Here is a 112,038-nt window from a genome sequence, read left to right on the forward strand (position 1 = left end):
GGCTTGCCTTCTGCATGGACAGATCGGCGGCCAGGTTATCGACATCGCGCAAGTACAGATCCGCCGCCATCCAGCGCGCCAGCAGCAGCACTTCGCGGGTAATGCTTGCGGTGACATTCGGGTTGCCGTCACGGTCGCCGCCCATCCACGAGGCGAAGCGAATCGGTGCGGCGTCAAGCGGCAGGTGCAACCCGGTGGCGCTATGCAGCACCTGATCGGCCTTGCGCAGCACATTGGGGATGGCATGCCAGAGCGAATGCTCGATCACCGCAAAGCCCCATTTGGCTTCATCCACCGGGCTGGGCCGGCTGCGGCGGATTTCCTCGGTGTGCCAGGCTTCGGCAATCAGCCGTTGCAGGCGCTGTTTGACCTGCTCACGCTCGGCCGCCGAAAGGTCACTATGGTCGCCGGCCGCCAACTGTTCGGCCATTGCATCGTATTTCTGAATCAGGGTGCGCCGCGCCACTTCGGTGGGGTGTGCGGTCAGCACCAGCTCGATATCCAGGCGGCCGAACTGACGGGCCAGCGCATCGCCTTTGTGGCCGTTGCTGGATAACCGCTGCAGTAGATCGGCAAGCATATTGTCTTCAAACGGCTGCGCTTCACCCGGCGCGCGGCGGCGTACACGGTGGTACTGCTCGGCGATATTGGCCAGGTTGAGAAATTGGTTGAACGCCCGCGCCACCGGCAGCAGCTCGTCATCATCCAGTTGATTGAGGGTTGCACTGAGTTGCTCTGCACCCTCCTGCGAACCGCGGCGCGAGGCCTTAGCGCCCTTGCGAATGCGCTCAATCTTGTCGAGAAAGGCAGCGCCATGCTGCACGCTGATGGTGTTACCCAGTAGTTCGCCGAGCTGGTGGACGTCCTCGCGCAGACGCGCGTCGATTTCTGCCATGAGTGTTGCCTCCGCTGATCCTGCCTCCAGAGTGCCCAGCGCGCCAACTTCTTACAAGTGCGCGACGCTGCGGCCGCACTTATCGGGGCAGGCACTAGTCTGAGTTAAGCAAGCCCAGCCCAGACTCACAGGGCGGGCACAGAACAGACACGAGGTCATCATGAAGATTCGCGAGCTTGTTCAGCACTGGCAGGAGAATGCCCAAGGGCGGCTGAGCGCAACGCCTTATCAGATACGACTCGACCTGGAAGCCGAAGCGCGCCTGGCGGCCCTGCAGGAGATGTACCCCAAGCACCACATTGAAGAGCTGCTCGGGGAATTGCTCGGTGCCGCGCTTGATGAGCTGGAGGCCAGCCTGCCCTATGTTCAGGGCAGCAAAGTGGTGGCCAGCGATGAACAGGGCGACCCGCTGTATGAAGACATCGGCCTCACACCGCGCTTCCTCGCCCTGTCACGCCGACATTTGCAGCGCCTCAGCGAACAGCAAAAGCAGACGGACTGAGGTTATTGGCCTTCGCTGCAGCGCACAGCCTGCTTGCGGCGGTCGACGAGCACGCCGCTCAGCCCCTTCTGCTCCAGGTCAAACATCACCAGTACGCCATCAATGCACTGGGCGACTTGGCTGGCAGGTTTGAGGGAGACTTTATAGTCCTCGCCCGGCACCGTCTTAAGCATGGTGAACTCGGACAGCAGTAACGCATCTTCTGGCTTGGCGATGTGCAGATAGCCGTAATAGCTGAGCACAGCCACCGTGGCGCAGATGCTGCCAATACCGGTGAGGATCAGCGGGATGGGGTTAACTTCACTCATAACAGGCTCTCGGATTTTTCAGTTAGCGTGCTAAGCACAGGCGGCGCAGCTTGCAGCAAACATTCACGCCTGCAAAGGCCCAGATTGCCGCATCATTTGCCGCCAGCGCGTACTTCCTCGCGTGCTTTGAACGTCGCTTCATAGATGCGCTCGGCCAGGCGCGAGAACGGCAGGCTCTGCACCCACACCGTACCAGTGCCCTTGAGCGTAGCGAGGAGGATCCCCTCGCCGCCGAACAGCATGCTTTTCAGGCCGCCAGCCAGGGCGATGTCGTAATCAATGCCACTGGTAAAAGCCACCAGACAGCCAGTGTCCAGACGCAGGGTTTCGTTATTCAGTTCCTTGCGAATGACCGTGCCACCGGCATGCACAAAGGCCAGGCCGTCACCTTCGAGCTTCTGCAGAATAAACCCTTCACCACCGAAGAAACCGGCGCCCAGACGCTTGTTAAAGCTGATGCCGACTGCCGTGCCATAGGCGGCGCAGAGAAAGGCATCTTTCTGGCAAATCAGCGTACCGCCATGCTCCGCCAACTGGATCGGCACCACGGTGCCGGGATAAGGCGCCGCAAACGCTACCCGCGCCGGGGTTTTACCGGCATTGGAGAAGTGCGTCATAAACAGCGATTCACCGGTCAGCATGCGCTTGCCCATGCCCCACAGCTTGCCCAGCAAGCCCGTGGCCGCGCCATCGCCCATGCGTGTTTCAAAGCGGATGCCATCGGTCATGTAATTCATCACGCCAGCTTCGGCGATCACTGTTTCGCCCGGATCGAGAATGATCTCCACGCTCTGCGCAGAGGCGCCGAGGATTTCGTAGTCGAGTTGATGACTGGGCATGCGCAGCTCCTGTTAATGCGGGAAGAGCAACCCGGATTTCATCCGGGCTACGAATCGTCTATTAAAGGGCTAGGAGCGTCACGAGCGAAGGTTAGGCAAGGCGCGCAAGATCTGAAAAGCGGAGTTTACGACTGTAAATGAGCATTTTTCAGGTCGTGCGCAACGCTGCATACCCGAGCGCAGTAGCTCCTAGAGGATATTGGCGTAGTCGGCTTCGATCCGATCCAAACTCAGGTGATTGAGGAAGTTGGAGAAACACATCCAGGCCGACAGCGAGTTGAGATCACTGAACTGCGGTGGCAGGTACTTGGGCGCAACAACCAACCCCTCATCCACCAGCTGACGCAAGGAGCGCATGTCTTCCAGGGTGGTCTTGCCGCAGAACAGCAGCGGAATCTGCTCCAGCTTGCCTTTGCGCACAGCCAGCTGGATGTAGTTGTAAATCATGATGAAGCCTTTCAAGTAGGACAGGTCCTTGGTGAAAGGCAGGCCGTTGGGGGTGGAACCGCGGAACACTCGGTTGGCGTTGCTGTAGCTCTGCTCCTGGCTAAAACCCTGCTCGCGGTAGAAGTCGAACACTTGCAGGAAATCGGCGCCCTCTTCGGCCATGTGAATGGCGCGGGTGCGGTTGGTCAGCTTGCGTAAACGGGTTGGGTAGGAGGCAAAGGTGATCACCTCCATCAGGATTGCCAGGCCTTCCTGGGTCACCGTGGACGAGGGCGGGCCCTTGGCCAGAAAGGTGCAAACCGGCTGGCTCAGACCATTCAGGGTGGTCGCCACGTGCACCAGGCCCTCGTGCACTTCCAGGGCTTTTACATCGCGCTCATTGAACATCGCATCGGCGCGGATCTTGATGTAGTCGGCACCGGCGGCCGCATCGGCGAGAATACCGTCAGACTCAAACACCCGAATGGTGCCCTCCTCCTCGCCAAACACCTTGTTCAGGCGCTGTTGCAGCAGGTTGACGGCCTCTTTGGCGGTCAGGGTCTTGGCTTCATCCTTGAGGTCGCCGCGCTTGTCGATGTTATTCAGGAAGTCGGAAAACATCAGGCCCAGGTCGGCCAGGGTTGGATCGCCGGCATGGAAGGCGTCGGAAGCCGCACCGTAGAGTTCCTGGCTGATCAGGCCAAAGTCCTCGGTGCCGCGTGCTTCGAGCATGCGAATAACCATGCGGTACTCGCGGCACATGCGCCGCATGATCTTGCCCACCGGGTTGAACTGGCCAAGCTGGCGAGTGATGTCGCGCTCGATATTCTGGAATTCCAGCTTCTTCGCCGCCGCATCAAAGGGCAGCGGCCGGTTGGCGTAGTAGGCGCGGTCAACGGCTGGCAGTTTCTTGCCTTTGTGCTTGAGAAACTCGCTACGGATCGAGTCGTCCCATTTCACCGCATCCAGCACGCGAATCGGCGTCTGCGCGTCGACTAGACGGTCGGACAGCGCGCGCACGATCAGCTGATAATCGTCCAACCCGGTATGACTGTTCATGCTTTCCTCACCACAACCTGCTAGTCACCCGCCCGCTGATAACGCGCGACTTCGATAAACACATCCGAATTGGCCTGATCGTCGAGATAGCTGAACACCTGCTCCAGCGGGCTGCTGATCAGCACGCCATCGCCTTCTGCACCATCAATCACCTCGCCCTGTAAGGCACCTTGCTCCAACTCTTGAAGGATGCGGTCGACATCCAGGTTGTAGATCACCAGCTCATTGCTGGTGGTCAGCTCAAAACCGGCGATGGCGAAGTTCGCCCCCAGGCTTTTCGGCAACCCTGCAGAGAGGTACCAGCGGCGGCCATGATGGGCCACGGTAAAGCCGTACTCCTCGACGCTGTCGAGGTTGTCCAGGCTGTCGACATAGGCCCGCGCCTTGTAAACGTTAGAGCCAGAGCGGGTAATTTGCAGATACAGCTGCTCGCCCCACTCATTCTTGCGCGACCACTCGCCAAGCAAGGGAATCGGGGCTGCTTCATTGGCGGGAATCGGGTCCTTGAAGGTTACCAGACAGCCACCAAGCAACAGGAAGGACACGGCAAGCAGCGCGCGCCAGGCTTTCATTCAGCTCTCCTTGTGAACGGATTGACCGGGTTACAAGCCCAGTACCAGATGCATATAACGTTTAAGCATGGCCAACATCTCTTCACTGTCTAGATGATCAACGCCATCAAGCAGGCCCTGATACTCCATGCGCACAATAATCGCCGTCAAGAGCTTGGCATCCTGCTCTGCTTGTTGTGAGCCCAGTACTTCAAAGAAGTGCGTCACGCCCTGCAGCAGAATCTGCCGATGGGCCCGCAACAGTTCATGCAGGCGTGGGTTAAGCAAGGCCTCCTGCTGGAAGGCCTGCTCGGCCAGCAGGTGCTCACGGCGGGTCAGCAATTGCTGACGCACGTACTCCACCGCCAACCGGGCGATTTCATTGGCCAGCCGACGACGCGCCTCGGCGCTGCCGTCCAAACGACTGACCTGCTCACGCAGCAGCCCTTCGGTGCCACTCCAGAACTGGCCCATATGCGCCGCACTGCGCTCGACGAACTGGGCGAAGGTGTCGGTGATCAGGTCATTGATGTCTTTGAAGTAATAGGTAGTCGCCGACAGCGGCACTTCGGCCTCGGCGGCCACAGCGCGGTGCCGAACAGCACGCACGCCTTCACGCACGATAATACGCATGGCGGCATCGAGAATGGCCTGGCGGCGCTGTTCACTGCCCTGTCGGCTGGCTTTGCGGCCTTGGTATTGCACGCTCTCGGCGACGGCGTTGGCCACCAGGGTGGCGCTTTCTTGGGCAGGCTTGGCTGTCACAGCAAGACGATCCTCTGTCGTTTATTCAAGATTACTAATGACTTAGTCAGTAAATCTCAAAAATAATCCATCTGCAGACAATAAAAAGCCAGGCAATAAAAAGCCGCCCGGAGGCGGCTTAGCAACATCAGGCCTGCGGGCGCATGTGCGGGAACAGGATCACGTCGCGAATCGATGGTGAATTGGTCAGCAGCATCACCAAACGGTCGATACCAATACCCTCACCAGCGGTCGGCGGCATGCCGTACTCCAGGGCCCGGACGAAGTCGGCGTCGTAGTGCATGGCTTCGTCGTCACCAGCGTCCTTGTCGGCCACTTGCTGCATAAAGCGCGCAGCCTGATCTTCGGCATCGTTGAGCTCGGAGTAGGCGTTGGCGATCTCGCGGCCACCGATAAACAGCTCGAAGCGGTCAGTAACGCTCGGATCATCATCACTGCGACGGGCCAGCGGCGACACTTCAAACGGGTAGCGCGTAATGAAGTGAGGCTGCTCCAGCTTGTGCTCGACCAGCTCTTCGAAAATCATCACCTGCAGTTTGCCCAGACCTTCAAAACCCAGCACCTTGGCGCCGGCCTTCTTGGCGATGGCACGGGCCTTGTCGATGTCGGTCAGGTCGGCAGCAGTCAGCTCAGGGTTGTACTTGAGGATCGAGTCGAACACCGACAAGCGCACAAACGGCTCGCCGAAGTGGAACACTTTGTCGCCATAAGGCACGTCGGTGGTGCCGAGTACCAGCTGAGCCAGCTCGCGGAACAGCTCCTCGGTCAGGTCCATGTTGTCTTCGTAGTCGGCGTAAGCCTGGTAGAACTCCAACATGGTGAATTCCGGGTTATGCCGAGTCGAGACACCTTCGTTACGGAAGTTGCGGTTGATCTCGAAGACCTTCTCGAAGCCACCCACCACCAGACGCTTGAGGTAAAGCTCCGGGGCAATACGCAGGAACATCTGCATATCCAGGGCGTTGTGATGCGTCTCGAACGGCTTTGCCGCTGCGCCACCTGGGATGGTCTGCAGCATCGGCGTTTCCACTTCGAGGAAGTCGCGCTTCATCAGAAAGCTGCGGATATGCGCGATAACCTGCGAGCGAACGCGGAACGTCTGGCGCACGTCTTCGTTGACGATAAGGTCAACGTAGCGCTGACGGTAGCGCTGCTCGGTATCGCTCAGGCCATGGTGCTTGTCCGGCAGCGGGCGCAGCGACTTGGTCAGCAGGCGCACGTCGGTCATTTCCACGTACAGGTCGCCCTTGCCGGAACGGGCCAGGGTGCCAACGGCGGAGATGATGTCGCCCATGTCCCAGGTTTTCACCGCGGCCAGGGTTTCTTCCGACAGGGTCTTGCGGTTGACGTAGACCTGGATGCGCCCGGTCATGTCTTGAATCACCATGAACGAGCCACGGTTGAGCATGATGCGCCCAGCCACTTTGACCGGAATGGCCGCCTCGGCCAGCTCTTCCTTGCTCGATTCGGCGTACCGTTTCTGCAGGTCGGCGCAGTAGTTGTCACGGCGGAAATCATTTGGGAAGGCATTGCCCTGTTCACGGATAGCAGCAAGCTTTTCCTTGCGCTGGGCAACCAGCTTGTTTTCTTCCTGTTGCAGGTCGTGCTGGTCGAGTTGTTGGTCGCTCATGGTCATCGGTTTCCGTCACGGGTTCGTCACCTCCCCGCACAGGGGGAGGAACTGAAAGGTCTTACAGGCCCTGTTTCAGGCTGGCTTCGAGGTATTCGTCGATATCGCCGTCGAGCACCTTGTCGCAATCGCTGCGTTCGATGTTGGTCCGCAGATCCTTGATCCGCGAAGCATCGAGCACATAGGAGCGGATCTGGTGGCCCCAGCCAATATCCGACTTGGTCTCTTCCAGCGCCTGGGAGGCAGCGTTGCGCTTCTGCACTTCCTGCTCGTACAAGCGCGCACGCAACATCTTCATTGCGGTGTCTTTGTTGGCATGCTGTGAGCGTTCGTTCTGGCACGCCACCACGGTGTTGGTTGGTACGTGGGTGATACGTACCGCCGAGTCGGTGGTGTTTACGTGCTGACCACCGGCACCAGAGGAGCGATAGGTGTCGATGCGCAGGTCAGCCGGGTTGATCTCGATCTCGATGTTGTCATCGATTTCTGGCGAGACGAACACCGCCGAAAACGAGGTGTGGCGACGGTTGCCAGAGTCGAACGGACTCTTGCGCACCAAACGGTGCACGCCGATCTCGGTACGCAGCCAGCCAAAGGCATATTCACCCTTGATGTGCACGGTCGCGCCCTTGATCCCAGCGACTTCGCCGGCAGACAGTTCAACGATCTCGGCGCTGAAGCCACGTTTGTCAGCCCAGCGCAGATACATGCGCAATAGGATGTTGGCCCAGTCCTGCGCCTCGGTGCCGCCGGAGCCGGCCTGAATGTCGAGGTAGGCGTTGTTCATGTCCATGTCGCCGCTGAACATACGGCGGAATTCCAGCTTCTCGAGAATGCCGCGCAGGCGCTCGACTTCGCTGACGATATCGCTCACCGCACCTTCGTCGTTTTCTTCGACGGCCATATCGAGCAGGTCGCGCGAGTCGGCCAGACTGCCAGTAAGATCGTCGATGGTCTCGACGATCTGCGCCAGCATGGCGCGTTCGCGGCCCAGGTTCTGTGCGTATTCGGGGTTGTTCCAGACGTTAGCGTCTTCGAGTTCGCGGTTTACTTCGACCAGACGATCATGCTTGTGATCGTAGTCAAAGATACCCCCGAATAGTCTGGGTGCGCTCGGACAGGTCCTTGATGCTATTAAGGATCGGGTTGATTTCCATGGCTGGCAGCACTCGTAGGTCAAACTTTCGGAAAAGCCGGCGAGTATACCCCACTCGAATCCGCCCTTGCAGCCCGCAATTGGCGCTGGCGCACAGCCATGCAGACCAACGGCGCACTATACTCAAACTCATCTGTACACTGCCTACCCGCCCTCAGGAGCCGTCGTGCCATGACTTCATCGCACAGCCTGCGTAGCCGCTTCGCAATTCTGATCGCCCTGCTGGTCGCCAGCCTGAGCTGGTTGCTCGGCACCCTGATTGGCCATGACGCCAGCCAGCGCATCCGTGAGGAAGTGGGCCGCGACCTCGCTGAAGTCTCCTTCATGATGGTCGATCGCCTAGACCGCGACATGCAGAGCCGCGCCGCCATGCTGCAGGTGATCGGCAAACTGCGCGCCCTGCGCCAGCCAGACGATATTGTTGAAGTACGCGTGTTGCTTGATCGCCTGCAAACCGAGTTCCCGAGCATCGCCTGGATCGGTTTTACCGATACCCAGGGCACGGTGCTGGCCTCGAGCGATGGCGTACTTGAGGGCGCCAGCATCGGCCAGCGCCCCGTATTCCTCGAAGCACAGAAAAACGTATTTATCGGCGATGTGCATGAAGCCGTGCTGCTGGCCAAACTGTTGCCCAACCCAACCGGTGAGGCCATGAAATTCGTTGATATCAGCCTGCCGGTGTTTGCCACAGACGGCAGCCTGGTGGGCGTGTTGGCCTCGCACCTGTCCTGGTCGTGGGCTGACGAAGTGCGCCGGGCCATTCTCGAACCGATCCAGAAACGCCGTAATGTCGAGTTCTTTGTGATCGGCAAGGACCGCACGATCCTCCTGGCGCCCAAAGACATGATCGGCCAACGCCTGCACCTGCCCGCCCTTAACGAAGTGACGCAACGCGATGACCTGTGGGCCGTGCAGGAATGGCCGGACGGCAAGCAGTACCTCACCGGCCTGGCGCTGAGCCAAGGTCACATGGATTACAAAGGGCTGGGCTGGACAGTAATTGCCCGCCAACCGCTGGACGAAGCCTACGCTCCAGCGCGCGAAACCACGCTCTACATTCTGCTTTGGGGCAGCGTCCTGGCGCTGCTGTTTGCGCTATTGGGTTGGCTGATCACCGGCTACTTCACCCGCCCCTTGCGGCAGATCGCCGAGGCAGCGGACCGCCTCAGCGCTGGAGAAATCAGTGTGATACCGGAGCTAAAAAGCACCCGGGAGATCGAAGCACTCAGCAACTCGATCCGCCATTTGGTGGAGAGCCTGACCCACCAGCAAAACGCCCTCGGCGTCATGGAAAATCTCGCCCACCACGACGCCCTCACCGGCCTGCCCAACCGCGTCGCCTTGGAAAGCTACCTGCCACGCGCCCAGCAACGCAGCCAAGCCGGCAGCAATTGCCTGGCGTTGTTCTACCTGGACCTGGATGGTTTCAAACCGATCAACGATCAGTTCGGCCATGCGGCGGGCGACCAACTGCTGCGTGAGGTGGCGGTGCGGCTGCGCAGCTGCCTGCGTGAGGGCGACCTGGTCGCACGTCTGGGCGGCGATGAGTTCCTGATGGTGCTTTCAGTGCCCAGCAGCGAAGCGCTGCCACAGGCACAGCTGGTAGCCGAGCGCACCCTGGCGGCGCTGAGTGCGCCGGTTGATCTGGGCAACAATCAGGTCAAGGTTGGCTGCAGCATCGGTGGCGCGCTTTGGCCGTTGGACAGCAGCAACTTGGCCGAAGCCTTGGAGCTGGCCGACCAGGCGTTGTACCGGGCTAAACATGCTGGCAAGAACTGCGCGGTGTTCCACACGGCCTACAAACACTGAGGCTTATTTAGCCCGCAGACGCAGCAGCTGGTCCGCCATCTCGGCCGCGTGCCGCTCGACCACCAGCGGCACCAGATTGTCGTTGTAACCCACCAGCCGCGAGTAGATAAACTTCCAGCGCGTAAGCGCCCGCTGCAAACGCTGTTGCTGCTCGCCGGTCAACTCAGTGGCTAGAGTGGCGAGTTCGGCATCAACCTGCTTGGCCAGCACATCGATATCCTGATTCAGGTAATGCTGCTGTTGCTCAGGCAGGGTCTCGATATCACCAACATAAGCCCGCGCGGTGTAGCGCGCCGCCAGGTATTGCACCTTGGCCGGCAGGCTCTGCAAACGCAGATCCGCCGCTGACAATGGCTGCGCCAGGCCTTTTAGCAGTTGCTGCTCAAGAGCCTCCAAAGCCGCCACCAACTCGCGCTGGGCCTTGCTGTACTGGAAGTTGAATTCCCACGGCAGGTCCGGCTCGCTGGGGTTATAGGCCAGGGTCTGCTCGACCAGCGCTGTAAAGGCTGCCAATGGCGGCTGCAACTGCTCCATCGCCAAGCGCGCCGAGTCGGTCAGCGGCTGCGCCTGCAAGGTCGCCATACTTTCACGCAACTTGCCCAGGTCAGCCTGCACCTTGGCCGCCAGCTCGGCATGTCCGCCTTCACCACGATGGATAAACAGATCAGTGCTGGCGCGAAACACCTGTACCTGCGCCAGCTGCACTTGAGTCAGCGCCACATCAGGCGCGGAATGCACGATTGCGCTGAAAAGAACCAGCGCCAGACTCAGCAGGCAATTCGTGTAGCTGCGGCGCATCGGGCGTCCATCCATAGCAAGGAAAGGCGCCGATTATAGGCAGGTCGCCGGCTAGCGGCCAGAACCCTGGGCAGATGGCCGCTACGCGCTTTTAGCCCGCCACCAGCTCCTGACGCACCTGAGCTTCAAGCTCGGCCTTTAGCGCCGGATCCAGCTTGAGCTGACGAGCCAGCTCTTCCAGGTAGGCACGCTCCATAAAGTGCTCTTCATCGACCATAAGCACACTGGCGATATACATTTCAGCGGCCATTTCCGGCGTGCTGGCCGCACGGGCGATTTCGGCGGGGTCCAGTGGCTTGTTCAATTCGGCCTGCAGCCAATGCTGCAGCTCGGCGTCGCCGGTGAGTTTGACCAGCTCGCCTTCGATCAACTCCCGCTCGCGGGCGTCGACATGACCATCGGCTTTGGCAGCGCCCACCAGCGCCTTGAGAATGGCCTGGCTGTGAATCTCGGCCTGTGGTGCCGGCAAGCGGTCCAGGGTTTGCGGCTCAGCCTGTGGCGCACTGGCTTGCTGCGCCTGCCAGTTGCTGTAGGCCTTGTAGGCAACCACACCAAGCGCGGCCAGACCACCATAGGTCAGCGCCTTGCCGCCCATTTTGCGCGCACTCTTGTTGCCCAGCAGCATGCCAAGCGCGCCAGCGGCCAACGCGCCACCGCCCGCGCCTTTGAGCAGAGTGCCGAGATCACCGCCCTGGCCACTTTTACCGGCGCCGCCGAGCAAACCGCCCAGAGCGCCGCCAAGGCCACCCGCTGAACCGCCTTTGCCGCCGGCGGATTTCTGTTGCATCAGGTCCTGGCCGGATTTCAACAACTGATCAAGCAAGCCACGGGTAATCATCAAGCGCTCTCCCTAAAAATGGTTGTGCAAGCACACAGACTGATTCTAGAGACGGAGGTTTCTCGCCACCTAACGCCAGAGTGCTTCGAAAGATTGCCAACGGGCGTGAAAGCCAGGAAAACCGGTTATTCGTCGGCTTTCTGCCGGTTACAGGACTGCAAATATGTCAAAGAGTGGTCACCATCACACTCTGCCGATGGTCGATCTATATTTGACGCCGATAGGATGACGGACATAAAACCCGCAACGGCAAAAGGCTATCAAGAGCCGACGCCGGAGACTTCGCGCCATGCCACTACGCGCCAATCGCCCCGCTCACCGCTTACTGCGCAGCCTGCTTGCCAGTTGCTGGCTATTCAGCCCAATGCTGGTGGCCGATGCACCGAGCACTCAGCACAGCGCCCTGGCTACGGCTCTCAGCGATACGCGCCTGGCCAGTTGGCACAACCTGCTCGACAATTCCGCTGGCGACGACGAGCGCGCCCAGCTGGAGCGGGTCAACCACTTCATCAACCGTTCAGTGAGTTTTGTCAGTGACCAGCAAGCCTGGGGAGCAGACGATTACTGGGCCACGCCGGCGCAAACACTCAGCCTGGGCAAAGGTGACTGCGAAGATTTCGCCATCGCCAAATACTTCAGCCTGGTGCGCATGGGCGTACCGAGCGAGAAGCTGCGCCTGACCTTCGTCAAAGCGCTCAAGCAGAACCAGGCGCATATGGTGCTGGCCTATTACCCCAGCGCCAGCGAGCAGCCGCTGATTCTCGACAACCTCGACCCACGCATCCGCCCGGCCAGTGAGCGTGGCGATCTGTTGCCGGTGTATTCCTTTAATAACCACGGCGTGTTTCTGGCCAAGTCGCCGCAGAGTGTCAGCCAGCCACCGCAATTTCTCGCGCGCTGGAATGAGCTAAGCGAGCGGGCGCTGGCCGACGGCTCGGCCGCACCCGCACCGCAGAGCTAGCCAATCAGCGCGGGCTGATATGGGCAATCAGCAGCTGCACACTTTCCTGCCCACGGTACTCATTGACGTCCAGCTTGTAGGCCAGCTCGACCCAGCGCACGGTCGGGTTCGGCCAGATCTCGCGGTCCACACCAAAGGCGATGCCATCGAGCTGTACGCTGCCGCACTCGCTTTTCAGCACTACCTTGAGATGCCGCTCACCGACCACGCGCTGCTGTACCAGCTGGAACACGCCATGAAACAGCGGCTCGGGGAAATGCTGGCCCCAGGGCCCGGCATTGCGCAGCTCTTTGGCAAGCGGCAGGTGAAATTCCTCGATGGACAAGGCGCCATCGGACAGCAAACGACCGGTCAGGTCGTCCTCGCACAGCTGGCGACGCACTTCGGCGTCGAAGGCGGCGGCAAAAGCGCCGAAATTCGCCTGCGGCAGTGACAACCCGGCGGCCATGGCATGCCCACCGAACTTGCTGATCAGCTGCGGGTGTTTGGCTGCCACCGCGTCCAGAGCATCGCGGATATGAAAACCCGGCACTGAACGCGCCGAACCTTTCAGTACGCCATCACCGGCATCAGCAAAGGCGATGGTCGGACGGTGATAACGCTCTTTCATCCGCGAGGCGAGGATACCGATCACCCCCTGGTGCCAGTCCGCCTCGAACAGGCACAGACCAAAGGGCATATCTTCCAGCGGCAGGTCCTTGAGCTGGGCCAAAGCCTCACGCTGCATGCCCTGCTCGATGGCTTTGCGGTCCTGATTGAGCTGATCCAGCTGCACGGCCATATCGCGGGCCAGGGCTTCGTCCTCACAGAGCAGACATTCGATGCCCAACGCCATGTCGTCCAAACGACCGGCCGCATTCAGCCGTGGGCCGAGGATAAAACCCAGGTCGGTGGAGGTGATGCGCCGATGATCGCGCCCCGCCACTTCGAGAATCGCGCGCAAGCCCGGCCGTGTTCGGCCGGCACGAATACGCGCCAGGCCCTGATACACCAAGATGCGGTTATTGGCATCCAGCGGCACCACGTCGGCGACGCTACCAAGGGCCACCAGATCAAGCAGCTCGCCCAGGTTCGGCTCTGGACGCTGAGCACTGAACCAACCTGTGTCTCGCAGCCGCGCACGCAACGCCAGCAGCACATAGAACATCACCCCAACCCCAGCCAGTGCCTTGCTGGGGAACTCACAGCCTGGCTGATTGGGATTGACGATGGCGTCCGCCGCTGGCAACTCGGCACCGGGCAAATGGTGATCGGTAACCAGCACAGTCAGCCCCGCGGCCTTAGCTGCGGCCACGCCTTCGACGCTGGAAATACCGTTATCCACGGTAATCAGCAATTGCGGCTCGCGCTCCAGCGCCACCGCGACGATTTCCGGCGTAAGTCCGTAGCCGTACTCAAAGCGATTGGGCACCAGGTAATCGACATGCGCTGCGCCGAGCATGCGCAAACCAAGCATCCCCAACGTGCTGGCGGTGGCACCATCGGCATCGAAGTCGCCGACGATTAGCATGCGCTGGCCTTGCTGCAGCCCAAGCACCAGCAAATCGACTGCCGTGTCCATGCCTTTAAGCTGCTGGTAGGGAATCAACCGCGCCAGGCCTTTATCCAACTCAGCAGCGGATTGCACGCCGCGAGCAGCATAAAGACGGGTCAACAACGGCGGCAGAGCGCCCAAATCAGGCAGGGTTGCGGGCAGCGGGCGGGATTCGATACGCATGGTTATTCTTTGTCATGTAGGGCGGGTGCAACCCGCCGAAATCAAAACGGGGCGGGTGCTGCCCGCACTACGACTAGCTGTACATGAGCACTACTCGCTTCGCTCGCCCTTCGGGCCGCGCTAAAGCGCGTTAGCCGCAAGCGGCTTGCCGAGCCTGTTTTTAACGCAGCAGGGCCAACGCGCAGCAGATCGCAAATAGGTTCTTAGCGCTCGCCAGCCAACCACTCGATCGGCAGCTCATGCTGGCCACGCTCATCGGTGACGAACAGCTCACCGTCGCTGATCATCACGCTCCAGTTCAGCGAGCGCGGCATATCCAGCGCCAGCTTGGCCAAGGCTTCCTGGTCGAGGGCGACGACGTTGATATTTTTCAGGCTGCGCACCGGATCGAGCGCCTTGGTCTGCCAAACGCGCAGGTTGCCGTAGGCCACCAGGCTGAATTTTTCGGTACGCCGCGAGCACCAGATGATGCGGTCGCTGTCTGGCTGGCCGACTTCGATCCAGTGCAGCACACGGTCATCCAGGCTCTTTTCCCACAACGCCGGCTCATCCACATCCGACAGGCCGCGACCGAACGCCAGCTGCTCGTGATAGAACAGGCAATAGGCCACGAGCCGCGCTGCCAGGCGTTCTTCGGTTTCCGAAGGGTGCTTGGCAACGGTGAAACGCAGGTTTTCATAGACACTGCGGTCCATGTCGGTGAGGTTCAGCTCGATTTTGTAAGTGGTAGACGGCAGGGCCATGGACGGGGCTTCTTGACTGGTCGAATAAGCCGGCAAGTCTACCGCAAAGGCAGCCCTGCAACGAACCCGAGCGCTCGGTGGAGCAGAGCCCTATTCAACCGCCCTGCTGTCGCCGCCGCGGGGCATAGCGCCAGGCCGCGTAGAGCGCACCGCACAGAGCGCCCGCCAGATGATATTCGAAGGAAATACCCTGCTGCGGCAACAGACCGAATACCCAGCCACCATTCAACAGCAGCACCAGGACCGCCAGCAGAAGATCCAGCCAACTACTGCGAAACCAGGCACGCGCCAGCAATAACGACCAAAGCCCGAACAGCCAGCCACTGGCTCCGACATGGATACCCTCGCGGCCGAACACCCAGACCAACAAGCCACTGCCGAGCAGTATCACCACACTTGCCTTGATAAAGTCGCGCCGCGATTCAAGTAGCGCCAGCAGACCAAGCACCAGCAGCCCGCTGAGATTGCTCAACAGATGCGCCCAGCCGCCATGCAACCAGGGCGCGAAGATAATGCCCGGCAAGGATTCGACCCGCCGCGGTATCACCCCCCAGATATTCAGGCTGTAACCGCTCAGGCTGTTACCCACCTGCAAAAGCAGCATCAGCAAGGCGATACCCAGCAGCAACTGCAGACGCACCAGCAACCAGGTTTTCATGGACGCTCACCACTCATACAACCCAGCTGCGGCGGGGTGAAGAGGTGCTTATGCAGGCAGGGTTCGACAGTCATCATCGTGTTTATCGCACTTATCAGGGTGGTGAGCCGTTATGCCGGATATCCGCAGGGCTTGCCAGAGGGGAAATTGCGCCGGATTGACCACTGCGACTGGCACCCTTCCAGCAATAGCCTGGAGCGATAGCCCAACTGCGCACAATGCAATAGGCTTAGCCGCGCCCCACAGCCCAGGAGACAGCATGTCCTTGCCCAACAAACCCCTCGCCGGCCTGAAAGTGATTGAGCTCGGCACCCTGATCGCCGGGCCTTTTGCGTCGCGCATCTGCGCCGAGTTTGGTGCCGAGGTGATTAAGGTGGAATCACCCGATGGCGGTGACCCGTTGCGCAAGTGGCGCAAGCTGTACGAGGGCACGTCGCTGTGGTGGTTTGTGCAGGCGCGCAACAAGCAGTCAATCACCCTCAACCTCAAACACGAGGCCGGACGTGAGGTACTGAAGAAGCTGCTTTGTGAAGCGGATATTCTGATTGAGAACTTTCGCCCCGGCGTGCTGGAGAAACTGGGCCTGGGCTGGAACGTGCTGCATGCACTGAACCCGAAGCTGGTGATGGTGCGCTTGTCCGGCTTCGGTCAAACCGGGCCCATGAAAGATCAACCGGGTTTCGGCGCAGTAGGTGAGTCCATGGGCGGGCTGCGCTACATCACCGGTTTCGAGGACCGCCCGCCAGTGCGCACTGGCATCAGCATTGGTGACTCAATTGCTGCACTGTGGGGCGTGATCGGCGCATTGATGGCGCTGCGACACCGCGAAGTGAACGGTGGCAGCGGCCAGGTGGTGGACGTGGCGCTGTATGAGGCGATCTTCGCCATGATGGAGTCCATGGTGCCGGAGTTCGATGTGTTCGGTTTTATCCGCGAGCGCACCGGCAACATCATGCCCGGCATCACGCCCTCCTCCATCCATACCAGCAGCGACGGCAAACATATTCAGATAGGCGCCAACGGCGATGCGATCTTCAAGCGCTTTATGCAGGCCATCGGCCGCCAGGACCTGGCAGACGACGTAACGCTGGCCAGCAATGACGGCCGCGATGCGCGACGCGACGAGATTTATGGCGTGATCGACCGCTGGGTCGGCTCGCTGCCGCTTGAGCAGGTGCTGACCACGCTGAACCAAGCCGAAGTGCCGGCCAGCCGCATTTTCAGCGCTGAGGACATGTTCCACGACCCGCAGTTTCTCGCCCGAGAAATGCTCCTGTCAGCCAAGCTGCCAGACGGCAAAGCCTTCAAAATGCCCGGCATCGTACCCAAACTGAGCGACACACCAGGCGAGGTGAACTGGGTCGGCCCGGAACTGGGCGAGCACAATGAACAGGTGCTGAGTCGGTTAGGTTACAGCGGGGAGCTGATTGCGGGTTTACGCCGCGACGGTGTCATCTAATCAGCCATTTCATGAGCACGCAGTTAGAGATGAATGCCATACCTGGCATAGATCGCGTCAATTACACCGCGCCGCTTGAGCGTCAGAATGGCCGCATCAAGCTTATCCAGCCAGTCTTCATGACGCGGCTGAACACGCATGCTGATATCAAAAGAACTCATCACATCGCCAATCTCGAGATCCCGGTACTCAGGGATCTTTGCCAGGCTGTATTGCGCAATCGCCTTATTGACCACAATTTGATCGAAGCGCGATTTGGCCAGCATCTCCAGCAATTGCGCTTCATTCAGTGCATTGCGCCGATCCAGCAGCCCCTCATCAATCAACGTTCGCAGGTCTGGGTAGGCATAGCCACGCACTAACCCAACTGACTTACCGCGCAAATCCTCAGGCCGCGCCACCGGGAAGGCCTTGCCTGGGGCAAATACTATGACATCGACCACTTTGCCAAACGGTACCGAAAATACCCCAGGCGTCGACTGCCCCTGCACCCACCCCGGATAAACACCCGGCTCAATATCCAGTTGCCCGCCATTAAACAACAGGCCAAGGCGCGGATAGGGGTAGTACTGCACGTTGAAGGTATCGCCCGTCAGCTTGCCCAACTCATCGAAAATATCCTGATAGATGCCGGTCTTATCCTGCTCGATCATCATCGGCGGGTAGTTATAAAAACCAACATCAAAACTGGCGGCATGGACACCAGCCAGAGGAGAGAAACCGCACAGCAGCACAACCGCCTTGATCAACCCCTTCACCCGACTACCTCTGCTGTACTGCACACTGCGGCTAAAACAAACCAAACCACCAGGCCACTGCAGCACCCAGCACGAACAAACCCAACAGCCAGAAGATACCGGCATGCCCGCCCAACTACACCACCGATACACCTGCCATCTGTCGATCCGTTCCGCAGCCCTCGACTAAATCCTTGGCCTCTTTCAAGCCCAGCCCCCTGAGTTCGCGCAGCAGTTTGATCGCCTCGATCTTCTGCCCACGCTCAAGCGCGGCCAGCACCTGCGCGGGTAAATCCTGATCAGACTCAGCCATCGCAGCCCCCTCTCCGGTAAGTAGCCAGAGCATAGCCACAAAAAAAGCCGGCCCCTTGCGGGTACCGGCTTTATTGACCAGCGCCGGGCTTACAGCGGCTTGCCGCGATTACCGTGCTGGGCCACAAAGCCCTGTACGGTTTTCAGGTCATTGGCCAGTACCGTGCAGCGCTCTTCACGCTCGAACAGATCCGCCAGGTGCGCCGGCAAGGCAGGCGCCTGACCGACACCTGCCTTCTCAACGGCTTCCGGGAATTTCACCGGGTGCGCGGTACCGAGGATGACCATCGGCGTTGCCAGGCTGCGACGGCACTCACGTGCAGCACGCACGCCAATCGCCGTGTGCGGATCAAGCAACTCGCCACACTCGTTAAACACCTCGGTGATGGTTTCGCAGGTCTGCGCATCATCCACCGCGAGGGAGTCGAACAGCTTGCGTGCTTCGGTCCAGCGATCCTGATCAACACTGAAACCGCCGCCCTGTTTGAAGTTGGCCATCAGCTCGGCGATTGCCGCACCGTTACGGCCGTGCAGGTCAAACAACAGACGCTCGAAGTTCGACGACACCATGATATCCATGGACGGCGACAGAGTCGGATGCAGGGTGTCCTTCACATACTGATTGCCGCTCATAAAGCGGTGCAGGATGTCGTTACGGTTAGTCGCGACGATCAGCTGGCTGATCGGCAGGCCCATGTTGCGCGCCAGGTAGCCGGCGAAGATGTCACCGAAGTTACCAGTCGGTACCGAGAACGCGATGGAGCGCGCCGGACCACCAAGCTGCAGGGCTGCGTGGAAGTAGTAAACGATCTGGGCCATGATCCGCGCCCAGTTGATCGAGTTCACTGCGACCAGACGGGTGCCCTTGAGGAAGCCCTGATCAGCGAAGCTGTCCTTAACCATTTCCTGGCAGTCATCGAAGTTGCCTTCGATGGCGATGTTATGGATGTTGTCGCCGAGGATGGTGGTCATCTGCCGGCGCTGCACCTCGGACACACGGTTGTACGGGTGCATGATGAAGATGTCGACGTTATCGCAGGCCTTGCAGCCTTCGATGGCCGCCGAACCGGTATCACCGGAAGTGGCGCCCACGATCACTACGCGCTCATTGCGCTTGGCCAGCACGTAATCGAGCAGACGACCGAGCAGCTGCAGGGCGAAATCCTTGAACGCTAGGGTGGGGCCGTGAAACAACTCCAGCACCCACTCGTTACCGTTCAGCTGACGCAGCGGCGCGACAGCGCCATGGGCAAACCCGCCGTAGGTTTCTTCAAGGATCTTTTTAAAGTCGGCATCCGGAATGCTGCCAGTGACGAACGGGCGCATAACCCTGAAGGCCAGCTCGTGGTACGGCAGGCCGGCCCAGGAGGCGATTTCTTCCTGGGTGAAACGCGGCAGATTTTCCGGTACATACAGGCCGCCATCGCTGGCCAGGCCGGCGAGCAGCACATCTTCGAAATTCAGGGCCGGTGCCTGGCCACGGGTACTGATATAGCGCATAGGGGCAAACCTTCGGTTAAATCTTCGAGAGCCACCGCAGCCCGGCTGCGGCGGCCAAAAGCGGATTAGTTCAGCTGCTCGACGCGGATACGCACAACGCTGCCGACCACATCAGTCAAGGCTTCAAGGGCGCTGATCGCCTCATTGATTTGTGCCTCTAGCACGCGATGGGTGACCAGGATCATCGGCACCAGACCGTCCTGCTCCTCGACTTCCTTCTGCATGATCGACTCGATATTGATCCCGCGTGCCGACAGGATGCTCGCGACCTGGGCCAGCACACCCGGATGATCCTTGGCCTGAATGCGCAGGTAATAAGCGCTCTCGCAAGCCTCAATCGGCAGTATCGGGTGATCGGACAGCGAGTCGGGCTGGAAGGCCAAGTGCGGCACGCGGTTGGTTGGATCGGCTGTCAGCGCACGGACTACGTCAACCAGATCAGCGATAACCGAAGACGCAGTCGGTTCCATACCAGCACCAGCGCCGTAGAACAGTGTGCTGCCGGCGGCATCACCATTGACCATTACGGCATTCATCACGCCATTGACGTTGGCGATCAGGCGATCCGCCGGAATCAGCGTCGGGTGTACGCGCAACTCGATACCAGCGTCGGTACGACGGGCAACGCCGAGGTGCTTGATGCGATAGCCCAGCGCTTCGGCGTAGTTCACGTCAGCGGTGGTCAGCTTGGTGATGCCTTCGGTGTAGGCCTTGTCGAACTGCAGCGGGATACCAAAGGCGATGGAAGCCAGGATGGTCAGCTTGTGTGCAGCATCGATGCCTTCAACGTCGAAGGTCGGATCAGCTTCGGCATACCCCAGCGCTTGCGCCTCAGCCAGCACGTCGTCAAAGGTGCGACCCTTCTCGCGCATTTCGCTGAGGATAAAGTTGCCAGTACCGTTGATGATGCCGGCCAGCCAGTTGATACGGTTGGCTGCCAGGCCTTCGCGAATAGCCTTGATCACCGGGATACCGCCCGCAACAGCAGCTTCAAAAGCGACAATCACACCCTTTTCACGCGCTTTGGCAAAGATTTCATTGCCGTGCACAGCGATCAGCGCCTTGTTGGCGGTAACCACGTGCTTGCCGTTTTCGATGGCTTTGAGCACCAGGTCCTTGGCCAAGGTGTAACCGCCGATCAGCTCGATAACGATATCGATCTCAGGGTTGTTCACCAGCTCAAACACATCGTTGGTGATGCTAATACCGGTCGTGTCGTACTGCGGCTTGGGCGAGCGAATAGCAATTTGGGCAACTTCAATACCGCGCCCTGCGCGCCGGGTAATTTCCTCGGCATTTCGCTTGAGTACATTCAACGTACCGCCACCGACGGTACCCAGCCCACAGATGCCTACTTTCACCGGTTTCACACTGAACTCCCCATCTGCACTGCGTAAAACGGCCGGAGCAAGCCCCGGCCGTAGAAAAGAGCCGCACCATACGAAGCGGCTGTTTATTAGTCAATCAGGCGCATGCCTCAGATCATTTGGATTCCAGGGCAATTTTCGCCAGCTGCGGAGCTGGTTGATAGCCCGGAATGATCTTGCCATTGGCCAGAACGATGGCGGGTGTGCCGCTGACCCCGATCATTTGCCCAAGGGCATACTGCTTGGCAACCGGGCTGTCGCACTGAGCATCCGCAACGCCCTGACGGCTCTTCGCACGGTTCATAGCCTCTTGCTGGTCCTTAGCGCACCAGACATTGGACAATTCTTTTGCCGCTTCACTTTCCAAGCCTTGGCGCGGGAAGGCCAGGTAGCGCACTTCAACGCCCAAACGATTGAGCTCAGGCACTTCACTGTGCAGCTTTTGGCAATAGCCGCAATCGGTGTCGGTAAATACGGTTATATGGGTTTTCGGTTGTTTAGGCGCAAACACCACCATTTCCGAAGCAGGGATGGAATCCAGCAGTTTGACCACGCCCTTGCTCTCAGCGGCTTCGGTCAAGTTGACCGGCTTACCGTCCTTAACCTGAAACAGGTAACCCTGCAGCAGAAACTGGCCGTCGGCGCTGGTGTACAGCTGCCGGCCACCGGCCAGCTCGACCTGATAAACGCCGGGCATCGGACTTTCGGCAATTGCCTCAATCGGCAGAGCCGGATCGATAGCTTTGAGGCTGTTGCGAATGGCCTGATCGGCATCGGCGGCAACGCCCACGTTGCTGGCCAGACCCAAGGCCAATGCAACAACAATGCGGTTAAAACGCATACAAACTCCCGGCAGAAGACGACCTAACAATGGATGGACGCAGCCTACCATAGAAGCCCACAGAGGCCGACCATCGCAGGCCGGACGGCGTTCTCAGCCTCGCGGGTGGTGCTGCGCATGCAACTCCTGCAGCCGCGCGCGGGCAACATGGGTGTAGATCTGCGTGGTCGACAGATCGCTGTGCCCCAGCAACATCTGCACCACCCGCAAATCAGCGCCGTGGTTGAGCAGGTGCGTGGCAAAGGCATGGCGCAGCGTATGGGGCGACAGGCTTTTACTGATCCCTGCCACTTTGGCCTGGTGTTTGATGCGGTACCAGAAGGTCTGGCGGGTCATCTGCTCGCCGCGCAGACTGGGAAACAGCACATCGCTGGGTTTGCCATCCAGCAGAAACGGTCGCGCCTCTTTGCTGTAACGCTCGATCCAGGCAATCGCCTCCTCACCCAGCGGCACCAGGCGCTCCTTGCTGCCCTTACCAAACACCCGCAACACGCCCTGACGCAGATTGACCTGTTCCAACGTCAAGCCAATCAACTCGCTCACGCGCAAGCCACAGGCATAGAGCACCTCAAGCATCGCGCGGTCGCGCAAACCAATCGGATCATCCAACTCAGGAGCGGCCAACAGAGCCTCGACATCGGCCTCGGACAACGACTTCGGCAAGGGCCGCCCCAGTTGCGGCAACTCTACCTGCAGGGTCGGATCACGGCTGATTAACTGCTCACGCAGGAGAAACCGGTAAAAACCACGTAAACCCGAGAGCAAGCGCGCGGTAGAGCGCGCCTTGTAGCCCTCATTCAGGCGCCAGGCCAGGTGATCGAGAATCAGCTCACGTCCCGCGTCAGCCAGCTGCACATCACGCGCCTGCAACCAGCCATTGAACAGCGCCAAATCGCTGCGATAGGCGGCGCGTGTATGGACAGACAAGCCCTTCTCGAGCCAGAGCGACTCAAGAAAACGGTCAATCAACGGGTGATCAATAGCAGGCATCAAAAAACCTCAAACGATATCCCCCTAGTGTCCACGAGCGCAGCGCCATGGGCCAGCGTTAAGCACACGCACACAAGACCGCACCGGAAGGTAGATAGAGAACCGACCAGCGGTGGCGAGACCAATGAAAAAAGCCGTCGTCACCCTATCTTTGGGAGGGTGACAGATGCCCATTTGCAGACCATGATTGCATCACGCCACTACAGCACAATGGTGCCAACGCATGTCCAGCCAACAGAACTCACGCCTTGGTCAGGTTCTGATCAACAAAGGACTGATTAACCGCGGCCAGCTGGATGCGGCCATTCAACTGCAACTCACCAACCATAAACGCCTGGGCGAAACGCTGATCGAGCAAGGCTGGCTAAGCGAACGCCAGCTGAAAAAGGCCCTCAGCAAACAGAACAACCTGCGCCTGGCCGCCACTCTGGTCGCCGCCCTGCTCAGCCCGTTCCAGATTGCCAGCGCCGATGCACCACGCAACCTGCCCAGCGCCATCAGCCAGGAAGAAACCCCGCGCGGCCTGCGCCCGCTGAGCGATATGGAAATGAGCAATGTCAGCGCCCAGGGGCTGGACGACGTGCTGCAAGGCCTGTTTCTACAAGCCGGTAGCGGTGACGGCTTGGGCACCGTTGGCCAGTTAAGCAAACTGGTGATGCCGGTACTGAGCAGCCTTGAGGCGGAAACCTCGATGAAGGATGTGCAGTACGACACCAGCAAACTGACCTCTGCGATCAATTCCGATGGCTCAGTCAATGTGCGCCTGCCGAGCTCGATTGGTGAGCTGCGCTTCGACAACATCCGCGTTGCCGGCGCCTCACCAGGACAAAGCTTCGGCAGCCTGAGCTTGCACGATATCGACCTGTCGCAGGCCTCACTGCGAATCAGCCTGCACAAATAGAACTGACAGCCGACACCAGCCTTCAGACTGGCAACACAGGCACCGGCTTCTTCTGCCCGTCAATCGCGACAAAGCTAAACACGCCGCTGATTGCCCGCTCGCGGGCATCGCTGCACATGCTTTCGACAAACACCTCGACCTCGACTTTAAGGCTGGTATTGCCGACCTTGATCACTCGCCCAATCAGCTCGACGATCGAGCCGGCGGGAATCGCGTGCTTGAAGTCGATGCGATCAGACGACACCGTCACTAAGGGCAAGCGACAAAAGCGCGTGGCGGCGATAAACGACACTTCATCCATCCAGGCCAGCGCCGTACCGCCAAACAGCGTGTTGTGATGGTTGGTGGTCGGCGGGAATACCGCCTTGGTCACACGGGTTTCCGATAGCTCGATGCGCCGCAGGATTTCTTGCTCTCTCGGGGTCATACCACTACTGCCTGAATCAATCGGATGTGGCTGCCACTGTGCTGCGGGAGGTTCTTATGATTATTTTCACGCTGCCAAATGGGCAGAGCTAAGGCGGGTAAAAACTTACCAGTCACCGGCCCAGAAACGAAAAAAGCAGCCCGAAGGCTGCTTTTTTTACAAGGAAGCTGAGACTTAGCCCAGTTTTTCCTTGATGCGTGCTGCTTTACCCGACAGGTCACGCAGGTAGTAAAGCTTGGCTTTACGCACGTCACCGCGACGCTTAACAGCCAGGCTATCAACCAGCGGGCTGTAAGTCTGGAAAGTACGCTCTACACCAACACCGTTGGAGATCTTACGAACAGTGAAAGCACTGTTCAGACCACGGTTACGCTTGGCAATAACAACGCCTTCAAACGCCTGCAGACGCTGACGGTCACCTTCTTTCACTTTAACCTGGACAACAATGGTGTCACCTGGTGCAAAAGTTGGGATCTCTTTGCCCATCTGCTCAGCTTCAAGTTGCTGAATAATCTTGTTGGTCATGCTGCGCTCCTAAGACAGGCCTCGGCCGGTCATCGATACATTAACTATCGTCCCGCTGGCGGACGTATTCCTCCAGCAGCTTTTTCTCTTCTCCAGAAAGCGAGCGGCTTTCCAGAAGATCGGCGCGTCGTTCGTAGGTCCGACCAAGGGACTGCTGCAAACGCCAGCGCCGGATGTGTTCGTGGTTGCCACTAAGCAACACGTCAGGAACACGTTTATCCGCATACACCTCCGGGCGGGTGTAGTGCGGGCAGTCGAGTAAGCCATCCGTAAAGGAGTCTTCTTCGGCCGAATTTGCATGACCCAATGCACCAGGCAAAAGGCGCGTTACCGCATCGATCAGCACCATGGCCGGCAGCTCACCGCCAGACAGGACGTAGTCCCCAATCGACCATTCTTCATCGACATGCGCCTCAATAAAGCGCTCATCAATGCCTTCGTAGCGGCCGGCAATCAGGATCAATGCATCCTCATTAGCCAGTTCGCGTACTGCTGACTGCGTCAGCTGGCGACCTTGCGGCGATAGGTAAATCACCTTGGCCGCACCACCTGCAGCGCGCTTCGCCTCAAGCAAAGCATCTTCAAGCGGCTTGATCTTCATCACCATGCCTGGGCCACCACCAAAAGGCCGATCATCCACGGTGTGGTGACGGTCTGTGGTATAGCTACGCGGATTCCAGCAGGTCAATTGCAACAAACCCTGCTTCACCGCTCGGCTGGTAATGCCGTATTCACTGATTGCGGCAAACATTTCCGGGAACAGCGTAATGACTTCAACGCGCAGATTTGGCATCAGGCTTAGAAGTCCGCATCCCAGTCGACCCGCATTTCGCCAGCACTTAGGTCAATCGACAGCACGCATTGCTCAATGTAGGGCAACAGGCGCTCACGACCATCCAGGCTGTCGGTGCAGGGTTTGACCACCATCACATCATTGGCACCCGTCTCAAACAGATGATCGATCTTGCCGAGCAATTGCCCTGCTTGATCAATAACCTTAAGACCTTCCAGCTGGTACCAGTAGTAATCACCGTCGGCCAAATCAGGGAACAGGCTGCGCGGAACACAGATCTCATAACCCGCGAGAAGACGTGCTTCATCACGGTCATCGAGACCCTTAAGCTTCGCGACCAGGAATTTATCACTCCCGCGTCCACTGACCAGCTCTACCTGTTTGACACTGCCATCGCGCCTAAGCGTCCAGGTCTTGTACTCCAACAGGTTTGCAACAGGATCAGTAAAGGAATACACCTTCACTTCACCGCGAACGCCATGTACGGAGTAGATCTTGCCGATAACGATCAAGTCATCGGTAGAAGCAGGCGTCGCGTTCATATTGCTTAGGCCGCAGCCTTAGCAGCATCCTTCAACAGCTGAGCAACACGATCAGACGGCTGTGCGCCGACGCTCAGCCAATGAGCCAGGCGATCTTGTTTAACGGACAGACGAACTTCCTGACCGCGAGCGATCGGGTTGAAGAAACCGATTTCTTCTTTGTGCGAACCGTCGCGTGGGTTACGGCTGTCGGTCACGTTGATTTTGTAGAACGGGCGCTTTTTGGAGCCGCCAAGGGCAAGACGAATCGTTAGCATGTGAACATAGTTCCTGTAGTCGGTGCTGCAAATCTAAATGCACAGCGGGCATAGGTACCCGAAAGGCCGCATATTCTAAGGAATATCCGGATTTTTGCAAATGGCTTTTTCAGGCGCATGAGGCCGTGCAAGCAAGATTTACCAGAGGGCCGCTATCCAAACCGGCCAATCAGCTCCCGCGAAAGGCGGGTTTACTGTGAACACCCGCCAACTCAGCGGGGTTTGCGCCGACATCACTGCCGCCGCGGATTCCTTACATTTTTGGCAGACCGCCCGGCATCATCCCGCCCATACCACGCATCATCTTGGCCATACCGCCCTTGGCAGTGAATTTCTTCATCATCTTCTGCATCTGCTTGTGCTGTTTGATCAGACGACCAATATCCTGCACCTGGGTACCGGACCCCATGGCGATGCGGCGCTTGCGCGAGCCGCTGATGATTTCCGGATCGCGACGCTCCTGAGGGGTCATCGAGTTGATGATCGCCTCCATCTGTTTGAACTGCTTCTCGGCAGCGCCTTGGGCGTTGCCCATCTGGGCCAGATTGACGCCGCCCATCTGTGGCAGCTTGTCCATCAAGCCGCCGAGACCACCCATATTTTTCATTTGCTGCAGCTGATCGCGGAAGTCTTCGAGGTCGAAGCCCTTGCCCTTCTTCAGCTTCTTGGTGAGTTTCTCGGCCTTCTCGCGATCCAGGGTCTGCTCGGCCTGCTCGATCAGGCTGAGTACGTCGCCCATACCGAGAATGCGCGAAGCAATCCGATCCGGATGGAAGGGTTCCAGCGCCTCGGTCTTCTCACCCATACCGATAAACTTGATCGGCTTGCCGGTAATCGCCCGCACCGACAACGCCGCACCGCCGCGCGCATCACCGTCGACCTTGGTCAGCACCACACCGGTCAGTGGCAGCGCATCATTAAAGGCTTTGGCGGTGTTGGCGGCGTCCTGACCGGTCATGGCATCGACCACGAACAGAGTCTCGACCGGCTTGATCGCCGCATGCAGTGCCTGGATCTCCGCCATCATCTCGGCATCGATGGCCAGACGACCGGCGGTATCGACGATCACTACATCAATAAACTTGAGTTTGGCTTCCTTGATCGCCGCTTCAGCGATATCCACCGGCTTCTGGCTGAGATCGGAGGGGAAGAAGGTCACACCAATATCAGTGGCCAGGGTTTCCAGCTGCTTGATCGCCGCCGGACGGTAAACGTCGGCAGACACCACCATCACGGTCTTTTTCTTGCGCTCTTTAAGGAAGCGCGCCAGCTTACCGACGGTGGTGGTCTTACCCGCACCCTGCAGACCTGCCATCAGCACCACGGCTGGCGGTACGGCATTCAACGCCAAGTCTTCGTTGGCCGCGCCCATCAGCTCTTCCAGCTCGGCACGGACAATCTTCACGAACGCCTGGCCTGGGGTCAGACTCTTCGAGACTTCGGTGCCGACCGCGCGATCTTTGACCTTATTAACGAAGTCCTTGACTACCGGCAAGGCAACGTCAGCCTCGAGCAAGGCCATGCGCACTTCACGCAAGGTGTCCTTGATGTTGTCTTCGCTCAGTTTGGCTTTGCCAGTGACATTTCGCAGGGTCTGCGAAAGGCGGTCAGTCAGATTTTCGAACATGCGCGTTCCTTTCAGGCTCAGCCGAGCCGAGGGTGGGCTTGCAACAGGTAGCAGATTATAGCGAAGACTACGAGGCACCGACACCGCCAGACGCTTTCGTGGCATACGGGTTGTATGCCACACTGGCCGCCTTTCGGGTTTGCCTAACAAGGATTTATGCACCCTCTGCTACCCAGCCTCGCCGCTGCCTGCCTCTATGCCGGAGCCGCACTCTATCAAGGCCTGCGCCTGCAACAGCGCAGCACATCCAACAAGCGCCTGCTGGTTGCACTCGGCACACTGGCATTGCTACTGCACGGCAGCAGCCTGTTTCTGCAAATGTTCGATGCCAGTGGTCTGTCGCTTGACTTCTTCAAGGCCGCCAGCCTGATTGCCGCAGCCGTTATTCTGCTAACGCTGCTGGCCTGCATGCGAATCCCGGTGGAAAACCTGCTATTGCTGCTATTTCCCCTGGGCTTTGTCACGGTGCTGCTCGCGCAATTTATGCCCAGCGGCACCACCCAGGCCATTGATGAAGCACCCGGCATCCTGGCGCACATCCTGCTGTCGATCACCGCCTACGGCATGCTGACTATTGCTGTATTCCAGTCGCTGCTGCTGCTATTGCAGGACCATCAGCTCAAGCACAAGCACCCGTCCGGGCTGATCAAAAACTTCCCGCCCCTACAGACCATGGAAAGCCTGTTGTTCGGCTTTCTCTGGGCCGGCTGGGGATTGCTGTCACTTTCTCTACTGTCTGGCGCGCTGTTTATCAGCGACCTGTTTGCCCAGCACCTTGCGCATAAAACTATCCTGTCGTGCTTTGCCTGGGTGGTGTTTGCCGTGCTGTTGTGGGGCCGCCATCAACTCGGCTGGCGCGGCCACAAAGCCATTCGCTGGACCCTGGCGGGCTTCTGCCTGCTGATGCTGGCCTACTTCGGCAGCAAACTGGTTCGCGAATTCATCCTGCACATCTAGCCCCAAGGGCCCTCACAAGTGGACGATCTACACCCCAGTTTCCTCATCGGCTTACTGGTTTTTCTGTTGGCTTGCTCAGCGTTCTTCTCCAGCTCAGAAACCGGCATCCTCAGCCTTAATCGCTATCGCTTGCGCCACCTGGCCAAGGAAGGCCACCGTGGCGCGAAACGGGTCAGCACTCTGCTCAGCCGCCCAGACCGCCTGCTTGGCACCATTCTGATCGGTAACAACTTCGTCAACATTCTCGCGTCCTCCATCGCCACCGTGCTGGCCCTGCAACTCTGGGGCGAGGCCGGGATAGCCATTGCCACTATCGGGCTAACGCTGGTGCTGCTGATTTTCGGTGAAATCACCCCAAAAACTCTGGCCGCACTACGCCCGGAAGCGGTGGCCTATCCGTTCAGCCTGCCTCTATTAGTACTACTCAAGCTGTTCTATCCATTGGTTATCCTGCTCGGCTGGATCAGTAACGGCCTGCTGCGGCTGCTCGGAATCGACCCCGCCAGCAAGACCAACGACAGCCTGACCACCGAGGAACTGCGCAGCGTGGTACGCGAGTCCGGCGCCGGCATGCCGAAAAATCGCCAGAACATGCTGCTCGGCATCCTCGATCTTGAACGGGTGACGGTGGATGACATCATGATTCCGCGCAACGAAGTCACCGGCATCAACCTCGATGACGACCTCGAAAGCATCATCAGCCTGCTGACCAACACCACTCACACGCGCCTGCCGGTATTTCGTACCGATATCAATCAGATCGAAGGCATCGTGCATATGCGCCAGATTGCCCGGCTGCTGACGCACAACGAGCTGAGTAAAGAGGCGCTACTGGCGGCCTGCAACGAGCCCTACTTCGTACCCGAAGGCACGCCGCTGTCGACCCAACTGATCAATTTTCAGAAGCAGAAACGCCGAATCGGCATCGTTGTTGATGAATATGGCGATGTGATCGGCATCGTTACCCTGGAAGACATCCTCGAAGAAATCGTCGGCGACTTCAGCAAAAAAGACACCCTGTGCAGCCCGGATATTCATCCTCAGGACGATGGCACCCAAGTAATCGATGGCGCCGCCTATATCCGAGAAATCAATAAAGCGCTGGACTGGCACTTACCTTGCGACGGCCCGAAAACCCTCAACGGCCTGGTCACCGAAGCGCTGGAAAGCATCCCCGACAGCGCCGTGTGCCTGAAGATCGGCCCTTATCGCCTGGAGATTCTGCAGTCGTCAGAAAATCGGGTAAAAAGCGTGCGCGCCTGGCAAACCAAGCCTAAGGCGCACACCGAGCCGCCGGCGCAAGACTGACGGCCAGCCCCTGCGCCCACACGCGATAGCCTAGGCCTGATGGGTGATAACCATCACGCGCCAGGTACTCGGCGGAAAACTCCAGCTCAACCGCGTGATGCCCTGCCCCCAGGCTTGCCGCTAGCTGGCGCAGGCGCGCATCCAGCAAGCCTGCGCGCATACCAAGTAACCGCCGCAGCAGCCAGGGCAAGGCGCTGAAATGCTGCAGCGGCGGCACACTGCTAAACGCCACCCGAGTGCCGCGCGCAGCCAACGCTTCAGCCATACCGCCGAGTGCGGCGTCCCAGCGTGGCAATGAGGTCAGGTGGGTGGTGTCATTGACGCCGAAGACCAGTAGCGCCAGATCAAAGGACTGATCCAGCACCTGCGGCAGCAGCCGCTCATGGGCCTGCGCGGCGGTAATGCCGTTCTCGCCGCACGCCCTCCAGGCAACCGGATGACCGCAACGCGCAGCCAGAGCAGTAGCTAGCTGCCCGACCAGCGCGGCGTCCAGCTCATCCACACCGACGCCAACTACGGTCGACTCGCCCAGCACTAAAAGGCGCAATGGCTCGCCCGGTAAATCCGCGCCTGCCACGCCGCTCAACAACCCTGCGGCTGGAGGTAAACGCAGCGCGTTGCGCCGCGTGCGTACTGCCAGCGGCAAGGCAATCGGCGCCAGCAGCGCCAAGCCTAGCCACCAGGCATAGGCGCGCAGCGCATTCACAGCTCGACCTTAACCGCCTGCGCCGCACGCGTGGCCTTGGCCCGCGCAGCTTGCAATGATTCATCCCGCGCAAGCGCCACACCCATACGGCGCTGGCCGCTAACTTCCGGCTTGCCGAACAGGCGCAAAGCGGTATCCGGTTCAGCTAGAGCTGCCGCCAGATTGCCGAAGCTGACCTGCTGCGACTCGCCCTCGACCAATATCACCGCAGAAGCCGACGGCCCGAACTGACGAATCGCCGGAATCGGCAGCCCGAGAATCGCCCGCGCATGCAGGGCAAACTCGGACAGATCCTGGGAAATCAGAGTGACCAAGCCGGTGTCGTGCGGGCGCGGCGAGATTTCGCAGAACCACACCTGATCACCTTTGACGAACAGTTCCACACCAAACAGCCCACGCCCACCCAGCGACTCGGTAACCGCCAGGGCGATGCGCTCAGCCTCGGCCTGAGCCTTGGCGCTCATCGGCTGCGGCTGCCAGGACTCCTGGTAGTCGCCCTTGACCTGACGATGGCCAACAGGCGCGCAGAAGGTGGTGCCACCACTGTGGCGCACGGTAAGCAAGGCGATTTCATAATCAAAATCGATAAAGCCCTCGACGATCACCCGTCCCTTGCCGGCACGGCCACCGGCCTGGGCGTAATCCCAGGCAGCTTGCAGATCATCCAGGCTTTTAAGCACCGACTGGCCCTTGCCGGAAGAGCTCATGATCGGTTTGATCAGGCAGGGAAAACCAATCGCCTCAACAGCCGCGCGACATTCCTCAAAGGAGTCGGCAAACCGATAAGGCGAGGTCGGCAGACCCAGCTCTTCGGCAGCCAGACGGCGGATGCCTTCACGGTTCATGGTCAGCTGCGCAGCGCGGGCACTGGGGATGACGGTGAAACCTTCATTCTCCAGCTCGACCAGGGTCGCGGTGGCAATGGCCTCGATTTCCGGAACGATATAGTGCGGCTGCTCCAGCTCGATCACCGCGCGCAGGGCTGCGCCATCGAGCATATTGATCACATGGCTGCGATGCGCCACCTGCATGGCCGGCGCGTTCGCGTAACGGTCAACGGCAATCACCTCGACACCAAGGCGTTGCAGTTCGATCACCACTTCCTTGCCCAGCTCGCCAGAGCCACACAACAGCACACGGGTCGCGCTCGGCGACAAAGGGGTTCCGATACGGGGCATGGTGAATCCTCAAACTGATCAAGAAAGTTACAGCAGAATGCCTTTGGCCTTAGCCCGCTCATGACACTGAACCAACACATCACGGCGTTCAGCGTTATCCATCAGACTCCAGCGGGTGATTTCGGCGACCGTGCGCTGGCAACCGATACAGATATCTTCATCATCCAGCGCGCAGACATGCACGCAGGGCGAGGCAACGGGACGTTCCTGCGATTGCATCAGTCGTCCTGCTCCTGCAGATCACGGGCATAGCGCTGGGCGTTGTGCACGTAATGGGCGGCGCTGGCTTCGAGCATCTTCTTCTGCGGTTCGGACAGCTCGCGCACCACCTTGCCGGGCGAGCCCATAACCAGCGAGCCGTCGGGAATTTCCTTGCCTTCACCGATCAGGCTGTTGGCGCCGATGATGCAGTACTTACCGATTTTCGCGCCATTGAGGATCACCGCATTGATGCCGATCAGGCTGTAATCACCCACCGTGCAACCGTGCAGCATGGCGTTATGGCCAATGGTCACCCCAGTGCCGATATTCAGTGGAAAGCCCATGTCGGTGTGCATCACGGTACCGTCCTGCACATTGCTGTTCTCGCCGATATGAATCAGCTCGTTGTCACCGCGCAGCACGGCGTTGAACCACACGCTGGCACCCGGCTCCAGTTTGACCTTGCCGACCAGGGTGGCATTCGGTGCAACCCAGCTGTCGGCATGGGCCTCGACGTGGGACGAACCCAGGCGGTATTTCATGGATGCTTCCTCAATAAGCTCAGGTGAGCTTGATAAAGTGCTCGGGCGGCTGGTGCATATCGATATGCACATCGTCGAACACCAGGTTGACCAACTCGACCAGCATAATCGCCGTCAGCCCCCAGATTTTATATTCGCCATAGCGGTAACTCGGCACATACCAGCTGCGCCCGAGGTAATCGATACGGTGGGTGGTTTCCCGCGGATCGTCGCGAAAGAACGCCAGCGGCACGGCAAATACGGCGGCAATCTCACCGTCGTTAGGCTTGTACTCGACAAAGTCCGGCACCAGGCCGACATAAGGGGTGACCTTAATACCGTGGCGCGACACCAGGGTACTGAGCGGCCCTACCACCTCGACCAAACCCGGCGGCAAGCCAATTTCCTCTTCAGCCTCGCGCAAAGCGGTCTCGACCAGATCGGCATCTTCCGGATCACGCCGACCACCGGGAAACGCCACTTCACCACCATGGGTAGACAAACCGCTGGCGCGCAAGGTCAGTACCACTTCCGGCTCATCGCTGCGGGTGATGGGCACCAGCACTGCGGCCTCAGGGTAGCGCTTGTCAGTCTGCAGAATGTGCGGGCTATAGCCACGCATGCGATGGAGCAACTCGTCCAGCATGAGGATTCTCGGTCTTTTATTCTGCGTTCGATCATGGCACGAAAGCAGCGCACGGCCCAAGCCCTGCGCCAGCAGCGGCAATCATTCAGGCGCTGGATAATTTGCCCTGTCAGGCCGCTTGCCGAGCAGCTGATATGCGCGCCAAGATAGCCAACACGCAGCGAGGATCTGGCATGAAGTTCTGTAGCAACTGTGGCGGCGCGATCAGCCACATCATCCCGCAGGGGGAGAACCGCCTACGCCACGTCTGCACGCAGTGCCAGACCGTGCATTACCAGAACCCGCGCATCATCGCTGGCTGCTTGCCGGTGTGGGGCGAACAGGTGCTGCTGTGCCGCCGCGCCATCGAGCCACGGCACGGTTACTGGACCCTGCCGGCCGGTTTTATGGAGAACGGCGAAACCCTGGAACAGGCCGCCGCCCGCGAAACCCATGAAGAAGCCTGCGCGCGGGTGCGCAGCCTGAGCCTCTATACCCTGTTCGATCTGCCGCACATCAATCAGGTGTATATGCTGTTTCGCGCCGAGCTGGTCGACCTGGACTTTGCCCCCGGTGAAGAAAGCCTGGAGGTTCAGCTATTTCACGAACAGGACATCCCCTGGTCAGAGCTGGCTTTCCCGACCATCGGGCGTACCTTAGAATGCTACTTCGCAGACCGCCGCGAGCAGCACTACCCGGTCCGCAACGAGCCGCTCGAAGCCTTGCGCGCACATTACAAGAAAGCCTTTTGATTCACGGGAAATACGATGCGCTGGTTGTTCGCCCTACTCTGCCTGACCGTTACCCTGGCTGCTCCCGCCAGCACCACACCGACCCTAAATGGCAAAACCATCGACAAGGTGTTGGTGATCAAATCTGAACGCAAATTGCACCTGATCAGCCGTGGCGACACCCTCAAATCCTATCGCATCTCTCTGGGCAAAAAGCCTAAAGGGGCCAAACAGCGCGAAGGCGACCTGCGCACCCCGGAAGGTTTCTATTGGATCGACTGGCGCAAGACCAGCGACAAGTACAACCTGTCCATGCACATCTCCTACCCCAACGCCCGCGACCAGGCGCAAGCCCGCGCCAAGGGTGTACCGGCCGGCGGCATGATCATGATTCACGGCACGCCGCTGGATGAGGAATACCCGGAGTGGATGTTCCACACCCTGGACTGGACCGAAGGCTGCATCGCCATGCGCAACATTGATATGCGCGAGGTCTGGGCAGTGGTCAAGGACGGCACCCTGATCGAAATCAGACCCTGATCAACAGACATAAAAAAGGCGCCTTCATGGCGCCTTTTTTATGAATTAGAACTGGATATCTGACAGCCGCCACACCTCAAAAGCCGGCGTCTCATAGGGATGCTGCTTCTTCATGGCCTTAACGGCATCATGGATCAGCTCATCGGCCACCACCATCTCGACTTTCCACTCTGCTACCTGCTCGACCTGCCCAGGCTGACCGAGAAATGGCTGACTGCCTTCCAGAGCGCGGAACTGGCCCTGCCCCAGGGTCTGCCAACAACACTGATCATAATGACCAATACGTCCGCCGCCGGCGCTGAACACCGCGTTTTTCACGGCATCCAGATGAGTTTCAGGCACATAAAAACACAGCTTGTACATCGAAGTCTCCGCCGGCAAGACTGATAAAAACAGTTCGATAATGATGCCACACAATAATGGCATTTTGCCTTATCGGGTATTCGCGCAGCCCATCACATTTGCACCCTATGACCGGATAATGTGCAGTGTGTTCAACGTATTAGCTTAATAAGCCCAGGCTACAAACCACGCCAGAATCGCCGCCAGCGGGCCTTGAAGCCGCTTACCGGCTGGTTATGGCTACCATCACAGTAAGGTAGACGTTGCGAGCGAGCGCAACGGCAAAGCAGCAGAAACTGCTCACGTTCAGGCTGCAGTTCAAGCGCATCAGGGCAGGCAGAAACACAATCGGGAAGCTGGGACGAACGCCCGCAGCGGCACAGCAATAAAGTATCGCCAGGTTTGACCTGGCGCACCTCAGGCAGAATCGGCGCAGGCTTACTCGACATAAGCCCGCGCCAACCGGATCAATCCACCCACACGCGGGCGTTGCGGAACATGCGCATCCAGCCGGCATCTTCCTGCCAGTCATCCGGTTTCCAGGAGTTCTGCACAGCGCGGAACACCCGCTCCGGGTGCGGCATCATGATGGTCACGCGGCCGTCGCGACTGGTCAGACCGGTAATCCCGCGTGGCGAACCATTCGGGTTGGCCGGGTAGGTCTCGGTGACCTTGCCGTGATTGTCGATAAAGCGCATGGCCACGCAGCCGGACAGATCGGCTTCGAGCAGAGCTTCCTCGTTCTCGAACTCGGCATGCCCTTCACCGTGCGCGATGGCGATTGGCATGCGCGAACCGGCCATGCCACGCAGGAAGATCGACGCCGACTCCTGCACCTGGACCATGGCCACGCGCGCCTCGAACTGCTCGGAACGGTTACGCACGAAATGCGGCCAGAACTCGGTGCCAGGGATCAGCTCGTGCAGGTTGCTCATCATCTGGCAGCCGTTGCACACGCCGAGACTGAAGCTGTCCTTGCGCTCGAAGAACGCCTGGAAGCCATCACGGGCGCGGCTGTTGAACAGGATCGACTTGGCCCAGCCTTCGCCGGCACCCAATACGTCGCCGTAGGAGAAGCCGCCGCAGGCGACCAGACCTTTGAATTCGTCCAGGCTGACGCGACCACTGAGTATGTCGCTCATGTGTACGTCGATCGCGTTGAAACCGGCGCGATCAAAGGCCGCAGCCATTTCCACCTGGCCGTTGACGCCCTGCTCACGCAGCACGGCGATCTGCGGACGTACCCCCTTACGGATATACGGCGCGCTGATGTCCTGATTGACGTCGAAGCTAAGCTTGGCCGACAAGCCTGGGTTTTCCTCATCGAGGATGGTGTCGAACTCCTGCTCGGCACACTGCACGTTGTCGCGCAGACGCTGAATCTGGTAGCTGGTTTGCGCCCACTGGCGCTGCAGCAAGCGGCGCTGGCCGCCGAATACCGGCTGACCGTTGAAGCTGATGGCCACGTCGTCGCTATTGACCGGCTGACCAATCACCGCCACGCAGTCGCCCAGACCGGCGGCGCTGAACTGTGCCAGCACTTCCGGGGTGGCGTCCTGATGCACCTGAATCACTGCACCCAGCTCTTCGTTGAACAGCACGGCGGCCAACTCAGCGCTGTCGTCGGCCAAAGCATCGAGGAACAGGTTCAAGCCGCAGTGGCCAGCGAAAGCCATTTCCAGCGCAGTCACCATCAGGCCGCCGTCGGAACGGTCGTGGTAAGCGAGGATATGACCGTCGGCATTCAGACCCTGGATTACCGCAAAGAAGGCCTTGAGGTCTTCAGCGTCATCCACATCCGGCGCCTGGGTGCCGAGCTTGCCGTACACCTGGGTAAGGATCGAAGCCCCCATGCGGTTCTGGCCACGGCCCAGATCGATCAGGATCAGGTCGGTTTCGCCCTTGTCCATGCGCAGTTGCGGGGTCAGGGTCTTGCGAATATCGCTGACCGGAGCAAAACCGGTCACCACCAACGACAGCGGCGAGGTCACGCTCTTATCCGTGCCCTCGTCGCGCCATTGGGTTTTCATCGACATCGAGTCCTTGCCCACCGGAATGGTGATGCCAAGCTCCGGGCACAGCTGCATGCCGACCGCTTTCACGGTGTCATAGAGACGCGCGTCTTCGCCCGGGTGGCCGGCAGCGGCCATCCAGTTGGCGGACAGTTTGATGTCGGAGAGTTTTTCGATGCGCGAGGCCGCCAGGTTGGTCAGGGTCTCGCCAATCGCCATACGCCCGGACGCCGCAGCATCCAGCAGCGCCAGCGGCGTGCGCTCGCCCATGGCCATGGCTTCACCGGTGTAGACGTCGAAGCTGGTGGCGGTGACCGCGCAATCAGCCACCGGCACCTGCCACGGGCCAACCATCTGGTCGCGGGCAACCAGGCCGGTAATAGTGCGGTCGCCGATGGTGATCAGGAAGCTCTTGCTGGCCACTGCCGGGTGATGCAGTACGCGAGTAACAGCTTCGTCGATGGCCAGGGTGCTGGCATCGAAATCATCGCCCAGCTCAGCTTCGCGGGCGGCCGAACGGTGCATGCGCGGCGGCTTGCCGAGCAGCACTTCCAGCGGCATGTCCACCGGGGTATTGGCGAAATGGCTGTCAGTCACGGTCAGGTGGGCTTCTTCAGTGGCCTCACCAACCACGGCAAACGGGCAACGCTCGCGCTCACAGATCGCCTTGAACCGCTCGAAGTCGACGGCACTGACGGCCAGTACGTAACGTTCCTGGGACTCGTTGCTCCAGATCTCGTGCGGCGCCATGCCCGGTTCGTCATTGGGCACGTTGCGCAGTTCGAAGCGGCCACCACGACCACCGTCATTGACCAATTCAGGGAAGGCGTTGGAAATACCGCCCGCGCCAACATCATGGATAAAGGCAATTGGGTTGTTGTCACCCAGCTGCCAGCAACGGTCGATAACCTCCTGGCAACGGCGCTCCATTTCCGGGTTCTCGCGCTGTACCGAGGCGAAATCCAGGTCAGCCGAGCTGGCACCGGTGGCGACCGACGAAGCGGCGCCGCCGCCCAGGCCGATCAGCATGGCTGGGCCGCCGAGCACGATCAGCTTGGCGCCCACGGTGATCTCGCCCTTCTGCACGTGATCTGCACGGATGTTACCCATGCCGCCAGCGAGCATGATCGGCTTGTGGTAGCCGCGCACTTCTTCACCGCGCGGGGTCTGGATCGCCTGCTCGAAGGTACGGAAGTAGCCGGTCAGGGCCGGACGACCGAACTCGTTGTTGAACGCCGCGCCGCCCAGCGGGCCTTCAATCATGATGTCCAGCGCGGTAACGATGCGCTCAGGCTTGCCGTACGGCACTTCCCAAGGCTGCTCGAAACCAGGGATGTTCAGGTTGGATACGGTAAAACCGGTCAGCCCAGCCTTCGGCTTGGCACCACGGCCGGTGGCGCCTTCGTCGCGAATCTCGCCACCGGAGCCAGTGGACGCACCAGAGAACGGCGAAATGGCCGTCGGGTGGTTGTGGGTTTCCACCTTCATCAGGATATGCACGGGCTCCTGGGTCGCGCCGTACTGACGGGTCTCAGGGTCCGGAAAGAAACGGCCGGCAACACTGCCGACGATCACCGAGGCGTTGTCCTTATAAGCGGACAACACGCCTTCGTTATGCATCTGGTAGGTGTTCTTGATCATGCCGAACAGGGATTTCTCTTGGCTCTCACCATCGATATCCCAGCTGGCATTGAAGATCTTGTGGCGGCAGTGCTCGGAGTTGGCCTGGGCGAACATCATCAGCTCGATATCATGGGGGTTGCGCCCCAGACCGTTGAAGCTGGTCACCAGGTAATCGATTTCGTCTTCAGCCAGGGCCAGCCCCAGTTCAACGTTGGCCTTCTCCAGCGCAGCGCGACCACCACCGAGGATGTCCACGGCAGTCAGCGGCTTGGGCTGGGCGTGGCTGAACAGTGCAGCGGCGCCCTCGAGGTTATCCAGCACCAGTTGGGTCATGCGGTCATGCAGCACGTCGGCAACTTGCTGCGCCTCGGCGGCATTCAGCTCACCGCTGACGTAGTACGCCAGGCCGCGCTCAATGCGCTGAATCTTCGCCAGGCCGCAGTTGCGAGCGATGTCGCTGGCCTTGCTCGACCACGGCGAGATGGTGCCAAAGCGCGGAATGGTCAGGAACAGGCGGCCGCTTGGCTCCTGCACCGGCACACTCGGGCCGTACTTCAGCAAACGGGCCAATACCTGCTCTTCGTCGGCGTTAAGCACGCCGGTGACTTCAGCGAAATGCGCGAACTCGGCATACAGGCCGGTGACAGCAGGAACCTTGCTGGTCAGTTGCTCAAGCAGTTTGCCGTGACGGAAAGCAGAAAGGGCGGGAGCGCCGCGCAGGATCAACATCGGGGACAGCCTCTGGGAAGGGGTGTACTTTGAGGCCGTGCATTCTAGCCTAAAGCGCCGCCAACGGCACCCGTGAAGGCGGGCCAAACGTAGCAACTGCGCTAGCAGAGAAGCAACCCGCTGTCGAGATATGGCGCGCCCCATGCTTTGCGTATACTGCGCCAATGTTTGCCCAATCTGCGTTCCGTGTGCGCTGCGCCTGCTGGCTGTCGGTGATCGGAATCCTCCTGGTGCTCGGCGGCTGTGCTGAAGAACCCAGCACACTCGAGCGCGTTCAGGCGGAGGGTGTACTGCGGGTGATCACCCGCAACAGCCCGGCCACTTATTTCCAGGACCGTAACGGCGAGACCGGCTTCGAATACGAGCTGGTGAAGCGCTTTGCCGATGATCTGGGTCTTGAGCTGAAAATCGAAACCGCCGACAACCTCGACGAGTTGTTCGCCAGCCTGAACAAACCCAACGGTCCGGTACTGGCTGCCGCCGGCCTGGTAGAAAGCGACGGACGGCAGCAACACGCACGCTTCTCCCTGCCCTACCTCGAAGTCACCCCGCAGGTGATTTACCGCAACAGCCAGCAACGCCCGACCCGTCCGGATGATCTGCTCGGCAAACGCATTCTGGTACTTAAAGGCAGCAGCCATGCTGAGCAGTTGGCCGCGCTCAAGCTGCAATTGCCAGAACTGACCTACGAGGAATCCGCTGCCGTCGAGGTGGTCGACCTGCTGCGCATGGTCGATGAAGGGCAGATCGACCTGACCCTGGTCGACTCCAACGAGCTAGCGATGAATCAGGTGTATTTCTCCAACGTGCGCGTAGCCTTTGACCTGGGCGATGCGCAAAATCTGGCCTGGGCCACAGCCCCCGGTGAAGACCGCAGCCTGCTCGACGAGATGAATGCCTTTATTGAGCGAGCGCACCAGAACGGCAGCCTGCAGCGCCTGAAGGATCGCTACTACGGCCATGTTGATGTACTCGGTTATGTCGGTGCCTACACCTTCGCCAAGCACCTGCAACAACGCCTGCCGCGCTACGAGAAACACTTTCGCGAAGCTGCCCAAGCCAATCAGGTCGACTGGCGCTTGCTCGCTGCTATGGGTTATCAGGAATCACTCTGGCAACCCACCGCCACCTCGAAAACCGGCGTGCGCGGGCTGATGATGCTAACCCTGCGCACCGCCCAGGCTATGGGCGTGTCAGACCGCTTGAACCCCAAGCAGAGCATCGAAGGCGGCGCCAAATACATTGTCTATGTAAAGAACCAGCTGCCGGAAAGCATTCAGGAGCCGGACCGCACCTGGTTCGCTTTGGCTTCCTACAACATCGGCGGCGGCCACTTAGAAGATGCGCGCAAGCTCACTGAGGCCGAAGGCCTGGACCCGAATAAGTGGCTGGATGTACAGAAGATCCTGCCGCGCCTGTCGCAGAAGCAATGGTACAGCAAAACCCGTTATGGCTATGCCCGTGGCGGCGAGCCGGTGCACTTTGTACGCAACATCCGCCGCTACTACGACATCCTCACCTGGGTAACCCAGCCGCAGCTGGAAGGCTCGCAAATCGCCGAAAGCAATCAACATGTGCCGGGCATCGACAAACGTCAGCCCAATGAGCAGACCCCGCCGCTTTAACAGAACCTATTTCAAAGGCGCGCGAGCTAGAGTCCTGCAAGGCGCTACGTAGTAACAGCCTCCGGCTGGTCAAAACGGCGAGGAAGCGGAGTTTACTGATGTAAATGAGCATTCCGAGCCTGGTTTTAACGCCGCAGGGCTGACGCGCAGCAGACTTTGGATAGGTTCTAGCGCTGCTCGCGCCTGGCCTTGAAGAACGCACTCAGCACCGCCCCGCACTCATCCGCCAGTACGCCGCCCTCAATCAACACCCGGTGATTGAGAAATTCCTGACTGAAGAACTGTCCGCGACTCAACGCAACCCCAGCTTTAGGCTCGGTTGCGCCATACACCACGCGCTGCACCCGCGCATGCACGATCAGCCCGGCGCACATGCTGCACGGTTCCAAGGTGACATACAGGGTGCTGCCCGGCAGACGGTAGTTATCCACGGCCTGGGCGGCGGCGCGAATCGCCACCATCTCGGCGTGGGCACTGGGGTCATGGGTGGAGATCGGGCAGTTAAAACCGCGCCCGACAATCTGGCCATCCTGCACCAGCACTGCGCCGACCGGCACCTCGCCTAGGGCCGCACCTTCGGCGGCCAGGGCCAGGGCCTCGCGCATAAAGTGCTGATCCTGGCTGCGATCAATGATCAGGGGTTGGCGCACGCTTAAACGACCTCGATTGATGCCATCAGACCGGTTTCCATATGGTCGATCACATGGCAGTGGAACATCCATACCCCAGGATTATCGGCGACCAGCGCAACGCGCGCGCGCTCATTCTTGCCCAGCAGGTAGGTGTCGGTGAAATAAGGGATGATCGACTTGCGGTCCGAGGCCAGCACCTTAAAGGTCATGCCATGTAAGTGGATCGGGTGCTGATACTGGCTGAGGTTGCGCAGCTCGAAGATATAACTCTTGCCCAGCTGCAGGCGAGCAATCGGCCGGTCGGCGCAGGTCTTGTCATTGATATCCCAGGCCTGACCATTGATCTGCCAGAAGCTGTGCGCCGCCCCCTGGTCCAGGCCGACCGACACCGCACCGGCCCATTCGAAGTTGAATTTGACGGTTTCGGCATTAGCCAGATCCGGCTCGGCCACCGGGTTGGCTGGCAGTGCTGGCGGCCACTCACCAGCCACCTCGGCGCTGGGCTGCGCGCGCAAGGTCGCCAGACGTAATGGCCCGTTACGCAGCGACAGCTCATTGCCGGCCGCAGGCACCTTCAACCCCAACTCGATACGCATACCCGGCCCCAGCCAGTACTCCTTGCCCAGCGGCCTTGGCTCGACCGGATTGCCGTCCAGCGCATAGATACGCGCATCCGCGCCGGGCAGGTTAAGGCGATAGGTCAGGGTGTTATCCAGATTGATCAGCCGCAGGCGCACCACCTGCCCGGCAGGTAAATCCAGGGTTGGCGCGTGCTTGCCATTGACCGTACTCAGCCGCCCAGGGGTGCCGCCACGCGCCGCCTCGCGCGGTACGCTGAAATCGGTAAAAGCGCCCAGCTCGTCGATATGCCAGCTTTTCAGGTTCAGCGTGTGGTCGTGGAGAAAGCCCGTCGGCTCGCGCTCTTCGACGATCAGCGCGCCGACCAACCCACGCCCCAGCTGCTCGCCGCTGGCGACATGCGGGTGATACCAAAAGCTGCCGGCGTCGGGGGTGATGAAGTTGTAGTCGAAGTATTCACCCGGCAGCACCGGCGCCTGCGACACATAAGGCACGCCGTCCATCGCCAACGGCAGACGGATGCCATGCCAGTGAATAGTGGTCGGCACGTCCAGCTGATTAATGAAGCGCACGCGCAAGCGCTCGCCCTGACGGCAACGCAGCTCAACCCCAGGCGCTTGCCCACCATAGGCCCAGGCCGAGGTGGTTTGGCCCGGCACCAGCTCAATATCCAACGGCGCGGCGATCAGCTCATAGTCGTGGGTCGCCACATTTTCCGGACGGCCCAGCCAGTAGCGCACGCCACCAGCACCAAGTCCGACGACGCCAAGCCCAGCCAGGCCGATCAGCATTTGTCTGCGGGAAAACAACATATCCACTCCAGGTTGCCTGGCTATATGCCATGGCCATGCATCGGAGGAAGAACTCACTCCCGATAGATGCAATAGTTTCTCATCTAACTAGCGCTCAAGACGAGCCTGAAATCGAGGCTGATTGCCGCACCGCTGGCATAGGGGGTCAGGAAGCGTCCAACTTACCGCCGCCCTGGCCGACCTGGCGCATCGCCTCGGTCAACTCGTCAGGCACCCCGCGCAGATTGAGGTCGTACTGGTTGTACGGGATGCTGATATTGGACGCCGCAAGCGCCTGCAGCATGCTCACCATCAGCTCGCTGCGCGTAGTGGTCCAACGGTCGTAGTCCTGCGCCCAGGCTCGCACGCTGAAGTTCAGCGAGCTATCACCATACTCCTGCAACAACACGACCGGCGCAGGCTCTGCGGCCACTCCAGGGACAGCGCGTGCCACGCTGGCCAGTAGTTCAATCACTTGGGCAGGGTCGCTGCCGTATGCGACGCCGATCGGCACTTCAATGCGCCGATTGCGGTCCTGCAGCGTCCAGTTGGTCAGGTTATTGGCAACCAGAGTGCCATTAGGCACCACGATGTCGGCGCCATCGAAGGTACGGATCTTGGTGGCGCGTAGGCCAATTTCGCGGACGCTGCCGCTGGCGCCGTTGATCTCGATAACGTCGCCAGGCTGAATCGGCCGTTCGAACATCAACACCAGCCCCGACACGAAGTTACTCACCAATCCCTGCAAGCCAAAGCCAATACCCACACCCAGTGCGCCGAACAACAGCGTCAACTGACTGACCTTGAAACCCGCCGCCGACAACGCCAGCAAAAAGCCCAGCAACAGCAGCGCGTAATAGGTGAGCGAGGCGATGCTGTTGCCCACACCGCGTGGCAAGCGGCTATGCCCCTGCAACTGCTCGCGCAGTATCAACTTGGTCGCCCGCGCTGCAGCAATGGTGATCAGCACCGACAGGGCAAACACCAGCACATCTCCCAGACTGATGGACAACTCGCCGACCTCGACGTCATAGCCCAACACCTGACTGACGAACGCCTGCACCGGCAACAACACGCGAAAGCGATCCATGCTGTACAGCAGCCAACTGACTGCCGCTGCCAGTAGCAATGCGCGACGCAACCAACTCAACAATGCCTGGCCGTGTCGACGAAACAGCCATACCCGCTGCACAGCCGGCAACTCCGTCAGCATCCGCAGCAGCGCATTGACCAAAGTCATACTGGCGTACAGCAGCAGGCCGATATAACCGCTGTCAATCACCCCGCTGGTGAGCGTCTGAGTCAGCAGCAAGGCACCGGCCAGATTGGCCAGCAGCGAAGCCAGCAGCAGCCCGCCGCCCAGCCAGACAGCTCCACGCACCATCGTTCGTGCCCAGCCGACACTGCGTTCGGCTCGCCGCAGCATCTGCCGCAGTAGCCAGAGCGTGAGTAGCAGCGCGACGACCGTCAGCCCGAGCTGAAACACGCGATAAAAGTCTTCACCGCCCCATAACAGCGCCCCCAGCCGGTCTGCCAGATACAAGCCAGCCGCCATTAGCGGCCAGCTGCCAAGCAGGTCATGGGCACGCTGCGGAAGCATGCGCAACGCAGGCACCACCGCCAGCAGCGTCAGCACCTCAAGCGCCATCATGGGTGCATCCGACTCGAACACCTGCACGACCATCACGGCCAGCAGCAACCAGGCGGACAACGGGCGCGCGGCTACCCGCTGGCTATCGTCATCACGGCTCACGTGAGGCGCCAAGCGCTGCTGGCGCGCCAGCCAGAGCAACACCAGCAACAGCAGCACCAGCAGTGCTTGCATCGTGTGTACTTTGATGGCGTTCACCGCGCTGTAGGCATCGGCAAAGCGGGCTTCAATATCCAGCCCCGGCACCACTGAATCCGCATCGGCTTGCTGGTCGTCAGGAACATGCAGCGCCTGCCACAACGGCAGCGAATCACGGCTAAACAGGCGTGCATCAACACCGCTGATGACCCTGTCCACTTCTTCGCGCCCAAGCTGAATACTTGAATTGATCGCATTGGCCCGTTGCCCCAACTCAATCAGCTGCTCCAACGGCGCTGCAAGCGCCTGCTCGGCCGCCTGCAGCTCGCTGATCATCAAGTCGATCTGCCGAGCCAGAGGCACGGGCATGCTGTCTGCCGGGGTCGCCACGCGCGTGGCCTGCCAACGTACACGGCGTAGCGACAGCTCGGCCGTGTCATCGGCATAAGGTTTGGTGACGGCGCGCATCTGCGTACGCCAGGCTTGAATACGGTGGGCATCGAAGCTCCAGTGGCGCGCCAGACTCTCCAGGCGCACAAAAGGCAGCTGGCGCAGTTCATCCACGCTGAAGGCCCGCAATTTCTCATCGACGGGCCGCGCAATGTCATCAAGCAGAGCGCCAAGCGCGGCAGCCGGGTCCGCACTCGCTGCCCGGCGCTTGGCACGGTCCGCCAGACGCTGGTCATCATCCGCGCGCAGCAGAATATCGTTTAAGGCAATTGCCGCAGCAGTCGTGGCAGTGGGGGCGGCAGGAGCAGATTCGTCCTGCGCCAACGCGGAGCTGACGACCAACAGAACGCTCAGGGCCAGCCCCAGCAGATGGCCAAGTGACCTACCCCCGCTTACAGCAAAACGCCGCGCCATTCTCGCCAAGACAAATAGCGCGGTCATTGCTGATCTCCCTGCATAAATGGCCAGACACCCGGATTTTGGTTCAATCCGCTGCCCGAGCATAACCACGACAAGCACCTCACAGCCAGCCTGGCTCCGTGCTCATGGGAATACGCTGCCCTGCAGGTTTTGCGGATCGTCTCGCAAGCCTGGGGCTGATCGAGTAAAAAACAGCCCCGCCCTAACCCAATAGAGAACAGCGGCTGTCCGATACCCAGCGTAGCGCCTACCTCATACGCAACCGATCAGGGCCAACAAAAAGGGGCCCGTAGGCCCCTTCTGGTCACTCCCACTCGATGGTGGCAGGCGGCTTGCTCGACACGTCGTAGGTGACGCGGGAGATACCTTCAATTTCGTTAATGATGCGGCCACTGACAGTTTCCAGCAGCTCGTAAGGCAGGTGCGCCCAACGTGCAGTCATAAAGTCGATGGTCTCCACCGCGCGCAGGGCTACAACCCAGGCGTAACGACGGCCATCACCGACCACGCCCACCGATTTCACCGGCTGGAACACCACGAAGGCCTGGCTGACCTTGTGGTACCAGTCAGCCTTGCGCAGCTCTTCGATAAAGATATGGTCAGCGCGACGCAGCAGGTCGGCGTATTCCTTCTTCACTTCGCCGAGGATGCGCACGCCCAGGCCAGGGCCCGGAAATGGGTGACGGTAGACCATGTCGTACGGCAGGCCGAGTTCCAGACCCAGACGGCGCACTTCGTCCTTGAACAGTTCGCGCAGCGGCTCGACCAATTTCAGGTTCATCTCTTCCGGCAGGCCGCCGACGTTGTGGTGCGACTTGATCACGTGGGCCTTGCCGCTTTTAGCGCCCGCCGACTCGATCACGTCCGGGTAGATGGTGCCTTGGGCGAGGAACTGGATGTTATCCAGCTGGCTGGCCTGGGCATCGAACACGTCGATAAAGGTGCGACCGATGATCTTACGCTTCTTCTCCGGGTCGGCTTCGCCAGCCAGGTTGTCGAGGAACTGCGCTTCAGCGTTGGCACGGATCACCTTGACGCCCATGTTCTCGGCGAACATGGCCATCACCTGCTCGCCTTCGTGCAGGCGCAGCAGGCCGTTGTCGACGAATACGCAGGTCAGCTGATCACCAATGGCCTTGTGCAGCAGCGCCGCAACCACCGAGGAGTCCACACCGCCGGACAGGCCGAGCAGCACGTTGGCATCACCGACCTGGGCGCGCACCTGGGCGATGGCGTCTTCAGCAATCTTCGACGGCATCCATAAGGCTTCACACTCGCAGATGTCGAGAATGAAACGCGACAGGATGCGACCGCCCTGCTTGGTGTGGGTCACTTCCGGGTGGAACTGCACGCCGTAGTAACGGCGCTCATCGTTGAACATGCCGGCAATCGGGCAGCTCGGGGTGCTGGCCAGGACGTGGAAATCAGCCGGCATCTTGGTGACTTTATCACCATGGCTCATCCACACGTCGAGGCCGAACAGGCCGTCGGCGTCGACATGGTCTTCGATGCCATCGAGCAGGCGGCTCTTGCCAACCACATCCACGCGGGCGTAGCCGAACTCACGCAGCTCGGAACCCTCAACCTTGCCACCCAGCTGCTCAGCCATGGTCTGCATGCCGTAGCAGATACCGAACACCGGCACGCCGAGGTCGAATACCGCCTGCGGGCAACGTGGGCTGTTGGCTTCGTGCACGGACTCAGGGCCACCGGCGAGGATGACGCCTTTCGGGGCGAATTCGCGGATCGCGTCCTCATCCATGTCGAACGGGTGCAGTTCGCAGTACACGCCGATTTCGCGCACGCGGCGGGCGATCAGCTGGGTGTACTGGGAGCCGAAATCCAGAATCAGGATGCGGTGAGCGTGGATGTCTTGATGAGCCATGACCGTCTCTCGTAGCGAAATTCACAAATGACTCGGGGCTGCCCTGTAAAACAACAGCGACAGCCCCGGGCTTTATATCAACTGATCAACAATCAGCCCACGCGGTAGTTCGGGGCTTCTTTGGTGATCTGTACGTCGTGTACATGGGACTCAGCCATGCCGGCACCGGTGATGCGCACAAACTCAGGCTTGCTGCGCATCTCCTCAACTGTTGCACAACCGGTGTAGCCCATGGAGGCACGCAGGCCGCCCATCAGCTGGTGCACGATGGCGGCCATTGCGCCTTTGTATGGCACGCGACCTTCGATGCCTTCCGGCACCAGCTTCTCGGCACCGGCCGAGGAGTCCTGGAAGTAACGATCCGAAGAGCCCTGCGCCTGCGCCATGGCGCCCAGCGAGCCCATACCGCGGTAAGCCTTGTAGGAGCGGCCCTGGAACAGCTCGACTTCGCCCGGAGCTTCTTCAGTACCGGCGAGCATCGAACCGATCATCACGCAAGACGCGCCAGCAACGATGGCCTTGGACAGGTCACCGGAGAAACGGATACCGCCATCGGCGATCAGCGGCACACCGGTGCCAGCCAGTGCGGCGGCAACGTTGGCCACGGCGGAGATTTGCGGAACGCCAACACCGGCAACAATACGCGTGGTGCAGATCGAACCTGGGCCGATGCCGACCTTGACCGCATCGGCGCCGGCTTCGGCCAGGGCCTTGGCGGCTTCGCCGGTGGCAATATTGCCGCCGATCACCTGCACATCCGGGAAGTTCTGCTTGACCCAACGCACGCGGTCGATCACGCCTTTGGAGTGACCGTGGGCGGTGTCGACAATAATCACGTCAACACCGGCATTAGCCAGCGCGGCGACGCGGTCAGCGGTATCGGCACCGGTGCCGACAGCTGCACCAACACGCAGGCGACCTTGGTCGTCTTTGCTGGCCAGCGGGTAAGCTTTGGCTTTTTCGATGTCCTTGACGGTCATCATGCCCTTCAAGCGGAAGGCATCATCGACGATCAGGACTTTCTCGATGCGGTGCTTGTGCAGCAGCTCGCGCACCACGTCTTTGTCGGCGCCTTCCGGTACGGTGACCAGACGCTCTTTCGGCGTCATCACTTCACGCACGGTAGCGTCCAGGCGGTTCTCGAAACGCACGTCACGGGAAGTGACGATGCCGACCAGGTCGCCATCGCTGAGTACCGGTACGCCGGAGATATTGTGCATACGGGTCAGGTCGAACAGATCACGCACGGTGGCGTTGGCTTCGATGGTGATCGGGTCCTTGACCACGCCCGCCTCGTAGCGTTTGACCTTACGCACTTCGGCAGCTTGCTGCTCGACGGTCATGTTCTTGTGGATGATGCCGATGCCGCCTTCCTGAGCCATGGCAATTGCCAGACGGGCTTCAGTGACGGTATCCATGGCAGCAGAGAGCAACGGAATATTCAGTTCAATACCACGGGTCAGGCGCGTTTTGAGGCTGACATCCTTCGGCAGAACTTCGGAATAACCTGGAATAAGTAGAACGTCGTCGAAGGTAAGAGCTTCTTGACTGATACGCAGCATGGCGGGGGCTCCCGGACGGGAAAATTGGAAGCGCGCCATTATACTCAGACGCCCCCCTGCACTCAACGCAAACTGCAACATTGCCCTGCGCGCTTACGCGGCGCTATTCAGAAGCGGGATTAGAGCAATACAATAATGATTATCAAAAACACCCGCAACTGAGTAGCACATGCCCGCCTCCCGACTCTCCCCCTCCCTGCTAGCCTGGAGCTTCACCCTGCTCGCCCTGGCCTTGATGCCTGTCGCCAACAGCCTCGCAGCCGAAACCGCCAGCCCACTTGAGCTGCCCAGCCAGGCCGTCACCGCCACCCGTGAAGACCAAACCGGCTACAGCGCCAGCACGGCCAGCACCGCAAGCAAAAGCGCCGTGCCGATCATGCAAGAGGCCCAGGCGTTGCAGGTGGTCACCGAGCAGGTGATCGAGGACTACCAAGTGCAATCGCTGGACGACGCGATGAAGTTCGTCAGCGGTATGACCCAGAGCAACACCCTGGCCGGCACCCAGGACGGCTTCGTCAAACGGGGTTTCGGCAGCAACGCCGACGGCTCGATCCTGCGTGACGGCATCCGCTCCAGCCTGTCGCGTAACTTCAGTGCCAGCACCGAGCGCGTGGAAGTGCTCAAAGGTCCGGCTTCTCTGCTCTATGGCGCTCTGGAACCGGGCGGCCTAATCAACGTGATCAGCAAGCAGCCTGAATACCGGCAGCGCACGCAGATCAGCGGTGAAACCAGCAGCGAAGGTGGTGGCAACCTTATGCTCGACACCACCGGCCCATTGGGCGACAGCGGCTTTGCCTATCGACTGATCGCCGAACGCCAGCACGAAGACTATTGGCGCAATTTCGGCGCGGACAACCACAGCCTGATCGCACCGTCCCTCAGCTGGAGCGGCGAAGACCTGCGCATCACCCTGGCCTACGAGCACAAGGAATACTCGACCCCGGTGGACCGTGGCACGGTGATCATCAACGGCAAACCGGCGAGCACCGAGTACAACGCGCGCCTCAACGAAAGCTGGGCCAAAGCCCAAGGCACCGATGAACTGTTTACCGCCAAGGCCGAGTACCAACTCAACCCCGACTGGCTAAGCCGCCTGACCTACGGTTGGAACAACGAGCGCTACGACTATGCCGAAGCACGGCCCAACGCGCTTAACGCCACCACCGGCGCACTCAGCCGCCGCGCCGACGGCAGCGAGCATGACAACCAGACGCAGTACCTGGCCTGGGACTGGATCGGTAACACCACGCTGCTCGGCCAACAGCATGACCTGCTACTTGGGCTCGATACCGAGCGGGTTGACAACTTCCGCGGTGACACCTACCGCGGCCCGGCTGTTGCCGGCTTCAATATTTACCGCCCGGTTTACGGCAACCTCGCCGAACCGTCGCTGATCAGCGCCGCGCAAAGCGACAGAAGCGACGAGCTGCACTCACGCTCGCTGTATGTGAAGGACAACTGGCACCTTAACGACCAATGGATACTGGTGGCCGGCGGACGTTACCAGCACTTCGAACAGCTGGTTGAACAGGGCCGTGGTAACAGCTATACGAAAACCACCGACCGCCAAGACAACGCCTTCTTGCCCTTTGCCGGCTTGGTTTATCAGCTCAGCCAACAGGTTTCGCTGTACGGTAATTACAGCCGCTCATTCGTGCCCAACGCCTCAGACGCCAACACCAGCCAGGCGTTCGACCCCGAGGAAGGTCGCAGTTACGAGCTGGGGGTAAAACTTGACCTCCCCCGGGGTATCGGCGCCAGCCTGGCACTGTTCGATATCGAGAAGGAAAACGTCGTGGTCACCAACAACGCCGTGTCTGAAGCGGCAGGCAAGGTGGGCTCACGCGGCGTGGAAATGGACATAACCGGCAAACTGAGCGAGCGATGGGAACTGCTCGGCACCTACGCCTACACCGATACGGAAATCCTCGATGACCCGGATAATCAGGGCAACGCACTGGTGAATGCCGCGCAGAATATCGCCAGCCTGTACCTGAACCACCACCTGGCGCTGCCCAGCGACACCGGACAATGGCGAGTAGGCGGCGGCGCGCGCTATGTCGGTGAACGCGCCGGCGATAACGCCAACAGCTTCTGGCTGGACAGCTACACCGTGGCCGATGCGTTTATCAGCTGGGAAAGCCAGCTACTGGGCGACAAGACCCGCCTGCAGCTGAATGCGCGTAACCTGTTCAACCAGGAGTACTACCCATCCAGCGGCGGCAACCTGCGCGTCGCCGTCGGTGAACCGCGCGAACTACGCCTATCGGCCAGCGTCGATTTTTAACTATTCAGCTCGGTTCAAGGATGAACCAACTCAGACAAGATCGACCCGCACCAGGGAAACCGGATAGCCCAAGCGCGCAGCAAACTCGTCGAGAAAGCTCTGCTTAAAGCCGGCGTCCGCCCAGTTATTGAAGATAAAGCCCAGGTTGGAAAACCCGCAGGGCTGCAGAAACAGAAAGCCGTTGATATCGTCTTCATGGCCGCACAGCGGGCAGCGAAAGTTATCGGTATGCCCCGGCATCCAGTCTTCCAGGCTGTCGAATAACCTTTCGCCCACTTCGCGCCGACACTCGGGGCAGCCGGCCTCTTCGAGAAAGTCCGTTGTCGGGGTATAGATACAGCGTTTGTAGATAATCTCCAGGCCATGCACCGCCTGCCCGAACGGCAACAGCTCGGGACGCTCGACCACCCGCCGCGCGCCCTCGGCAATGCCGTAGCCCATATGTTTGAAGGTGCGGCCACAGGTGGTGAGCTGTTCTTTGATGATGTTCTGCTTGACCAGCCAACGCACGATCAACCGCGCCCGCGCCTCATGGCCGGGAAAGCTGGAAATCTGCGGCACGATGATCGCCTGCTGCTCACTCATAACGGGACTCGGTTTGCGCTAAAGGCGCGCAGCTTAAAGGGCTTACAGCGGCGGTCAAGGCCAATCCCCTATGGCAGGCTGGGCAAAGCATTTACTATGCGGGCCATGATCAAAGATCCCTTCCAACGCCTGAACCTCGACCGCGAGGTGCTCAGCGTCAGTCAACTGAACAACCGCGCACGCCTGCTGCTGGAAGATGTATTCGGCGGCATCTGGGTCGAGGGGGAAATCTCCAACCTGGCCAAGCCGGCGTCCGGACACATCTATTTCACCCTTAAAGATAGCCAGGCTCAGGTGCGCTGCGCGTTGTTCCGGCAGAACGCCGCCAAGGTGCGCCAAGCGCTGCGTGATGGTCTGGCGGTCAAGGTACGTGGCAAGGTCTCGCTGTTTGAAGGGCGCGGCGACTACCAGCTGATTCTCGACGCAGTGGAACCTGCGGGCGATGGCGCGCTGCGCCTGGCCTTCGAGGCGCTGAAAGAAAAGCTTAACGCCGAAGGGCTGTTCGCGACCGAGGCCAAAGTCGCCCTGCCAGCGCACCCGAAACGTATTGGTATTATCAGCTCGCCCACCGGCGCGGTGATCCGCGACATCATCAGCGTATTTCGCCGCCGCGCACCGCAAGTCGAACTGACCCTGATCCCTACCGCCGTGCAAGGCCGAGAAGCCACCGCGCAGATCGTCCGCGCCCTCGGCATAGCCGATAAAAAAGGTTTTGATGCGCTGATCCTGGCCCGCGGCGGCGGTTCGCTGGAAGACCTCTGGTGCTTTAACGAAGAACCGGTTGCCCGCGCCATTGCCGCCTGCGTGACGCCCATCGTCAGCGCGGTGGGCCATGAGACCGATGTGTCCATCGCCGATTTTGTCGCCGACGTACGCGCACCAACACCTTCCGCCGCCGCCGAGCTACTGGCCCCCGACAGTAGCGAGCTGGTGCAACGCCTGCACAATCTCAAACGCCGCCTGAACCTGCGCATGCAACACCGCCTGGAACGTGAACGCATGCGCCTGGACGGTTTGCAGCGTCGCTTGCGCCATCCCGGCGAGCGCCTGCGCCAGCACGCCCAGCGCGTGGATGATCTGGATATGCGCCTGACCCGCGCTTTCGCACGCCAGCTGAATAGCCGTCGCGAACGCCTGAATCACCTGCAAACCCGCCTGCTAAGCCTGCATCCGGAACGCAACCTTAAGCTGCTCGATCAACGCCTGCAGGCACTGGCCGAACGCCTGCAACGCAGCATGCGCGAGGGCCTCAAGGCACGCCGCATGCAGCTGCATAGCCAGGTGCAGACCCTACACGCGGTCAGTCCGCTGGCGACCCTTGGGCGTGGCTACAGCATCCTGCTGGATGAGCGCGGCCGCGCCATCCGCAACGCCGCCGACACCCGCCCCGGCCAGCGCCTGAAAGCGCGCCTGGGCAACGGCGAGCTGGATGTGCGGGTCGAAGACAACCATGTGCAGCCGGTTACCCTCTCGCTGCTCGATTGATTTCCACACAGGTCCCCCATGCGTCCATTCACCCTGCTCACCCTGTTCTGCCTTGCCCTGCCCGTCCACGCCGAAGGTTTTATCAGCCGACTGCTCAATAAACCCGTGCCCGGCGGCGTGGCGGTAGTCGATCTAGGGCCAGCAGCCAGCGCACCCAGCGTGCGCTATCAGAACAAGCCGGTGCTGGTGATTCACGAGGATCAGCAACGCTGGATCGCCATTGTCGGTATTCCGCTGAGCATCAAGCCGGGCAGCCAACAGATCAACGTCAACGGCAGCCAGACACTGAGCTTTCAGGTGGGCAGCAAGCATTACGTCGAACAGCGCATCACCATCAAAAATCAACAGCAGGTCAACCCAAACGCCAAGAACCTTGCGCGCATTGAACGCGAACTGGCCGAACAGACCCGCGCCTACCAACAGTTCAGTCCTCGCCAGCCAAGCAACCTGCTGTTCGACAAGCCGGTCAACGGGCCGCTATCCAGCCCCTTCGGCCTGCGCCGCTTTTTCAACGGTGAGGAGCGCAACCCGCACTCCGGGCTGGACTTCGCCGCCAATAGCGGCACGCCGATAAAGGCCCCGGCCGCAGGCAAGGTGATCCTGACTGGCGACTACTTCTTTAACGGTAAAACCGTTTTTATCGACCACGGCCAGGGCCTGATCAGCATGTTCTGCCACCTCTCGGCCATCGGCGTAAAAGTCGGTGATGAAATTCCCCGTGGCGGCGTACTCGGCAACGTCGGCGCCACCGGTCGCGCCACCGGGCCGCATCTGCACTGGAACGTCAGCCTGAATGATGCCCGCGTCGATCCCGCGATCTTTATCGGTGCGTTCAAGCCCTGACCGTTCGTCGACCTACCCACCCGAGCCTATCAAGCCTTTTCAGCGCAGGCCGATTACGCCTGTGACGCCGGGCTTTCCGTCCGGCCGAGCGGGTACACACGTAGATGCTGACGGTTAACACCAACATCTCGTCGTCGTTCACGCGCCGCCAATTGGAGAGCAACAGCACAGCACTTGGTACTTCGCTGCAGCGCCTGTCCACCGGACAGCGCATCAACAGCGCCAAAGACGATGCTGCTGGACTGCAAATCTCCAACCGTTTGACCTCGCAAGTGCGGGGGCTGAACGTGGCCACGCGCAATGCGAACGACGGCATATCGCTGCTGCAGGTAGCGGAAGGCGCTTTACAAAGCGTCACCGACGCCCTGCAGCGCATTCGCTCGCTCGGCTTGCAGGCCATGAACGGCTCCAACGGTGCCAGTGAGCGCACTGCACTGGATCAAGAAGCGCAGCAGCTGTTGCAGGAAATCAACCGCGTCAACGAAACCACTACCTTTGCTGGTCGCAAAGTATTTGACCAAGGTACCTTTTCAGTCCTTGGCGACCCGGATCAGCGTGCCGTATTGAACGCCCTCAAAGGCTTCTGGATCAGCGAAGGTGAGCAGCGGGTATTCGACGCCTTCGGGCTGACGGCCGATGGCGCCGAACTGGAAATAACCTTTACCAATGATTCATCCAGCCAAAACCTGGCCTCTGTATCTGGCACATCCGGTGCCGGCGGCAAAATTTTTGACCAGGTTCTGAACGTCAACCTGGCTTACTTCGATGCCTCAACCCTGCCCAACGGCGGCAGCACACCGCAATATACCGATCGAGTCATCGCGCATGAGATGGCGCATGCCGTCATGGGCCGCACGATGAATTTCGCCGGTTTACCCAGTTGGTTTATTGAGGGCACTGCAGAAGCGCTGCAAGGCGCGGACGAGCGCCTTGCAGGAGACACCGCTGGAGGCACCAATACTGCGACCATTCTGGCGGCATTTAATGCCGACGATGTCAGCGCTTCGGCCGGTTATTCCGGCGGTTACGCTGCCGTGCGGTATATGCATGAAGAAATAAAAGCGGCGGGTGGCAAAGGCATCAAAGACATCATGGGTTACCTGCAAAAAAACAGCGGTTCTACCCTGGATCAAGCCCTGACCAACGCCAGTAAAGGCGCCTTCAGCAGCCTGGCGGACTTCAGCACTCAGTTCAATGCCGATGCCGCGGCCTATGTTGCAGGACTGGACCTGAGCAACGCGGACACTGGGGCGATTGGCGGCTTCGACGCTGACGGTGGCAATGTCCTCACCGCCGAGAATGTGCTGCCCAACCAAGGCACTGGGCTCCCGGGTTCCAAGGGCTTTACGCTGGTCGAACCGGAGCTGTTCAACACCAACGGTGTGGGCGGCAACACCCTCACCCAGCTCCAAGTCGGGGCTCAGGCCTATGAAACGATCCAGATCGGCTTCAGCTCATTCAGTGCAGATGCGATGGCCTTGGGCCGCCTGGACCTCGGTAAGACACCCGGCCTGGCGGTGATGGACATTGATGACGCACTGGCCTACATCGACCGCCAACGCGGCTACATGGGTGCGTTACAAAACCGCCTGGAAAGCACCATCAACAACCTGCAAAGCATCGCTGAAAACGCTGCCGCCAGCCGCTCACGCATTCTCGACACCGACTTTGCAGCTGAAACTTCTAACCTGGTTTCTCGCCAGATTATCGAGCAGGCCGCGCAAAGCGTCCTTGCGCAGGCTAACCAGCGCCCTCAGGCGGTCCTCAGCTTGCTTGGCTAAGCCCAATGCAACAACGCCCTAAGACACGTCCAGCAACCAAGCCACCCTGCCCAATGAGTGCTCGTTTGATAAGGTTGCTTTGTTATTAAGTTGAGCGAGCCCCAAGGAGCGGCATGAACGACCTGTACAGCAACACCCAACAGTGGCTTGAGCATTACCCCTCACTCTATAGCCTGACCGGCATCTCGCTGCTGCTACTGGCAGCCTGGTTGGCCAACTGGGTGGTCAAGCGCATTCTTCTGCGCGGCCTGTACCGCGCACTCAAGGCCACGCCGATTGGCCAGGACGGCAGCCTGCATGACTCGCGGGTGATCGCACGACTGGCAAACATTGTTCCTGCGCTGATCATTTCCGCCGGCATCACCCTGGTGCCCAACCTGCCGGAAGCAGCCGTGGCGGTAACCGGTAACGTGTGTAGCGCCTTTATCGTACTGACCATCGCTCTGGCCATCAGCGGCGTGCTGACGCTGCTCAACAACAGCTACCAGAAGCGCCCGAATGCTCACCTGAAGCCGATAAAGGGCTATGTGCAGGTGGTGAAGATTCTGCTTTTCGCGATTGCCGCAATACTCATGGTCGCCAGCCTGATCGACCGCTCACCGCTGATTCTGCTGTCTGGCCTGGGCGCAATGGCCGCTGTACTGATGCTGATTTTTCAGGACACCTTGCTGTCCCTGGTCGCCAGCGTGCAGATTTCCTCCAGCGACATTGTGCGCGTCGGTGACTGGATCGAGATGCCACAGTTGAACGCCGACGGCGATGTCATCGATATCGCCCTGCACACGGTCAAGGTGCAGAACTGGGACAAAACCATCACCACCATCCCGACCAAACGCTTTATCAGCGACCCGTTCAAGAATTGGCGCGGGATGCAGGAGTCCGGTGGAAGGCGAATCAAGCGCAGCCTGTTGCTTGACCAAACCAGCATCAGCTTCCTCAGCCCAGAGCAGATCACCCGCCTGCAGCGTTTTCTGCTGCTCGGCCAGTACCTGAACAGCAAGCAGAGCGAGCTGCTCAGCTGGAACAGCGCACTGGCAGAGGCCAGCAAGGAGCCGGCAAATACCCGGCGGGTCACCAACATCGGCACCTTCCGCGCTTACGTAGAGCACTACCTGCGTCAGCACCCCGGTATCCACCAGGAGATGACCCAGCTGGTCAGGCAGATGAACCCAACCGCAGATGGCCTGCCGCTGGAACTCTACTGCTTCACCAACACCATCGCCTGGGCACGCTATGAGGCCATTCAATCGGATATCTTCGACCACCTGTTGGCGATCCTTCCCGAGTTCGGTTTGCGGGTCTTCCAGCACCCGAGCGGGGCGGACATGCGTGAACTGAAACATAACCTGCTGCCGGGCACCCAGCCTTGAAGCCACAGCGGGCGGCCGAAACACCTGAGCCACCCGCAATCCAAACGCTTACCCACGACTTTTTACGCAAAATTAATCGCCTAAAAACACCTAAACCGCACTCAAACACCAATTTTTCAGCATTGCTTGCCAGCTTTGACCTCAGAGATTAGGGTTGGCGCTATGAACACCTACCACACCCTTATTCTGCTGCGCCAACACGCCAACCTCTGCCTGGTAAGCCAGCGACTGCGTGGCTGAATTTTCACGCCCACGCCCTGCCCTGTTTTCTCAGTTTTTGCCCGGCTCGCCGCTTGCAGCCGCGCCACAAGGATCAACACCATGAGCATGCTTAAAGACCCGTCCAGTAAGTACCGCCCGTTCACCCAGATCCAGATTCCAGACCGTACCTGGCCAGACCAGATCATCGACAAGGCGCCGATCTGGCTGTCCACCGACCTGCGTGATGGCAACCAGTCGCTGATCGAGCCGATGGACGCCGAGAAGAAGATGCGCTTCTTCAAGTGCCTGCTGGCCGTGGGTCTGAAGGAAATCGAAGTCGGCTTCCCGTCCGCTTCGCAGACGGATTTCGACTTCGTTCGCGAGCTGATCGAAGGCGGCCACATCCCGGATGACGTGACCATCCAGGTGCTGACCCAGGCCCGTGACGACCTTATCGAGCGCACCTTCGAGTCGCTGAAAGGCGCCAAGAAGGCCATCGTCCACTACTACAACGCCTGTGCGCCGAGCTTCCGCAAGATCGTCTTCAACCAGGACAAGGCCGGTGTCAAAGCCATCGCCGTGGCCGCTGGCACCACCATCAAACGCCTGGCCGATGCTGCGCCGGAAACCCAGTGGGGCTTCGAGTACTCGCCGGAAGTGTTCAGCAGCACCGAAATCGACTTTGCCGTCGAGGTGTGTAACGCGGTGATTAACGTGTTCCAGCCGAATCCGGCAAACAAGCTGATCCTCAACCTGCCAGCGACCATCGAGTGCGCCACACCGAATAACTACGCCGACCAGATCGAGTGGTTCGGTCGTCACGTCGACCGCCGTGACAGCGTGCTGATCAGCGTGCACACCCACAATGACCGTGGCACCGGCGTCGCCGCGTCCGAGCTGGCCGTCATGGCCGGCGCCGACCGCGTGGAAGGCTGCCTGTTCGGCAACGGCGAGCGTACCGGCAACGTCTGCCTGGTGACCCTGGCGCTGAATCTCTACACCCAGGGCGTTGACCCCGAGCTGGACTTCTCCGACATCGACGCCGTGCGCAAGCTGGTCGAAGACTGCAACCAAATTCCGGTGCACCCGCGCCATCCGTACGTAGGTGACCTGGTGCATACCGCTTTCTCCGGCTCGCACCAGGATGCGATCCGCAAAGGCTTCGCCCAGCAGCAGGCCGATGCAGTCTGGGAAGTGCCGTACCTGCCGATCGACCCGGCCGATATCGGCCGTGATTACGAGGCGGTGATCCGCGTCAACAGCCAGTCCGGCAAGGGCGGTATCACTTTCCTGCTGGAGCAGGAATACGGCATCAACCTGCCGCGCCGTATGCAGATCGAATTCAGCCAGGTGGTGCAAAAAGAAACCGACCGCCTCGGCCTGGAGATGACCGCCGCGCAAATCTACACGCTGCTCGAAACCGAGTACCTGCATGCCACCGCACCCTATGCGCTGAAAGGCCACCGCCTGCAGGAAGAAAATGGCACCAGCGCGGTCGATGTGGAAGTCATCAATGCCGGGGAAACCCAGCATTGGCGCGGGATCGGCAAAGGCCCGCTGGAAGCCCTGGTTGCCGGCCTGCCGGTAGACGTGGAAATCATGGACTACAGCGAGCACGCCATCGGCGCCGGCACTAATGCCAAAGCGGCGGCTTATATCGAGCTGCGCGTCAACGGAGGCCGCGCGCTGCATGGCGTCGGCATAGACGAAAACCTGACTACCGCGAGCTTCCGCGCGCTTTTTAGCGCGTTGAATCGCGCCCTCGGCCAGGCAGCCGAGCAAGCTGCCTGATAGGCACCGGGCGCTGGCGGACGCTCTCCGCTAGCGACCCAATACTCTACTGCTCATTCGCTCTGCTGCTGCCAGTGACTACGCCCCCACTCACACATGGCAGCCAGCACCGGCTGCAACGTGGCACCATGCTCAGTCACGCAATATTCCACTCGCGGCGGTACCTCAGCGAATACAGTTCGGGTTAGCACGCCGACACGCTCCAATTCACGCAGCTGCTGAGTCAGCATCTTCTCGGTGATGTCCGGCACCAACCGTTTCAGCTCTGAAAAGCGCAGCGGCCCGTTGAGCAGGCGATACACCAGCAGGGCCTTCCACTTGCCACCTATCACCTCCAAGGTGACATCCATCGGCGTGCTATAGACCTTATCGCCTTGCATCAGACGCTTGTTCTCAACCGTCCCGGCTTGTTGCTCAGCCATTAATGGTTACCTTTAAGTAAGTTACCGCCTTTATCGTACGTACTTCCTAAAAAGATTGCCACGCGCATAATAGCTGCCTTGGCCTATACAGCCACTTCGAAGACCTTGATGGAGGCTTTATGACGATTGAACACCTGCAAGCACCGCTGCAGCTTGGCGCTTTGACGCTGCCCAACCGCCTGGTGATGGCGCCTTTGACACGCCAGCGCAGCCTGCCGGGTAACGTCCCTGGCGAGCTGAATGCTAGCTACTACGCCCAGCGCGCCAACGCCGGCCTGATCATCAGTGAAGCTAGCCAGGTCTGCCCTGAAGGCCAAGGCTACGCATGGACACCGGGCATCCACAGCGATGCGCAAGTGGCCGGCTGGCAGCAAGTCACCCAGGCAGTGCATCAAGCCGGCGGACGCATTTTCCTGCAGCTGTGGCATGTGGGACGTATCTCACATCCGCTGCTGCAACCGAACGGCGCCGACCCGGTAGCCCCTTCGGCTATCCAGGCTAAGGCCGAGTGCTATGTAGTCGAAGCCGACGGTAGCCACCACAAGGCGGCCACTGCCATGCCACGCGCACTGGAAGTGAGTGAGCTACCAGGTGTTGTAAGCGCTTACGCCCACGGCAGTGAAAACGCGATCAAGGCCGGTTTCGATGGTGTTGAAGTGCATGCCGCTAACGGCTACCTGCTGGATCAGTTCCTCTGTTCCAATAGCAACCAGCGCACCGATGCCTATGGCGGCTCGGTGGAAAACCGCGCCCGCTTTGTACTTGAAGTACTGGACGCCACGGTGACTGCGGTCGGTGACAGCCGCAAGGTCGGCATCCGTATTTCGCCTATGGGTACGTTTGGCGATGTGCACGATGCCAATCCACTGGAGACCTTCAGCTACCTGGTCGGCCAACTCAATAGCCGCAACCTGGCCTATCTGCACGTCAACCGTCCGGATTGGCTGGGGGGCACCTTCGAGGGCTTTGATGATCTGCTGCGCGCCCTTCGCAACATTTATAAGGGCACGCTGATTATTGCGGGAGGGCAGACAGCGGAAAGCGGTGAGCAGGCCATCGCCAATAACCTGGCTGACCTAGTCGCCTACGGCCGCCCCTATATCGCCAACCCAGACCTGCTGGCGCGCTTTAAAGCCGGGGCAGAACTCAACCCACTGGACGGCAACACCCTGTATGGCGGTGGGGCCGAGGGTTACACCGACTATCCAAGCATGAGCTAACTCCCCTGCCGCAACAAACGCCGGTGCTTGCCCGGCGCTTGTTACCATGTGTCAGACAGCCACCTGGATGCGCTCGGCCCTTAAGCAGTTTAGATGGCAGGTAAATCGCACAGCGCCTCAGCCACTAACTGCTGATGGCGTAGACACCAGGTAACGCGCGGTCATCCGCAAGGCTTGAGTTATATCGGGCCATACCAGCCCGTGGCGCTGAACCAGCGCATCCGTCGCAGCGGTATCGAAACGAGTGGTCTGGATAAAATCCAGCGACTCGGCATCGGTACGCAGCAACCGCGGCACACCCGGAATTTTTAGCAACGCCCGCAGCAAGGGAATCGGCACATGCCGACTTGGCGCGCTGACGCCTAGTGTGTTGGCCAATTGCTGCAGCATGCCCTGCAGGTTTGGCGTCGTGGCATCCAGGGCGAGAATCTCCTGCCCGGCCTGCTGCTCATCAAAGGCTGCGGCCACTATTAGCCCGGAGAGAAAATCCACACTGACCAACGGCAGCCAATGCGCTGTCGAACCCGGTATTGCCCCGAGCAAACCGCCCGCCAGATTACTGATCAGCCCAGCCAATGGCTGCGCCGGCAGAATATGCCCACTGCGGCTATGGCCGCACACAGTGGCCGGATGCACCACCGTCAGTGGCGCCTGCAGCTCAGCCATACGCGCGTGCACGCGAAAATGCGCCTCAAGCTTACTGCCCTCATAGGCGCCAGTACGTTGATAGACTTTGTTCCAATCAGTGCGCTCGGGCCGCTGCAGCTCAATGCCGATGCGCTGTAGATGCTCATGATTGGCCAGCATAAAGCCGCCCACCATCAGTAGGCGGCTGCCTTGCTGCGCCGCCAGCTCAGCCACAGCCAACGCCCCCTCGACATTGACCTGGCGCGCCTGCTCGGCAGCCAGCCCCCAGGCGAACTGCGCGCCCAGGTGGAACACCACGGCAGCCTGACGCACCTGCTCACGGGCAGCGGCATCCAACCCCAGCCCCGGCAAGCCCAGATCACCGCCAACCGCCGCGAGCAAATCGCCCCGCCCGCCCAACTGCTCGATCTGCTCGCGCAAAGCTGGCAGGCTGTGCGGTCGACGCATCAGCACGCTGACCGGGTGACCCTTGTGGGTAAGTAACGCCAGCAGGTGCTGACCGATAAAGCCGCTGCCGCCGGTTACAAAACATGGCTGATTCATCGCCAATCCTCCTGAGTCGTTGATGACCCAAGCAGGCTAAACTGTCGAGCACACTCTACAGTCAAGCGAGATTGTCATGCGCATAGGCGAGCTGGAAAAACGCAGCGGCGCCAGCCGCCACACCCTGCGTTATTACGAAAGCCTGGGGCTGATCAGCGCCTTGCGCCGCGATAACAACTACCGCGAATACAGCCTGCAGACGCTACAGGACCTGGGTTTTATCCAGCAGGCTCAGAGCATGGGCTTTTCCCTTGGTGAGATCGGCGAAATCCTCAAAGCCCAGCGCGAGCAACAGCTCGACTGCGCCCAGGGCGCCGAGCTGGTGAGCCGTAAGCTGGTTGAGGTGGAGCAGAAACTTGCCGACCTGCAGCAGCTGCGCGATTATCTGCGCAGTGAAAAACTGCGCCTGGAAGCCAGCGCCGCCGAACAGAAGCCCACTGCAGCAGGCTAAATCAACCTGGAAATTCAGACCAAGTGCACGGCGAGCGAACAGGCGATCACTACACTGACGTCATGGATCGCAGGAGCACCTGACCATGCGTTCACTGACACACTGGATGTGCACCCTCAGCCTGCCGCTGCTGCTCGCCTGCAGCGCAAATGGACTCGCGGCCACTGTGGTCATGGCCTTCGGTGAAAAGATTCCGCCCTTCTGTTTTCCGGAAAGCGACAGCGGTATCGAACTGGAAGTGATTGGCGAAGCCCTGGCCTTTCGCGGCCACACACTCGAACCCCGCTACTTTCCTCTGGCCCGCGTGCCACTGGCGTTTCGCAAAGGTGAAGTGGATGCGGCCATGACTGACCTGGGTCAGGACCTTGCCGCTGTAGGTGGCCACTACGGCAACCCAGCGGTGATCTACTACAACGTGTTTGTCAGCCTGAAAGGCCGGCGCTTCGACATCCAGAAGCCCGAGGACATCAAGGGCCTCAGCATCGTGGCCTTTCAGGGCGCCGCCCAGCGCTACCCCGAATGGTTGGCCGCCAGCCAGAAAGATGGCCTGTACTTCGAGCAGAATAATCAGGAGCTACAGGTACTTGGTCTGAACAAGGGCCGTTACGATCTGGTACTGAGTGATCGCAGCATCTATCGCTATTTCGAACTACTGCTCGAACGTACCACTCTGTTCAAAGCTAAGAGCATTGCCATGCACCAGTTTGTCGAGGAAGACCCGCAGAACTACCGACCAGTATTTCGCGACCCGCAGATCCGCGATGATTTCAACGCCGGCCTCGCCCAACTCAAGGCCAGCGGGCGCTACCAGGCGATCTACGACCACTACCTAAAGCAGTAACGGTCGCCCCATCAGTCCGCCAGATCAAAAGCATCCGCATCGCGATAGGCCGGAAAACGCTCACGGTAAGCGGCCAACTCGGCAGCCTTGAGGGTTACCCGGAAAACGCCATCCGCCGCGCCCGGCTCCAGCAGCGCCTCGCCCTGAAAATCCAGCACCTGGCTGTCGCCGCTGTAGGCATGGCCCTTGCCGTCCTCGCCAATGCGGTTTACCGCCGCGATATAGCACAGGTTCTCGATAGCCCGCGCCGGCAACAGGCGGTTCCAGTGGTGGCGCCGTGCGGCTGGCCAGTTAGCGGTGTAGAGCAGCAGGTCGGTGGTCTGTGGATCGCGGCTCCACACCGGGAAACGCAGGTCGTAGCAGATCAGCGGGCGCACCTGCCAGCCGTTGACCTTTAGCAGCACCTGCTCAGTGCCGGCGCTGTAGTGCTTGTGCTCACCGGCCATGCGAAACAGATGACGCTTGTCGTAGTGCGCTACAGAGCCATCCAGGCGCGCCCAGAGCAGGCGGTTACGGTACGAGCCATCGGCAGTCTGGATAATCAGACTGCCGGTGATCACGGCCTGCAGCGCCTGAGCCTGCTCGCGCAGCCACTGGCTGGTGGGGCCATCCTCGGGCTCAGCCAGGGCGGCGGAGTCCATGGAAAAGCCGGTACTGAACATCTCCGGCAGAACGATCAGATCGGCACCGCGTGCCTGCTCCAGCAGGGATGCAAAATTCGCGCGATTGGCCGCAGGGTCCTGCCAGGCCAGGGTGGTCTGGATCAGCGCCAGTTCGAGGTCAGGCAACAGGCTTAGATCGCGCATAATTTATACGCCGCCTGGCGCAGGGTTTCTTCACGCTTAGCGAAGCAGAAACGCACCAGACGCAAATCCGCAGGTGGGCTCTGATAGAAAACCGACACCGGAATCGCCGCCACGCCATGTTCGCGGGTCAGCCATTCGGCCATGGCCACATCATCCAGATCACTGCGAATCGCCGAGTAATCGACCAACTGGAAATAGGTACCGGCGGCGCGGGTGAAGGTAAAGCGCGAGCCGGCGAGCAGGTCGCAGAACAGATCGCGCTTGGCCTGATAGAACGCAGGCAACTCTTCGACGTGCTCGGGATGCTCGGCCATATAGTCGGCCAACGCCCACTGCAGCGGTGTAACACCGCAGAAGCTGACGTATTGGTGAACCTTGCGCAGCTCGGCGCTCAAGGCTGGCGGCGCCACGACATAGCCGGTTTTCCAGCCGGTGACGTGATAGGTTTTGCCGAACGAGCTGACCACAAAGGCGCGCTGATACAGCTCGTCATGGCCCAGAACGCTAGCGTGCTGGATACCATCGAACACCAGATGCTCGTAAACCTCGTCGCTGATCAGGTAGATATCGCGCTCGCGGATCAGGCCCGCCAGCTGGTCCAACTCAGCCCGTGAAATCAGCGCGCCGCTAGGGTTGTGCGGGCTGTTGAGGATAATCAGGCGAGTCTTGTCGCTAAGCGCATCCTGCAGGCGTTGCCAGTCGATGGAGAAACCCGGCAAGGCCAGCGGCACATGCACGCAGCGCCCACCTGCCAGCTCGACCGAGGGCTCGTAGCTGTCGTAGCTGGGGTCGAAGACGATGACTTCGTCACCCGGCTGAATCAACGCCTGGATAGCGCAGAAGATGCCCTGGGTTGCGCCGGGAACTATGGTGACTTCAGTATCGGCGCTGAACATACGGCCATAACTGCGGGCAATCTTCGCCGCCACCTGCTCGCGCAGCGCTGGTAAGCCCGTCATCGGCGCGTACTGGTTATGCCCAGCAGCAATATGTCGGCCCACCGCATCACGCAGGGCCTGCGGCCCATCGAAATCCGGGAAGCCCTGGGACAGATTGAGCGCGCCGGTTTCCACGGCGAGCTGCGACATGCGGGTAAAGATGGTGGTGCCGACATTCGGCAGTTTGCTGATAATCATCGAGGCAATATTCCTGGGCCAAGCGCCGAGCTTGAGCGCGAGTGATGCGGCAGGATAGCCGATCCCCCAGAGACGCAAAAGGCACCCGCAGGTGCCTTTATAGAGCGTTTAAATCCAAGCTTAGCGCTTGTCTTTGCGCTTCTTCTCAGCCTTCTTGTGGTGGCTCATCAGGCGGCGCTTCTTGTTCACCTGACGATCCGTGAGGGTGTTCTTGTTACCCTCATAGGGGTTATCGCCGCCCTTGAACTCGATACGGATCGGCGTGCCGACCAGCTTAAGCACGCGGCGGTAGGTGTTTTCCAGGTAGCGGATATAGGACTTGGGTACCGCCTCGACCTGGTTGCCGTGGATCACGATCAGCGGCGGGTTGGCACCACCAAGGTGGGCATAGCGCAACTTGATGCGGCGATTGTTGACCATAGGCGGCGCGTGATCGCTGACGGCGTCTTCAAGAATCGTGGTCAGACGGTTGGTCGGCCAGCGGGTGATCGCCGACTTGAACGAGGCCTGCACCGACTTGTACAGATTACCCACGCCGGTGCCATGCAGCGCCGAGATAAAGTGGATATCGGCAAAGTCGACGAAGAACAGCCGGCGTTGCAGCTCGACTTTCACGTAATCGCGCTCGCTCGGCTCCATGCCGTCCCATTTGTTCAGGGCTATGACCAACGCACGGCCGCTGTCCAACACGAAACCAAGCAGGTTGAGGTCATGGTCGACCACGCCTTCGCGTGCATCCATGACGAACACCACGACGTTGGAGTCCTGAATCGCCTGCAGGGTCTTAACCACCGAGAACTTTTCCACCGCCTCGAAGATCTTGCCGCGGCGACGCACGCCAGCGGTATCGATCAGGGTGTACTTCTCGTCATCACGCTCGAACGGGATATAGATGCTGTCGCGGGTGGTACCGGCCTGGTCATAAACAATAACCCGCTCTTCACCGAGCATGCGGTTAACCAGAGTCGACTTGCCGACGTTAGGCCGCCCGATGATGGCCAGCTTGATGCCATCCTTCTCACTTGGGCCGGGTATGCGCTTGGCTTCCTGACCTTCGAGAACAATTTCCTCTTCCTCACCCTCTTCCGGCTCGGTGGCATCCTTGGGGAAGGTGCCCAGCACGGCTTCGAGCATCTGAGTGATACCGCGACCGTGAGCACCGGCAATCGCCAGGGACTCGCCCATACCCATGCTGGAAAACTCGGCGCGGGCCAGGTCGGCGTCGATGTTGTCGACCTTGTTGATGACCAGGAAGCTGCGCTTGTTACGGCGACGCAAGTGCTCACCAATCATCTGATCGGAAGCGGACAACCCGGCGCGGGCATCCACCAGAAACAGCACGGCATCCGCTTCTTCGATGGCTTGCAGCGACTGCTCGGCCATCTTCGCGTCAATACCTTCCTCGTCACCGGAAATACCACCGGTGTCGATGACGATATAGGTTCGCCCCTGCCACTTGGCCTCGCCGTACTGGCGATCACGGGTCAGACCAGACAGGTCGCCGACAATCGCGTCACGGGACTTGGTCAAGCGGTTAAACAGGGTGGACTTGCCGACGTTCGGGCGGCCCACCAGGGCAATTACGGGAACCATTAGGCTCTCCACTTCGTTATTTCAGAAAATACAAAAGCCGCTGCAGGGGCAGCGGCCGGAATTCATTACGCTGGCGATGCTGCACAACCCAGGGTGCTGTGCAGCATCGCCAACGCGTCAGCGGGCGATCACTTGATGGTCAGGGCCACCAGATTGCCGCCGTTGCCGTAGGCATACAGCCAATCACCCACGACCAGCGGACGGGCACGCAGGCCGTCGCTGTCGATACGTGTACGGCCGACAAAACGACCGTCCACCTGGCTGACCAGATGCAGATAACCTTCTAGGTCACCGAACGCGATATAGCTGGAGAACACTTCTGGAGCCGACAACTGGCGACGAGCCAGGGCATCATTGCTCCAAAGTGCCGAAGCCGAACGCTCGTCGATACCTTCAACGGTGCCGCTGGCCAGGCTTACGTAAACACTGCCGTAACCCTGAGCAACACCGACTGAACTGGACGCTTCACGCTGCCAGAGGATACGACCGCTTTCCAGATCCAGCGCGGCAACGCGGCCCTGGTAGCTGACGGCGTAAAGGGTGCCGGCCGAGAGCAGCAGACCACCGTCGATATCGACTACGCGATCCAGTTCGGAACGGCCCTGCGGCACAGCCACACGCTGCTCCCAAACAGGAATACCACGCTGAGCATCCAGCGCAATCACCTTACCGGTGGACAGACCAGCAATCGCCAGACGGTTGGTCAGCACTGGGCTGCCAGTACCACGCAGGGTCAGCACTGCCGGAGTGTTTTCAAAGATCCAACGCTGCTCACCGGAGTTCATGTCCAGGGCGATCAGACGATCATCCTGGGTCTGTACCAACACCACGTCGCCGTTCAGCGCAGGCGGAGCCAACACTTCACTGGTTACACGAGCGCGCCATTTCTCTTCACCGCTGGCAGTGTCGAGGGCGATGATCTCGCCCTTGAGCGTACCAACCACAACCAGGCCATAGCCTGCACCGACTGCGCCGGACACCGGGAGCTCCAGGTCGGCTTTCCAGATGACCTTGCCGGTCATGCGGTCCATGGCTACAACCAAGCCTTCGACATCGGCGGCATAAATCTGCTCACCATCAATCGCCGGTACCAGCATGTTGAAGGACTCGCCCTGGCCGTCGCCAATCGAACGACTCCATTCTTTCTGCAGGCTAACCTCTTCCTCAAACTTGGGCAGATCGGCCGGTGGCAGTTCCTTCTTGCTATTGCTGCTGCAACCTACGGCCAGAACGGCCAGGGCCAGCAGTGCGGCATTCTTCCAGCGCATCACGTCACGCATCCCCTTTTGCCAGATCATCCAGCTTCATTTGCAGACCACCGACAGCGGCATCTTCAGAGAGCGCTGCCTTGGCTTTTTCGTAGGCGGCATGCGCGTCATCGGCACGGCCGAGTTGCACCAGCAGGTCACCTTTGAGTTCTTCACGGCTGGCGACAAACGCCGGCGAAACCTTGGCATCCAGCAGTTTCAGGGCATCTTCAACTTTGTCCTGCGCAGCCAGTACGCGCGCCAGGCGCTGACGGGCCAGCTCAGCCAGACTGTCATCGGCCGGTTTGTCGACAATGGCCTGCAACTCGCTAGCAGCGTCGTCCAGTTTGCCGGCCTCAACTGCAACCTTGGCCACAAATAGTCTGCCGTACTGCGCGTAATGGGTACCGGCAAAATCTTTTTTCAGCGTGTTAGCCAACTCAGCAACTTTGCTCGCATCGGGCTTGCCGCTCGGGTCCAGTGCAGCTTCGAGCAACTGCTGATACACCAGCGAGGCGCCCTGGGACTGATTAGCCTGGTATTTCTGCCAGCCCTGCCAGCCGAACACCACCACCAACGCCAGCGCAACACCGGTCAGCAATGGCATGCCATTGCGCTGCCACCAGTCCTTGATTACCGCCAGTTCTTCATCATCAGTACGCGAAACCACCCCAACACTCCTATTCGCTAAATCACTCAACAGGCGCTCAGGCCTGATCGGCGCTGGTCGCCAAATGGTCGGCCAATGCCGACCACGCAATACTTTGTTGCTCGCCCTGACCGCGCAGCGGTTTGCAACCTACCACTTGCTGGGCCAATTCGTCTTCACCCAAGATCAAGGCGTACAAGGCGCCACTCTTGTCGGCTTTCTTGAACTGACTCTTGAAGCTACCCGCCCCGGCATTCACCTGCAGACGCAGGTTTGGCAGCTGGTCACGCAGTCGCTCGCTCAAGGCCAGCGCCGCAAGTTCAGCAGGCTCGCCAAAGGCACACAGGTAAACGTCGACCGTACGGGCGATTTCAGTCGGTACTTTACCTAGAGTTTCGAGCAACAGCACCAAACGTTCGATGCCCATGGCAAAACCCACGCCTGGAGTCGGTTTGCCACCCATCTGCTCAACCAGGCCATCGTAACGGCCGCCCGCGCACACTGTGCCCTGGGAACCGAGCTGATCAGTCACCCACTCGAACACGGTCTTGCTGTAGTAATCCAGGCCACGCACCAGCTTGGGATTGATCACGTAAGGCACACCGGCCGCATCCAGACGGGCTTTAAGCCCCTCGAAATGCACGCGCGACTCTTCGTCTAGGTAATCCGCCAGCTTCGGCGCATTGACCAACAGCGCCTGCGTTTCCGGGGCCTTGCTGTCGAGCACGCGCAGCGGATTGGTGTTCATACGGCGACGGCTGTCTTCGTCCAGCTGATCGGCATGAGCCGTCAGGAACTCGACCAATGCATCACGGTAAACGGCACGCGCGGCGCTGGTGCCCAGGCTGTTGAGTTCAAGCTTCACCGCATCGCGGATACCCAGCAGGCCCCACAGGCGCCAAGTCAGCACGATCAACTCGGCGTCGATATCCGGGCCGTTGATGTTGAAGACTTCTACACCAATCTGGTGAAACTGGCGGTAACGGCCTTTCTGCGGACGTTCGTGACGAAACATCGGGCCGATGTACCAGAGTTTCTGCGTCTGGCCACCGCCGGACAGGCCATGCTCAAGCACCGCGCGGACACAGGCAGCAGTACCTTCCGGACGCAGCGTCAGGGAGTCGCCGTTGCGGTCGTCGAAGGTGTACATCTCTTTTTCAACGATATCGGTGACTTCACCAATAGAACGTTTGAACAACTCAGTGAACTCGACGATCGGCATACGAATTTGCCGATAGCCGTAACCGTCCAACAGACTGGCGACGGTACCTTCAAAATAACGCCAAAGCGGAGTCTGCTCGGGCAGGATATCGTTCATGCCACGAATGGCTTGCAGGGGCTTGCTCACTTCAATTCCTTAGCAGTCTTAGCTGCGCACGATGACCGCGGCGTCAGCAGCAACCTTATCGGCTGCTTTCTGGCGGATCAGCTTTTCCAGCTCATCAACCAGGTTGTCATTACCCAGCTTGTGCGCCGGCTTGCCATCGATATAGATCAGGTTGGGCGAACCACCGGTCAGGCCGATATGGGCTTCCTTGGCTTCGCCTGGGCCGTTGACGACACAGCCGATGACCGCCACATCCAGCGGTACCAACAGATCTTCAACGCGCTGCTCCAGCTCGTTCATGGTTTTCACCACGTCGAAGTTCTGCCGTGAGCAGCTTGGGCAGGCGATGAAGTTGATGCCACGGGAACGCAGACGCAGGGATTTGAGGATGTCGTAGCCGACCTTGATCTCTTCCACCGGATCAGCGGCCAGGGAGATACGAATGGTATCGCCGATGCCCTCAGCCAGCAGCATGCCAAGACCAACCGCCGACTTGACCGTGCCAGAGCGCAGGCCACCGGCTTCGGTGATACCCAGGTGCAACGGTTGCTCAATCTGCTTGGCCAGTAGGCGATAAGCTTCGACGGCCATAAACACATCAGAGGCCTTTACGCTGACCTTGAAGTCGGGAAAATTCAGACGATCCAAATGCTCAACATGACGCAGGGCCGACTCAACCAACGCCGCGGGTGTGGGTTCGCCATATTTCTTTTGCAGGTCCTTTTCCAAGGACCCGGCATTGACCCCGATGCGAATCGGAATGCCTTTATCGCGCGCCGCCTCGACCACTGCGCGCACACGGTCTTCGCGACCAATATTACCTGGGTTGATACGCAGGCAATCGACGCCAAGCTCGGCTACGCGCAAGGCAATCTGATAGTCGAAGTGAATATCGGCCACCAGCGGCACACGCACCTGCTGTTTAATCTTGCCGAAGGCTTCGGCTGCATCCATGTCCGGCACTGAGACACGCACGATATCCGCGCCTGCATCTTCGAGGCGACGAATCTGCGCCACGGTGGCTGCTACATCATTCGTGTCGCTGTTGGTCATGCTCTGCACGGCGATGGGCGCATCACCACCCACCGGCACTGAGCCAACCCAGATTTTGCGTGAAATACGGCGCTTGATCGGTGATTCGCAATGCATGTTACTGCCCACCCAACTTCAGACGCGCGGTTTCACCGGAGATAAACGGGGCCACATCAACTGGGCTGCCATTCAGGCTCACCTGAGCACCTCGAGCGAAGCCCAGTCGCAGCTCCAGTGGTGCCTTACCGGCCAACTCTAAGCTATCGCCTTTGCGCTTGAGGGCGCTGAAAAGCACCTTGCCGTTAGCATCTGTCAGCTGCGTCCAGCAATCGGCAATAAAGGTCAGGCTGACCACTGCCTCACCGGCAGCGGCCTGCACAGATAAAGGGGCAGGGGCAGGGGCAGGGGCAGAAGATACTTCGGGCAGGGCGTCAGCAACTACCGGCGGTACCTGAGCAGACGCAGCAGGCACTGCAGGAACACCTGCTATATCGGTAAGGGTTTGTGGCTGCTCAACTTGAGGGGCGACCACGGCCGCAGCTTCGCCCCCGGTTGAACTGAACAGCTCTGCAGCACCCTCAGGAAGTGGGGGTAACGTCACGCCTGCATCCAGCTGGGCGGCCTCTACCGCTTGATCTTCCGGCTCATCCAACGGATGGATCTGCGTGGTGCCATCAGCACCATCCACCTCAACATGCTCAAGGCTGGTTGACGCCAAGTCTGCGGCACGACGCTCAGCCTGCTCTTGCCACCAGAAGAAGCTCAAACCGGCTAGCGCCAGCAAGAGGACAAAGCTGACCATCCGCAAGATACGTTGCGAGTAGCTCACGGGCTCCTCGATACGGCCCAAGCTGTGAACACTGCTACCCGCCGCATCGCTGCCAGTGAATTGGTCAAACTCCAGCACCAGACGATTCTGATCAATGTCCAGTAACTTGGCGTAGGCCCTGACATAACCACGCGCAAAGGTATGCCCGGGGAGCTTATCGAAAGCACCTTGCTCGACCTGACTCAAACGCTGAGGGGTCAAATTAAGCTGCGCTGCAACTTCGGCAATAGTCCAACCACGCCCCTCACGAGCCTTGCGCAAAGTCTCACCCGGGTTGATACGGGGAACTGCTAGCACTTCTGGATGCGCCGCTTTCATCATTGCTCCGACAGGTATTGCTGATATTCCGGCGTGCCCGGATAAAGTCGTTTCAACTGCAAACCGAGGCTCGCGGCCGCATTGCGGTCATCAAAAACCCTCGCTAACCGAGTGCCAAGTAGAAGACTACGGGCATCATGCTGGCTAAGCGCAATGTAGCTCTCGTAATACCCTCGAGCAGGCACATACTGCTTATCCTCATATGACATTTGCGCCATCTCTATGAGAGCACGAGGTTGACGGCTGTTCAGCCTGAGAGATCGCTCAAAATAAGCTGCAGCTTGTTCACGCTGCTTCAACTGCAATGCGGTCAGCCCAAGGTTCATAAACACGCGTGATCGCTCAGGATAAAGCGTATCTTGAGATGCCTGTAAATAACGCTCATAGGCCTCTCTATAACGCCCCTGCTCAAATAGAAAGCTACCGTAATTATTCAGTAACCTTGCATCGTCGCTCCGCTGAGCAATGGCCTTACGGTAATGTTCGTCCGCTAGCTTAGGCTCCATCTCTATCTGGAATACCAACGCTAGTGCAGCGTGCGCATCTGCACTTGAGGGATCTATTTCAAGTGCTTTTCTTAGCGGTACTTTGGCATTCTCAGTTGAACCTTGCTGCAGGTACCCCATGCCTAGCTGTGTATATGCATCGCGAGCTTCATCGCGACCTTTGGCAGTTTTCATCGGATCGACATTACCGGTTGTAACGCAACCGGCTAACAGACTGGCGGCCAACAGCAATAACGCGGGACGCAAGGTCATGGGTATCCTCCCCTCAGGTTCGATTGACGGCGGAACTCGGCGTTTCGGCCTCGCTACTCAATTCACGCACAGCAATATAGCGCTCACTACGGCGGGTACGATCCATGACCTGGCCGACCAACTGACCACAGGCCGCATCAATGTCCTCGCCTCGCGTGGTGCGCACGGTGACATTGTGACCGGCTTTATGCAGCAGGTCCTGGAAACGGCGAATGGCATTGTTGCTAGGCCGCTCGTACCCGGAGTGGGGGAAGGGATTAAACGGAATCAGGTTGATCTTGCAAGGCACATCTTTGAGAAGTGCGATCATTTCCTCAGCGTGCTCGGTCTTATCGTTCACATCCTTGAGCAGGGTGTACTCGATTGTAAGCACGCGTTTCTCGCCAAGGCGCGAGACATAACGCTTGCACGCCGCCAGCAGCATTTCCAGCGGGTACTTCTTGTTAATTGGCACCAACTGGTTGCGCAGAGCATCGTTCGGCGCATGCAGTGACAGCGCCAGTGACACATCAATCACTTCACCAAGCTTGTCGATCATCGGCACCACACCCGAGGTGGACAGCGTCACCTTGCGCTTGGAAATGCCATAGCCGAGGTCGTCCATCATGATTTTCATGGCGGCGACGACATTGTCGAAGTTCAGCAGCGGCTCGCCCATACCCATCATCACTACGTTGGTGATGGCACGGTCGATCTTCGCCGGCACGCTGCCGAACGACTTGTTGGCGATCCACACCTGACCGATCACTTCGGCGGCACTCAGATCACTGTTGAAACCTTGCTTACCGGTTGAGCAGAAACTGCAATCCAGCGCACAGCCGGCCTGCGACGACACACACAAGGTGCCACGCGTGCCCTGGGGGATATACACGGTTTCTACGCAACTGCCTGACGCCACCCGCACAACCCACTTGCGCGTGCCATCAGTGGAAATATCTTCGCTGACCACTTCCGGGCCGCGGATTTCACCGCAGGCCTTGAGCTTTTCGCGCAAGACCTTGCTGACGTTACTCATGGCATCAAAATCATCGATACCAAAGTGGTGAATCCATTTCATCATCTGCCCGGCACGGAAACGCTTTTCCCCGATGCTTTCGAAGAATTGTTCCATCTCTGCCTGGGTCAGACCCAGCAGATTGATTTTACCGGTAGCTTCAGTCATGGCTTCACCCTCACCCGATTCGCTTAGCGAATACGTGCGCAAACTTCGGTGGCAGCGAAGAAGTAAGCGATTTCGCGGGCAGCGGAGGCTTCCGAGTCGGAACCGTGAACAGCGTTTTCGTCGATGGAAACAGCGAAATCAGCACGGATAGTGCCGGCAGCTGCTTCTTTAGGGTTGGTAGCGCCCATCAGTTCGCGGTTAGCCAGAACAGCGTTTTCGCCTTCCAGAACCTGAACGATAACCGGACCGGAGGTCATGAAAGCAACCAAGTCTTTGAAGAAACCGCGCTCGCTGTGCTCAGCGTAGAAGCCAGCAGCTTCACGCTCGGACAGTTGAACCATTTTCGAAGCAACGACGCGCAGGCCGGCTTTTTCGAAACGAGTGGTGATCTCGCCAACAACGTTTTTAGCAACGGCATCCGGCTTGATGATGGAGAAAGTGCGTTGAACAGCCATGTGAAACTCCAGAAACAATGATTAAAGCGAAAAATTAAACCCGCGAATTATACGCGGCTTCCGGTTAAATGCGTAGGCCAGGCCAACAGGCCAGTTAATCCGCCTCGTCGATCCAGGCTGCCTGAACGGCTTCAAGCACCTTCTCGCCGCCGCGCTGCGGGTCGTCACTGAACTCCGGCAACGCCAGAATCCATTTATGCAGATCCACAAAGTTCACGTAGCGAGGGTCTACCTCAGGTTTGGATTCCGCCAGCTGAATGGCGATTTCCAGAACATCAACCCACTTCAGACTCATAACAGCTCCTTGAATCAGTGCGGCGCTTCGGCAGCGTGGTTGAGCGAGTACTTGGGGATTTCAACGGTCAGATCTTCATCACCGACAACCGCCTGACAGGACAGCCGCGACTGCGCCTCAAGCCCCCACGCCTTGTCGAGCATGTCCTCTTCGAGCTCATCGGCCTCGGCCAGCGAGTCAAAGCCTTCACGAATAATGCAGTGGCAAGTGGTGCAGGCGCAGACACCGCCACAAGCGCTTTCAATTTCGATATGGTGTTCATGCGCCACTTCGAGCACAGACGTACCTGGCGCAACCTCGACCACCAGCCCTTCCGGGCACAGCACCGCGTGGGGCAGAAAAATGATCTGCGGCATGCTTATTCCTCAATCTCATCAAGACTACGGCCGGCCAGCGCAGCCTTGACCGTGGCATCCAGGCGACGCGCAGCAAAAGCATCGGTCACCTGGGTCAATCGTTTGGTTTGCTGCTCAATCGCCAAGCCATCCGTGCCGGCCATCAAATCGCGCAATAGCTCGATCTGCGCATCGATGGCCATACGCTCATCGGCATCCAGCAGACGCTCACCATCGGCCAGCAACGCTGCCTCAACCGCCTCCAGCAGACGCTGGGCGTCGACCTGCTGCTCACGCAGTACGCGGGCAACTTTGTCGTCGCCGGCATTTTTGAAGGAATCCTGCAGCATGCGGGCAATTTCGCCATCGGTCAGCCCATAAGATGGCTTGACCTGGATACTCGCCTCAACGCCCGAAGCCAGCTCACGCGCAGCAACGCTGAGCAGGCCATCGGCGTCAACCTGGAAGGTCACGCGAATCTTCGCCGCACCGGCGACCATCGGCGGAATACCGCGCAATTCGAAGCGTGCCAAGGAGCGGCAATCGCTGATCAGCTCACGCTCACCCTGCAGCACATGCACCATCATGGCCGTCTGACCATCTTTATAGGTAGTGAAGTCCTGGGCGCGCGCCACGGGAATGGTGGTATTGCGCGGAATCACCTTTTCCATCAACCCGCCCATGGTTTCCAGGCCGAGCGACAGCGGAATCACATCCAGCAACAGCAACTCTTCGCCATCGCCGCGCTTGTTGCCTGCCAGAGCATCAGCCTGGATAGCGGCACCAATGGCCACCACCTGATCAGGATCGATGTCGGTCAGCGGCTCACGGGCGAACAACTCGGCGACGGCCTGACGCACGCGCGGCACTCGGGTGGAGCCGCCAACCATAACCACGGCTTCAACCTCATCCAACTCAATGCCGGCATCACGCACCGCGCGGCGGCAGGCCTTTAGGCTGCGAGCCAGCATGGGCTCGATCAGCGCATCGAACTGCTCACGACTCAACAGCCCTGCCCAGCCGGCATAACTGAGGGTTACCGAAGGACTGTCGGTCAGGGCTTCTTTGGCGGCACACGCAGCTTCCAGCAATAGGCGCTGCTGCGCGGGATCAAGATCAGAGGAAATACCCGCCTGCTGCACAATCCAGCCAGCAATCGCGTGATCGAAGTCATCGCCGCCCAGCGCACTATCACCGCCGGTAGCGAGCACTTCAAACACACCACCGGTCAGGCGCAATACGGAAATATCGAAGGTGCCGCCGCCCAGATCATAGATGGCGACCACACCCTCGGCATGCTGATCCAGGCCATAGGCCACGGCGGCGGCGGTCGGCTCGTTGAGCAGACGCAGCACATTCAGCCCGGCCAGACGCGCAGCATCCTTAGTGGCCTGGCGCTGGGAGTCATCAAAATAGGCTGGCACGGTGATGACCGCACCCACCAGCTCACCACCCAGAGTCGCTTCAGCGCGCTGACGCAGCACCTTGAGAATATCCGCCGAGACTTCAACCGGGCTTTTCGGCCCCTGCACGGTTTCGATAAACGGCATATGCGATTCGCCACCGACAAAGCGGTACGGCAGCTGATCGCCGAGCTGTTTGACGTCCGCCAGGCCACGCCCCATCAAGCGCTTGACCGACAGCACAGTATTCAACGGATCAGCCGATGCGGCCGCCTTGGCGACCTCGCCTACCTCGACCCGATCAGCGTGATAACGCACTGCAGACGGCAGAATGACCTGCCCAGCGGCATCGGCCAGCGGCTCGGAAAGGCCGCTACGAACGGCGGCGACCAGCGAATTGGTGGTACCCAAATCAATCCCCACGGCCAGACGGCGCTGGTGTGGCTGGGGGCTTTGTCCGGGCTCAGCGATCTGCAGTAAGGCCATGATTAATCAGTGCTTAGATATCAGGCGCGCCGCAATAGGCGCGCCAGCGTTAATCGTCGAGGCGCTCTTCCAGCTGGCGGACCTCGTGAGAAAGCTTGTCGAGAAACTGCATGCGACGCATCAGGCGCTCGGCCTCTTCGCGACGCGAAGCATCATCCCAACAAACGGCAAAACTTTCGTTGAGCTCGTCCTGAGCCACTTTCAGACGCCGCTTGAACTGCGCCACCCCGGCCAGGTCGGCACTGTCGTGCAGATCTTCCAGCTCTTCGCGCAGCTGCATTTGCTGCAGCAGGAAATCCGGATCCTGCACCGTCACTTCCAGCGGTAGCTCGGGCCCGCGCAGTGCCAGCAAATAGCGAGCGCGCTGCGACGCACTCTTGAGCGTACTGTAAGCCTCGTTGAGACTGGCAGATTGCTCGAGGGCTAAGCGCTGCTCACGCTCGGAAGCGTCAGCAAAGCGATCCGGATGAATCTGCCGTGCCATCTCACGGTAACGCGCGGCAAGCAGCTCCTGATCCAGCCGAAAACCTGGCTGCAGGTCGAATAAAGCAAAGTGACAAGGACTGCCCACACGCGCCTCAGATATTGAAGCTTTCGCCGCAGCCACATTCGCCGCGCACGTTTGGGTTGTTGAACTTGAAACCTTCGTTCAACCCCTCTTTGACGAAATCAAGCTCAGTACCGTCGAGGTAAACCAGGCTCTTGGGATCGATGATCACCTTGACGCCATGGTTCTCGAACACCTGATCTTCGCTGGCGGCCTCATCGACAAACTCCAGCACATAGGCCAAGCCGGAACAGCCCGTGGTGCGTACACCCAGGCGAATACCTTCGCCCTTGCCGCGCCCCTCAAGAGAGCGACGCACGTGCTGAGCGGCTGCTTCGGTCATGCTGATAGCCATCGACAAACCTCCTTAGAGCAAGCCTTTCTTCTGCTTGTAATCGCGCACAGCAGCCTTGATGGCGTCTTCGGCGAGTACCGAGCAGTGGATTTTCACCGGTGGCAGAGCCAATTCCTCGGCCAGCTGGGTGTTCTTGATAGTTTCAGCTTCGTCTAGGGTCTTGCCCTTCATCCACTCAGTAGCGAGGGAGCTGGAGGCAATTGCCGAACCGCAACCGTAGGTCTTGAACTTGGCGTCTTCAATTACGCCCTGCTCGTTGACCTTGATTTGCAGACGCATCACGTCACCGCAAGCCGGCGCGCCGACCATACCAGTGCCGACGTCTGGGTCTTCCGCGTCCATCTTGCCGACGTTGCGCGGGTTCTCGTAGTGGTCAATGACCTTTTCACTGTAAGCCATGCTGGTATTCCTTCCTCATCAGAGAGTCGCTCTTGCTCGGCGACTACTTAGTGCGCCGCCCACTCGATCTTGGAGATGTCGACACCGTCTTTGTACATATCCCACAGCGGCGACAATTCGCGCAGCTTGGTCACCGCCTCGCAAACTTTCTGCGCGGCGTAATCGACTTCTTCATCAGTGGTGAAGCGGCCGAAGGTAAAGCGAATGGAGCTGTGCGCCAGCTCGTCATTGCGGCCCAGGGCGCGCAACACGTAGGACGGTTCCAGAGAAGCCGAGGTGCAGGCGGAACCAGACGAAACCGCCAGATCCTTGAGCGCCATGATCAGCGACTCGCCCTCAACATAGTTGAAGCTGAGGTTGAGATTGTGCGGTATGCGGGCGGTCATGCTGCCATTGATGTACAGCTCTTCAAGACCATCGACCTGTTTGAAGAAACGATCACGCAGGGCCTGGATGCGCTGGTTTTCCTGGGTCATTTCTTCTTTGGCAATACGGAACGCCTCACCCATACCGACACACTGGTGAGTCGCCAGGGTGCCGGAGCGCATACCACGCTCGTGACCGCCGCCATGGGTCTGCGCTTCCAGACGCACACGTGGCTTACGACGTACAAACAGTGCACCGACACCTTTCGGGCCATACGTCTTATGCGCGGAGAACGACATCAGATCGACCTTGAGCGACTCCAGATCAATCGCCACCTTGCCGGTGGACTGAGCCGCATCAACATGCAGAAACACGCCGCGCGAGCGGGTCAGCTCGCCAATCGCCGCGATGTCGTTGATGGTGCCGATTTCGTTATTCACGTGCATGACCGACACCAGGATAGTGTCCTCACGCAGCACCGCTTCAATCATGGCCGGGGTAATCAGACCATCTTCACCAGGCTCAATGTAGGTCACCTCGAAGCCTTCACGCTCAAGCTGGCGCATAGTGTCCAGCACGGCTTTATGTTCGATTTTCGAGGTAATCAGGTGCTTACCTTTGCTCTTGTAGAAATCGGCAATGCCCTTGATCGCCAGGTTGTTGGACTCGGTGGCACCCGAGGTCCAGACAATCTCACGCGGGTCGGCATTGACCAGCTCAGCCACTTGGCGGCGAGCATTCTCCACGGCCTCTTCAGCCTTCCAGCCAAATACGTGGGAGCGCGACGCCGGATTGCCGAAGTTACCGTCGACCAACAGGCAATCGCTCATTTTTTGCGCTACACGCGGATCAACCGGCGTAGTGGCGGAATAATCGAGGTAAATCGGCAATTTCATAACTTTCTCCTAATCAGGTATCAGGCGAGCTAGCCAGCGCTTTGCGCTCAATCGACGGCGGACGTTTCGATCTTATCCAGGTACGGCGTCCTGCCATTGCAGCGGCGCTGATCCTGGCGCTGGGCAACTTCCTGCACTTCACGGCGGGTCACCAAGTCAGCCAGACTGATGCCACTCAGAAATTCGTGTATCTGCTGGCTGAGGTCACACCACAAATGGTGGGTCAGACAGGTATCACCTGCGTGGCAGTCGCCCTGCCCTTGGCAGCGCGTGGCATCAACCGACTCATTGACTGCGTCAATCACCTCAGCCACCTGAATACCCTGCATATCGCGCGACAACTGGTAACCGCCGCCAGGCCCACGCACGCTGGACACCAGATTGCCACGACGCAACTTGGCAAATAGCTGCTCCAGGTAGGAAAGGGAAATACCCTGCCGCTCGGAGATATCAGCCAAGGATACCGGCCCACGCTGAGCGTGCAACGCCAAATCAAGCATGGCGGTGACAGCGTAACGGCCTTTGGTGGTGAGTCGCATAAGGGATTACCGCGTGATCGCAATATGCCGCGAGTATGCAATTCCCGAGCATTTAAGTCAACTATAAGACCTAGTACTTTAGTCGGGATTAGCCAGAATGGAGGGCGCGTATCATAGCAAAATGCGCCTCACCACACCATCACGCCGCGGGCTTGTCAGCGTCCTTGACCACACCAGCGAAGTCCTCGTCACGCAGCTGCGGCAAATCCTTGGCGCAGTAGTCACTGCCCAAAGACTTGAGAGCGCCGCACATGCCTTCCAGACGCCCATCCACCGCATGCAGGTGATCAAGCAGCTGACCAATGGCGCGCGCCACCGGGTCCGGCATGTCCTGACTTACGCCGTAGGCATCGAAACCCAGCTTCTCGGCAATAGCCTGACGCTTGGCCTCCTGCTCATCGTCGGTTTTGACGATGATACGCCCAGGAATGCCGACTGCCGTAGCGCCCGCCGGCACCGCTTTAGTCACCACAGCATTGGAGCCAATCTTCGCGCCCGCGCCGACCGTGAAAGGCCCCAGCACCTTGGCACCAGCACCAACCACCACACCATCTTCCAGCGTCGGGTGACGCTTGCCTTTGTTCCAACTGGTGCCGCCAAGGGTCACACCCTGGTAAAGGGTGACGTCGTTGCCGATTTCGGCGGTCTCACCGATGACGATGCCCATGCCGTGATCAATAAAGAAGCGCCGACCGATCTTCGCGCCCGGATGAATTTCGATACCAGTCATCCAGCGACCGAAGTTCGACACCACGCGCGCCAGCCACTTCCAGCCACTACTCCACAGCGCGTGCGCTACGCGATGCAACCAGACTGCATGCAACCCCGGATAGCAAGTGACAACCTCAAAGGCATTACGCGCCGCCGGGTCGCGATGAAATACGCTTTGGATATCCTCTTGCATGCGCTCAAACATCTGCCTTCTCCTGCTTAGGGTGCTCGCCACGCGCCGCCTTGATGGTTTCAGTCAAGATACCGCGCAAGATATTCATTTCCAGCCTGCTCACTGCGCTACGCCCGTACAAGCGACGCAGGCGACTCATCAGATGTCGCGGCTTGGCAGGATCAAGAAACCTAATCTCAACCAGCGCCTGCTCCAGGTGACGATAAAACGATTCCAGCTCATCCACAGCAACCGGCTCTTCATCCGGATCGACGACCGCAGACTGCCTGGCCGGCCGCCCCTCAGTTGCCAGCCAGGCCATACGCACTTCGTACGCCAGCACCTGGACCGCCGCCGCCAGATTCAACGAGCTGAACGCCGGATCGGAGGGAATGTGCACATGATAGTGACAGCGCTGCAGCTCCTCATTGGTCAGGCCGGCATACTCGCGCCCAAACACCAAGGCAACTTGCGCACCTTGCTGCGCCTGCTCGCACGCAACACCACCACACTCACGCGGCTCCAGCATCGGCCAGGGAATATGCCGATCCCGCGCACTGGTACCCATTACCAGGCGACAACCGACAAGCGCCTCCTCAAGCGTGGCCACAACCTGCGCCGCATCGAGAATATCTGTAGCGCCGGAGGCCCTGGCCACCGCGTCTTCGCTCGGAAAATCCCGCGGATCAACCAGTACCAACTGCGACAACCCCATGTTTTTCATGGCCCGTGCCGCCCCACCGATATTGCCCGGGTGACTGGTACCGACCAACACAACGCGAATATTTTCCAGCAACGCAAACGCTCACAGACAAGGCTTTGAGGGGCAAATCTTACAGAAGCCACCTGCCTTGCGCCACGCAAGACGCAGGTTGCACTTCAACCGCCAGGCTTTTCTGCTAGAATGGCCGGCTTTCTTTAACGACCCAGGTGAACATCCATGCAGCCCATGCTGAATATCGCGCTGCGCGCAGCCCGTAGCGCCGGCGAAATGATCTTCCGCTCGACCGAACGCTTGGACGTCATCTCGGTCGACGAGAAAGAAGCCAAGGACTATGTCACTGAAATTGATCGCTCCGCTGAGCAGCTGATCATTCAGGCCCTGCGCAAAGCATTCCCGAACCACGGCATCCTCGGCGAGGAAAGCGGCCTAAGCGAAGGCAGTGGCGACGGCGCCGACTACCTGTGGATTATCGATCCACTGGATGGCACCACTAACTTTATCCGCGGTATTCCGCATTACGCCGTCAGCATTGCGTGTAAATACCGCGGTCGCCTTGAACACGCTGTGATCATCGACCCGGTCCGCCAGGAAGAATTCACCGCTAGCCGTGGCCGTGGTGCAGCCCTCAACGGCCGCCGCCTGCGCGTCGGCAATCGCAAGAGCCTGGAAGGCGCCCTGCTCGGCACCGGCTTCCCGTTCCGCGACAGCCAGATGGAAAACCTGGAAAACTACATCGGCATGTTCCGCAGCTTGGTTGGGCAAACCGCCGGCGTACGCCGCGCGGGTGCCGCCAGCCTTGACCTGGCCTACGTGGCTGCCGGCCGCTTCGATGCCTTCTGGGAGTTCGGCCTGTCCGAGTGGGATATGGCAGCAGGCGCACTGCTGATTCAGGAAGCAGGCGGCCTGATCAGCGACTTCAGCGGCGGCCACGAATTCTTGGAGAAAGGCCAGATCGTTGCCGGCAACACCAAGTGCTTCAAGGCTGTCCTGACAGCCATTCAGCCGCACTTGTCAGCTTCCTTGAAGCGCTGATTAAGCCGCAATAAAAAAGCGCCCCGCGGGGCGCTTTTTTTGTACCTGCTAAACATGCTTCGATCAGTTGGACTGATCAACCAGCACCAACTGACCATCTTTGACCGGGATCTGCCGGCCCGGATCACTGGCCATTCGCACCTGGCTCACCTTGCCATCCAACTCGTACTTAACGTCGTAACCCACCAACTTCTCACTGGTATCGGTAACCGTGCTGCAACGGGTTTCAGTCGTCGTGTAAGTATCACGGCTCTGCAAGTGCTCCTGCGCCTTGTTGCCGGCATAGCCGCCACCCACCGCACCCGCAACAGTCGCCAGTTTCTTGCCGTTACCGCCGCCTACCTGGTTGCCGAGCAGGCCGCCCACCACAGCACCAATCGCCGTACCGGCTATCTGGTGCTCGTCCTTGACCGGTGCCTGACGAGTGACCGCCACATCCTTGCAGACTTCCCGCGGGGTTTTGATGGTTTCCTTGACCGGTTTAACGGCCAGCACTTCGGCATATTCAGGCGCACTGACGAGACTGTAAGTGGCCACCGCTCCGCCCGCCGTCACACCCACCGCCCCCAACACAGCACCCACCAACATTGACTTGTTCATACAGGCCTCCTTGAAACCGCTGCTTAGCGCTTAACGCGCCTAACTCCCAGCCTTGGAGCATAAAAAAACCGGGCAAGTTCAACACCTGCCCGGCTCATTCAACCATTTGCGATAAAGCGCACAGAATTATGGGCGCTCATCAACCTCATTTTCCACAACCGGCGGGATCAGATCATCCACGCTCAGGTTGAGCCAAATCAGCACAACGTTGGCGATGTAGATTGAGGAATAGGTACCCGCCAGCACACCCACGAAGAGAGCAACGGAGAAACCATAAAGGTTGTCACCAGCAAAAATCAGCAGTGCCGCAATCGCCAGCAACGTCGAAATCGACGTGGCCATAGTGCGCAGCAGTGTCTGCGTGGTGGAGATGTTGATGTTGTCGATCAGGCTGGTTTTGCGCAGCACCCGGAAGTTCTCACGCACACGGTCGAACACAACAATGGTGTCGTTGAGCGAGTAACCGATGATTGCCAGCAACGCCGCCAAAACCGTTAAGTCAAAGGTGATCTGGAAGAAAGACAGAATCCCCAGTGTCACGACTACGTCGTGGACCAGCGACACGATAGCCCCCAGGGCAAACTTCCACTGAAAGCGGAAGGCCAGGTACAGCATGATCCCGCCCAAGGCCAGGAGCATGCCCAGACCACCCTGATCGCGCAGCTCCTCACCGACCTGCGGGCCAACAAACTCTACCTTCTTGATCGTGACCTTATCACCAGTGCCCTGCAGCGCTGCAGCTACCAGATTACCCAGATTCGGGTCATCACCTTGCATGCGCACCACCACATCGGTAGTTGCACCAAAGCTCTGCACCACCGCATCGCCATACCCGGCTACCGCCAACTGATCACGCACCTTGCCAAGATCAGCAGGCTGCGTGTAACTCAGTTCGATCTGCGTACCGCCCGTGAAGTCCAGACCGAAGTTCAAGCCCTTGTAAAACCAGCTACCCAGCGCAACGAGGGTTAGAAGCATCGTAATGGCGAACGCAATATTGCGCGCACCCATAAAATTGATCGTACGCATTTTCTAACCCCTTAGACCCACAGCTTCTTGAAGTCACGCCCACCACAGGTCAGATTGACCATCGCGCGAGTCACCAGAATGGCGGTAAACATCGAAGTAAGAATGCCCAGCGACATGGTCACGGCGAAGCCCTTGACCGGCCCAGTACCCATGGCAAACAGAATGCCACCCACCAGCAACGTGGTCAGGTTGGCATCGAGAATCGCTGTATAAGCACGATCAAACCCTTCGTGAATGGCCCGCTGGATCGACATACCATTGGCAATCTCTTCACGAATACGCGAGAAGATCAGCACGTTGGCGTCCACCGCCATACCCATGGTCAGCACGATACCGGCGATACCCGGCAGGGTCAGCGTGGCGCTGAGCAATGACATCAGCGCCAGCAGCAGCACCATGTTCATGCCCAGAGCGATGGTCGCCAGCACCCCGAAGAAGCGGTAGATCGCAATGATAAACAGCGATACAAACAGCATGCCCCACAGCGAAGCATCAATACCCTTGGTGATGTTGTCAGCACCCAGGCTCGGGCCGATGGTGCGCTCTTCAGCGAAGTACATCGGCGCAGCCAGACCACCGGCGCGCAGCAGCAGGGCCAGTTCAGACGACTCACCCTGGCCATCCAGCCCGGTAATGCGGAACTGGCTACCCAGCGGCGACTGAATGGTGGCCAGACTGATGATCTTCTTCTCTTCGACGAAGGTCTGCAGCTCGACTTCTTTCTCGACGCCATCAACCACCTGACGTACATGACGGGTAACCGGCCTCTGCTCGATAAAGATCACCGCCATGCTGCGCCCGACATTATTGCGGGTCGCGCGGTTCATCAGGTCACCACCGCGTCCATCCAGACGGATATTCACCTGCGGGCTGCCGTTCTCATCGAAGCTGGCCTGGGCATCGGTCACCTGGTCACCAGTGATGATCAGATCACGCTCTAGCTGGGCTGGCGGACGGCCCTCCTCGCGGAACTCGAAGCTTTCGGTCGCAGCCTTGGCTGCATCTGGCTCGGCGGCCAGACGGAACTCCAGGTTGGCGGTCTTGCCGAGAATACGCTTGGCTTCGGCGGTGTCCTGCACGCCTGGCAGTTCAACCACGATACGGTTGGCACCCTGACGCTGCACCAGCGGCTCAGCAACGCCCAGCTCATTGACCCGGTTACGCACGGTGGTCAAGTTTTGCTTGATTGAATATTCGCGAATTTCGACCAGCTTGGCCTGAGTCAATGCCAAACGCAGCACTTGCTGCCCACCACGCTGCACAGTGGTCATGTCAAAATCGGTAAAGTCCTTGCGAATCAGCTGCTGGGCTTTTTCCAGCGTCGCTTCATCGGCAAAGCCGAGCTGGATGGCACCATCCAGCTCAGGCAGGCTGCGATAACGCACGCGCTCTTTGCGCAGCAGGCTCTTGACCTCGCCTTCGTAGACCTTGCGGCGCGCATCAAGGGCCTTGTCCATGTCCACTTCCATCAGGAAGTGCACACCACCGGACAAGTCCAGACCGAGTTTCATTGGGCTACCGCCCAGGTTGCGCAGCCAGTCCGGCGTGGTTTGCGCCAGGTTGAGCGCCACTACGAACTCATCGCTCAAAGCCTTACGCACCAGATCTTTGGCTGGCAGTTGGTCTTCAGCGTTATTCAAACGCAGCAGGCCGGCGCGGCCCTGATCAGCCACACTGACAGCTTTGACACTGATACCAGCCGCTTCCAGTGCACGACTGGCGCGATCTAGGTCGGCCTGCTCGACGCGCATGGCGGAGCTGTTGCCACTGATCTGGATCGCCGGATCATCCGGGTACAGATTGGGCAAGGAATAAATAGTACCGATTGCCAGCACAGCCAGAATCAGCAGGTACTTCCAGAGGGGAAATTTGTTGAGCATGACGCCGCCCGTTATGACGCGGGGCGCATTAAGCGCCCCGTCGAATGGTAAAGGTGTATTGCTTAGATCGCTTTCAGCGTGCCCTTGGGCAGCGAGGCGGCAATCGCCACTTTCTGAATTTTCAGCTCGACGGTGTCGGACACCTCGATTACCACGAAGTCATCGGAAACCTTCGACACCTTGCCGGCGATACCACCGCTGGTTACCACTTCATCACCTTTCTGCAGGCCGCTGATCAGACCTTTGTGCTCTTTGGCACGCTTGGCCTGTGGGCGCCAAATCATCAGATAGAAGATGACCAGAAAGCCGACCAGAAACACCCATTCAAAGCCACTACCAGCAGGACCGGCAGCCGGTGCGGCGCCTTCAGCGAAAGCAGCGGGGATAAAAAAGCTCATGTAACACTCCTGTTGCAAGGGTCTTTAAAAGGTTGGGAATCAATCCAGAGGCGGCGTTGGCAGCCCGCGTTTGGCATAGAAGGCATCGACAAAGGCGGCCAATGTACCCTGTTGAATAGCCTCGCGCAAACCAGCCATAAGCACCTGATAGTGCCGTAAGTTGTGGATTGTATTGAGCATGCTACCGAGCATTTCGCCACATTTATCCAGATGATGCAGATAGGCACGAGAGAAATGTTTGCAGGTGTAACAGTCGCACGTCGGGTCTAGCGGCGAATCGTCGTGCTTATGGAAGGCATTGCGGATTTTCAGCACGCCAGTGTCGACAAACAGGTGGCCGTTGCGCGCATTGCGGGTCGGCATCACGCAGTCGAACATATCCACACCGCGGCGCACGCCTTCCACCAAGTCTTCTGGTTTGCCCACGCCCATCAGGTAGCGCGGCTTGTCGGCTGGCAATTGCGGCGGCAAGTAATCCAGCACCTTGATCATCTCGTCTTTCGGCTCGCCGACCGAAAGACCACCAATGGCATAACCGTCAAAACCGATCTGCTCTAGGCCATCCAGAGAGACTTTGCGCAATTCCTCATGCATGCCGCCCTGAACGATGCCGAATAGCGCCGACGTGCTGTCGCCATGCGCCTCTTTAGAGCGCTTGGCCCAGCGCAGCGATAACTCCATCGAACGCTTTGCCACATCGAACGCGGCCGGATAGGGCGTGCACTCGTCGAAAATCATCACGATGTCCGAACCCAGGTCGCGCTGCACCTGCATCGACTCTTCCGGCCCCATAAACACCTTGGCGCCATCGACCGGAGAGGCGAAGTACACGCCCTCCTCCTTGATCTTGCGCATGGCGCCGAGACTGAACACCTGGAAGCCGCCGGAGTCGGTAAGGATCGGCCCCTGCCACTGCATAAAGTCATGCAGATCGCCGTGCTTCTTGATCACTTCCGTGCCAGGACGCAACCACAGGTGGAAGGTGTTGCCGAGGATGATCTGCGCACCAATCGCCTCGATATCACGCGGCAGCATGCCCTTGACCGTGCCGTAGGTGCCCACCGGCATAAACGCCGGGGTTTCCACCACGCCGCGCGGAAAGGTCAGCCGGCCACGACGCGCCTTGCCCTCAGTCGCCAACAATTCGAAAGACATGCGGCACGTGCGCGTCATAGTTGTTCCCCTGGCCCGCGCGGCGCGGGGTTGCGGGTGATGAACATGGCATCACCGTAACTGAAAAAACGGTATTCACCGGCAATCGCCGCCTGATAGGCGGCCATGGTTTCCGGGTAACCGGCAAACGCCGACACCAGCATCAGCAGCGTCGATTCCGGCAAATGGAAGTTGGTCACCAGCGCATCGACCACATGCAGCGGCCGGCCTGGATAGATAAAGATATCGGTGTCACCACTGAATGCTTTGAGCACACCATCCCGCGCAGCGCTTTCCAGCGAACGCACGCTGGTCGTACCGACGGCAATCACCCGACCGCCACGCGCACGACAGGCGGCCACGGCATCGACCACATCCTGACTGACCTCAAGCCACTCGCTGTGCATGTGATGATCTTCGATGCGCTCAACGCGCACCGGCTGAAAAGTACCCGCACCGACGTGGAGGGTCACGAACGCCTGCTCAACACCCTTCTCGGCAATTGCCGCGAGCAGCTGCTGATCAAAATGCAGCCCGGCGGTCGGTGCCGCAACAGCGCCAGCTCGGTCGGCATATACCGTTTGGTAGCGCTCGCGATCCGCTTGCTCGTCCGGCCGATCAATATAGGGTGGCAGCGGCATATGCCCGACCCGCTCGAGAAGCGGCAGCACGTCTTCAGCAAAACGCAGCTCGAACAGCGCATCGTGTCGCGCGACCATTTCGGCTTCGCCACCGCCGTCGATCAGGATGATCGAACCCGGCTTGGGTGATTTGCTCGAACGCACATGGGCTAGCACGCGCTGACTGTCCAACACCCGTTCAACCAAAATTTCCAGTTTGCCGCCGGAGGCCTTCTGGCCAAACAGCCGCGCCGGAATCACCCGAGTGTTGTTGAACACCATCAGATCGCCAGGACGCAGGTAATCCAGCAGGTCACTGAATTGTTTATGCGCCAGCTCCCCCGTCGGCCCATCAAGCACCAGCAAGCGGCTGGCACGGCGTTCGGCGAGGGGGTGGCGGGCAATCAGAGCGTCAGGCAGCTCGAAATTGAAGTCGGCAACACGCATGGTCAGGGAGAGGTCGTCTAGCAGGGCGGCAGAGCTTACCGGAAATAGTGCATTCTGACCACGCAAGTGGATTGACCAACCCCAACACCATCCCTATACTGCGCCGCCATTGTGCCCCGGTGGCGGAACCGGTAGACGCGGCGGATTCAAAATCCGTTTTCGAAAGAAGTGGGAGTTCGAGTCTCCCCCGGGGCACCATAGATTTTACTGAAGGCCTTGATTATCAAGGCCTTTTTTTATGCCTGGCGTAATCTTGGCGTAATGACTTTGAAGCACGTATAGCCGTGACTGCAAATCGCAGGCACAAAAAAAGGCCCGGCGCCGTAGGTAATCCCACGACGCCGGGCCTTCTTTATTTGGCACCTAAAACCTACACCGCCCTCACCGTCCACAGCTGATCCCACCTGGTGGTATAGCTCGGGCTCATCATCTCGCGCCTCATCCCCCACTCAGGCGCTACCGGAACCCGGCCCGGGCGTAGCGTGCCCCTTCCCCACTTGGCATTGATCTCATCGAGCACATCCATAACCCGCTCAGTGATCGCGGGCTGAGTCTCGGCAAACAGGTCATCGGTGAACTCGCCCCGCTTGCGCAGATCCATCAGCAGGATTTCAGCTTTAGCGTAGGCGAAGCCGTCCCTGTACAGGTGATCAAGCGCCGTCACCGCTGCCCGGGTAATCAGCCGCGTGTCGTCCGTGGGGTATGGCAGCTCGCAGATAATGCCCTTGGCGTACTTCACCTCGTCCGGGTTGAACATGCCGGTTCTGATGCTGACCCTTACCCGTTTGGTCAGTGAATGCTGCACGCGCAGCTTCTCGCAGGCCCGCGCAGCATAGGTGGCAACTGCCTCACGGATTGGCCCGATCTCGCGCAGGCGCTTACCAAAGGCCCGACTGCAGCAGATTTCCTGCTTTGGCGGCGCGGCCTCCTCCAGTGCCAGGCACGACGTACCGCGCAGTTCTCTGGCCGTTTTCTCTATAACCACGCTGAATTGCTTGCGCAGGGTCCAGGGATCGGCCTGCGATAACTCCCAGGCCGTTTTGATATTCATGCCCTGCAGGTGCGCATTCATTCGCCGCCCAACGCCCCACACCTCTTCAACCGGAGTCACCTTCAAGAGCTTGTCGCGGCGCACCGGATCGCGGATATCAACCACACCACCGGTCTGCTGCTGCCACTTCTTCGCGGCATAGTTCGCCAGCTTGGCCAGCGTCTTGGTGGTGGCGATACCAACACCGGTGGGTATGCCTGTGCGCTGCAGCACTTGCGCGCGGATATCGCGGCCAATGGCTTCCAGCGATCCCTGCATGCCTGTGAGGTCTGCAAAGGCCTCATCGATGCTGTACACCTCAAGCGCGGGCACCAGGCTTTCAATCACGGTCATCACGCGCTCGCTGATATCACCATACAGCGCGTAGTTACTGGAGAACGGCACGATGCCCCAGCGGCGAACCTCATTCTTGATCTCGAACCAAGGGGCACCCATCTTCACGTAGGGCTTGGCATCGGCAGAACGAGCGATCACACAGCCGTCATTGTTGCTCAGCACCACGATTGGCGTGCGCTTTAGGTCAGGCCTGAAGACGCGCTCGCAACTGGCGTAGAAGCTGTTGCAGTCGATCAGGGCTATGGCTGGCTCATGCATGGTTCCGGTGCCGCCGCAGGCTGTCAGTCACAACACCCCAGATCAGCAGCTCATCGCCTTCGAGCACATAGCGTGGCGGGTACTTGGCGTTCTCGGAGCACAGCACATATTGCTGTCCCTGGCGAGAGAGGCGTTTGACGAAGGTTTCGCCGTTCAGCTCAGCCACGACAATATCGCCGTGCTGCACCGGTAGCGCCTTGCTGACAATGAGGATGTCATCCTCAAAGATGCCCACGCCGGTCATGCTGTCGCCGAGCACCCGCACCAGGTAGGTGTGCGGCGCATCGATATCCAACAGTTCATCCAGAGAAAGCTTGTGCTCAAGATGGTCCTGCGCCGGGCTTGGGAAGCCAGCCGGAATGCGAAAGGAAAAAAAGGGCAGCTCGATAGCTGAACTGCCCATGGGGCCCAGGAATATTGCAGTGGCCATTGAGGGATGCTCTTTTAAAATACTGTATTTTTATACAGTTATTTTATCGCCATGTGAAGCGTCACCCATCAGCCAACAACAAGCACCGGTGATAGAGTGCGTGCAGCCATGCCTACCACCCAGACTCAGGGATGGTTCAAGCCACTAGTGATTGGTACAGGAACAAGGAGAGAAAGGATGAGCCTGAGTGATTACTTCAAAGGACCAGCTCACAGGCAGCGCGCTGAACAACTTGAACAGCAGCTGACTAAACTTCAAGGCGAGCTCGATCAAGTCAAAGCACTTGCGCATAAGTTTGGCGCCATGGACGCGCTGCAGATCCAACACGAAATCGAACGCGAGAACCAAAGGCTGCAGACCCTACGCTCAACTGCGAAGAACGCGGAGAACAACATCGCTGAACTCGCCCAGCGATCCAACCAGCTGCTTGACCAGATACTAGTTCTGGAAGAGTCGATACTTCTAGAAAGCTTTGCGCTCTACGAACCCAAGTTCAAAATGAGCTCAAGCAGTGACTACAAGGCCCGCCTGGCTGCAGTACGCGAACAACAAAAAGCAATGATCAAAAACGGGGATGCTGCCACGGGGAACATGGGCTGGGAGGTTAACGGGAGCAAGGCTGAAGGTCGCAAACTCGTTAATGACATGATCAAGCTGGTCATCCGCTCTTTCAACAACGAAGCCGACTACTGCGTTGATAACGTGAAGTTCGACAACATTGAGCTGGGCGAGAAGCGAATCCTCAAATCCTTCGAAACCTGCAACCGCCTTGGCCGGGTGATGACAGTTGAGCTGTCGAGCAAGTACCTAAAGCTCAAGCTTGATGAGCTACACCTTTCACATGAGTTCCAGATCAAAAAGCAGGAAGAGAAGGAGGAAGCTAAGCGTGTTCGTGAAGAGCTGCGCGAGCAGCAAAAGCTAGAGCAGGAAATCCGTGCCGCCCGAGAAAAAATCGCCAAAGAGCGCAAGCACTTCACTAACGCGCTCAAAGACCTTCAAATACGACTCGATAAAGCCACCGATGAAGAAGAACGCGCAACACTATTAGCGAAAGTCGCTGAAGTAGAAGCTGGCAAAGCTGAGCTTGAGAGTGAAGAGAAGCTTATTGACTATCGCGAGCAGAATGCCAAAGCCGGTTACGTTTACGTGATCTCGAACGTGGGCGCTTTTGGCGAAGGCGTTTACAAAATCGGTATGACCCGGCGTCTAGAGCCCATGGAGCGCGTCGACGAACTAGGGGATGCATCAGTACCGTTCTGGTTTGATGTTCACGCTATGGTCTTTTCAGATAACGCTCCAGCCCTCGAAGCAAAGCTGCATGAGCGCTTCGCCGCTGGCCGCCTTAACAAGGTAAACGGCCGCAAAGAGTTCTTCAGAGCAGATATTGCTGAAATTGAGACTGTGATCCGCGAAAACTATGACGCTGCGGTTGAGGTCATTCATGAAGCATCTGCAGAGCAATACCGTGAGAGCTTACGCATGGCTATGCCGGCGCCTTCGATACAGCAAGCAGAACACGCCATCGCATTTACCTTAGACTGATATGCCATTGATTGATCCGCCGCCCTTTTATTGAATCGGGCGGCGGCCCAAACAAAGCGGCTATACCCTCCACGCCTCTTTCGCCTTTTCAAACCCCACCCATTTCCCTTCCCGATCCAGCCCGCGACTTGCCATCAGCTGCGCGGCAATGGCCTGGGTATCCACCTCCCCTTTCGCCATGGCGTTCAGCAGTTCGGTGGGCAGGGGCTGGAGGTGCTCGAGCAGGTTCATTGTTGTTTCCTTTGTGGTTTCCGTTGGCACCAGTAACGCTCTGGTGCCGAGGCATAGCAAGCGAATCAGACGCCATCAAACAGACCACCGAGCGAGGCCGGCACCCAGTTCATAATCACCAGCTCGCCCGTGGTTTCAGCCACGCCCTGGCGCTGGTTGGTGCAGCTGTAGCGGATATCGAGCTGCTCCATATGGAAGCCATCGAACGCCCGGCGGATATCGGGGTGGTCGTTGATGCTGACCATCACCTTGCCTTTGCAGCGCCGCATAAAGTCGGCCATGCGTTCGTAGTTTTCATAGGGGAAGTCGACGCCATAGCCTGCGGTCTGCCAGTACGGCGGATCCATGTAGTGAAAGGTGTGGGCGCGGTCGTAGCGCTCAGCGCATTCAAGCCAGGGCAGGTTCTCCACGTACACACCGGCCAGGCGCTGCCAGGCCGCAGACAGGTTCTCCTCGATGCGCATGATGTTCGGTGCCGGGCCTGTCGTCGCGGTACCGAAGGTTTGCCCGCTGACCTTGCCGCCGAAGGCATGGTGCTGCAGGTAGAAGAAACGTGCGGCGCGCTGGATGTCGGTAAGGGTTTCCGGGCGCGTGATCTTCTGCCACTCGAAGAGCTGCCGACTGGATAGCGCCCACTTGAACTGCCGCACGAACTCCTCGACGTGGTTCTGCACCACCCGATACAGCGACACCAAGTCGCCGTTGATATCGTTCAACACTTCCACTGGCGCAGGCTGCGGCCGCAGGAAGAACAGCGCAGCACCGCCGGCAAAGACTTCGACGTAGCATTCGTGGGGAGGGAACAGCGGGATAAGGCGGTCGGCTAGGCGGCGTTTGCCACCCATCCAAGGGATGATAGGACTGGTCATAGAATGCAAACCTTTACTGTATAAATAAACAGGTGCTAGGCTCTCCCCCGCTTCGTGCACGGAGTGAGAGCCTTGGCTTGGCTTGCAGGAATGGCTGCGGGTCGAGTGGCCTGCCCGGGTGCTGTAACACCTGGGCGGGTCGCTCTTTTCTTACGGAGGGATTACGGGGTTGTAGCGGTCTGGCCGGTCAGCGTCCGGACGTAGCCTTGCAGGTACTCGAGTTTCTTCTGATCGCGGATCATTCCGGCGCGGATATCCCAAACAGCTGATCCAGCTCGCTCACTGAGTTCGACGCGGGCTCCATCGCCCACGCTGCCGGCGCCGGGGGTGGCGGACACGACTCGGTCAGCTTCGGCAACTCGGACTTCGATGCGCAGCCGCTTGCGCTCAGCATCAGCGCCAGAATAAAGCCGGCGCAGCCTTTCGTTTTCAGCTTGTGCATCTGTCAGTTCCTTGTGTTGGGTTGAGTCAAGTTCAGCCAGCTGCTGCTCGAGCAGCACGCGGGCATCCATTTGTGCGCGCACCTGGTGAGCAGCCGCGCGGGCGATTTCGCCCAAGGTGTCGCTATGGGTTTTCTCAGCCATCGCCAGTTGTTTACCCAGCCGCCAGCCGTTGGCAGCCCAGCCGGCGCCGAACACCACAACCAAAAATGCGCCCAGCAACCAGGTGCGCGGTGAACCGGGAATCAGATCAACGATGCTCATACCAGCACCTTGCTTGCCCGCAGCCACAGCTCGCGGCGATCTGCTGCGCCGTTCTGGCCGCCGTTGATCTTGCGGGTGATATCAGTGAACCGGCCCTGATCAGCCAGGGTGTTCAGTTCCTTGATCCACCAGAACCAGCCAGCCGATTGCGCCGCCCACTCCGGCTGTTCCAACAGCTGCGGCTCACGCAGCAGGCGCTCATCGCTGAACAGGGCCAGGCTGCATTTGAGATAGTTGAAGCGGCCGGTGATCTGGATCAGCCCACGCCCGCGATACAACTGGCCATCACCATCCGCCTCGGGCGTGTTGCCCAGGCGCTCGGCCAGTGGCCCGGTGTCATACTTGGCCAGGTAAGCGTTGTTGCCCAGCTCGCGCGTCCACTGCAGCTGGCCGGACTCATGTCCAACCTGCGCCAGGAATGCGGCCATGCGCAGCGGGGTATTAATCTGCCAGCGCTTGGCGGCTGCGTTGATTGCAGGTACAAAAACGCCCGCTGATCGGCGGGCGTTTGGCATGATGTGGAGCAATTGTTGTTCTGTGATGTCCATGGGGTCTCCACATAGTGAGCCGGCATAGTGCTGGCGTTTGATCGAGGTAGTTATGCGCAGCAAATTCCCCAGCAAGGTGCTGGCAAAGGCACTGGCAAACCGTTTTGCAGCAGAGGCGCTGGTCGACTTTGAGCTGACGCCCGCAGACCTAGCCGGTGAACCACTCACGGCCGAGGAACGGCTGGCGGTCTATAACGAGATCAGGGAGATATCTGCCCGCTTGAGGCTTGAAGCCGAACGGCTGTACTCCCTGGTTTAGAGAACAGCCAGGCAACAAAAAGCCCGCACTAAGCAGGCATGGTCTAGGCTTGAAAAGCCGCAGGTCGCGGCTCACCAATTACGCAAGGAAGCTATTTATGGGACTGATTATTTCCCGCCGTATAGGCGAAGAGTTCGTGTTGTTCCCTGCACCAGGTCTCGACCCAACCGACCTGGCTGAACAACTGGCAGAGGGCATCACCATTCGCATCAACAACGCCATACCTGGCAAGGCATGGATCGACATCGACGCGCCACGCGATATCAACATCCTCAGAACGGAGCTGCTAACTCGCGAGCCGAGCTAGATGCGGTTTTAAACATCCACGTCATAGTGCGGCAGGCTTGGCGCCGGCCCGGTGATCACCCCATCGGCGATGTAAGCCTTGCCGCTCACAGGCACATCAACACCCCGCACCGTCACCCGCGTGCCGGTGCGCAGCTCCACCTCACTGATGCCAGCGGTTGGGTTGATGCTGATGACGGTGGCCACCGTGCGCACGCCGCCTGGCAGCAGGCCGATAAAGCGCTTCCAAGGGTTAACCGTCGCCATTAAAAGTGCCTCTCTAACCGGAGCTGCTGCTGCACACGGCTCGCGCCAGTGCCCTCAGCGGCTATGTCCACGGCCAGGCACAGCCCAACCCACGCGCCGCTTTCCTCTGGCACCCGACAGAGCTGGGCAGGCAGCACCAAGCCAACGCCGTGGTCATCCGCAAACGGGAACAGCGGGATTGAGACGCCAACAATCTCGATATTCCCGCCCTTGCTCAGCTCATGCACGCCGCGCGCTCGGTTGGCTTCCTGCCCGGTGATCCAGTCATCGAACACATCCGGTGCGGGGTTATCACCCGCCGTACCAGCGCGACGCACAAGCATGGATACACCGTGGCTGGTGCCCGACACATAGCAGGCGTTCCAGGCCGGCTGCGGCGTCCACTCCCCGCCGAGGGCGGTCATCATTGCAGGCGGGATAATGCGATCAATCGGCGCATCGATCTGCCCCCACTCCCATGGCGGCACCGGGTAGCGCGGCCGCACCTCAAGCTCATCAGCAGCACGCGCCGGCCGCACCACCGCGCCAACCGTTTCAGCAATACGGGCGATCACCTGCATAGCCGTTTGGCTCTGATAGCTGAGCGCACCGGCCGGGAACGTCCAATCAGCCGGCCCTACAGTCTCTGCGTCCCAAACAATGCTGAAGCCAGTGAACAGCAGCTGCTCCGTCGCCGCCTGCCGCGCGGTGATCGGCGCAGCGTTAAGCCCCGTGCGCAATGGCGCGTAAGGCGAAGCGAGCAGTTGAGTGCGCGTAGCGCCCTTGATGCTGTAGGCCTCGGTCGGAAACTTGAGTTGCCGGCTGTAACCTTCCACCAACAGCACCCACGTCCAGCCGTTGATATCCAGCTCGATCTCTTTTGCACCATCCTCACCAGGTGCCACCAGGTCGAGCGCGGCCTTGGTGAAAATGTCGGCGCTGAACTTCCAACTGAAGCTGTCGGCATCCAGGCCAATGCGCACATTTTTCGCTTCAATGGGCGTGCGCGATGGCAGCACCACCAGGTTGACGGTGTTGGCAATCATGTAGGTATCCAGAATGGTTGGATCGGTAGGCGGCTCAGGCAGCGGCTTGACCGGGCCGGGGTAGTCCACATATTCAATGCCGGTCAGCGGGCCATCGAGCACCCGCGCCCTGCCCCACGGCAACCGCGCCTGAGCGTTCAGTCGGCGTGCATCTTGCCAACGCACCCGGCTGGAACTATCAACCGGCTGAATACGCGGCGCTGGAGGCATGTACTGAAAGCTGAAGAACACCAACGGCGAGGTGGGCGGGAAGTACGGCCGCCCACCAAAGTTGAATGCCAGCGGGCCAGGCCCAGGCACATACAAGCTGGCCTGCACTGCCGCTGCTGCATTACGCCGTGGCCCATAATCGTCGACCCGCCGACTGGGGCAGCCCACCTGTACATCCTTACGCGCCGGCATCGGGTTGTAGATCAGCCGCAAGCGCACATCACGCGGCCTGATGGTGTGATCCCAACGCCCCACCACCCCGCAATCCTTCGCCGGCACCGCGCCCCACAGGCCAGCCAGCTGCTCACAGTCAGCTGCGCCGGCCTGGCCCCACCCCTGAACGCTTGCCCGATCCCTGGACGGCACCGCACTCCAACCAGCTGCAGCCTCAAGGTCATGCCCCACTGCGCGCCGCCAGGCTGCCTGAGCCTCTACCACCAGCGCCGTGGTGCCGTCCCAAGGCAAAGCAGCCGGCCGCGCCGAGGCTGGGCGCGCTTTAGACCAGCTGCCCCCTACTCGCATTGTCAGCATCAAATCACCTCAACAGGCACAGGCCCATGGCCAATGGGTGCGTAGTAGCGAACTGCAATGGCGCGGGCAGTGCCGATCAGGCGCGCCGCGTTATCGCCATCGGCTGGCCACCACTCAGGCTCAGTAGCCGGCAGGGTGCCGGCTTCAGTGACTCGGTACAGCCAGCCGGTGAACAGCGTTGGCCGGATTGTTTGCCCAACGGTAACGGCTAAGGTCGGGCTATACAGCACACCCCAATCATCCACCGCCACGGCATAGCACAGCCCACCCGCGACTCGCAGCTCCAGCTCAGCCTCACCATCAACAGTCAGGCCGTACCCGGCCACACGCCACTGGCCATCCAGTGGCCGCTCAATCACAACCACCTCACGCCCTGCAGGCTGCTGATCCACCCGTACCTGCGCGGCCAGGGTAGCCGGCTCACCGACTACCCCGCCCTCGCCAGAGGTGATGTCAAAGGTCAGTTCTGCTGATTCGGTGAACGCCAGGTAAGTGGCCCGCGTTCTGCGTGGCGCTGCCAGATCCTCACCGGCCACCAACCATTCGCCCTGTGCCAGCAACGTGGCCAGGTCGAATTGCTCGGCACGGGTCCATTCGCCATCGAGCGTTTGGAACACCATCGCCAACGTGGCTACCGAACCCCACCCGCGATACAGAAACAGCGTCTTAACCCCTGGCGTCACTACCCCCTCGCGCAATACTCGAAACTTCAGCGTTGCACGCGGGGGCACGACAACAGGCAGCGCCAAAACCAACGCAACCGATGCTGTCGCCATCACCAGAACTCCGGGTTGTTTGTCACGATTCGCGTGGGTGAGCCGTCAAAAGCGACGCCCATGAAATACGTGTACGCACCGCCTAGCGGCAGGGGCGTGTTCAGGTTTCGAGAGTTCAGCGGCCCAACATGCCCCAGGCTCTGAGCCGCTGGCGAAGGGAAATACATCGACACCAAAGGGCAAAGCGCCTGGCCACGCAACCGCCCAGCCAGCACCGACGCTCCCCATCTAACAGGGCACAAAGGTGCTTCAAGAAGCGGAATGATGTGCGCAGCCCCGAGCGAGGCAACGCCGGTATTGGCGTTGGTAGTCAAGCGAAGGCCAGGTGCCACAACAACAATCGACCCGGTATCAACCAGCAATCCGGTTGCGGGGTTACGCAGTACCGTTACTCCCTCAGGCCCAAAGTAGGCCCGAGGCTGAGTGCCGTTTGTGTTCTGCCCCCCCATGGCTATGAAATTGCCGGCGCTGTCCTCTCCGACATAAAGCGGGTTCATCGCACCAAAGTCCGAGGCCGCATACTCAAACAGACTGAAGCCTCCACTCCCCTGGAAGTAAAAAGTCTTGTTATCCGCCACCAAATACCAAGTGCTATTGGCCGATGAGTTCGCCAGAACCGAGTTCCACATACGGTGCTGGTTGGCACTGCCCGCCGCATCCGTTCCCGATTTAAGCCCAGCCCCCGTCATCACATCACCGGACATACCCGTGAATGTCGCGGCAAGGTGAATGATGAAATACGAGGTCGCAGCAACCCAGGTAAAGCACACAAAACCGCTTGAGGTCCCGTTGCGCAGCACCAGAAACCGATCACCCTCAGCGATCAGTGCCCAGCCGGCAGCGGGTTTGCTACCGTAGCCAGACACCAAGCACGCCTTGAGGATCGTCTTCAGTGCAGCAAAGTGCGCGCTGCTTGTGCCGCTGGTCGAGAACGCAAAAGTAGGCGCCCCACTGTCATCGCGGTGATAGACGGTAGCCATCAGTCTGCATCCCCCCTGATCTGCAACTCGAACTTGTCATCATCCACCGTGCCCTGCCCGCTGATCACCGTGCGGATCACCCACATAGGCCCAAGGGCCGAGTCGGTGTTGAACCGCACCGCATTACCCGCCGCCCAGCCGGAGCCCCAACCCTGAAAGCGGATGGTGAAATACGGCTCACCGGTCAGGGCGTTTACGGGCGAGCAGTCGCTGCTGATGGTGCCCGTGGAGATAACCCCAAGCTTTTCCTCAACCACCTGAAAAGCGGTGGAGCTGGTGAACACCAACGCCCAGCGACCATCGATACCGCCCGCGTTGGTGATGAGCTGCGGGTAGGTCAGGCTGTTGTATTGCGCGGTTGTGGTGTTGCCGATTGGCGCATCCGTCCAGTTCGGCGCGCCCTGGCTCCAGGTCTGCTGGGTAAACCAGTTATGCACCCGCGCCTGCAGGTCACCCCAGGCAACAGCACTGGACACCTGGGTTTCATCGGCAGGCAAATCCCACGGCAGCGGCGAGCTGAGGCCCAGCAATCCGGTGATCTGCACCTCGGTGCAAAGCGTCATGTGCTCAACACGATCACGAATGATCAGCGGTAGGCCTACCGGGTTGCCTTCCTCATCCTGCATCACCAGCGGGTTTGCCCAGGTCACCGTGCCCAACACGCGGTCAGCGGTGAAAGAGGCTGCACGCAGCACCACACCACTGCCATCAACCACTTCGATGTCCTGCTGTTGCTGCCGTGCAAGCGACACCGTGCCACCTGGCACAGGGCTGGCCACAGCGGTTTCGGCGGTGTGGTGAATCACCATCACATCGCCGTCGCGGTAGATCGGCACACGCCCATCAGATGGCAGGCGCACCGGGTCCAACCCCAGCAGGCGAGCATCCAGCGGCAGGCGAGTTTGCACCACGGCGTTGTAGCGCAGCAGCAGCGGGATCACCGGTACATCACTGGCGCCCGTGTCGTCGTCGGGGTCAGAGGTGAACACCAGCCGCGCAATGCCCGTGCTCGCGTCAACACGACCATGGATGATGCCGCTGGCAAAATCCCCGTTCAGCCCGGCCGAGGCCGTGACTACTTCGGCAGTATCCGTACGTACCACAGTGAGCTGCATACTGCCGGCCCGCAGCGGTGCACCTGGTGTTCTGAAGGTTACCGAGGTCACGCTAAACCCAACGGCCGCCGTGAGGCAGGCCAGCACCGACACAGCCCCGCTGGCGTTGCCGCCATAGCTGCTGAGGGTGGCCGTCCGGGCGGCATAGTTGACCGTCCCCACCGCCACACCACCGTTGGTGTTGGTGGCCACGTCCCGGTACAGAATCCCCGAGCGGTCGCAATACACCGAACCGTTCCAGCTGAACAACAACGAGCCCGGCACAATCGCCTCAGCCACCCCCGGCAACAGGTTCACCGTAATCGGCGGCTGCGCCTGGCTGCTGGTTTGCGGCGTGGCACTCACGCTTGCCGCCTGCGCGGTCACTGTCAGCGTGCCACCGAACTGTTCACGGGTCGGCACATTGGTGGTGACCAGCACCGGCTCAGTGGCGCCAAACGCTGAGGTACGCACACGGGTGTAGGTGTGCTCTTTGTAGTCATACAGCTGAGCCACCTGCAGGGTGCAGGCCCCGGTGGTGTAGTTGATGGTGCCAACCCGGCCACCCTGCCAACCGCCCGCGCCATTGTCATTCGCGGCCTGGGCGATATCGCGCTGGCCATCGTAAACAGGCAGCGAGCTGCCGCTTTCGATTACAGACCAGTTAACAGCCGGCGCGGCCTGGCGCTGTGTAGTCAGCCAATCCACCCGCACACTGCCGGGTTTGAATGGTGCACCCGGCAACGTGAAGCTGGCCATGCCGCTGCCATCACTGCTCACGTTGATCGGGCTGCTCAGCGTTGTGCCCACCTCATAGCTGTACACAATGCCGCTGGCAGGGGTGGCGCTCAGCAGCATCACGACCTCGCCGGTTGCATAGGCAATGGTGCCGCTGCCACCCGTTCCGCTCAGTACACCCTGCCCGTTGTCGGTCAGGGTGCGAGGCGTTCCGGCAGTGAAGCTGATCGACACCGAGCCAGGCAGCACACCACCCTCAGGCAGGGTATGCCGCACCTCAAGTACCGGCGTCACGCTGCCGCCCGCGCGCTGCACAATGGCGTTGTCGGCCGCGCTGATGTAGCTGTAGATCAGCGCACTGCCAACATCAGGCAGCGCGTTGAGGGTCAGCGACACACTGCCCGTGGCAAAGCTCACGGTGCCCGCGCCCTCACCCACCAGCAGGCCGTCGCCGGTATCACGCAGCTCATACCACTTGCCCAGCGCCATAAAGCTCACAGACAAGGTGCCGGGGCGCGGCACTGCGCTAGACAGATTCAGCGTGTACACATAACCACGGTTGCCCAGCGTGACCTCAATTTCACCAGTGATGGTTTCACCAGTGGCCGCAGCACCTGGGCTATAGGTGGCGCTGCCACTACCGGTCAAACTACTGCCAGTGCGGATCAGCGTCAGCTCACCGGTCTGGTAATCCACCCGGCCACTGCTCATCCAGTTGCTGCCACTGACAAAGCGCAAGCCGCCCTTGCTGTCATCGGCATAGGTGCCGCCGTTGAACGTAAGCGTCAGCGATCCCGGCGCGCAGCCAGTACCCAGGAACGTATGCGACTCGCCCACCACGGCACCGGCCGCTACTGTCAGGCTGATGTTTCGCGCGGGACCAGCGGCGATATACACCTGGCGCTGATAGCCACCCAGCACATCAACCAGCGGTGATTCCTTGGTGGTGCTCGGCACCAACTGGCTGTAGACCGATTTAACCTTGAGGCTGAGCGCGCCCTGAGCCACGGCCTCAGCCAATGGGCTGATCCCGTAGTAGCGCGCCGCATCGGCAATCTGCGTGCTCAGCACGCGGGCCTTTGTCTTGCCATCCAGGCTAGTGGAACTGGTGCCAGCAGGGCTGGGCTGACCACCAGGGAACTCATTGAGCAGCGGCGCGGTGATGGATAGATCGAGCCGGCGCAGGGTGAAGTTCACAAAGTTGCCGTTGCCATAGTCGAAGGTGAATTGCTCAAGCCGCGACTCAACCCCAGACAACCGCACGTACTGCTGATGGGAGGCGGTCACCAGCTGGAACACATCGCCCACCTCAGGCACGCGCCGATCCTCACGCTGCACGCAGGCAATCGCACGCTGCCCTGCCAGCTGAGTACCCAGCAAATCAAACTGCGCCGCCGAGGCCGCTGCCACGTAGCTTTCAATGGCATCGCGGGCATTGGCCCGCACATCAGTCTGGCTGCCGGTATTGAACAGCAGCACGCTCACGCGCTGATCTGCAGGCGGCTGCGTCACGATGCCATGCGTACCAAGGTAGGCATCGCTGTTGCTGGTCATCACGCCGGCAAACACCTTGCGCAGGTTGATGCGGCCAGTGGTGCGGTCCATCCGGCTGATATCGGGGAACAGGTTGTTAACCTCGCCATCGATCACCGCCGCGCCAGTAGCGCGACCGCCCCCATCATCCTCATCAGTCAGGCGCTGAGACTTCAGCAATTTCACATCAGTGCGGTTGATCGCCATGCCAATCTCCGGGCATAAAAAAGCCCGCACGGGGCGGGCTAGAAAAGGTGGGTGTGTTACGGGGCGGGCGGTGCAGAAGGCGGCGCCACCGTGATCAGCCGCAGGGTTAGTTCGTGCAGCCAATCTGCGGCCGGCGCAACCTCGCGGAACAAAGGCTGCGCCTGCACGGCGGGGCCGGCAGCACGATTCCAGGTCACGTAGTGCTGATCACCTGTCGGCAGCGTGAGTAGCATCACTGCCGCAGGTATCGCGGCCTTCGCTTCCAGCTCACGCACCTTGGCCAGCGTGAACCACGCGCCGCCATTGCTGCTCAGGGTGATTGGCCGCCCGTAGAGTTTCAGACCTTCCTGAAAGATCATCGCGCCAGTAAGGCTGCGATCCTGCACCTGCTCTACTGGGTCCCACTCCCATTCGTCCATCCACTCCATTTGCTCGCCGGCCAAGTCGGGGTTGTCCGCCAGGTCGATGCTGTCCAGAGTTAATGCCATCAAAGCGTCCTCATTCCAGCTTCCTCAAGAATGCCGAGCAGGTTGGTTTCATCAGCAGCAGAATTCACGGCCACTTCCACAGCTTTGCCACGGGTTGTTTCCAGGCGGATAACCTTTTGCGGGCCAGCGGCAGCCGCGGCCGGGGCAGTCGGCGTCAGACGCTTCTGTTGCTCATCCTGCTGTCGTTTCTGCGCGGTGGCCGCCTCAATCTGCCGCAGCACGCTGATGGACCGCTGAGCATTGGCCACGGCATTCCGATCACCAGCAGCCTGCGCGGCATCCAGCTGCACCTCAAGCTCGCGCTGGCGGGCTGCAAAACGGCGGCGCTCCGCATCAGCTTCACGCCCCTCAAGCTTGTCCAGCTCATCCTGCAGGCTTTCGAGGGTGCTGCGGCTTGAGTCGCCCAGCTGTTTCATCTGCTGCTCAGCGCTTTCGATAGATGATTCCAAACTGCTGAGGTCAGACTCATCCAACAGCGTGAGCTCATTCTTTGCCGAACGAGCACCCCGAGCAAAATCAGCAGCAGACAGTGCACCGGAGCTATAGCCCTCAGTCAGTTCCTGCAGCCGCAGTTTCTGCGCCAAGAACTCCGCCTGCACCTCACGGCTGCGCAGGGCCGTTTCGCGCATCCAGATACCGAAACCGCTGGCACGACTGCCTGACCGGCCGAGTTCAGCCTGCAAGCCCAGCGCTTCCTCTCGCACCCGGGCAAGGGCTTCACCCGTTTTCTCGGCGCTGCTGGTATCCAATGAGATATCCGTATTCTTGATACCACGCAGCGCATCAAACGCCTCAAGAGCGGCCTTGCTCATGTTGGCCAACGGGGTGCGAGCAGCAGTCAGCACCGCCCCGAAAAAATCTATGCCCCCTGAAGCGCCCTCAGCTGCATCACCAACATCTGCGATGCCGCGCCGCGCCGATTGCATGTTTTCATCAATGGCCTTGCGCTGGCTCCCTAGTGCCTGAGCCCCTTTATCCGCCGCAGGCTTTAGTTCAGCAACGCGCTTGTTCAGCTCGGCCTGCGCCTTTGAGAACTCAGCCGCACTGATTTTGCCGTCACCGTAGGCCTTGCGAATGCCGGTGCGCAGCCGATTGAAATCGACCTCATTCATAGCGCTGCTGACGCCGCGCATGATGCTGGCCATGTCGCCGAACTCATCGCTCAGGCCTGAGAGCGCGTCACCCGTATCATCCGCAGCGCCACCCAGCTCACCCAACTTGCCATTGAGCAAGCCGGTCGCCTGGGCGTACTGCTCCTGGGTGATGCGCCCATCCTGAAACGCTTTGAGCAGCGCACCGCGCAGGCCTTCGAGCTGCTGGACGGAGCTGGCGGTATCGATTAACTGCAGGGCGCTGGCCATGTCAGTCAATGCAATTTGAGCAGTTTCAGCGGTACTGGCTATCGCTTGTCCAACATCAACAAAGCCGCGCTTCTGCGCCAGAGCTGTCATAGCCAATGCAAGCTCATCACCTGCCAGCGCCGAACTAAGCAATGCTGCTTCAATCTCAGCCAGATCCTGAGTGGTCTCAGAAAATGCTATTGCAGCAAGCGCCTGCTCCAGAGTGGCTATGTTCTGGCGGAAGAACGAAGCAATATCCTCACCGTTCTGCTGCATCGCCTGGCGGGTTTCATCCGCCGCGCGGCGTGCGGCGGCAGACTGGCGCGCGGCACTGCCTTCGGCTGCTGCTGCAACGCTATCCCAGGTACTAGCGATATCGCGCCCGTCCTGGGCAACCTGCACGGCCATAGTCCGCATCAAACCAAATGCGGTTTCACTGGCACGCTCAAGGCCTGCAACTACAACTTCACCGCCAAACGCATCCGGGATAAGCCTGGCTAGCGTAGCCAGCGCTTTGAATGAGCTGCCAAACAATGCCCCAGAGGCAACACCGATGGCTGCAATACCGCCGGTTACTACGTTGGTCAACACCCTCACAGGTGCTGTCACAAGAGTCACCGCGCGCGCGGCATTATCAAGCTTGGAGCCAAACTCATTTAGCCAGCGCGTGCTGTCTTCGGTGAGCTTGTCGAAGTCGACATCAAGCAGCTTTTTGGCGAACTCTTCGGCCTTTTCAGCACCCTGAATAAACGCTTCACTCAGTGACTCGGCCAGCTTATCCAGCCGCCCATCCTTGTCCATTTCATCGATGGTGGTGGCGAGTTCGCCTAGCTTCTTCTTGGCGAAATCCAGCGCACCCGATTCGGCCACCCGGGTCTGAAAATCTGCCCACACATCCTTAAGGTTGCTGACCTTGCCGGTCAGGGTATTCATCCCGTCTGCTGCAGCACCATCGGCACTTCTTCCGATCTCGGCCACCAGTGCCTTGATCACATCACGGCCAAGCCGCCCCTCAGTGGCCAGCTTGCTCAACTGCTCGGCGTTCTTGCCGGTGATCTTTTCCAGCATGCCCCACACGGGCACGCCGCGCTCTACCAGCTGCAGAATCTCCTCGGTCTGCAACTTCTGTTTGGCGTAGGCCTGGCCCAGCGCCGAGGCGATACCCTGCAAGCGCTCCATACCGCCGCCGAGCTGTTCATTCTTATCGACGATGGCCTGCAGGCTACCGTCCATCGGGTCAAGCCCGTAGGTCTTCAGCAGCGCAAACGCCTCGGCAACGTCCGCCACCTCTAGCGGAGTATCCTTGGCAAACTTCTTGATCCAAGCAGTTGCTTGTTCACCACCCGCCACGCTGCCCATCAGCGAGGCCATGCGCTTATCCAGCAGCTCGAACTGATCACCTGTTTTCAGCATCGAGAAGATGCCGTCACGCACTAAATTCAGTCCACTCTGCACCAAGCCAAATGCGGCGCTCAGCGAAATGTAGGCTGCAGCGAACGCCAGCACCTGCTTGGCACCACTGGACATAGCACCGCGGGCAGCATCGATGCGGGAGGTGTGTTCTGCCGCAGCTCGGGCTGCTGACGCCTGCTCACGCTGCAGCTCCTTGAGCTGCTGGCTGTTGGCGTCCAGAGCAACCTTCGCCTTGTCGACCTCGGCGGCCAGGCGCTTTTCTTCATCAGCCAGATTGTTGGTGTCGATGCCGGCAGCTTGAGCAGCCTTCTCCTGATCAGCCAGGCTAACGCGCAAGGCATCAAGTCCGCGCTGCATTCTCCGAGCTTCCCGCTCGGCATCCTTCAGCGACTGCTCCAACCCCGCAGAGCCGGGCGATTTGTTCAGCGCATCACGCAGCTCTTTGATTTGCAGGTCAGCCTGCACAAGGCCGCTCTCGGCTCGCTCAGCAGCACGCTGGGTGGTTTCCAAACCACGGGCCAAGCCGCGGGCATCCTTGGCTGAGTCGAGAACCTTGCCCAGCTCCTCGGCCTCTGCACTTACTGCAGCCAGCGCCTCTGCACTCTTTTTGGCTTCGGGTGAAAGCTCATCTTTGCCACGCAGCACGAACTGAATCAGGCGGTCTTTAATGCTCACGCGGTTTTCTCCGGGCAATAAAAAACCCGCCGGAGCGGGTTTAGAATTTAACAGTCAACTACATTGGCAGTTTTACATCTGACAACTGCCAAGAAATACCAGACCGCTTCAAAATAAAACGGGCCGGGTCGCCGCCTTTTGCATTTGTCACAGTGACGACAAATCGGTTGGGTCCTTGATAACCCATATCCGCACCTTCAAAAGGCTCACGCTCATGGGTATCTGAAGCCGAGCCTTTTTCTTCGCCCGCGCTGCCCGCCATCGCAGGCTTCTTACCCTTCATCATTTCAGCCAGCCCAGCTGGGGTAACAAAAGCCGTAACCATTCGGTCAACTAACGCACTCGCGAAGGCAACGCCAAACGCTGCGAACGGGTTGTCGGCCAGCTCCGTTTTAGCACTTTCCATAACATGGGCATTCATCTGGGCTTTAAGGCTTTCACGCACACTTGGAAAATCTATGTGCTGCTCCAAGGCATCAGCGTCGCTGGCTTTGGCGGCTTGTCGTATTTGATAAACAGTAATGTAGGGTGCGGCAATAACATAACCTGCAAAAAGAAATGCGCCGAGGGCCGCAACCAGTTTCATATGACCGCCTTTCCGCGGCCCAGGAATGGGGGCAGGGTCAACAGGAGCGGGATTCTCTCGCCGCTGTTTAGCGGCCAGAGCCTTCGCATAAAAAACACCACACTTAGGGCAGCACAGTGGCTGACCAAAATCTTCCTGAGCAGCCTCGTGAAGACACTTTGGGCATTGCATAGGTATCCCTCCCTTGATTAATGCGGACGAATTTACCATTGCAACGCAGAGCCCGATACCGGGTGGTAGCCAATTGCTGAGAGCAGCTAAGATCAACCTCAAGGCTAAAACCGCCAACCAAGGAATGGGCATGCCAGACTCAGCAGATGTAATCGCCAAGCTGCACATCATTTATCAGCGTGGCACTGACGAATCAACACGCCGCGATGTTTCGGTAACAGACTTCGACCCTTTCACGATCTCCGGGCATTGCCACCTTCGTGGGCAATATCGGAGCTTCCGTATTTTTGACATTCGCGAGTGTTACAACACCACAACAGGCGAAGTTATCGAGAAGGACAGCCTGCCCACATACCTACATGCGCTGTATCAGCAGTCCAGCAGGTACACACTAGAGCGGCTGATGCAGCCAGAGTTTCCAGTGCTCGGCATCCTGGCCTACATCGCCAGAGCCGACGGCCAAGTCAGAGCAGCTGAGCGCACTGTCATTGCAGCGGCATGCAAGGTGTTCACGCACGATTTGCGGATAACGGAATCACAAGCCAATGACGCCCTGGACCGCACAGATACACTGGGCTTGCACAGCTTTAAAGTAGCGGTCGGCCGTATCAATAAACTGGGTGACGATGCAGTAAAGCGCAAACTGATCGCTGCAACTCGCACCATCATCGGTACGCAAAAGAACGTCACACCTGGTGAGCAAGAAGCGCTCGACTACATGACCAAGCGCTTCGCAAAATCTGAATAGGGCCATCCCTGGCCCGCAGCACTACGCCGCTTTGTCGACGATGTTCATCTCGCAGAACTTGGAGATGTCGTTGCTCAGCACCAGCGGATCAGCCAGCAGCTCGGCCGGGCCTTCCAGCTTCAAGTATTCCTGCCCGAATACCGGCAGCTCAGACAGCATGCCGAATTTCACGCGGCGCAGGTGCAAGCTGTAGGGCTCGCCACTCTGGGCATCGTTGAGGCCGGCAATGTAGATTTCCAGTTCCACCTGACTGCCATTGAGCATCTGCACAGCACTCGACTTGAGTTTGGTGTAGGTGGCCTTGATACCGGCAGAAGTGATCGCACCGCTGCCGGTCACCAAAATGCCATGCGGCGTAACCAGGTAGTCGGTACCGGCAACCAAAGGCCCATCTGCGGCAGTGACTACTGTGATGGGCGCTGTCAGGTCAGGCAGGTGTTTGAAGGGAATCAGCTCGCCTTCAATACCCTCACAGGTGCGCGGCTCAGCAGTGATCACACCTGCTGCAACCGGAACGACTGTGGAGCGCGTGACGCGCGCCAGGTTGGTCGCTGTCAGGTCATACAGGCCAATGGTGGACGCCACATCGGTGACTTGCTCACGCACGTTGCGGTTGCCACCACCGCCACGGAAATTGCGCAGCGTTTTACGGTCGCTGGTGAAGCTGATGTTGAAGACATCGCAGTTACCAAGATCAAGAAAAGCATCCTGAGACTGGTAGGCGCGGGCATAGGGAATGCCCTCGCCAATAAACGAGCGGTCGATTTGAGGCATTTGAGCTCTCCTGGCTGGGCGGGTTACTTGCCAGCTTCAGCCGGGGCGACAGGCGCTTCAGCTTTGGCTGTGGGTTTCGGGGTGTAGCCGTGCTTCAGGGCATGCTCAGCAACAGCTTGAGGCACATCCTGACCAGGGCCTTTTTTGTAGTGAGTCACGACCCCGCCCGAGGCGAAGTTGAATGGCTCTGTGATAGTGATCTTGGGCATTGCGGTGTCCTCACTTGAGGGGTTGCACGTAGGTGATCTGCACAGGCAGCACGTGACAGGCCCAGCTCCGGCCTTGGCCGGGCGGCATGGGGGTTTCAGTTTGAAAAGCAGCGAGCTGGACGCCCTGAGTGGTAAGCCCTGCCTTGGTACCGGGCAGCGCGACCTTGATGCCCAGCCGCGCCGCACGCAGGTGCGCAGCAAAGTCGCGGCGCTTGGTAATGCACGTGATGTTCAAAACCACACGCTCGCGAACACTGCCAGGCGTTGGGCGTTCCACCTCCTCTGTGGTACCTGGCTGGATGACAATGAAGTCGTCCGGCAGGCTGTCATCAGCGGAGTCGATGACGCGCAGCACGCTGTCCTCGAACACCATGCCGCCGAATGAATCCACGGCAGCCAGGCGCGCCATCAGCTCCGCAACGATGGCGGATTGCATATCGATAGGCATGGTCAGGGCTTCACGTAGAAGGTGATCAGGTGGCCGTCATCTTCGGCAATGCCGTCGATGTGCCAGGTCTTACCGTCAGCGCCCCACTCCGCCGGATCGAGGCGAAACGCCCCCTGACGATCCAGCGGCTGAAGCAGGTGGCGACGAACCGTGATGGTCACAGACCGGTCCACCATGCCGCTGACGATGTCCACGCGCTCAATATCCTTATCGAGCATCACCTCAATACCCCCGGCCAATACAGCACCGGAGGCGTTGAGGTAATCGGCAAGGCCATCGTTGAGTGACGACATGAGCATTGCGTCCATGTCGTCTATAAGCGCGCCGAAGCCGGCCACGTCAGATCTTCAGCTCGCGCACCGCCAGCGGACGGGTGCACAGGTGCAGTGGGTTGGACTGAGCCTCGCCCATCACGCCTTTGTCGAACGGCATGCGCTCCAACTTGGTGTAATACGGCAGCCCCTCAGTGTTGACAGTCTCCATGTAATCCGCCGGCGCAAACGCGCTGATGAACAACTCTGGCACTCCCTCTGGGATGACGCGCGCGCGGTCATCCGCGATAAAGCCTTCGCCGGCATGGCGGCCAAGCGAGCGCATCCAGAGGATGCCACCGAAGCTGAACGATGCACGACGGTCACCACGCAACTGCGCTGCTGCTTCGCTGGCCAGGTAGGCTTCGCGCACGTTTTTATGCGCGATCAACTTCGACCAGAAGGTGCGACCGCACAGGGCAATAGCCCCGGTGCTGGTGACATTACCCAAGGCATCTTCCTGGGCCTCGAGAACAGCGACGCATTTTTCAGAGACGTCCGTGTCAGGGACGCCCAGCCCCATGGAGTACACCGCAGGACGGGCGAGGCCGAAGCGCTGGTAAATATCCAGCAGAACCGTCTCGCCGTCAGCATCAAACACCTTGCCACCGGTTGCACCGATTCGCTGGAACTCGTGAGTGAGGTCAAGCTGGCGGCGGGCCTTTTCGACTCGACGCGCAACCACTGCCTGGGCCGATTGCAGTTCGGTGGTGCTACCAACCGCGCGGATACCCTGAATTTCGTCAGCGAGAATCTTGAACACCTGCGGCAGATGCACGGTGTTGAAGGGGATCAACGAACGCTTGTCCCCAATGACAGCTAAGCCAGTACCACCACGCGGGGCGGCGGGCACCAGAGCAAGTACGTTGCCGTCCTTCTCAATCTGCACCGTGGTGCTGGCAACGCCCTGCTCCTCGAACAGACCTAGACTAGCGATCTGCCCCGGCAACGCATGTTCTTCGTTGATGACGGTGAGTAGGTTAACGACGCCGAACGCTTCGTCTTCAAAAATGGAAATCTCGGCCATGATGGGCTCCTAGAAATGACAAACCCCGCAAAGGCGGGGTTTAGGGTGTCGGGGTGGTTCTGAGGGTTATGGGCGTACCACGATACCCAGCGCTGCCAAATCGGCCTTCCCGGGCGCATCCAGCCCTGTGAGTAGCCGCTCGATCACTTCGGCATCACGCACGATGGCTGCGGCAAGAATGTCGTTCTCAGTAGCGTCGACACCCGCATAGAGGATGGCCCCGGCCGTACGACGACCATCGTCGGTGCCGTCATCGTCGTAGGGGGTGTACTCACCGAGGCCGGCCTTGACTGCCAGGTTGAAGCCGTCACCCACTGCGAAATCAGTGCTGCCATCTGCCAGGGTGAAGCTGATGCCGCCGCCGGTGAATGCAGTACCGACAGTGCCCACGCCCACTACAACACCTACCGGGTTGGTCACTTCGAACTGGCCGCCGTTGGCTGCCGTACTGGTAATTTCCAGAACGTAAGTGCCGGTGATGGCAGCCGTGGTCACGCTGGCCGAACCAACCGTGCCGTTGCCTGTATTGCCGGCCTGCGCCGTGGAGATCAGAGCGTTAGCTGCAGTCAGCATGGCCAGCAATGTGCCGGCCGCGAGGATGCCGGAACCTGCACTGATGGTGATATTTGCGCGGCTGCGTTCGCCATTGGCCTCCGAAAGGAGGAATTC

112 protein-coding genes and 1 tRNA gene (2 of these 113 only partly in view) are annotated in these 112,038 nt (G+C 59.6%); 25 read left to right on the forward strand and 88 right to left on the reverse strand.

The features are described from left to right. Positions 1-895, reverse strand: the start of a protein-coding gene (gene ppc / locus BLO50_RS02820; protein ID WP_090248534.1) for a phosphoenolpyruvate carboxylase. 1,742 nt of this gene lie to the left of the window's left edge; the window shows 895 of its 2,637 coding nt (coding positions 1-895); its start codon is at positions 893-895; the stop codon falls past the left edge of the window. A gap of 160 nt (positions 896-1,055) precedes the next feature. Here ppc and BLO50_RS02825 point away from each other — a divergent pair, with 160 nt between their 5' ends. Beyond that, entirely contained in the window at positions 1,056-1,397 is a 342-nt protein-coding gene (locus BLO50_RS02825) for a pilin assembly protein (RefSeq protein WP_090248535.1), read from the forward strand. A 2-nt stretch (positions 1,398-1,399) separates the two neighbouring features. On the opposite strand, the gene BLO50_RS02830 is transcribed toward BLO50_RS02825, so the two are convergent. The 7 genes from BLO50_RS02830 to prfB form a co-directional block, all read right to left on the reverse strand. Further along, positions 1,400-1,705, reverse strand: a complete 306-nt coding sequence (locus BLO50_RS02830; RefSeq protein ID WP_090248537.1) for a PA3694 family proteiin — start codon at positions 1,703-1,705, stop codon at positions 1,400-1,402. A gap of 92 nt (positions 1,706-1,797) precedes the next feature. After that, positions 1,798-2,544 (reverse strand): TIGR00266 family protein, encoded by a 747-nt coding sequence (locus tag BLO50_RS02835; RefSeq protein WP_090248539.1) that lies wholly within the window; start codon positions 2,542-2,544, stop codon positions 1,798-1,800. Positions 2,545-2,733: 189 nt separating this feature from the next. Continuing rightward, on the reverse strand, positions 2,734-4,029 hold the full coding sequence (locus BLO50_RS02840) for a flavohemoglobin expression-modulating QEGLA motif protein (protein WP_090248540.1): 1,296 nt from the start codon (positions 4,027-4,029) through the stop codon (positions 2,734-2,736). Positions 4,030-4,049: 20 nt separating this feature from the next. Next, positions 4,050-4,601 carry a hypothetical protein gene (locus tag BLO50_RS02845; protein WP_090248542.1) on the reverse strand — a complete coding sequence of 184 codons (552 nt, stop codon included), beginning with the start codon at positions 4,599-4,601 and terminating at the stop codon, positions 4,050-4,052. A gap of 30 nt (positions 4,602-4,631) precedes the next feature. Next, a complete protein-coding gene (locus BLO50_RS02850; RefSeq protein ID WP_090248544.1) occupies positions 4,632-5,345 on the reverse strand; it encodes a TetR/AcrR family transcriptional regulator in 714 nt (237 codons plus the stop codon). Between the two features lie 127 nt (positions 5,346-5,472). Then, on the reverse strand, positions 5,473-6,975 hold the full coding sequence (lysS, locus tag BLO50_RS02855; protein ID WP_090251173.1) for a lysine--tRNA ligase: 1,503 nt from the start codon (positions 6,973-6,975) through the stop codon (positions 5,473-5,475). 61 nt (positions 6,976-7,036) lie between these two features. Beyond that, positions 7,037-8,132 (reverse strand): peptide chain release factor 2 gene (gene prfB, locus BLO50_RS02860; RefSeq protein ID WP_143003794.1). Its coding sequence is split into 2 segments (ribosomal slippage): positions 7,037-8,059 and positions 8,061-8,132, totalling 1,095 coding nucleotides; the frame shifts between segments, so codons are not numbered across the junction. 170 nt (positions 8,133-8,302) lie between these two features. On the opposite strand from prfB, the gene BLO50_RS02865 reads away from it, so the two are divergent. Next, positions 8,303-9,940 (forward strand): diguanylate cyclase domain-containing protein, encoded by a 1,638-nt coding sequence (locus BLO50_RS02865; RefSeq protein ID WP_090248545.1) that lies wholly within the window; start codon positions 8,303-8,305, stop codon positions 9,938-9,940. Positions 9,941-9,943: 3 nt separating this feature from the next. Here BLO50_RS02865 and BLO50_RS02870 read toward each other — a convergent pair whose 3' ends face one another. Further along, a complete protein-coding gene (locus tag BLO50_RS02870; RefSeq protein WP_090248547.1) occupies positions 9,944-10,738 on the reverse strand; it encodes a hypothetical protein in 795 nt (264 codons plus the stop codon). Positions 10,739-10,829: 91 nt separating this feature from the next. Then, the gene (locus tag BLO50_RS02875) at positions 10,830-11,576 is read right to left on the reverse strand and encodes a tellurite resistance TerB family protein (RefSeq protein ID WP_090248548.1); all 747 of its coding nucleotides are present in this window, start codon (positions 11,574-11,576) and stop codon (positions 10,830-10,832) included. Positions 11,577-11,865: 289 nt separating this feature from the next. On the opposite strand from BLO50_RS02875, the gene BLO50_RS02880 reads away from it, so the two are divergent. Continuing rightward, positions 11,866-12,537, forward strand: coding sequence for a transglutaminase-like cysteine peptidase (locus BLO50_RS02880; protein ID WP_244152832.1), 672 nt, complete (start codon positions 11,866-11,868; stop codon positions 12,535-12,537). A gap of 4 nt (positions 12,538-12,541) precedes the next feature. Here the strand turns inward: BLO50_RS02880 and recJ are convergent, their stop codons facing one another. The 3 genes from recJ to BLO50_RS02895 all read right to left on the reverse strand — a co-directional run bounded on the left by recJ (position 12,542) and on the right by BLO50_RS02895 (position 15,655). Continuing rightward, entirely contained in the window at positions 12,542-14,254 is a 1,713-nt protein-coding gene (recJ, locus tag BLO50_RS02885; RefSeq protein ID WP_090248550.1) for a single-stranded-DNA-specific exonuclease RecJ, read from the reverse strand. Positions 14,255-14,457: 203 nt separating this feature from the next. Beyond that, complete coding sequence (locus tag BLO50_RS02890) at positions 14,458-14,997, reverse strand: YaeQ family protein (protein ID WP_090248551.1); 540 nt, start codon at positions 14,995-14,997, stop codon at positions 14,458-14,460. Positions 14,998-15,091: 94 nt separating this feature from the next. Then, on the reverse strand, positions 15,092-15,655 hold the full coding sequence (locus BLO50_RS02895; protein WP_090248553.1) for a rhomboid family intramembrane serine protease: 564 nt from the start codon (positions 15,653-15,655) through the stop codon (positions 15,092-15,094). A 259-nt stretch (positions 15,656-15,914) separates the two neighbouring features. Between BLO50_RS02895 and BLO50_RS02900 the strand changes: the two genes are divergently transcribed. Next, positions 15,915-17,114 (forward strand): CaiB/BaiF CoA transferase family protein, encoded by a 1,200-nt coding sequence (locus BLO50_RS02900; protein WP_090248554.1) that lies wholly within the window; start codon positions 15,915-15,917, stop codon positions 17,112-17,114. 23 nt (positions 17,115-17,137) lie between these two features. Here BLO50_RS02900 and BLO50_RS02905 read toward each other — a convergent pair whose 3' ends face one another. From BLO50_RS02905 to xerD, 6 genes are all read right to left on the reverse strand, one after another. After that, positions 17,138-17,872 carry a substrate-binding periplasmic protein gene (locus BLO50_RS02905; protein WP_167354420.1) on the reverse strand — a complete coding sequence of 245 codons (735 nt, stop codon included), beginning with the start codon at positions 17,870-17,872 and terminating at the stop codon, positions 17,138-17,140. A 115-nt stretch (positions 17,873-17,987) separates the two neighbouring features. Beyond that, positions 17,988-18,164 carry a ribosomal protein L7/L12 gene (locus BLO50_RS02910; RefSeq protein ID WP_208597414.1) on the reverse strand — a complete coding sequence of 59 codons (177 nt, stop codon included), beginning with the start codon at positions 18,162-18,164 and terminating at the stop codon, positions 17,988-17,990. Between the two features lie 89 nt (positions 18,165-18,253). Next, on the reverse strand, positions 18,254-19,663 hold the full coding sequence (thrC, locus tag BLO50_RS02915) for a threonine synthase (RefSeq protein ID WP_090248559.1): 1,410 nt from the start codon (positions 19,661-19,663) through the stop codon (positions 18,254-18,256). A gap of 65 nt (positions 19,664-19,728) precedes the next feature. Next, entirely contained in the window at positions 19,729-21,033 is a 1,305-nt protein-coding gene (locus BLO50_RS02920) for a homoserine dehydrogenase (RefSeq protein WP_090248560.1), read from the reverse strand. A gap of 112 nt (positions 21,034-21,145) precedes the next feature. Further along, entirely contained in the window at positions 21,146-21,871 is a 726-nt protein-coding gene (gene dsbC, locus BLO50_RS02925) for a bifunctional protein-disulfide isomerase/oxidoreductase DsbC (protein ID WP_090248562.1), read from the reverse strand. Between the two features lie 93 nt (positions 21,872-21,964). Further along, positions 21,965-22,861, reverse strand: a complete 897-nt coding sequence (xerD, locus tag BLO50_RS02930; protein ID WP_090248563.1) for a site-specific tyrosine recombinase XerD — start codon at positions 22,859-22,861, stop codon at positions 21,965-21,967. A 223-nt stretch (positions 22,862-23,084) separates the two neighbouring features. Between xerD and BLO50_RS02935 the strand changes: the two genes are divergently transcribed. Then, entirely contained in the window at positions 23,085-23,762 is a 678-nt protein-coding gene (locus tag BLO50_RS02935; RefSeq protein ID WP_090248565.1) for a cyclic di-GMP-binding domain-containing protein, MshE-related, read from the forward strand. Between the two features lie 22 nt (positions 23,763-23,784). On the opposite strand, the gene BLO50_RS02940 is transcribed toward BLO50_RS02935, so the two are convergent. The 6 genes from BLO50_RS02940 to ffh form a co-directional block, all read right to left on the reverse strand. Continuing rightward, a complete protein-coding gene (locus BLO50_RS02940; protein ID WP_090248566.1) occupies positions 23,785-24,189 on the reverse strand; it encodes an acyl-CoA thioesterase in 405 nt (134 codons plus the stop codon). A gap of 174 nt (positions 24,190-24,363) precedes the next feature. Next, positions 24,364-24,714, reverse strand: a complete 351-nt coding sequence (gene rplS / locus BLO50_RS02945) for a 50S ribosomal protein L19 (RefSeq protein WP_090248568.1) — start codon at positions 24,712-24,714, stop codon at positions 24,364-24,366. 40 nt (positions 24,715-24,754) lie between these two features. Continuing rightward, positions 24,755-25,507: a tRNA (guanosine(37)-N1)-methyltransferase TrmD gene (gene trmD, locus BLO50_RS02950; RefSeq protein WP_090248569.1), complete on the reverse strand. Its 753-nt coding sequence runs from the start codon at positions 25,505-25,507 to the stop codon at positions 24,755-24,757. A gap of 5 nt (positions 25,508-25,512) precedes the next feature. Then, positions 25,513-26,049 carry a ribosome maturation factor RimM gene (gene rimM / locus BLO50_RS02955; protein ID WP_090248571.1) on the reverse strand — a complete coding sequence of 179 codons (537 nt, stop codon included), beginning with the start codon at positions 26,047-26,049 and terminating at the stop codon, positions 25,513-25,515. 5 nt (positions 26,050-26,054) lie between these two features. After that, complete coding sequence (gene rpsP, locus BLO50_RS02960) at positions 26,055-26,306, reverse strand: 30S ribosomal protein S16 (RefSeq protein WP_090239277.1); 252 nt, start codon at positions 26,304-26,306, stop codon at positions 26,055-26,057. Between the two features lie 253 nt (positions 26,307-26,559). After that, the gene (gene ffh, locus BLO50_RS02965; RefSeq protein ID WP_090248572.1) at positions 26,560-27,933 is read right to left on the reverse strand and encodes a signal recognition particle protein; all 1,374 of its coding nucleotides are present in this window, start codon (positions 27,931-27,933) and stop codon (positions 26,560-26,562) included. Between the two features lie 156 nt (positions 27,934-28,089). Between ffh and BLO50_RS02970 the strand changes: the two genes are divergently transcribed. Further along, on the forward strand, positions 28,090-28,890 hold the full coding sequence (locus BLO50_RS02970) for a cytochrome C assembly family protein (RefSeq protein ID WP_090248574.1): 801 nt from the start codon (positions 28,090-28,092) through the stop codon (positions 28,888-28,890). An 18-nt stretch (positions 28,891-28,908) separates the two neighbouring features. Beyond that, complete coding sequence (locus BLO50_RS02975; RefSeq protein WP_090248575.1) at positions 28,909-30,198, forward strand: HlyC/CorC family transporter; 1,290 nt, start codon at positions 28,909-28,911, stop codon at positions 30,196-30,198. Here the strand turns inward: BLO50_RS02975 and BLO50_RS02980 are convergent. The 5 genes from BLO50_RS02980 to BLO50_RS03000 are packed head-to-tail and all read right to left on the reverse strand — an operon-like array spanning position 30,164 to position 33,450. Beyond that, on the reverse strand, positions 30,164-30,904 hold the full coding sequence (locus tag BLO50_RS02980) for an SGNH/GDSL hydrolase family protein (protein ID WP_244152833.1): 741 nt from the start codon (positions 30,902-30,904) through the stop codon (positions 30,164-30,166). The two genes, BLO50_RS02975 and BLO50_RS02980, sit on opposite strands and share 35 nt — an antisense overlap. After that, entirely contained in the window at positions 30,901-32,082 is a 1,182-nt protein-coding gene (purT, locus tag BLO50_RS02985) for a formate-dependent phosphoribosylglycinamide formyltransferase (protein ID WP_090248577.1), read from the reverse strand. Before purT ends, BLO50_RS02980 begins: the two co-directional genes overlap by 4 nt. 27 nt (positions 32,083-32,109) lie before the next feature. After that, on the reverse strand, positions 32,110-32,301 hold the full coding sequence (locus BLO50_RS02990; protein ID WP_090248579.1) for a DUF1289 domain-containing protein: 192 nt from the start codon (positions 32,299-32,301) through the stop codon (positions 32,110-32,112). Further along, positions 32,301-32,825, reverse strand: coding sequence for a gamma carbonic anhydrase family protein (locus BLO50_RS02995; protein ID WP_090248580.1), 525 nt, complete (start codon positions 32,823-32,825; stop codon positions 32,301-32,303). The genes BLO50_RS02990 and BLO50_RS02995 overlap by 1 nt, the downstream gene beginning before the upstream one ends. Before the next feature lie 19 nt (positions 32,826-32,844). Then, the gene (locus tag BLO50_RS03000; protein ID WP_090248583.1) at positions 32,845-33,450 is read right to left on the reverse strand and encodes a CoA pyrophosphatase; all 606 of its coding nucleotides are present in this window, start codon (positions 33,448-33,450) and stop codon (positions 32,845-32,847) included. Positions 33,451-33,623: 173 nt separating this feature from the next. On the opposite strand from BLO50_RS03000, the gene BLO50_RS03005 reads away from it, so the two are divergent. Then, positions 33,624-34,181, forward strand: coding sequence for an NUDIX hydrolase (locus tag BLO50_RS03005; protein ID WP_090248585.1), 558 nt, complete (start codon positions 33,624-33,626; stop codon positions 34,179-34,181). A 15-nt stretch (positions 34,182-34,196) separates the two neighbouring features. Continuing rightward, complete coding sequence (locus BLO50_RS03010) at positions 34,197-34,700, forward strand: L,D-transpeptidase family protein (protein WP_090248586.1); 504 nt, start codon at positions 34,197-34,199, stop codon at positions 34,698-34,700. Positions 34,701-34,745: 45 nt separating this feature from the next. Here the strand turns inward: BLO50_RS03010 and BLO50_RS03015 are convergent, their stop codons facing one another. The 3 genes from BLO50_RS03015 to purL form a co-directional block, all read right to left on the reverse strand. Then, on the reverse strand, positions 34,746-35,063 hold the full coding sequence (locus BLO50_RS03015; RefSeq protein WP_090248588.1) for a YqfO family protein: 318 nt from the start codon (positions 35,061-35,063) through the stop codon (positions 34,746-34,748). Positions 35,064-35,221: 158 nt separating this feature from the next. Further along, positions 35,222-35,491, reverse strand: coding sequence for a CDGSH iron-sulfur domain-containing protein (locus tag BLO50_RS03020; protein WP_090248590.1), 270 nt, complete (start codon positions 35,489-35,491; stop codon positions 35,222-35,224). Positions 35,492-35,509: 18 nt separating this feature from the next. Beyond that, entirely contained in the window at positions 35,510-39,406 is a 3,897-nt protein-coding gene (gene purL, locus BLO50_RS03025; protein WP_090248592.1) for a phosphoribosylformylglycinamidine synthase, read from the reverse strand. A gap of 164 nt (positions 39,407-39,570) precedes the next feature. Between purL and mltF the strand changes: the two genes are divergently transcribed. Continuing rightward, a complete protein-coding gene (mltF, locus tag BLO50_RS03030) occupies positions 39,571-41,031 on the forward strand; it encodes a membrane-bound lytic murein transglycosylase MltF (protein ID WP_090248593.1) in 1,461 nt (486 codons plus the stop codon). Between the two features lie 167 nt (positions 41,032-41,198). On the opposite strand, the gene tadA is transcribed toward mltF, so the two are convergent. From tadA to guaB, 5 genes are all read right to left on the reverse strand, one after another. Next, on the reverse strand, positions 41,199-41,681 hold the full coding sequence (gene tadA / locus BLO50_RS03035) for a tRNA adenosine(34) deaminase TadA (protein WP_090248595.1): 483 nt from the start codon (positions 41,679-41,681) through the stop codon (positions 41,199-41,201). Positions 41,682-41,683: 2 nt separating this feature from the next. After that, positions 41,684-43,054: a multicopper oxidase family protein gene (locus BLO50_RS03040; RefSeq protein WP_090248597.1), complete on the reverse strand. Its 1,371-nt coding sequence runs from the start codon at positions 43,052-43,054 to the stop codon at positions 41,684-41,686. Between the two features lie 145 nt (positions 43,055-43,199). Continuing rightward, on the reverse strand, positions 43,200-45,713 hold the full coding sequence (locus BLO50_RS03045; RefSeq protein ID WP_208597415.1) for a mechanosensitive ion channel family protein: 2,514 nt from the start codon (positions 45,711-45,713) through the stop codon (positions 43,200-43,202). A 283-nt stretch (positions 45,714-45,996) separates the two neighbouring features. Next, entirely contained in the window at positions 45,997-47,577 is a 1,581-nt protein-coding gene (gene guaA, locus BLO50_RS03050; RefSeq protein WP_090248600.1) for a glutamine-hydrolyzing GMP synthase, read from the reverse strand. A 92-nt stretch (positions 47,578-47,669) separates the two neighbouring features. Beyond that, the gene (gene guaB, locus BLO50_RS03055; RefSeq protein ID WP_090248601.1) at positions 47,670-49,139 is read right to left on the reverse strand and encodes an IMP dehydrogenase; all 1,470 of its coding nucleotides are present in this window, start codon (positions 49,137-49,139) and stop codon (positions 47,670-47,672) included. 235 nt (positions 49,140-49,374) lie between these two features. Between guaB and BLO50_RS03060 the strand changes: the two genes are divergently transcribed. Further along, positions 49,375-51,426 (forward strand): TonB-dependent siderophore receptor, encoded by a 2,052-nt coding sequence (locus BLO50_RS03060; protein ID WP_244152858.1) that lies wholly within the window; start codon positions 49,375-49,377, stop codon positions 51,424-51,426. 30 nt (positions 51,427-51,456) lie between these two features. Here BLO50_RS03060 and BLO50_RS03065 read toward each other — a convergent pair whose 3' ends face one another. Next, on the reverse strand, positions 51,457-52,011 hold the full coding sequence (locus tag BLO50_RS03065; protein ID WP_090248604.1) for a sugar ABC transporter ATPase: 555 nt from the start codon (positions 52,009-52,011) through the stop codon (positions 51,457-51,459). 105 nt (positions 52,012-52,116) lie between these two features. Between BLO50_RS03065 and xseA the strand changes: the two genes are divergently transcribed. From xseA to leuA, 5 genes are all read left to right on the forward strand, one after another. Then, positions 52,117-53,496 carry an exodeoxyribonuclease VII large subunit gene (xseA, locus tag BLO50_RS03070; protein WP_090251182.1) on the forward strand — a complete coding sequence of 460 codons (1,380 nt, stop codon included), beginning with the start codon at positions 52,117-52,119 and terminating at the stop codon, positions 53,494-53,496. 18 nt (positions 53,497-53,514) lie between these two features. After that, the gene (locus tag BLO50_RS03075; protein ID WP_090248606.1) at positions 53,515-54,339 is read left to right on the forward strand and encodes a peptidoglycan DD-metalloendopeptidase family protein; all 825 of its coding nucleotides are present in this window, start codon (positions 53,515-53,517) and stop codon (positions 54,337-54,339) included. A gap of 104 nt (positions 54,340-54,443) precedes the next feature. Next, positions 54,444-56,120 carry a flagellinolysin gene (locus BLO50_RS03080; RefSeq protein ID WP_090248607.1) on the forward strand — a complete coding sequence of 559 codons (1,677 nt, stop codon included), beginning with the start codon at positions 54,444-54,446 and terminating at the stop codon, positions 56,118-56,120. A gap of 113 nt (positions 56,121-56,233) precedes the next feature. Further along, a complete protein-coding gene (locus BLO50_RS03085) occupies positions 56,234-57,490 on the forward strand; it encodes a mechanosensitive ion channel family protein (RefSeq protein ID WP_090248609.1) in 1,257 nt (418 codons plus the stop codon). Positions 57,491-57,811: 321 nt separating this feature from the next. Beyond that, positions 57,812-59,482: a 2-isopropylmalate synthase gene (gene leuA, locus BLO50_RS03090; RefSeq protein WP_090248610.1), complete on the forward strand. Its 1,671-nt coding sequence runs from the start codon at positions 57,812-57,814 to the stop codon at positions 59,480-59,482. 53 nt (positions 59,483-59,535) lie between these two features. Here leuA and BLO50_RS03095 read toward each other — a convergent pair whose 3' ends face one another. Continuing rightward, on the reverse strand, positions 59,536-59,904 hold the full coding sequence (locus BLO50_RS03095) for a winged helix-turn-helix transcriptional regulator (RefSeq protein WP_275113183.1): 369 nt from the start codon (positions 59,902-59,904) through the stop codon (positions 59,536-59,538). A gap of 119 nt (positions 59,905-60,023) precedes the next feature. Here BLO50_RS03095 and BLO50_RS03100 point away from each other — a divergent pair, with 119 nt between their 5' ends. After that, on the forward strand, positions 60,024-61,124 hold the full coding sequence (locus tag BLO50_RS03100; protein ID WP_090248611.1) for an alkene reductase: 1,101 nt from the start codon (positions 60,024-60,026) through the stop codon (positions 61,122-61,124). 117 nt (positions 61,125-61,241) lie between these two features. On the opposite strand, the gene BLO50_RS03105 is transcribed toward BLO50_RS03100, so the two are convergent. Next, positions 61,242-62,315, reverse strand: coding sequence for an SDR family oxidoreductase (locus BLO50_RS03105; RefSeq protein WP_090248613.1), 1,074 nt, complete (start codon positions 62,313-62,315; stop codon positions 61,242-61,244). A gap of 76 nt (positions 62,316-62,391) precedes the next feature. Here BLO50_RS03105 and BLO50_RS03110 point away from each other — a divergent pair, with 76 nt between their 5' ends. Together BLO50_RS03110 and BLO50_RS03115 are read left to right on the forward strand one after the other, a co-directional pair. After that, entirely contained in the window at positions 62,392-62,766 is a 375-nt protein-coding gene (locus BLO50_RS03110; RefSeq protein ID WP_090248614.1) for a MerR family transcriptional regulator, read from the forward strand. An 85-nt stretch (positions 62,767-62,851) separates the two neighbouring features. After that, positions 62,852-63,607: a substrate-binding periplasmic protein gene (locus BLO50_RS03115; RefSeq protein ID WP_208597417.1), complete on the forward strand. Its 756-nt coding sequence runs from the start codon at positions 62,852-62,854 to the stop codon at positions 63,605-63,607. A gap of 11 nt (positions 63,608-63,618) precedes the next feature. On the opposite strand, the gene BLO50_RS03120 is transcribed toward BLO50_RS03115, so the two are convergent. The 21 genes from BLO50_RS03120 to trmJ all read right to left on the reverse strand — a co-directional run bounded on the left by BLO50_RS03120 (position 63,619) and on the right by trmJ (position 82,219). Then, entirely contained in the window at positions 63,619-64,413 is a 795-nt protein-coding gene (locus BLO50_RS03120; protein WP_090248616.1) for an amidohydrolase, read from the reverse strand. Further along, positions 64,401-65,549 carry a pyridoxal phosphate-dependent aminotransferase gene (locus tag BLO50_RS03125; protein WP_090248618.1) on the reverse strand — a complete coding sequence of 383 codons (1,149 nt, stop codon included), beginning with the start codon at positions 65,547-65,549 and terminating at the stop codon, positions 64,401-64,403. The genes BLO50_RS03120 and BLO50_RS03125 overlap by 13 nt, the downstream gene beginning before the upstream one ends. Positions 65,550-65,669: 120 nt before the next feature. Next, positions 65,670-67,142: a ribosome biogenesis GTPase Der gene (gene der / locus BLO50_RS03130; protein ID WP_090248619.1), complete on the reverse strand. Its 1,473-nt coding sequence runs from the start codon at positions 67,140-67,142 to the stop codon at positions 65,670-65,672. A gap of 128 nt (positions 67,143-67,270) precedes the next feature. After that, entirely contained in the window at positions 67,271-68,422 is a 1,152-nt protein-coding gene (gene bamB, locus BLO50_RS03135) for an outer membrane protein assembly factor BamB (protein WP_090251189.1), read from the reverse strand. Continuing rightward, positions 68,415-68,996 carry a tetratricopeptide repeat protein gene (locus BLO50_RS03140; RefSeq protein ID WP_244152860.1) on the reverse strand — a complete coding sequence of 194 codons (582 nt, stop codon included), beginning with the start codon at positions 68,994-68,996 and terminating at the stop codon, positions 68,415-68,417. The genes bamB and BLO50_RS03140 overlap by 8 nt, the downstream gene beginning before the upstream one ends. Before the next feature lie 100 nt (positions 68,997-69,096). Beyond that, positions 69,097-70,386 (reverse strand): histidine--tRNA ligase, encoded by a 1,290-nt coding sequence (hisS, locus tag BLO50_RS03145; RefSeq protein WP_090248623.1) that lies wholly within the window; start codon positions 70,384-70,386, stop codon positions 69,097-69,099. Positions 70,387-70,404: 18 nt separating this feature from the next. Continuing rightward, entirely contained in the window at positions 70,405-71,514 is a 1,110-nt protein-coding gene (gene ispG / locus BLO50_RS03150; RefSeq protein WP_090248624.1) for a flavodoxin-dependent (E)-4-hydroxy-3-methylbut-2-enyl-diphosphate synthase, read from the reverse strand. 1 nt (position 71,515) lies between these two features. Next, the gene (locus BLO50_RS03155) at positions 71,516-72,544 is read right to left on the reverse strand and encodes a RodZ domain-containing protein (RefSeq protein WP_090248627.1); all 1,029 of its coding nucleotides are present in this window, start codon (positions 72,542-72,544) and stop codon (positions 71,516-71,518) included. After that, the gene (gene pilW / locus BLO50_RS03160) at positions 72,544-73,302 is read right to left on the reverse strand and encodes a type IV pilus biogenesis/stability protein PilW (protein WP_090248628.1); all 759 of its coding nucleotides are present in this window, start codon (positions 73,300-73,302) and stop codon (positions 72,544-72,546) included. The genes BLO50_RS03155 and pilW overlap by 1 nt, the downstream gene beginning before the upstream one ends. 13 nt (positions 73,303-73,315) lie before the next feature. Then, positions 73,316-74,464, reverse strand: a complete 1,149-nt coding sequence (gene rlmN / locus BLO50_RS03165) for a dual-specificity RNA methyltransferase RlmN (protein ID WP_090248629.1) — start codon at positions 74,462-74,464, stop codon at positions 73,316-73,318. Between the two features lie 23 nt (positions 74,465-74,487). Beyond that, positions 74,488-74,919: a nucleoside-diphosphate kinase gene (gene ndk, locus BLO50_RS03170; RefSeq protein ID WP_090248631.1), complete on the reverse strand. Its 432-nt coding sequence runs from the start codon at positions 74,917-74,919 to the stop codon at positions 74,488-74,490. Positions 74,920-75,013: 94 nt separating this feature from the next. After that, a complete protein-coding gene (iscX, locus tag BLO50_RS03175) occupies positions 75,014-75,214 on the reverse strand; it encodes a Fe-S cluster assembly protein IscX (protein ID WP_090248633.1) in 201 nt (66 codons plus the stop codon). Positions 75,215-75,228: 14 nt separating this feature from the next. Then, entirely contained in the window at positions 75,229-75,570 is a 342-nt protein-coding gene (gene fdx / locus BLO50_RS03180) for an ISC system 2Fe-2S type ferredoxin (RefSeq protein ID WP_090248634.1), read from the reverse strand. 2 nt (positions 75,571-75,572) lie between these two features. Then, positions 75,573-77,438 carry a Fe-S protein assembly chaperone HscA gene (gene hscA / locus BLO50_RS03185; RefSeq protein WP_090248636.1) on the reverse strand — a complete coding sequence of 622 codons (1,866 nt, stop codon included), beginning with the start codon at positions 77,436-77,438 and terminating at the stop codon, positions 75,573-75,575. 49 nt (positions 77,439-77,487) lie between these two features. After that, positions 77,488-78,009, reverse strand: coding sequence for a co-chaperone HscB (gene hscB / locus BLO50_RS03190; RefSeq protein WP_090248637.1), 522 nt, complete (start codon positions 78,007-78,009; stop codon positions 77,488-77,490). 7 nt (positions 78,010-78,016) lie between these two features. Further along, complete coding sequence (gene iscA / locus BLO50_RS03195; protein ID WP_090248639.1) at positions 78,017-78,340, reverse strand: iron-sulfur cluster assembly protein IscA; 324 nt, start codon at positions 78,338-78,340, stop codon at positions 78,017-78,019. 12 nt (positions 78,341-78,352) lie between these two features. Continuing rightward, the gene (gene iscU / locus BLO50_RS03200; RefSeq protein ID WP_040261926.1) at positions 78,353-78,739 is read right to left on the reverse strand and encodes a Fe-S cluster assembly scaffold IscU; all 387 of its coding nucleotides are present in this window, start codon (positions 78,737-78,739) and stop codon (positions 78,353-78,355) included. Positions 78,740-78,786: 47 nt separating this feature from the next. Then, the gene (locus BLO50_RS03205) at positions 78,787-80,001 is read right to left on the reverse strand and encodes an IscS subfamily cysteine desulfurase (protein ID WP_090248641.1); all 1,215 of its coding nucleotides are present in this window, start codon (positions 79,999-80,001) and stop codon (positions 78,787-78,789) included. 47 nt (positions 80,002-80,048) lie between these two features. Next, positions 80,049-80,540 (reverse strand): Fe-S cluster assembly transcriptional regulator IscR, encoded by a 492-nt coding sequence (iscR, locus tag BLO50_RS03210; RefSeq protein ID WP_090248642.1) that lies wholly within the window; start codon positions 80,538-80,540, stop codon positions 80,049-80,051. A 139-nt stretch (positions 80,541-80,679) separates the two neighbouring features. Beyond that, positions 80,680-81,456 carry a serine O-acetyltransferase gene (gene cysE / locus BLO50_RS03215; RefSeq protein WP_090248644.1) on the reverse strand — a complete coding sequence of 259 codons (777 nt, stop codon included), beginning with the start codon at positions 81,454-81,456 and terminating at the stop codon, positions 80,680-80,682. After that, positions 81,449-82,219, reverse strand: coding sequence for a tRNA (cytosine(32)/uridine(32)-2'-O)-methyltransferase TrmJ (gene trmJ / locus BLO50_RS03220; protein WP_090248645.1), 771 nt, complete (start codon positions 82,217-82,219; stop codon positions 81,449-81,451). Before trmJ ends, cysE begins: the two co-directional genes overlap by 8 nt. Positions 82,220-82,363: 144 nt before the next feature. On the opposite strand from trmJ, the gene suhB reads away from it, so the two are divergent. Continuing rightward, the gene (suhB, locus tag BLO50_RS03225) at positions 82,364-83,179 is read left to right on the forward strand and encodes a type III secretion system regulator SuhB (RefSeq protein ID WP_090248646.1); all 816 of its coding nucleotides are present in this window, start codon (positions 82,364-82,366) and stop codon (positions 83,177-83,179) included. A 63-nt stretch (positions 83,180-83,242) separates the two neighbouring features. Here the strand turns inward: suhB and BLO50_RS03230 are convergent, their stop codons facing one another. The 6 genes from BLO50_RS03230 to queA all read right to left on the reverse strand — a co-directional run bounded on the left by BLO50_RS03230 (position 83,243) and on the right by queA (position 89,305). After that, complete coding sequence (locus tag BLO50_RS03230) at positions 83,243-83,779, reverse strand: glycine zipper 2TM domain-containing protein (RefSeq protein ID WP_090248648.1); 537 nt, start codon at positions 83,777-83,779, stop codon at positions 83,243-83,245. Positions 83,780-83,905: 126 nt separating this feature from the next. Continuing rightward, a complete protein-coding gene (secF, locus tag BLO50_RS03235) occupies positions 83,906-84,808 on the reverse strand; it encodes a protein translocase subunit SecF (protein ID WP_090248649.1) in 903 nt (300 codons plus the stop codon). A gap of 11 nt (positions 84,809-84,819) precedes the next feature. Further along, entirely contained in the window at positions 84,820-86,688 is a 1,869-nt protein-coding gene (gene secD, locus BLO50_RS03240) for a protein translocase subunit SecD (protein WP_090248651.1), read from the reverse strand. Positions 86,689-86,750: 62 nt separating this feature from the next. Next, entirely contained in the window at positions 86,751-87,086 is a 336-nt protein-coding gene (gene yajC / locus BLO50_RS03245) for a preprotein translocase subunit YajC (protein ID WP_090248652.1), read from the reverse strand. A gap of 39 nt (positions 87,087-87,125) precedes the next feature. Further along, the gene (tgt, locus tag BLO50_RS03250; RefSeq protein WP_167354421.1) at positions 87,126-88,241 is read right to left on the reverse strand and encodes a tRNA guanosine(34) transglycosylase Tgt; all 1,116 of its coding nucleotides are present in this window, start codon (positions 88,239-88,241) and stop codon (positions 87,126-87,128) included. 14 nt (positions 88,242-88,255) lie between these two features. After that, positions 88,256-89,305, reverse strand: a complete 1,050-nt coding sequence (gene queA / locus BLO50_RS03255) for a tRNA preQ1(34) S-adenosylmethionine ribosyltransferase-isomerase QueA (RefSeq protein WP_090251192.1) — start codon at positions 89,303-89,305, stop codon at positions 88,256-88,258. 113 nt (positions 89,306-89,418) lie between these two features. Here queA and BLO50_RS03260 point away from each other — a divergent pair. Further along, a tRNA-Leu gene (locus BLO50_RS03260) sits at positions 89,419-89,503 on the forward strand. A 172-nt stretch (positions 89,504-89,675) separates the two neighbouring features. Here the strand turns inward: BLO50_RS03260 and umuC are convergent. Beyond that, positions 89,676-90,950: a translesion error-prone DNA polymerase V subunit UmuC gene (gene umuC / locus BLO50_RS03265; protein ID WP_090248656.1), complete on the reverse strand. Its 1,275-nt coding sequence runs from the start codon at positions 90,948-90,950 to the stop codon at positions 89,676-89,678. Beyond that, positions 90,943-91,380, reverse strand: a complete 438-nt coding sequence (locus tag BLO50_RS03270; protein ID WP_090248657.1) for a LexA family protein — start codon at positions 91,378-91,380, stop codon at positions 90,943-90,945. The genes umuC and BLO50_RS03270 overlap by 8 nt, the downstream gene beginning before the upstream one ends. A gap of 177 nt (positions 91,381-91,557) precedes the next feature. Here BLO50_RS03270 and BLO50_RS03275 point away from each other — a divergent pair, with 177 nt between their 5' ends. Beyond that, positions 91,558-92,922 (forward strand): SNIPE associated domain-containing protein, encoded by a 1,365-nt coding sequence (locus BLO50_RS03275; protein WP_090248659.1) that lies wholly within the window; start codon positions 91,558-91,560, stop codon positions 92,920-92,922. Positions 92,923-92,982: 60 nt separating this feature from the next. On the opposite strand, the gene BLO50_RS21780 is transcribed toward BLO50_RS03275, so the two are convergent. The 4 genes from BLO50_RS21780 to BLO50_RS03290 all read right to left on the reverse strand — a co-directional run bounded on the left by BLO50_RS21780 (position 92,983) and on the right by BLO50_RS03290 (position 95,274). Continuing rightward, positions 92,983-93,153 (reverse strand): hypothetical protein, encoded by a 171-nt coding sequence (locus BLO50_RS21780; RefSeq protein ID WP_167354422.1) that lies wholly within the window; start codon positions 93,151-93,153, stop codon positions 92,983-92,985. A gap of 65 nt (positions 93,154-93,218) precedes the next feature. Continuing rightward, positions 93,219-94,022, reverse strand: a complete 804-nt coding sequence (locus BLO50_RS03280) for a DNA adenine methylase (protein ID WP_090248661.1) — start codon at positions 94,020-94,022, stop codon at positions 93,219-93,221. Between the two features lie 161 nt (positions 94,023-94,183). Then, positions 94,184-94,726: a lysis system i-spanin subunit Rz gene (locus BLO50_RS03285; RefSeq protein WP_090248663.1), complete on the reverse strand. Its 543-nt coding sequence runs from the start codon at positions 94,724-94,726 to the stop codon at positions 94,184-94,186. Further along, on the reverse strand, positions 94,723-95,274 hold the full coding sequence (locus tag BLO50_RS03290; RefSeq protein WP_090248664.1) for a glycoside hydrolase family 19 protein: 552 nt from the start codon (positions 95,272-95,274) through the stop codon (positions 94,723-94,725). Before BLO50_RS03290 ends, BLO50_RS03285 begins: the two co-directional genes overlap by 4 nt. Positions 95,275-95,326: 52 nt before the next feature. On the opposite strand from BLO50_RS03290, the gene BLO50_RS03295 reads away from it, so the two are divergent. Both BLO50_RS03295 and BLO50_RS03300 read left to right on the forward strand, forming a co-directional pair. Beyond that, positions 95,327-95,533: a hypothetical protein gene (locus BLO50_RS03295; RefSeq protein ID WP_090248665.1), complete on the forward strand. Its 207-nt coding sequence runs from the start codon at positions 95,327-95,329 to the stop codon at positions 95,531-95,533. 97 nt (positions 95,534-95,630) lie between these two features. Next, on the forward strand, positions 95,631-95,840 hold the full coding sequence (locus BLO50_RS03300) for a carbon storage regulator (RefSeq protein ID WP_090248666.1): 210 nt from the start codon (positions 95,631-95,633) through the stop codon (positions 95,838-95,840). An 8-nt stretch (positions 95,841-95,848) separates the two neighbouring features. Here the strand turns inward: BLO50_RS03300 and BLO50_RS03305 are convergent, their stop codons facing one another. The 8 genes from BLO50_RS03305 to BLO50_RS03340 form a co-directional block, all read right to left on the reverse strand. Beyond that, complete coding sequence (locus BLO50_RS03305) at positions 95,849-96,085, reverse strand: hypothetical protein (RefSeq protein WP_090248668.1); 237 nt, start codon at positions 96,083-96,085, stop codon at positions 95,849-95,851. Further along, positions 96,085-97,851: a hypothetical protein gene (locus tag BLO50_RS03310; RefSeq protein WP_090248670.1), complete on the reverse strand. Its 1,767-nt coding sequence runs from the start codon at positions 97,849-97,851 to the stop codon at positions 96,085-96,087. The genes BLO50_RS03305 and BLO50_RS03310 overlap by 1 nt, the downstream gene beginning before the upstream one ends. Next, positions 97,851-98,534 (reverse strand): hypothetical protein, encoded by a 684-nt coding sequence (locus BLO50_RS03315; protein WP_143003795.1) that lies wholly within the window; start codon positions 98,532-98,534, stop codon positions 97,851-97,853. The genes BLO50_RS03310 and BLO50_RS03315 overlap by 1 nt, the downstream gene beginning before the upstream one ends. Before the next feature lie 92 nt (positions 98,535-98,626). Further along, complete coding sequence (locus BLO50_RS03320) at positions 98,627-99,607, reverse strand: hypothetical protein (protein WP_090248673.1); 981 nt, start codon at positions 99,605-99,607, stop codon at positions 98,627-98,629. Next, positions 99,607-103,179 carry a hypothetical protein gene (locus BLO50_RS03325; RefSeq protein WP_090248674.1) on the reverse strand — a complete coding sequence of 1,191 codons (3,573 nt, stop codon included), beginning with the start codon at positions 103,177-103,179 and terminating at the stop codon, positions 99,607-99,609. The genes BLO50_RS03320 and BLO50_RS03325 overlap by 1 nt, the downstream gene beginning before the upstream one ends. 56 nt (positions 103,180-103,235) lie before the next feature. After that, positions 103,236-103,667 (reverse strand): hypothetical protein, encoded by a 432-nt coding sequence (locus BLO50_RS03330; protein ID WP_244152834.1) that lies wholly within the window; start codon positions 103,665-103,667, stop codon positions 103,236-103,238. Next, positions 103,667-107,095, reverse strand: coding sequence for a tape measure protein (locus BLO50_RS03335; RefSeq protein ID WP_090248676.1), 3,429 nt, complete (start codon positions 107,093-107,095; stop codon positions 103,667-103,669). The genes BLO50_RS03330 and BLO50_RS03335 overlap by 1 nt, the downstream gene beginning before the upstream one ends. 58 nt (positions 107,096-107,153) lie before the next feature. Then, a complete protein-coding gene (locus BLO50_RS03340) occupies positions 107,154-107,681 on the reverse strand; it encodes a DUF2939 domain-containing protein (RefSeq protein ID WP_090248677.1) in 528 nt (175 codons plus the stop codon). A gap of 184 nt (positions 107,682-107,865) precedes the next feature. Between BLO50_RS03340 and BLO50_RS03350 the strand changes: the two genes are divergently transcribed. Continuing rightward, the gene (locus BLO50_RS03350; RefSeq protein ID WP_143003796.1) at positions 107,866-108,600 is read left to right on the forward strand and encodes a hypothetical protein; all 735 of its coding nucleotides are present in this window, start codon (positions 107,866-107,868) and stop codon (positions 108,598-108,600) included. 21 nt (positions 108,601-108,621) lie between these two features. Here the strand turns inward: BLO50_RS03350 and BLO50_RS03355 are convergent, their stop codons facing one another. From BLO50_RS03355 to BLO50_RS03380, 6 genes are all read right to left on the reverse strand, one after another. Continuing rightward, entirely contained in the window at positions 108,622-109,374 is a 753-nt protein-coding gene (locus BLO50_RS03355; RefSeq protein ID WP_090248682.1) for a phage tail tube protein, read from the reverse strand. A gap of 23 nt (positions 109,375-109,397) precedes the next feature. Beyond that, the gene (locus tag BLO50_RS03360; RefSeq protein WP_090248684.1) at positions 109,398-109,583 is read right to left on the reverse strand and encodes a hypothetical protein; all 186 of its coding nucleotides are present in this window, start codon (positions 109,581-109,583) and stop codon (positions 109,398-109,400) included. Positions 109,584-109,593: 10 nt separating this feature from the next. Continuing rightward, complete coding sequence (locus BLO50_RS03365; protein ID WP_090248686.1) at positions 109,594-110,031, reverse strand: hypothetical protein; 438 nt, start codon at positions 110,029-110,031, stop codon at positions 109,594-109,596. Positions 110,032-110,033: 2 nt separating this feature from the next. Beyond that, a complete protein-coding gene (locus BLO50_RS03370) occupies positions 110,034-110,324 on the reverse strand; it encodes a hypothetical protein (RefSeq protein WP_244152835.1) in 291 nt (96 codons plus the stop codon). A gap of 46 nt (positions 110,325-110,370) precedes the next feature. Then, the gene (locus BLO50_RS03375) at positions 110,371-111,369 is read right to left on the reverse strand and encodes a major capsid protein (protein ID WP_090248688.1); all 999 of its coding nucleotides are present in this window, start codon (positions 111,367-111,369) and stop codon (positions 110,371-110,373) included. Between the two features lie 66 nt (positions 111,370-111,435). Beyond that, on the reverse strand, positions 111,436-112,038 hold the 3' portion of the coding sequence (locus BLO50_RS03380; RefSeq protein ID WP_090248690.1) for a head decoration protein. Its footprint extends 33 nt past the window's final position; only the last 603 of its 636 coding nucleotides appear in the window; its start codon lies off the right edge, out of view — the gene reads right to left on this strand; the stop codon is at positions 111,436-111,438.

The organism is Pseudomonas peli (assembly GCF_900099645.1).
Taxonomy (GTDB): Bacteria; Pseudomonadota; Gammaproteobacteria; order Pseudomonadales; family Pseudomonadaceae; genus Aquipseudomonas; species Aquipseudomonas peli.

What these genes read in the sequence shown, in the direction of transcription:
- BLO50_RS02825 (WP_090248535.1), top strand. Translation starts at nt 1,056, where the DNA reads ATGAAGATTCGCGAGCTTGTTCAGCACTGGCAGGAGAATGCCCAAGGG.
- BLO50_RS02830 (WP_090248537.1), bottom strand. Translation starts at nt 1,705, where the DNA reads ATGAGTGAAGTTAACCCCATCCCGCTGATCCTCACCGGTATTGGCAGC.
- BLO50_RS02835 (WP_090248539.1), bottom strand. Translation starts at nt 2,544, where the DNA reads ATGCCCAGTCATCAACTCGACTACGAAATCCTCGGCGCCTCTGCGCAG.
- BLO50_RS02840 (WP_090248540.1), bottom strand. Translation starts at nt 4,029, where the DNA reads ATGAACAGTCATACCGGGTTGGACGATTATCAGCTGATCGTGCGCGCG.
- BLO50_RS02845 (WP_090248542.1), bottom strand. Translation starts at nt 4,601, where the DNA reads ATGAAAGCCTGGCGCGCGCTGCTTGCCGTGTCCTTCCTGTTGCTTGGT.
- lysS (WP_090251173.1), bottom strand. Translation starts at nt 6,975, where the DNA reads ATGAGCGACCAACAACTCGACCAGCACGACCTGCAACAGGAAGAAAAC.
- BLO50_RS02865 (WP_090248545.1), top strand. Translation starts at nt 8,303, where the DNA reads ATGACTTCATCGCACAGCCTGCGTAGCCGCTTCGCAATTCTGATCGCC.
- BLO50_RS02870 (WP_090248547.1), bottom strand. Translation starts at nt 10,738, where the DNA reads ATGCGCCGCAGCTACACGAATTGCCTGCTGAGTCTGGCGCTGGTTCTT.
- BLO50_RS02875 (WP_090248548.1), bottom strand. Translation starts at nt 11,576, where the DNA reads ATGATTACCCGTGGCTTGCTTGATCAGTTGTTGAAATCCGGCCAGGAC.
- BLO50_RS02880 (WP_244152832.1), top strand. Translation starts at nt 11,866, where the DNA reads ATGCCACTACGCGCCAATCGCCCCGCTCACCGCTTACTGCGCAGCCTG.
- recJ (WP_090248550.1), bottom strand. Translation starts at nt 14,254, where the DNA reads ATGCGTATCGAATCCCGCCCGCTGCCCGCAACCCTGCCTGATTTGGGC.
- BLO50_RS02890 (WP_090248551.1), bottom strand. Translation starts at nt 14,997, where the DNA reads ATGGCCCTGCCGTCTACCACTTACAAAATCGAGCTGAACCTCACCGAC.
- BLO50_RS02895 (WP_090248553.1), bottom strand. Translation starts at nt 15,655, where the DNA reads ATGAAAACCTGGTTGCTGGTGCGTCTGCAGTTGCTGCTGGGTATCGCC.
- BLO50_RS02900 (WP_090248554.1), top strand. Translation starts at nt 15,915, where the DNA reads ATGTCCTTGCCCAACAAACCCCTCGCCGGCCTGAAAGTGATTGAGCTC.
- BLO50_RS02910 (WP_208597414.1), bottom strand. Translation starts at nt 18,164, where the DNA reads ATGGCTGAGTCTGATCAGGATTTACCCGCGCAGGTGCTGGCCGCGCTT.
- thrC (WP_090248559.1), bottom strand. Translation starts at nt 19,663, where the DNA reads ATGCGCTATATCAGTACCCGTGGCCAGGCACCGGCCCTGAATTTCGAA.
- dsbC (WP_090248562.1), bottom strand. Translation starts at nt 21,871, where the DNA reads ATGCGTTTTAACCGCATTGTTGTTGCATTGGCCTTGGGTCTGGCCAGC.
- xerD (WP_090248563.1), bottom strand. Translation starts at nt 22,861, where the DNA reads ATGCCTGCTATTGATCACCCGTTGATTGACCGTTTTCTTGAGTCGCTC.
- BLO50_RS02935 (WP_090248565.1), top strand. Translation starts at nt 23,085, where the DNA reads ATGTCCAGCCAACAGAACTCACGCCTTGGTCAGGTTCTGATCAACAAA.
- BLO50_RS02940 (WP_090248566.1), bottom strand. Translation starts at nt 24,189, where the DNA reads ATGACCCCGAGAGAGCAAGAAATCCTGCGGCGCATCGAGCTATCGGAA.
- rplS (WP_090248568.1), bottom strand. Translation starts at nt 24,714, where the DNA reads ATGACCAACAAGATTATTCAGCAACTTGAAGCTGAGCAGATGGGCAAA.
- trmD (WP_090248569.1), bottom strand. Translation starts at nt 25,507, where the DNA reads ATGCCAAATCTGCGCGTTGAAGTCATTACGCTGTTCCCGGAAATGTTT.
- rimM (WP_090248571.1), bottom strand. Translation starts at nt 26,049, where the DNA reads ATGAACGCGACGCCTGCTTCTACCGATGACTTGATCGTTATCGGCAAG.
- rpsP (WP_090239277.1), bottom strand. Translation starts at nt 26,306, where the DNA reads ATGCTAACGATTCGTCTTGCCCTTGGCGGCTCCAAAAAGCGCCCGTTC.
- ffh (WP_090248572.1), bottom strand. Translation starts at nt 27,933, where the DNA reads ATGTTCGAAAATCTGACTGACCGCCTTTCGCAGACCCTGCGAAATGTC.
- BLO50_RS02970 (WP_090248574.1), top strand. Translation starts at nt 28,090, where the DNA reads ATGCACCCTCTGCTACCCAGCCTCGCCGCTGCCTGCCTCTATGCCGGA.
- purT (WP_090248577.1), bottom strand. Translation starts at nt 32,082, where the DNA reads ATGCCCCGTATCGGAACCCCTTTGTCGCCGAGCGCGACCCGTGTGCTG.
- BLO50_RS02990 (WP_090248579.1), bottom strand. Translation starts at nt 32,301, where the DNA reads ATGCAATCGCAGGAACGTCCCGTTGCCTCGCCCTGCGTGCATGTCTGC.
- BLO50_RS02995 (WP_090248580.1), bottom strand. Translation starts at nt 32,825, where the DNA reads ATGAAATACCGCCTGGGTTCGTCCCACGTCGAGGCCCATGCCGACAGC.
- BLO50_RS03000 (WP_090248583.1), bottom strand. Translation starts at nt 33,450, where the DNA reads ATGCTGGACGAGTTGCTCCATCGCATGCGTGGCTATAGCCCGCACATT.
- BLO50_RS03005 (WP_090248585.1), top strand. Translation starts at nt 33,624, where the DNA reads ATGAAGTTCTGTAGCAACTGTGGCGGCGCGATCAGCCACATCATCCCG.
- BLO50_RS03010 (WP_090248586.1), top strand. Translation starts at nt 34,197, where the DNA reads ATGCGCTGGTTGTTCGCCCTACTCTGCCTGACCGTTACCCTGGCTGCT.
- BLO50_RS03015 (WP_090248588.1), bottom strand. Translation starts at nt 35,063, where the DNA reads ATGTACAAGCTGTGTTTTTATGTGCCTGAAACTCATCTGGATGCCGTG.
- BLO50_RS03020 (WP_090248590.1), bottom strand. Translation starts at nt 35,491, where the DNA reads ATGTCGAGTAAGCCTGCGCCGATTCTGCCTGAGGTGCGCCAGGTCAAA.
- purL (WP_090248592.1), bottom strand. Translation starts at nt 39,406, where the DNA reads ATGTTGATCCTGCGCGGCGCTCCCGCCCTTTCTGCTTTCCGTCACGGC.
- mltF (WP_090248593.1), top strand. Translation starts at nt 39,571, where the DNA reads ATGTTTGCCCAATCTGCGTTCCGTGTGCGCTGCGCCTGCTGGCTGTCG.
- BLO50_RS03040 (WP_090248597.1), bottom strand. Translation starts at nt 43,054, where the DNA reads ATGTTGTTTTCCCGCAGACAAATGCTGATCGGCCTGGCTGGGCTTGGC.
- BLO50_RS03045 (WP_208597415.1), bottom strand. Translation starts at nt 45,713, where the DNA reads ATGACCGCGCTATTTGTCTTGGCGAGAATGGCGCGGCGTTTTGCTGTA.
- guaA (WP_090248600.1), bottom strand. Translation starts at nt 47,577, where the DNA reads ATGGCTCATCAAGACATCCACGCTCACCGCATCCTGATTCTGGATTTC.
- guaB (WP_090248601.1), bottom strand. Translation starts at nt 49,139, where the DNA reads ATGCTGCGTATCAGTCAAGAAGCTCTTACCTTCGACGACGTTCTACTT.
- BLO50_RS03060 (WP_244152858.1), top strand. Translation starts at nt 49,375, where the DNA reads ATGCCTGTCGCCAACAGCCTCGCAGCCGAAACCGCCAGCCCACTTGAG.
- BLO50_RS03065 (WP_090248604.1), bottom strand. Translation starts at nt 52,011, where the DNA reads ATGAGTGAGCAGCAGGCGATCATCGTGCCGCAGATTTCCAGCTTTCCC.
- xseA (WP_090251182.1), top strand. Translation starts at nt 52,117, where the DNA reads ATGATCAAAGATCCCTTCCAACGCCTGAACCTCGACCGCGAGGTGCTC.
- BLO50_RS03075 (WP_090248606.1), top strand. Translation starts at nt 53,515, where the DNA reads ATGCGTCCATTCACCCTGCTCACCCTGTTCTGCCTTGCCCTGCCCGTC.
- BLO50_RS03080 (WP_090248607.1), top strand. Translation starts at nt 54,444, where the DNA reads ATGCTGACGGTTAACACCAACATCTCGTCGTCGTTCACGCGCCGCCAA.
- BLO50_RS03085 (WP_090248609.1), top strand. Translation starts at nt 56,234, where the DNA reads ATGAACGACCTGTACAGCAACACCCAACAGTGGCTTGAGCATTACCCC.
- leuA (WP_090248610.1), top strand. Translation starts at nt 57,812, where the DNA reads ATGAGCATGCTTAAAGACCCGTCCAGTAAGTACCGCCCGTTCACCCAG.
- BLO50_RS03095 (WP_275113183.1), bottom strand. Translation starts at nt 59,904, where the DNA reads ATGGCTGAGCAACAAGCCGGGACGGTTGAGAACAAGCGTCTGATGCAA.
- BLO50_RS03100 (WP_090248611.1), top strand. Translation starts at nt 60,024, where the DNA reads ATGACGATTGAACACCTGCAAGCACCGCTGCAGCTTGGCGCTTTGACG.
- BLO50_RS03105 (WP_090248613.1), bottom strand. Translation starts at nt 62,315, where the DNA reads ATGAATCAGCCATGTTTTGTAACCGGCGGCAGCGGCTTTATCGGTCAG.
- BLO50_RS03110 (WP_090248614.1), top strand. Translation starts at nt 62,392, where the DNA reads ATGCGCATAGGCGAGCTGGAAAAACGCAGCGGCGCCAGCCGCCACACC.
- BLO50_RS03115 (WP_208597417.1), top strand. Translation starts at nt 62,852, where the DNA reads ATGCGTTCACTGACACACTGGATGTGCACCCTCAGCCTGCCGCTGCTG.
- BLO50_RS03120 (WP_090248616.1), bottom strand. Translation starts at nt 64,413, where the DNA reads ATGCGCGATCTAAGCCTGTTGCCTGACCTCGAACTGGCGCTGATCCAG.
- BLO50_RS03125 (WP_090248618.1), bottom strand. Translation starts at nt 65,549, where the DNA reads ATGATTATCAGCAAACTGCCGAATGTCGGCACCACCATCTTTACCCGC.
- der (WP_090248619.1), bottom strand. Translation starts at nt 67,142, where the DNA reads ATGGTTCCCGTAATTGCCCTGGTGGGCCGCCCGAACGTCGGCAAGTCC.
- bamB (WP_090251189.1), bottom strand. Translation starts at nt 68,422, where the DNA reads ATGCGTGACGTGATGCGCTGGAAGAATGCCGCACTGCTGGCCCTGGCC.
- BLO50_RS03140 (WP_244152860.1), bottom strand. Translation starts at nt 68,996, where the DNA reads ATGCCATTGCTGACCGGTGTTGCGCTGGCGTTGGTGGTGGTGTTCGGC.
- ispG (WP_090248624.1), bottom strand. Translation starts at nt 71,514, where the DNA reads ATGCATTGCGAATCACCGATCAAGCGCCGTATTTCACGCAAAATCTGG.
- BLO50_RS03155 (WP_090248627.1), bottom strand. Translation starts at nt 72,544, where the DNA reads ATGAAAGCGGCGCATCCAGAAGTGCTAGCAGTTCCCCGTATCAACCCG.
- pilW (WP_090248628.1), bottom strand. Translation starts at nt 73,302, where the DNA reads ATGACCTTGCGTCCCGCGTTATTGCTGTTGGCCGCCAGTCTGTTAGCC.
- rlmN (WP_090248629.1), bottom strand. Translation starts at nt 74,464, where the DNA reads ATGACTGAAGCTACCGGTAAAATCAATCTGCTGGGTCTGACCCAGGCA.
- ndk (WP_090248631.1), bottom strand. Translation starts at nt 74,919, where the DNA reads ATGGCTGTTCAACGCACTTTCTCCATCATCAAGCCGGATGCCGTTGCT.
- iscX (WP_090248633.1), bottom strand. Translation starts at nt 75,214, where the DNA reads ATGAGTCTGAAGTGGGTTGATGTTCTGGAAATCGCCATTCAGCTGGCG.
- fdx (WP_090248634.1), bottom strand. Translation starts at nt 75,570, where the DNA reads ATGCCGCAGATCATTTTTCTGCCCCACGCGGTGCTGTGCCCGGAAGGG.
- hscA (WP_090248636.1), bottom strand. Translation starts at nt 77,438, where the DNA reads ATGGCCTTACTGCAGATCGCTGAGCCCGGACAAAGCCCCCAGCCACAC.
- iscA (WP_090248639.1), bottom strand. Translation starts at nt 78,340, where the DNA reads ATGGCTATCAGCATGACCGAAGCAGCCGCTCAGCACGTGCGTCGCTCT.
- iscU (WP_040261926.1), bottom strand. Translation starts at nt 78,739, where the DNA reads ATGGCTTACAGTGAAAAGGTCATTGACCACTACGAGAACCCGCGCAAC.
- BLO50_RS03205 (WP_090248641.1), bottom strand. Translation starts at nt 80,001, where the DNA reads ATGAAATTGCCGATTTACCTCGATTATTCCGCCACTACGCCGGTTGAT.
- iscR (WP_090248642.1), bottom strand. Translation starts at nt 80,540, where the DNA reads ATGCGACTCACCACCAAAGGCCGTTACGCTGTCACCGCCATGCTTGAT.
- cysE (WP_090248644.1), bottom strand. Translation starts at nt 81,456, where the DNA reads ATGTTTGAGCGCATGCAAGAGGATATCCAAAGCGTATTTCATCGCGAC.
- suhB (WP_090248646.1), top strand. Translation starts at nt 82,364, where the DNA reads ATGCAGCCCATGCTGAATATCGCGCTGCGCGCAGCCCGTAGCGCCGGC.
- BLO50_RS03230 (WP_090248648.1), bottom strand. Translation starts at nt 83,779, where the DNA reads ATGAACAAGTCAATGTTGGTGGGTGCTGTGTTGGGGGCGGTGGGTGTG.
- secF (WP_090248649.1), bottom strand. Translation starts at nt 84,808, where the DNA reads ATGCGTACGATCAATTTTATGGGTGCGCGCAATATTGCGTTCGCCATT.
- secD (WP_090248651.1), bottom strand. Translation starts at nt 86,688, where the DNA reads ATGCTCAACAAATTTCCCCTCTGGAAGTACCTGCTGATTCTGGCTGTG.
- yajC (WP_090248652.1), bottom strand. Translation starts at nt 87,086, where the DNA reads ATGAGCTTTTTTATCCCCGCTGCTTTCGCTGAAGGCGCCGCACCGGCT.
- tgt (WP_167354421.1), bottom strand. Translation starts at nt 88,241, where the DNA reads ATGTCTTTCGAATTGTTGGCGACTGAGGGCAAGGCGCGTCGTGGCCGG.
- queA (WP_090251192.1), bottom strand. Translation starts at nt 89,305, where the DNA reads ATGCGTGTTGCCGACTTCAATTTCGAGCTGCCTGACGCTCTGATTGCC.
- umuC (WP_090248656.1), bottom strand. Translation starts at nt 90,950, where the DNA reads ATGCATGAGCCAGCCATAGCCCTGATCGACTGCAACAGCTTCTACGCC.
- BLO50_RS03270 (WP_090248657.1), bottom strand. Translation starts at nt 91,380, where the DNA reads ATGGCCACTGCAATATTCCTGGGCCCCATGGGCAGTTCAGCTATCGAG.
- BLO50_RS03275 (WP_090248659.1), top strand. Translation starts at nt 91,558, where the DNA reads ATGAGCCTGAGTGATTACTTCAAAGGACCAGCTCACAGGCAGCGCGCT.
- BLO50_RS21780 (WP_167354422.1), bottom strand. Translation starts at nt 93,153, where the DNA reads ATGAACCTGCTCGAGCACCTCCAGCCCCTGCCCACCGAACTGCTGAAC.
- BLO50_RS03280 (WP_090248661.1), bottom strand. Translation starts at nt 94,022, where the DNA reads ATGACCAGTCCTATCATCCCTTGGATGGGTGGCAAACGCCGCCTAGCC.
- BLO50_RS03285 (WP_090248663.1), bottom strand. Translation starts at nt 94,726, where the DNA reads ATGAGCATCGTTGATCTGATTCCCGGTTCACCGCGCACCTGGTTGCTG.
- BLO50_RS03290 (WP_090248664.1), bottom strand. Translation starts at nt 95,274, where the DNA reads ATGGACATCACAGAACAACAATTGCTCCACATCATGCCAAACGCCCGC.
- BLO50_RS03295 (WP_090248665.1), top strand. Translation starts at nt 95,327, where the DNA reads ATGCGCAGCAAATTCCCCAGCAAGGTGCTGGCAAAGGCACTGGCAAAC.
- BLO50_RS03300 (WP_090248666.1), top strand. Translation starts at nt 95,631, where the DNA reads ATGGGACTGATTATTTCCCGCCGTATAGGCGAAGAGTTCGTGTTGTTC.
- BLO50_RS03305 (WP_090248668.1), bottom strand. Translation starts at nt 96,085, where the DNA reads ATGGCGACGGTTAACCCTTGGAAGCGCTTTATCGGCCTGCTGCCAGGC.
- BLO50_RS03310 (WP_090248670.1), bottom strand. Translation starts at nt 97,851, where the DNA reads ATGCTGACAATGCGAGTAGGGGGCAGCTGGTCTAAAGCGCGCCCAGCC.
- BLO50_RS03320 (WP_090248673.1), bottom strand. Translation starts at nt 99,607, where the DNA reads ATGGCTACCGTCTATCACCGCGATGACAGTGGGGCGCCTACTTTTGCG.
- BLO50_RS03325 (WP_090248674.1), bottom strand. Translation starts at nt 103,179, where the DNA reads ATGGCGATCAACCGCACTGATGTGAAATTGCTGAAGTCTCAGCGCCTG.
- BLO50_RS03330 (WP_244152834.1), bottom strand. Translation starts at nt 103,667, where the DNA reads ATGGCATTAACTCTGGACAGCATCGACCTGGCGGACAACCCCGACTTG.
- BLO50_RS03340 (WP_090248677.1), bottom strand. Translation starts at nt 107,681, where the DNA reads ATGAAACTGGTTGCGGCCCTCGGCGCATTTCTTTTTGCAGGTTATGTT.
- BLO50_RS03355 (WP_090248682.1), bottom strand. Translation starts at nt 109,374, where the DNA reads ATGCCTCAAATCGACCGCTCGTTTATTGGCGAGGGCATTCCCTATGCC.
- BLO50_RS03360 (WP_090248684.1), bottom strand. Translation starts at nt 109,583, where the DNA reads ATGCCCAAGATCACTATCACAGAGCCATTCAACTTCGCCTCGGGCGGG.
- BLO50_RS03365 (WP_090248686.1), bottom strand. Translation starts at nt 110,031, where the DNA reads ATGCCTATCGATATGCAATCCGCCATCGTTGCGGAGCTGATGGCGCGC.
- BLO50_RS03370 (WP_244152835.1), bottom strand. Translation starts at nt 110,324, where the DNA reads ATGTCGTCACTCAACGATGGCCTTGCCGATTACCTCAACGCCTCCGGT.
- BLO50_RS03375 (WP_090248688.1), bottom strand. Translation starts at nt 111,369, where the DNA reads ATGGCCGAGATTTCCATTTTTGAAGACGAAGCGTTCGGCGTCGTTAAC.